Origin of the sequence: Streptomyces sp. TP-A0356 (assembly GCF_001417775.1) — a bacterium.
GTDB lineage: Bacteria > Actinomycetota > Actinomycetes > Streptomycetales > Streptomycetaceae > Streptomyces.
In genome coordinates this window covers 113,718-223,781 of the sequence record NZ_BBZJ01000021.1, presented here as the reverse complement: position 1 = coordinate 223,781, position 110,064 = coordinate 113,718, and the positions used below count along the sequence as shown (strand labels likewise).

113 protein-coding genes, 4 tRNA genes and 1 riboswitch are annotated in these 110,064 nt (G+C 69.8%); of the genes, 28 read left to right on the top strand and 89 right to left on the bottom strand.

Annotated features, from left to right (window positions below; genetic code table 11):
- Window positions 1-30: 30 nt before the first annotated feature.
- The 5 genes from alr to ASC56_RS21930 all read right to left on the bottom strand — a co-directional run bounded on the left by alr (window position 31) and on the right by ASC56_RS21930 (window position 3,876).
- Entirely contained in the window at window positions 31-1,182 is a 1,152-nt protein-coding gene (alr, locus tag ASC56_RS21950) for an alanine racemase (RefSeq protein WP_055493198.1), read from the bottom strand.
- A gap of 69 nt (window positions 1,183-1,251) precedes the next feature.
- Window positions 1,252-1,488, bottom strand: coding sequence for a hypothetical protein (locus ASC56_RS21945; RefSeq protein ID WP_159039680.1), 237 nt, complete (start codon window positions 1,486-1,488; stop codon window positions 1,252-1,254).
- 96 nt (window positions 1,489-1,584) lie between these two features.
- On the bottom strand, window positions 1,585-3,036 hold the full coding sequence (locus ASC56_RS21940; RefSeq protein ID WP_055493196.1) for a bifunctional ADP-dependent NAD(P)H-hydrate dehydratase/NAD(P)H-hydrate epimerase: 1,452 nt from the start codon (window positions 3,034-3,036) through the stop codon (window positions 1,585-1,587).
- Between the two features lie 40 nt (window positions 3,037-3,076).
- The gene (locus tag ASC56_RS21935) at window positions 3,077-3,448 is read right to left on the bottom strand and encodes a holo-ACP synthase (protein WP_055493195.1); all 372 of its coding nucleotides are present in this window, start codon (window positions 3,446-3,448) and stop codon (window positions 3,077-3,079) included.
- Entirely contained in the window at window positions 3,445-3,876 is a 432-nt protein-coding gene (locus tag ASC56_RS21930; RefSeq protein WP_055493194.1) for an ATP-binding protein, read from the bottom strand. Before ASC56_RS21930 ends, ASC56_RS21935 begins: the two co-directional genes overlap by 4 nt.
- 213 nt (window positions 3,877-4,089) lie before the next feature.
- Between ASC56_RS21930 and ASC56_RS21925 the strand changes: the two genes are divergently transcribed.
- Both ASC56_RS21925 and ASC56_RS21920 read left to right on the top strand, forming a co-directional pair.
- Window positions 4,090-4,941, top strand: coding sequence for a helix-turn-helix transcriptional regulator (locus ASC56_RS21925; protein ID WP_055493193.1), 852 nt, complete (start codon window positions 4,090-4,092; stop codon window positions 4,939-4,941).
- Window positions 4,942-4,948: 7 nt separating this feature from the next.
- Window positions 4,949-5,167, top strand: coding sequence for a DUF397 domain-containing protein (locus ASC56_RS21920; protein ID WP_055493192.1), 219 nt, complete (start codon window positions 4,949-4,951; stop codon window positions 5,165-5,167).
- On the opposite strand, the gene glmS is transcribed toward ASC56_RS21920, so the two are convergent.
- A complete protein-coding gene (gene glmS, locus ASC56_RS21915; protein WP_055493191.1) occupies window positions 5,128-6,975 on the bottom strand; it encodes a glutamine--fructose-6-phosphate transaminase (isomerizing) in 1,848 nt (615 codons plus the stop codon). The two genes, ASC56_RS21920 and glmS, sit on opposite strands and share 40 nt — an antisense overlap.
- Before the next feature lie 148 nt (window positions 6,976-7,123).
- On the opposite strand from glmS, the gene ASC56_RS21910 reads away from it, so the two are divergent.
- Both ASC56_RS21910 and coaA read left to right on the top strand, forming a co-directional pair.
- On the top strand, window positions 7,124-7,438 hold the full coding sequence (locus tag ASC56_RS21910; protein WP_055493190.1) for a hypothetical protein: 315 nt from the start codon (window positions 7,124-7,126) through the stop codon (window positions 7,436-7,438).
- 174 nt (window positions 7,439-7,612) lie between these two features.
- Window positions 7,613-8,581 carry a type I pantothenate kinase gene (gene coaA, locus ASC56_RS21905; protein ID WP_055493189.1) on the top strand — a complete coding sequence of 323 codons (969 nt, stop codon included), beginning with the start codon at window positions 7,613-7,615 and terminating at the stop codon, window positions 8,579-8,581.
- A 111-nt stretch (window positions 8,582-8,692) separates the two neighbouring features.
- Here the strand turns inward: coaA and glmM are convergent, their stop codons facing one another.
- The 3 genes from glmM to rplM form a co-directional block, all read right to left on the bottom strand.
- A complete protein-coding gene (gene glmM / locus ASC56_RS21900; protein ID WP_055493188.1) occupies window positions 8,693-10,051 on the bottom strand; it encodes a phosphoglucosamine mutase in 1,359 nt (452 codons plus the stop codon).
- Between the two features lie 257 nt (window positions 10,052-10,308).
- Window positions 10,309-10,821: a 30S ribosomal protein S9 gene (gene rpsI / locus ASC56_RS21895; RefSeq protein ID WP_055493187.1), complete on the bottom strand. Its 513-nt coding sequence runs from the start codon at window positions 10,819-10,821 to the stop codon at window positions 10,309-10,311.
- Window positions 10,822-10,863: 42 nt separating this feature from the next.
- Window positions 10,864-11,307: a 50S ribosomal protein L13 gene (gene rplM / locus ASC56_RS21890; protein ID WP_055493186.1), complete on the bottom strand. Its 444-nt coding sequence runs from the start codon at window positions 11,305-11,307 to the stop codon at window positions 10,864-10,866.
- Window positions 11,308-11,654: 347 nt separating this feature from the next.
- Here rplM and ASC56_RS21885 point away from each other — a divergent pair, with 347 nt between their 5' ends.
- Complete coding sequence (locus ASC56_RS21885; RefSeq protein ID WP_055493185.1) at window positions 11,655-12,530, top strand: hypothetical protein; 876 nt, start codon at window positions 11,655-11,657, stop codon at window positions 12,528-12,530.
- Between the two features lie 96 nt (window positions 12,531-12,626).
- On the opposite strand, the gene truA is transcribed toward ASC56_RS21885, so the two are convergent.
- The 35 genes from truA to rpsL all read right to left on the bottom strand — a co-directional run bounded on the left by truA (window position 12,627) and on the right by rpsL (window position 35,003).
- Window positions 12,627-13,490: a tRNA pseudouridine(38-40) synthase TruA gene (truA, locus tag ASC56_RS21880; RefSeq protein WP_055493184.1), complete on the bottom strand. Its 864-nt coding sequence runs from the start codon at window positions 13,488-13,490 to the stop codon at window positions 12,627-12,629.
- 97 nt (window positions 13,491-13,587) lie between these two features.
- Window positions 13,588-14,091 (bottom strand): 50S ribosomal protein L17, encoded by a 504-nt coding sequence (gene rplQ / locus ASC56_RS21875; protein ID WP_055493183.1) that lies wholly within the window; start codon window positions 14,089-14,091, stop codon window positions 13,588-13,590.
- A 170-nt stretch (window positions 14,092-14,261) separates the two neighbouring features.
- A complete protein-coding gene (locus ASC56_RS21870) occupies window positions 14,262-15,284 on the bottom strand; it encodes a DNA-directed RNA polymerase subunit alpha (RefSeq protein WP_003966937.1) in 1,023 nt (340 codons plus the stop codon).
- Window positions 15,285-15,427: 143 nt separating this feature from the next.
- A complete protein-coding gene (gene rpsK / locus ASC56_RS21865) occupies window positions 15,428-15,832 on the bottom strand; it encodes a 30S ribosomal protein S11 (RefSeq protein WP_003956432.1) in 405 nt (134 codons plus the stop codon).
- Between the two features lie 64 nt (window positions 15,833-15,896).
- A complete protein-coding gene (gene rpsM, locus ASC56_RS21860) occupies window positions 15,897-16,277 on the bottom strand; it encodes a 30S ribosomal protein S13 (RefSeq protein WP_055493182.1) in 381 nt (126 codons plus the stop codon).
- A 191-nt stretch (window positions 16,278-16,468) separates the two neighbouring features.
- Window positions 16,469-16,582 (bottom strand): 50S ribosomal protein L36, encoded by a 114-nt coding sequence (rpmJ, locus tag ASC56_RS21855; protein WP_003998809.1) that lies wholly within the window; start codon window positions 16,580-16,582, stop codon window positions 16,469-16,471.
- Between the two features lie 62 nt (window positions 16,583-16,644).
- Window positions 16,645-16,866 (bottom strand): translation initiation factor IF-1, encoded by a 222-nt coding sequence (infA, locus tag ASC56_RS21850; RefSeq protein WP_003948620.1) that lies wholly within the window; start codon window positions 16,864-16,866, stop codon window positions 16,645-16,647.
- 141 nt (window positions 16,867-17,007) lie between these two features.
- A complete protein-coding gene (map, locus tag ASC56_RS21845) occupies window positions 17,008-17,844 on the bottom strand; it encodes a type I methionyl aminopeptidase (RefSeq protein WP_055493181.1) in 837 nt (278 codons plus the stop codon).
- A gap of 139 nt (window positions 17,845-17,983) precedes the next feature.
- Window positions 17,984-18,649 carry an adenylate kinase gene (locus ASC56_RS21840; RefSeq protein WP_055493180.1) on the bottom strand — a complete coding sequence of 222 codons (666 nt, stop codon included), beginning with the start codon at window positions 18,647-18,649 and terminating at the stop codon, window positions 17,984-17,986.
- Window positions 18,649-19,962 (bottom strand): preprotein translocase subunit SecY, encoded by a 1,314-nt coding sequence (gene secY / locus ASC56_RS21835; RefSeq protein ID WP_055493179.1) that lies wholly within the window; start codon window positions 19,960-19,962, stop codon window positions 18,649-18,651. The genes ASC56_RS21840 and secY overlap by 1 nt, the downstream gene beginning before the upstream one ends.
- Before the next feature lie 246 nt (window positions 19,963-20,208).
- Complete coding sequence (gene rplO, locus ASC56_RS21830) at window positions 20,209-20,664, bottom strand: 50S ribosomal protein L15 (RefSeq protein WP_055493178.1); 456 nt, start codon at window positions 20,662-20,664, stop codon at window positions 20,209-20,211.
- Window positions 20,665-20,666: 2 nt separating this feature from the next.
- Entirely contained in the window at window positions 20,667-20,849 is a 183-nt protein-coding gene (gene rpmD / locus ASC56_RS21825; RefSeq protein ID WP_055493177.1) for a 50S ribosomal protein L30, read from the bottom strand.
- On the bottom strand, window positions 20,849-21,454 hold the full coding sequence (gene rpsE / locus ASC56_RS21820; RefSeq protein ID WP_009190144.1) for a 30S ribosomal protein S5: 606 nt from the start codon (window positions 21,452-21,454) through the stop codon (window positions 20,849-20,851). Before rpsE ends, rpmD begins: the two co-directional genes overlap by 1 nt.
- 40 nt (window positions 21,455-21,494) lie before the next feature.
- Entirely contained in the window at window positions 21,495-21,878 is a 384-nt protein-coding gene (gene rplR, locus ASC56_RS21815) for a 50S ribosomal protein L18 (protein WP_030174556.1), read from the bottom strand.
- A 3-nt stretch (window positions 21,879-21,881) separates the two neighbouring features.
- The gene (gene rplF / locus ASC56_RS21810) at window positions 21,882-22,421 is read right to left on the bottom strand and encodes a 50S ribosomal protein L6 (RefSeq protein ID WP_055493176.1); all 540 of its coding nucleotides are present in this window, start codon (window positions 22,419-22,421) and stop codon (window positions 21,882-21,884) included.
- 24 nt (window positions 22,422-22,445) lie between these two features.
- The gene (gene rpsH, locus ASC56_RS21805) at window positions 22,446-22,844 is read right to left on the bottom strand and encodes a 30S ribosomal protein S8 (RefSeq protein ID WP_055493175.1); all 399 of its coding nucleotides are present in this window, start codon (window positions 22,842-22,844) and stop codon (window positions 22,446-22,448) included.
- A 209-nt stretch (window positions 22,845-23,053) separates the two neighbouring features.
- A complete protein-coding gene (locus ASC56_RS21800) occupies window positions 23,054-23,239 on the bottom strand; it encodes a type Z 30S ribosomal protein S14 (RefSeq protein ID WP_003956452.1) in 186 nt (61 codons plus the stop codon).
- A gap of 5 nt (window positions 23,240-23,244) precedes the next feature.
- The gene (gene rplE, locus ASC56_RS21795) at window positions 23,245-23,802 is read right to left on the bottom strand and encodes a 50S ribosomal protein L5 (RefSeq protein ID WP_055493174.1); all 558 of its coding nucleotides are present in this window, start codon (window positions 23,800-23,802) and stop codon (window positions 23,245-23,247) included.
- Window positions 23,802-24,125 carry a 50S ribosomal protein L24 gene (rplX, locus tag ASC56_RS21790; RefSeq protein WP_055493173.1) on the bottom strand — a complete coding sequence of 108 codons (324 nt, stop codon included), beginning with the start codon at window positions 24,123-24,125 and terminating at the stop codon, window positions 23,802-23,804. The genes rplE and rplX overlap by 1 nt, the downstream gene beginning before the upstream one ends.
- Window positions 24,126-24,127: 2 nt before the next feature.
- Entirely contained in the window at window positions 24,128-24,496 is a 369-nt protein-coding gene (gene rplN / locus ASC56_RS21785) for a 50S ribosomal protein L14 (RefSeq protein WP_003998823.1), read from the bottom strand.
- A gap of 99 nt (window positions 24,497-24,595) precedes the next feature.
- The gene (rpsQ, locus tag ASC56_RS21780) at window positions 24,596-24,904 is read right to left on the bottom strand and encodes a 30S ribosomal protein S17 (RefSeq protein WP_055493172.1); all 309 of its coding nucleotides are present in this window, start codon (window positions 24,902-24,904) and stop codon (window positions 24,596-24,598) included.
- Entirely contained in the window at window positions 24,904-25,128 is a 225-nt protein-coding gene (gene rpmC, locus ASC56_RS21775; protein ID WP_018564811.1) for a 50S ribosomal protein L29, read from the bottom strand. Before rpmC ends, rpsQ begins: the two co-directional genes overlap by 1 nt.
- A complete protein-coding gene (rplP, locus tag ASC56_RS21770; protein ID WP_007443989.1) occupies window positions 25,128-25,547 on the bottom strand; it encodes a 50S ribosomal protein L16 in 420 nt (139 codons plus the stop codon). Before rplP ends, rpmC begins: the two co-directional genes overlap by 1 nt.
- Window positions 25,548-25,552: 5 nt before the next feature.
- A complete protein-coding gene (gene rpsC, locus ASC56_RS21765; RefSeq protein ID WP_055493171.1) occupies window positions 25,553-26,374 on the bottom strand; it encodes a 30S ribosomal protein S3 in 822 nt (273 codons plus the stop codon).
- Window positions 26,374-26,721: a 50S ribosomal protein L22 gene (gene rplV / locus ASC56_RS21760; RefSeq protein ID WP_019329637.1), complete on the bottom strand. Its 348-nt coding sequence runs from the start codon at window positions 26,719-26,721 to the stop codon at window positions 26,374-26,376. The genes rpsC and rplV overlap by 1 nt, the downstream gene beginning before the upstream one ends.
- 44 nt (window positions 26,722-26,765) lie before the next feature.
- Complete coding sequence (gene rpsS / locus ASC56_RS21755) at window positions 26,766-27,047, bottom strand: 30S ribosomal protein S19 (RefSeq protein WP_055493170.1); 282 nt, start codon at window positions 27,045-27,047, stop codon at window positions 26,766-26,768.
- Window positions 27,048-27,059: 12 nt separating this feature from the next.
- Complete coding sequence (gene rplB / locus ASC56_RS21750) at window positions 27,060-27,896, bottom strand: 50S ribosomal protein L2 (RefSeq protein ID WP_055493169.1); 837 nt, start codon at window positions 27,894-27,896, stop codon at window positions 27,060-27,062.
- Between the two features lie 40 nt (window positions 27,897-27,936).
- Window positions 27,937-28,356 carry a 50S ribosomal protein L23 gene (gene rplW, locus ASC56_RS21745; protein WP_055493168.1) on the bottom strand — a complete coding sequence of 140 codons (420 nt, stop codon included), beginning with the start codon at window positions 28,354-28,356 and terminating at the stop codon, window positions 27,937-27,939.
- Window positions 28,356-29,009: a 50S ribosomal protein L4 gene (gene rplD, locus ASC56_RS21740; RefSeq protein ID WP_055493167.1), complete on the bottom strand. Its 654-nt coding sequence runs from the start codon at window positions 29,007-29,009 to the stop codon at window positions 28,356-28,358. The genes rplW and rplD overlap by 1 nt, the downstream gene beginning before the upstream one ends.
- An 8-nt stretch (window positions 29,010-29,017) precedes the next feature.
- Window positions 29,018-29,662, bottom strand: coding sequence for a 50S ribosomal protein L3 (rplC, locus tag ASC56_RS21735; RefSeq protein ID WP_055493166.1), 645 nt, complete (start codon window positions 29,660-29,662; stop codon window positions 29,018-29,020).
- A 17-nt stretch (window positions 29,663-29,679) separates the two neighbouring features.
- A complete protein-coding gene (rpsJ, locus tag ASC56_RS21730) occupies window positions 29,680-29,988 on the bottom strand; it encodes a 30S ribosomal protein S10 (protein WP_003948644.1) in 309 nt (102 codons plus the stop codon).
- A 665-nt stretch (window positions 29,989-30,653) separates the two neighbouring features.
- On the bottom strand, window positions 30,654-31,847 hold the full coding sequence (gene tuf / locus ASC56_RS21725) for an elongation factor Tu (protein ID WP_055493165.1): 1,194 nt from the start codon (window positions 31,845-31,847) through the stop codon (window positions 30,654-30,656).
- A 145-nt stretch (window positions 31,848-31,992) separates the two neighbouring features.
- The gene (gene fusA, locus ASC56_RS21720) at window positions 31,993-34,119 is read right to left on the bottom strand and encodes an elongation factor G (RefSeq protein ID WP_055493164.1); all 2,127 of its coding nucleotides are present in this window, start codon (window positions 34,117-34,119) and stop codon (window positions 31,993-31,995) included.
- A 39-nt stretch (window positions 34,120-34,158) separates the two neighbouring features.
- On the bottom strand, window positions 34,159-34,629 hold the full coding sequence (gene rpsG / locus ASC56_RS21715) for a 30S ribosomal protein S7 (RefSeq protein WP_003992340.1): 471 nt from the start codon (window positions 34,627-34,629) through the stop codon (window positions 34,159-34,161).
- A 2-nt stretch (window positions 34,630-34,631) separates the two neighbouring features.
- Window positions 34,632-35,003 carry a 30S ribosomal protein S12 gene (gene rpsL / locus ASC56_RS21710; RefSeq protein ID WP_003948652.1) on the bottom strand — a complete coding sequence of 124 codons (372 nt, stop codon included), beginning with the start codon at window positions 35,001-35,003 and terminating at the stop codon, window positions 34,632-34,634.
- Between the two features lie 330 nt (window positions 35,004-35,333).
- On the opposite strand from rpsL, the gene ASC56_RS39855 reads away from it, so the two are divergent.
- Both ASC56_RS39855 and ASC56_RS39850 read left to right on the top strand, forming a co-directional pair.
- Window positions 35,334-36,584 carry an FHA domain-containing protein gene (locus tag ASC56_RS39855; protein ID WP_055493163.1) on the top strand — a complete coding sequence of 417 codons (1,251 nt, stop codon included), beginning with the start codon at window positions 35,334-35,336 and terminating at the stop codon, window positions 36,582-36,584.
- A complete protein-coding gene (locus ASC56_RS39850; protein WP_055493162.1) occupies window positions 36,581-38,026 on the top strand; it encodes a serine/threonine-protein kinase in 1,446 nt (481 codons plus the stop codon). The genes ASC56_RS39855 and ASC56_RS39850 overlap by 4 nt, the downstream gene beginning before the upstream one ends.
- On the opposite strand, the gene ASC56_RS42825 is transcribed toward ASC56_RS39850, so the two are convergent.
- The 12 genes from ASC56_RS42825 to ASC56_RS21640 form a co-directional block, all read right to left on the bottom strand.
- Window positions 38,023-40,524, bottom strand: coding sequence for a protein kinase (locus ASC56_RS42825; protein ID WP_055493161.1), 2,502 nt, complete (start codon window positions 40,522-40,524; stop codon window positions 38,023-38,025). The two genes, ASC56_RS39850 and ASC56_RS42825, sit on opposite strands and share 4 nt — an antisense overlap.
- Before the next feature lie 23 nt (window positions 40,525-40,547).
- Complete coding sequence (locus ASC56_RS21690) at window positions 40,548-41,060, bottom strand: FHA domain-containing protein (RefSeq protein WP_159039679.1); 513 nt, start codon at window positions 41,058-41,060, stop codon at window positions 40,548-40,550.
- A 188-nt stretch (window positions 41,061-41,248) separates the two neighbouring features.
- Complete coding sequence (locus ASC56_RS21685) at window positions 41,249-45,148, bottom strand: DNA-directed RNA polymerase subunit beta' (RefSeq protein WP_055493159.1); 3,900 nt, start codon at window positions 45,146-45,148, stop codon at window positions 41,249-41,251.
- A gap of 93 nt (window positions 45,149-45,241) precedes the next feature.
- A complete protein-coding gene (rpoB, locus tag ASC56_RS21680) occupies window positions 45,242-48,730 on the bottom strand; it encodes a DNA-directed RNA polymerase subunit beta (protein ID WP_055493158.1) in 3,489 nt (1,162 codons plus the stop codon).
- Window positions 48,731-49,434: 704 nt separating this feature from the next.
- Window positions 49,435-49,821, bottom strand: a complete 387-nt coding sequence (rplL, locus tag ASC56_RS21675) for a 50S ribosomal protein L7/L12 (RefSeq protein ID WP_055493157.1) — start codon at window positions 49,819-49,821, stop codon at window positions 49,435-49,437.
- 111 nt (window positions 49,822-49,932) lie between these two features.
- A complete protein-coding gene (gene rplJ, locus ASC56_RS21670; RefSeq protein ID WP_055493156.1) occupies window positions 49,933-50,463 on the bottom strand; it encodes a 50S ribosomal protein L10 in 531 nt (176 codons plus the stop codon).
- A gap of 335 nt (window positions 50,464-50,798) precedes the next feature.
- A complete protein-coding gene (locus ASC56_RS21665) occupies window positions 50,799-51,668 on the bottom strand; it encodes a hypothetical protein (protein WP_371330240.1) in 870 nt (289 codons plus the stop codon).
- Between the two features lie 240 nt (window positions 51,669-51,908).
- Window positions 51,909-52,634 (bottom strand): 50S ribosomal protein L1, encoded by a 726-nt coding sequence (gene rplA / locus ASC56_RS21660; protein ID WP_055493154.1) that lies wholly within the window; start codon window positions 52,632-52,634, stop codon window positions 51,909-51,911.
- Window positions 52,635-52,737: 103 nt separating this feature from the next.
- Complete coding sequence (rplK, locus tag ASC56_RS21655) at window positions 52,738-53,172, bottom strand: 50S ribosomal protein L11 (RefSeq protein ID WP_055493153.1); 435 nt, start codon at window positions 53,170-53,172, stop codon at window positions 52,738-52,740.
- Window positions 53,173-53,350: 178 nt separating this feature from the next.
- A complete protein-coding gene (nusG, locus tag ASC56_RS21650; protein ID WP_055493152.1) occupies window positions 53,351-54,184 on the bottom strand; it encodes a transcription termination/antitermination protein NusG in 834 nt (277 codons plus the stop codon).
- 80 nt (window positions 54,185-54,264) lie between these two features.
- Window positions 54,265-54,552, bottom strand: a complete 288-nt coding sequence (secE, locus tag ASC56_RS21645; RefSeq protein WP_055493151.1) for a preprotein translocase subunit SecE — start codon at window positions 54,550-54,552, stop codon at window positions 54,265-54,267.
- Window positions 54,553-54,659: 107 nt separating this feature from the next.
- Window positions 54,660-54,732 (bottom strand) — tRNA-Trp (locus ASC56_RS21640).
- Between the two features lie 263 nt (window positions 54,733-54,995).
- Between ASC56_RS21640 and ASC56_RS21635 the strand changes: the two genes are divergently transcribed.
- Window positions 54,996-56,222 carry a pyridoxal phosphate-dependent aminotransferase gene (locus ASC56_RS21635; RefSeq protein WP_055493150.1) on the top strand — a complete coding sequence of 409 codons (1,227 nt, stop codon included), beginning with the start codon at window positions 54,996-54,998 and terminating at the stop codon, window positions 56,220-56,222.
- Window positions 56,223-56,362: 140 nt separating this feature from the next.
- Complete coding sequence (locus ASC56_RS21630) at window positions 56,363-57,394, top strand: adenosine deaminase (protein ID WP_055493149.1); 1,032 nt, start codon at window positions 56,363-56,365, stop codon at window positions 57,392-57,394.
- Window positions 57,395-57,785: 391 nt separating this feature from the next.
- Here ASC56_RS21630 and ASC56_RS21625 read toward each other — a convergent pair whose 3' ends face one another.
- Window positions 57,786-58,427, bottom strand: coding sequence for a TetR/AcrR family transcriptional regulator (locus ASC56_RS21625; protein ID WP_055493148.1), 642 nt, complete (start codon window positions 58,425-58,427; stop codon window positions 57,786-57,788).
- Window positions 58,428-58,584: 157 nt separating this feature from the next.
- Here ASC56_RS21625 and ASC56_RS21620 point away from each other — a divergent pair, with 157 nt between their 5' ends.
- Window positions 58,585-59,217, top strand: a complete 633-nt coding sequence (locus ASC56_RS21620) for an NAD(P)-dependent oxidoreductase (RefSeq protein ID WP_055493147.1) — start codon at window positions 58,585-58,587, stop codon at window positions 59,215-59,217.
- Between the two features lie 88 nt (window positions 59,218-59,305).
- On the opposite strand, the gene ASC56_RS21615 is transcribed toward ASC56_RS21620, so the two are convergent.
- The 6 genes from ASC56_RS21615 to ASC56_RS21590 all read right to left on the bottom strand — a co-directional run bounded on the left by ASC56_RS21615 (window position 59,306) and on the right by ASC56_RS21590 (window position 62,062).
- The gene (locus tag ASC56_RS21615; protein WP_055493146.1) at window positions 59,306-60,361 is read right to left on the bottom strand and encodes a UDP-N-acetylmuramate dehydrogenase; all 1,056 of its coding nucleotides are present in this window, start codon (window positions 60,359-60,361) and stop codon (window positions 59,306-59,308) included.
- Between the two features lie 205 nt (window positions 60,362-60,566).
- Entirely contained in the window at window positions 60,567-60,995 is a 429-nt protein-coding gene (locus ASC56_RS21610) for a MaoC family dehydratase (RefSeq protein WP_055493145.1), read from the bottom strand.
- A gap of 5 nt (window positions 60,996-61,000) precedes the next feature.
- Entirely contained in the window at window positions 61,001-61,456 is a 456-nt protein-coding gene (locus tag ASC56_RS21605) for a MaoC family dehydratase N-terminal domain-containing protein (protein ID WP_055493144.1), read from the bottom strand.
- Between the two features lie 159 nt (window positions 61,457-61,615).
- Entirely contained in the window at window positions 61,616-61,780 is a 165-nt protein-coding gene (rpmG, locus tag ASC56_RS21600) for a 50S ribosomal protein L33 (protein ID WP_030798911.1), read from the bottom strand.
- A gap of 90 nt (window positions 61,781-61,870) precedes the next feature.
- Window positions 61,871-61,943 (bottom strand) — tRNA-Met (locus tag ASC56_RS21595).
- A 46-nt stretch (window positions 61,944-61,989) separates the two neighbouring features.
- Window positions 61,990-62,062 (bottom strand) — tRNA-Thr (locus tag ASC56_RS21590).
- Window positions 62,063-62,436: 374 nt separating this feature from the next.
- Here ASC56_RS21590 and ASC56_RS21585 point away from each other — a divergent pair.
- From ASC56_RS21585 to ASC56_RS21575, 3 genes are all read left to right on the top strand, one after another.
- Window positions 62,437-63,681 (top strand): amidohydrolase family protein, encoded by a 1,245-nt coding sequence (locus ASC56_RS21585; RefSeq protein WP_055493143.1) that lies wholly within the window; start codon window positions 62,437-62,439, stop codon window positions 63,679-63,681.
- A gap of 195 nt (window positions 63,682-63,876) precedes the next feature.
- Window positions 63,877-64,533 carry an SDR family oxidoreductase gene (locus ASC56_RS21580; RefSeq protein WP_055493379.1) on the top strand — a complete coding sequence of 219 codons (657 nt, stop codon included), beginning with the start codon at window positions 63,877-63,879 and terminating at the stop codon, window positions 64,531-64,533.
- A 5-nt stretch (window positions 64,534-64,538) separates the two neighbouring features.
- Window positions 64,539-64,925, top strand: a complete 387-nt coding sequence (locus ASC56_RS21575; RefSeq protein WP_234377014.1) for a nuclear transport factor 2 family protein — start codon at window positions 64,539-64,541, stop codon at window positions 64,923-64,925.
- 40 nt (window positions 64,926-64,965) lie between these two features.
- Here the strand turns inward: ASC56_RS21575 and ASC56_RS38270 are convergent, their stop codons facing one another.
- Window positions 64,966-65,178: a hypothetical protein gene (locus ASC56_RS38270; RefSeq protein WP_079102631.1), complete on the bottom strand. Its 213-nt coding sequence runs from the start codon at window positions 65,176-65,178 to the stop codon at window positions 64,966-64,968.
- 210 nt (window positions 65,179-65,388) lie between these two features.
- Here ASC56_RS38270 and ASC56_RS21570 point away from each other — a divergent pair, with 210 nt between their 5' ends.
- The gene (locus ASC56_RS21570; protein WP_055493142.1) at window positions 65,389-65,946 is read left to right on the top strand and encodes a GNAT family N-acetyltransferase; all 558 of its coding nucleotides are present in this window, start codon (window positions 65,389-65,391) and stop codon (window positions 65,944-65,946) included.
- Window positions 65,947-65,968: 22 nt separating this feature from the next.
- Here the strand turns inward: ASC56_RS21570 and ASC56_RS21565 are convergent, their stop codons facing one another.
- The gene (locus ASC56_RS21565; protein ID WP_234377013.1) at window positions 65,969-66,994 is read right to left on the bottom strand and encodes a cytochrome P450; all 1,026 of its coding nucleotides are present in this window, start codon (window positions 66,992-66,994) and stop codon (window positions 65,969-65,971) included.
- A gap of 623 nt (window positions 66,995-67,617) precedes the next feature.
- A tRNA-Tyr gene (locus ASC56_RS21560) sits at window positions 67,618-67,699 on the bottom strand.
- A gap of 232 nt (window positions 67,700-67,931) precedes the next feature.
- Between ASC56_RS21560 and ASC56_RS21555 the strand changes: the two genes are divergently transcribed.
- Window positions 67,932-68,420, top strand: a complete 489-nt coding sequence (locus tag ASC56_RS21555; RefSeq protein ID WP_055493141.1) for a YajQ family cyclic di-GMP-binding protein — start codon at window positions 67,932-67,934, stop codon at window positions 68,418-68,420.
- A 78-nt stretch (window positions 68,421-68,498) separates the two neighbouring features.
- On the opposite strand, the gene ASC56_RS21550 is transcribed toward ASC56_RS21555, so the two are convergent.
- Window positions 68,499-68,765, bottom strand: coding sequence for a GlsB/YeaQ/YmgE family stress response membrane protein (locus ASC56_RS21550; protein WP_055493140.1), 267 nt, complete (start codon window positions 68,763-68,765; stop codon window positions 68,499-68,501).
- A gap of 190 nt (window positions 68,766-68,955) precedes the next feature.
- On the opposite strand from ASC56_RS21550, the gene ASC56_RS21545 reads away from it, so the two are divergent.
- Window positions 68,956-70,218, top strand: coding sequence for an APC family permease (locus ASC56_RS21545; RefSeq protein ID WP_055493139.1), 1,263 nt, complete (start codon window positions 68,956-68,958; stop codon window positions 70,216-70,218).
- 157 nt (window positions 70,219-70,375) lie between these two features.
- On the opposite strand, the gene ASC56_RS21540 is transcribed toward ASC56_RS21545, so the two are convergent.
- Window positions 70,376-70,942 carry an SMI1/KNR4 family protein gene (locus ASC56_RS21540; RefSeq protein WP_055493138.1) on the bottom strand — a complete coding sequence of 189 codons (567 nt, stop codon included), beginning with the start codon at window positions 70,940-70,942 and terminating at the stop codon, window positions 70,376-70,378.
- A gap of 391 nt (window positions 70,943-71,333) precedes the next feature.
- Here ASC56_RS21540 and ASC56_RS21535 point away from each other — a divergent pair, with 391 nt between their 5' ends.
- Complete coding sequence (locus ASC56_RS21535) at window positions 71,334-71,735, top strand: YccF domain-containing protein (protein WP_055493137.1); 402 nt, start codon at window positions 71,334-71,336, stop codon at window positions 71,733-71,735.
- Window positions 71,736-71,984: 249 nt separating this feature from the next.
- Here the strand turns inward: ASC56_RS21535 and htpX are convergent, their stop codons facing one another.
- From htpX to ASC56_RS21480, 11 genes are all read right to left on the bottom strand, one after another.
- Window positions 71,985-72,848, bottom strand: coding sequence for a zinc metalloprotease HtpX (gene htpX, locus ASC56_RS21530; RefSeq protein ID WP_055493136.1), 864 nt, complete (start codon window positions 72,846-72,848; stop codon window positions 71,985-71,987).
- Window positions 72,849-73,082: 234 nt separating this feature from the next.
- Window positions 73,083-74,582 carry an NADH-quinone oxidoreductase subunit N gene (locus ASC56_RS21525; protein WP_055493135.1) on the bottom strand — a complete coding sequence of 500 codons (1,500 nt, stop codon included), beginning with the start codon at window positions 74,580-74,582 and terminating at the stop codon, window positions 73,083-73,085.
- Window positions 74,579-76,153: a NuoM family protein gene (locus tag ASC56_RS21520; RefSeq protein ID WP_055493134.1), complete on the bottom strand. Its 1,575-nt coding sequence runs from the start codon at window positions 76,151-76,153 to the stop codon at window positions 74,579-74,581. The genes ASC56_RS21525 and ASC56_RS21520 overlap by 4 nt, the downstream gene beginning before the upstream one ends.
- A 6-nt stretch (window positions 76,154-76,159) precedes the next feature.
- The gene (locus ASC56_RS21515; RefSeq protein ID WP_055493133.1) at window positions 76,160-78,151 is read right to left on the bottom strand and encodes an NADH-quinone oxidoreductase subunit L; all 1,992 of its coding nucleotides are present in this window, start codon (window positions 78,149-78,151) and stop codon (window positions 76,160-76,162) included.
- The gene (gene nuoK, locus ASC56_RS21510) at window positions 78,148-78,513 is read right to left on the bottom strand and encodes an NADH-quinone oxidoreductase subunit NuoK (RefSeq protein WP_055493132.1); all 366 of its coding nucleotides are present in this window, start codon (window positions 78,511-78,513) and stop codon (window positions 78,148-78,150) included. Before nuoK ends, ASC56_RS21515 begins: the two co-directional genes overlap by 4 nt.
- Window positions 78,513-79,142, bottom strand: a complete 630-nt coding sequence (locus ASC56_RS21505; RefSeq protein WP_055493131.1) for an NADH-quinone oxidoreductase subunit J — start codon at window positions 79,140-79,142, stop codon at window positions 78,513-78,515. Before ASC56_RS21505 ends, nuoK begins: the two co-directional genes overlap by 1 nt.
- A complete protein-coding gene (locus ASC56_RS21500; protein ID WP_055493130.1) occupies window positions 79,139-79,708 on the bottom strand; it encodes an NADH-quinone oxidoreductase subunit I in 570 nt (189 codons plus the stop codon). The genes ASC56_RS21505 and ASC56_RS21500 overlap by 4 nt, the downstream gene beginning before the upstream one ends.
- Before the next feature lie 2 nt (window positions 79,709-79,710).
- Complete coding sequence (locus ASC56_RS21495) at window positions 79,711-80,679, bottom strand: complex I subunit 1 family protein (protein WP_055493129.1); 969 nt, start codon at window positions 80,677-80,679, stop codon at window positions 79,711-79,713.
- Entirely contained in the window at window positions 80,676-82,004 is a 1,329-nt protein-coding gene (locus ASC56_RS21490; RefSeq protein WP_063784992.1) for an NADH-quinone oxidoreductase subunit C, read from the bottom strand. The genes ASC56_RS21495 and ASC56_RS21490 overlap by 4 nt, the downstream gene beginning before the upstream one ends.
- Window positions 82,001-82,816 (bottom strand): NADH-quinone oxidoreductase subunit B, encoded by an 816-nt coding sequence (locus tag ASC56_RS21485; protein WP_055493128.1) that lies wholly within the window; start codon window positions 82,814-82,816, stop codon window positions 82,001-82,003. Before ASC56_RS21485 ends, ASC56_RS21490 begins: the two co-directional genes overlap by 4 nt.
- Window positions 82,807-83,274 (bottom strand): NADH-quinone oxidoreductase subunit A, encoded by a 468-nt coding sequence (locus tag ASC56_RS21480; RefSeq protein ID WP_371330214.1) that lies wholly within the window; start codon window positions 83,272-83,274, stop codon window positions 82,807-82,809. Before ASC56_RS21480 ends, ASC56_RS21485 begins: the two co-directional genes overlap by 10 nt.
- A gap of 312 nt (window positions 83,275-83,586) precedes the next feature.
- On the opposite strand from ASC56_RS21480, the gene ASC56_RS21475 reads away from it, so the two are divergent.
- The 5 genes from ASC56_RS21475 (at window position 83,587) to ASC56_RS21455 (ending at window position 90,838) form a co-directional block, all read left to right on the top strand.
- Window positions 83,587-84,792 (top strand): sensor histidine kinase, encoded by a 1,206-nt coding sequence (locus tag ASC56_RS21475; protein WP_055493127.1) that lies wholly within the window; start codon window positions 83,587-83,589, stop codon window positions 84,790-84,792.
- Between the two features lie 273 nt (window positions 84,793-85,065).
- Window positions 85,066-86,418 (top strand): sensor histidine kinase, encoded by a 1,353-nt coding sequence (locus tag ASC56_RS21470; protein ID WP_055493126.1) that lies wholly within the window; start codon window positions 85,066-85,068, stop codon window positions 86,416-86,418.
- A 423-nt stretch (window positions 86,419-86,841) separates the two neighbouring features.
- A complete protein-coding gene (locus tag ASC56_RS21465; RefSeq protein WP_055493125.1) occupies window positions 86,842-87,501 on the top strand; it encodes a response regulator transcription factor in 660 nt (219 codons plus the stop codon).
- 336 nt (window positions 87,502-87,837) lie between these two features.
- Window positions 87,838-89,766, top strand: a complete 1,929-nt coding sequence (locus ASC56_RS21460) for a 2-oxoacid:acceptor oxidoreductase subunit alpha (protein WP_055493124.1) — start codon at window positions 87,838-87,840, stop codon at window positions 89,764-89,766.
- Window positions 89,759-90,838, top strand: coding sequence for a 2-oxoacid:ferredoxin oxidoreductase subunit beta (locus ASC56_RS21455; protein ID WP_055493123.1), 1,080 nt, complete (start codon window positions 89,759-89,761; stop codon window positions 90,836-90,838). Before ASC56_RS21460 ends, ASC56_RS21455 begins: the two co-directional genes overlap by 8 nt.
- A 13-nt stretch (window positions 90,839-90,851) precedes the next feature.
- Here ASC56_RS21455 and ASC56_RS21450 read toward each other — a convergent pair whose 3' ends face one another.
- Window positions 90,852-91,262 carry a helix-turn-helix domain-containing protein gene (locus tag ASC56_RS21450; RefSeq protein WP_055493122.1) on the bottom strand — a complete coding sequence of 137 codons (411 nt, stop codon included), beginning with the start codon at window positions 91,260-91,262 and terminating at the stop codon, window positions 90,852-90,854.
- A 92-nt stretch (window positions 91,263-91,354) separates the two neighbouring features.
- Between ASC56_RS21450 and ASC56_RS21445 the strand changes: the two genes are divergently transcribed.
- Both ASC56_RS21445 and rarD read left to right on the top strand, forming a co-directional pair.
- Window positions 91,355-92,209, top strand: coding sequence for an SDR family oxidoreductase (locus ASC56_RS21445; RefSeq protein WP_055493121.1), 855 nt, complete (start codon window positions 91,355-91,357; stop codon window positions 92,207-92,209).
- Between the two features lie 199 nt (window positions 92,210-92,408).
- Window positions 92,409-93,464: an EamA family transporter RarD gene (rarD, locus tag ASC56_RS21440; protein WP_371330239.1), complete on the top strand. Its 1,056-nt coding sequence runs from the start codon at window positions 92,409-92,411 to the stop codon at window positions 93,462-93,464.
- A 119-nt stretch (window positions 93,465-93,583) separates the two neighbouring features.
- On the opposite strand, the gene ASC56_RS41255 is transcribed toward rarD, so the two are convergent.
- Entirely contained in the window at window positions 93,584-95,830 is a 2,247-nt protein-coding gene (locus ASC56_RS41255) for a hypothetical protein (protein ID WP_063784991.1), read from the bottom strand.
- A 685-nt stretch (window positions 95,831-96,515) separates the two neighbouring features.
- Here ASC56_RS41255 and ASC56_RS21425 point away from each other — a divergent pair.
- Together ASC56_RS21425 and ASC56_RS21420 are read left to right on the top strand one after the other, a co-directional pair.
- The gene (locus ASC56_RS21425) at window positions 96,516-97,061 is read left to right on the top strand and encodes a DUF6668 family protein (RefSeq protein ID WP_055493117.1); all 546 of its coding nucleotides are present in this window, start codon (window positions 96,516-96,518) and stop codon (window positions 97,059-97,061) included.
- A 2-nt stretch (window positions 97,062-97,063) separates the two neighbouring features.
- A complete protein-coding gene (locus ASC56_RS21420; RefSeq protein ID WP_055493116.1) occupies window positions 97,064-97,624 on the top strand; it encodes an NUDIX hydrolase in 561 nt (186 codons plus the stop codon).
- Between the two features lie 49 nt (window positions 97,625-97,673).
- Here the strand turns inward: ASC56_RS21420 and ASC56_RS21415 are convergent, their stop codons facing one another.
- From ASC56_RS21415 to ASC56_RS21395, 5 genes are all read right to left on the bottom strand, one after another.
- Window positions 97,674-98,561 (bottom strand): ABC transporter permease, encoded by an 888-nt coding sequence (locus tag ASC56_RS21415; protein WP_055493115.1) that lies wholly within the window; start codon window positions 98,559-98,561, stop codon window positions 97,674-97,676.
- Complete coding sequence (locus ASC56_RS21410; RefSeq protein WP_079102628.1) at window positions 98,548-99,573, bottom strand: ABC transporter ATP-binding protein; 1,026 nt, start codon at window positions 99,571-99,573, stop codon at window positions 98,548-98,550. Before ASC56_RS21410 ends, ASC56_RS21415 begins: the two co-directional genes overlap by 14 nt.
- A gap of 30 nt (window positions 99,574-99,603) precedes the next feature.
- On the bottom strand, window positions 99,604-100,836 hold the full coding sequence (locus ASC56_RS21405; protein ID WP_055493114.1) for a hypothetical protein: 1,233 nt from the start codon (window positions 100,834-100,836) through the stop codon (window positions 99,604-99,606).
- 240 nt (window positions 100,837-101,076) lie between these two features.
- Window positions 101,077-102,096, bottom strand: a complete 1,020-nt coding sequence (locus tag ASC56_RS21400; RefSeq protein ID WP_055493113.1) for a CHRD domain-containing protein — start codon at window positions 102,094-102,096, stop codon at window positions 101,077-101,079.
- A 183-nt stretch (window positions 102,097-102,279) separates the two neighbouring features.
- Window positions 102,280-103,290, bottom strand: a complete 1,011-nt coding sequence (locus ASC56_RS21395; protein WP_055493112.1) for a polyprenyl synthetase family protein — start codon at window positions 103,288-103,290, stop codon at window positions 102,280-102,282.
- A gap of 964 nt (window positions 103,291-104,254) precedes the next feature.
- Window positions 104,255-104,425, top strand: a riboswitch (cyclic di-AMP (ydaO/yuaA leader).
- A gap of 4 nt (window positions 104,426-104,429) precedes the next feature.
- Here ASC56_RS21395 and ASC56_RS21390 point away from each other — a divergent pair.
- Window positions 104,430-104,942 carry a transglycosylase SLT domain-containing protein gene (locus tag ASC56_RS21390; protein ID WP_079102626.1) on the top strand — a complete coding sequence of 171 codons (513 nt, stop codon included), beginning with the start codon at window positions 104,430-104,432 and terminating at the stop codon, window positions 104,940-104,942.
- 16 nt (window positions 104,943-104,958) lie between these two features.
- Here ASC56_RS21390 and ASC56_RS21385 read toward each other — a convergent pair whose 3' ends face one another.
- The 3 genes from ASC56_RS21385 to ASC56_RS21375 form a co-directional block, all read right to left on the bottom strand.
- Entirely contained in the window at window positions 104,959-105,771 is an 813-nt protein-coding gene (locus tag ASC56_RS21385; RefSeq protein WP_055493111.1) for an HAD family hydrolase, read from the bottom strand.
- A gap of 240 nt (window positions 105,772-106,011) precedes the next feature.
- A complete protein-coding gene (locus ASC56_RS21380; RefSeq protein ID WP_055493110.1) occupies window positions 106,012-107,211 on the bottom strand; it encodes an FAD-dependent oxidoreductase in 1,200 nt (399 codons plus the stop codon).
- Between the two features lie 65 nt (window positions 107,212-107,276).
- The gene (locus tag ASC56_RS21375) at window positions 107,277-108,542 is read right to left on the bottom strand and encodes an ATP-grasp domain-containing protein (RefSeq protein WP_234377012.1); all 1,266 of its coding nucleotides are present in this window, start codon (window positions 108,540-108,542) and stop codon (window positions 107,277-107,279) included.
- Between the two features lie 222 nt (window positions 108,543-108,764).
- On the opposite strand from ASC56_RS21375, the gene fahA reads away from it, so the two are divergent.
- Window positions 108,765-109,979 (top strand): fumarylacetoacetase, encoded by a 1,215-nt coding sequence (fahA, locus tag ASC56_RS21370; RefSeq protein WP_055493108.1) that lies wholly within the window; start codon window positions 108,765-108,767, stop codon window positions 109,977-109,979.
- Window positions 109,980-110,064 lie beyond the last annotated feature (85 nt).

The window sequence follows — 110,064 nt, the reverse complement described above, 5'->3', positions numbered from 1 at the left end:
CAGACTCACCCGTGTGGGTTACCCACCTTGTTAGGCATTCACCTTCACGTAGACGCGCGGCACACGGGTTCCGATCCGGGTCACGATTTCGTAAGCGATGGTTCCCGCCGCCTGCGCCCAGTCCTCGGCGGTGGGCTCGCCGCGGTCTCCGGGACCGAAGAGGATCGCCTCGGTGCCGGGCCGGGGCTCGTCGCCGCCCAGGTCCACCACGAACTGGTCCATGGCGATCCGGCCCGCGACCGTACGCAGCTTGCCGTCGACCAGGACCGGGCCGGTGCCCGAGGCATGGCGCGGGATGCCGTCCGCGTAGCCGACCGGGACCAGGCCGAGGGTCGTGGTGCCGGGGGTGGTGTACAGGTGGCCGTAGCTGACGCCGTGGCCGCCGGGGACCTGCTTCACCAGGGCGAGCGAGGCCTTCAGGGTCATCACCGGGCGTAGTCCGAGCTCGGCCGGGCTGCCGACCTCGGGGCTGGGCGAGAGGCCGTAGATCGCGATCCCCGTCCGGACGAGGTCGAAGTGGGCCTCGGGCAGGGTCAGCGTGGCGGGCGAGTTGGCGATGTGGCGCACCTCCGGCCGTGCGCCCTGCTCCTCGGCGTACGCCACCATCTCGCGGAAGCGGGTGAGCTGGGCCTGGATGGAGGGGTGGCCGGGCTCGTCGGCGCAGGCGAAGTGCGACCACAGGCCGACCACGGTGAGCAGCCCGTCCGCCTGGGCACGCAGGGCCTCGGCGACGAGCTCGGGCCAGTCGGCCGGCTGGCAGCCGCTGCGCCCGAGGCCGGTGTCGGCCTTGAGGTGGACGCGGGCGGGCGCCCCGGCCGCGGCCGCCGCCTCGCGCAGCTCCTCCAGGGCCCACAGACCGCTCACGGAGACGTCGACGTCGGCCTCGATCGCCCTGCGCCAGGGGCCACCGGGGGTCCACAGCCAGCACAGGACGCGCCCCGGCAGGCCCGCCGCGCGCAGCGCGAAGGCCTCCTCGGGGGTGGCGGTGCCGAGCCATTCGGCGCCGGCTTCGACGGCGGCACGGGCGCACGGCACCGCCCCGTGGCCGTACGCGTCCGACTTCACCACGGCCATCAGGGCGGCGCCGGGGGCGACGGCGCGCAGGGTGCGTACGTTCGCCCGCAGGGCCGCGAGGTCGATCTCGGCACGGGCGCGGAGCGGGGCTGTCTCAGAACTTGTCATCGCGCCCCCAGTGTCTCAGAGGGCTCCGACGGCTCTTCGGTGCCGGGTGCCGGTACCGGTCGTGGGCGTTCAGTGCCGGGCCCGCGGCCCCGACAGCCCCATCGCGTCCACCGTGCGGGCCGGGGTGTACATGGCGGGCGGGAGCATCTGGCCCGGTCGCACCTCGGGGAGGAGTTCGGCCTCCGGCTCGGGGCCCGGGAGGGGGTGCGGGGTCGCGGGGTCGGCCGCGGCCTTGGCCGTGGGGAGGACGGTGAACAGGGCGAGGAGGACCACGACGCAGCGGCTCGTGGTTCGTGCGCTGATCATGCAATCAGAGAAACGCGGGGATGCGGGCGGAGGTGGACGCCGCGCTGACAGGTCCCCCGTACGCAGCGCCACGGCTACGCCCGCCGGGTCGTCACGTCACCGGAAGGGCGGCCCGTCCTCAGCGCGAACGTCCCGCCAGGCCTCCGGGATCGCGTTGGCCACGTCGTGGGCGCCCACCGGTGCTCCGTCCGCCGCGTAGCGGCCCGCGAGGCCGTGCAGGTACGCCGCCACGCTGCCGGCGTCCCGGGTCGGGAGGCCGGCCGCGAGCAGCGAGCCCGACAGGCCGGACAGCACGTCCCCGCTGCCCGCGGTGGCCAGCCACGGGGTGCCCGTCGCGTTCACCCGCACCGGCGCGCCCCCGGGATCCGCCACCACTGTCGTCGAGCCCTTGAGCAGCACGATCGCCCGGTACCGCGCGGCCAGGTCCCGCGCCGCCGTCAGCCGGGACCCCTCGACCTCCTCGCGTGTCACCCCGAGCAGCGCGGCGGCCTCCCCCGCATGCGGAGTCATCAGCGTCGGCGCCGAACGGCCGCGTACGGCGTCCCGGTCGGCCAGCCGCAGCCCGTCCGCGTCGATGAGCACCGGCACGTCCGCCTCCAGCACCTCCGCCACCGTCGCCGCGTCGTCCCCGGCGCCCGGGCCCACGACCCACGCCTGCACCCGACCGGCCTTGGCGGGCCCCCGGTCGGAGACCAGCGTCTCCGGGAAGCGGGCGATCACCGCGTCCCCGGCGGGCCCCACGTACCGCACGGCCCCGGCCCCGCCCCGCAGCGCACCCGCCACCGCGAGCACCGCGGCCCCGGGGTAGCGCGCGGACCCGGCGGCGATCCCGACCACTCCGCGCCGGTACTTGTCGCTCTCGGCCTGGGGCACCGGCAGCCGCGCCGCCACGTCCGCGTGCTGCAGCGCCTCCAGTTCGGGCTCCTGCGGCAGCTCCAGCCCGATGTCGACGAGGCGTACCGTGCCGGCGTACTCCCGCGCCGGATCGATGAGCAGCGCCGGCTTGTGCGTCCCGAAGGTCACGGTCAGATCGGCCCGTACGGCCGGGCCCCGCACCTCGCCGGTGTCGGCCTCCACGCCGCTCGGCAGGTCGACGGCGACGACGGCCGCCCGCGACCGCTCGGCGAGCTCGGCGAGCGCCGCGGCATCCGGCCGCAGGCCGCCCTTGCCCCCGATGCCGACGATGCCGTCGACCACGAGGTCGGCGCGCCGGATCAACTCCTCGCCCGCCCCGGCCCGGACCACGGACCCGCCCGCCCGGCGCAGCGCCCCCAGCCCGCCCGGGTGGGTGCGGTCGGGCGCCAGCAGCAGGGCCGTGACCCCCGCCCCGCGCCGGGCCAGCCGGGCCCCGGCGTACAAGGCGTCACCGCCGTTGTCCCCGCTGCCTACCAGCAGCACCACCCGGCTGCCGTACACCCGGCCGAGCAAGTCCGCACAGGCCGCGGCCAGTCCGGCGGCGGCGCGCTGCATCAGCGCCCCCTCCGGAAGCCTCGCCATGAGCGCACGCTCGGCAGCCCTCACCGTCTCCACGCTGTACGCAGTACGCATACCTTCGAGTCTCCCCCACGAGCGCCGCCCACGGGCGGACCTACCCCTCCGCCACGACCACCGCGGACGCCACGCCCGCGTCATGGCTGAGCGACACGTGCCAGGACCGTACGCCGAGTTCGGCGGCGCGGGCCGCGACCGTGCCCGTCACCCGCAGCCGAGGCTGCCCGCTGTCCTCGACGTAGACCTCGGCGTCGGTCCAGTGCAGCCCGCCCGGCGCGCCCAGGGCCTTGGCCACCGCCTCCTTCGCCGCGAACCGCACGGCCAGCGAGGCGATGCCGCGCCGCTCCCCGCTCGGCAGCAGCAACTCGCTCTCAAGGAACAGTCGTTCGACCAATCCAGGCGTACGCCGCAACGACGCCGCGAACCGGTCGATCTCGGCCACGTCGATTCCGACCCCGATGATGCTCATGCCGAGCACCCTACGGTCGCCTGGACTGCGGCGAGCTCGCACCACACGACCTTGCCGCGGTTGCCGCCGCGCGCCAACGGCTGCCAGCCCCACAGGTCGGCACAGGACCGGACCAGCGCCAGCCCGCGCCCCTCCTCCAGATCGGCCACCTGCTCCAGTGGCACGGGCGGCTCCGGCGGCTCGGGGTCGGCGTCCCACGCCCCGATCCGCAGGACACCCGCCGACCAGCGCACACGGAGCGCGGCCGGCCCTTTGGTGTGGCGCACGGCGTTGGAGACCAGCTCCGTGGCGAGGAGTTCGGCGACGTCGACCAGGCCGATCAGTCCGTGCATGGTCAGGATGAGACGGAGGGTACGGCGGCCGATGGTGACGGCGCGCAGGTCGTTGGGGATGTACAGGCAGTACTCCCACGGCTCGTTTTCGGGCATGCGGCAACTCCGTTTGGTTGGGGAGGGGTTGCGGGCGGGCGGACGGTGGCATTGCCTCAGCCGTCATGGCAGGACGGAGCGGTGCGCTTCCGGGATCCCGGCATTCCGCAGCGTGTGCGTCGCATCACCGACGGTAGGGGTTAATGTTTCGGTCTAGCAAGCCGATCGCGTAACGTGACCCCGAACGAGGCGCGTTGCACCGAGGAGCAGTCGATGACGACGAGGCGCGAACCAACGGCACGTCAAATGCGCCTGGCGGTCGAACTGCGCAGACTCCGTGACGCGGCAGGTCTCAACGCTCGCCAGGCGGCAGCACTGCTTGGCGTGAGCCCCGTACAGATCAGCCACATCGAGTCCGGCCTCTCCGGCGTGAGCGAAGAGCGGCTGCGCCGGCTTGCCGCCCACTACGCGTGCACCGACGCCGAGTTCGTCGACGCCCTGGTCGCGATGGCCGCCGACCGGACACGCGGCTGGTGGGAGGAGTACCGAGGCCTGCTGCCCACGTCATTTCTGGATCTGGCCGAGCTGGATCACCACGCCTCATTCCGGCGCGATGTAGCGATCCTGTACGTACCGGGCCTGTTGCAGACGGAGGACTACGCCCGCGCCGTCTTCTCGTCCAGGGTCCCCGAGGTGACCCACGAAGAGCTTGAGTTGCGCGTCCGTCACCGGATGGCGCGGCGGGTGACCATCGAGGGCCCTGCCCCCATCCCGTACGAAGTGGTGATCCACGAGGCAGCGCTGCGGATCCGGGTCGGCGACCGCGCTGCCTCACGGGCTCAACTGGCCCGGCTCCTGGAACTCTCGGAGGCGAAGCACATCACGATGCGCGTCATCCCCTTCGACCTGGACGACTTCGCCAGAGCTGCAAGCACGATGACGTACGTTGGCGGCCCCGTGCTCAAACTCGACACGGTGGTGCGAGACGTACCCCATGGCTCAGCCTTCATCGATTCCGAAGCGCAACTCAGCGCCTTTCGAACGCGCTTCCGTAAGATAGAGGACGTGTCACTCGACCCCGAACGGTCGCGCGACTTCATCCACAGGCTGGCCAAAGAGCTGTGAGGCACCCATGGACACCCCCGGCAACTGGCGAAAGTCGTCCTACTCAGGCCCGGACGATGGCAACGACTGCGTGGAGATCGCGAACTCGTACACCCACGTAGCCATCCGCGACTCGAAGGCCCCGGCCGAGCGCACCCTCTCCTTCCCGACCGGAGCCTTCGCCACCTTCGTCGAAGCCCTGAAGGCTCACTCCACCGTCACGGACTTCGCCAGATTCCGCGGCTGATCCACCTCGTTCCCCCGAGCCGTCGCCAGCTCGCACGCGAAGACCTGCAACGGCACCGTCGCCACCAGCGGCTGCAACAGCGTCGGGGTGGCCGGGATCCGGATGAGATGGTCGGCGTACGGCACCACCGCCTCGTCCCCCTCCTCCGCGATCACGATGGTGCGGGCACCCCTCGCCCGGATCTCCTGGATGTTGGAGACGATCTTGTCGTGCAGGACCGAGCGTCCGCGCGGCGAGGGCACCACCACGACGACCGGCAGGTCCTCCTCGATCAGCGCGATCGGCCCGTGCTTCAGCTCGCCCGCCGCAAAGCCCTCGGCGTGCATGTACGCCAGCTCCTTGAGCTTGAGGGCGCCCTCCAGGGCAACCGGGTAGCCCACGTGCCGCCCCAGGAACAGCACCGTGTTCTTGTCGGCGAGGGAGCGCGCCAGCTCCCGTACCGGCTCCATGGTCTCCAGGACCCGCTCGACCTCGCGGGAGATCTGCGACAGGTCGCGGATGACCACGTGGATCTCGTCGCCCCACTTGGTGCCGCGCACCTGGCCCAGGTAGAGGGCCACCAGATAGCAGGCGACGAGCTGCGTCAGGAACGCCTTGGTCGAGGCGACCGCGACCTCCGGGCCCGCGTGCGTGTACAGCACGGCGTCCGACTCCCGGGGGATCGTCGACCCGTTGGTGTTGCAGATCGCCAGCACCTTGGAGCCCTGCTCACGGGCATGCCGCAGCGCCATCAGCGTGTCCATGGTCTCGCCGGACTGCGAGATGGCGATCACCAGCGTGCGCGGGTCGAGGATCGGGTCCCGGTAGCGGAACTCGCTGGCCAGCTCCACCTCGCACGGGATGCGGGTCCAGTGCTCGATGGCGTACTTGGCGATCATCCCGGCGTGGAAGGCCGTCCCGCACGCCACGACGACGATCTTGTCTACCTCGCGCAGCTCGGCGGCCGACATGCGCAGCTCGTCCAGCCTGAGCGAACCGGCCGCGTCGATCCGGCCGAGGAGCGTGTCGGCGACCGCCTTGGGCTGCTCGGCGATCTCCTTGAGCATGAAGTAGTCGTAGCCGCCCTTCTCGGCGGCCGAGGCGTCCCAGTCGACGTGGTACGAGCGGACGTCGGCGGGCCGGCCGTCGAAGCCGGTGACGGTCACCCCGTCCCGGCGCAGCTCCACCACCTGGTCCTGGCCCAACTCGATCGCCGACCGCGTGTGGGCGATGAACGCCGACACGTCCGAGGCGAGGAAGGCCTCGCCCTCCCCGACGCCGACCACGAGCGGAGAGTTGCGCCGCGCGCCCACGACCACGTCCGGCTCGTCGGCGTGCACCGCGACCAGCGTGAACGCGCCCTCCAGCCGCAGGCACACCAGCCGCATCGCCTCGGCGAGGTCCGCGGTCGCGGAGAACTCCTCCGCGAGCAGATGCGCGACCACCTCGGTGTCCGTCTCGGAGGCGAGGGCGTGGCCCCGCTCCTCCAGCTCGGCCCGCAGCACGGCGAAGTTCTCGATGATCCCGTTGTGGACGACGGCGACGCGCCCGGCGTTGTCGAGGTGAGGATGCGCGTTGGCGTCGGTCGGACCGCCGTGGGTGGCCCACCGGGTGTGCCCGATGCCCGTGGCGCCCGTCGGCAGCGGCCGGTCGGCCAGCTCCTTCTCCAGGTTGACCAGCTTCCCGGCCTTCTTGGCGGCGGCCAGACCGCCGTCCGCCAGCACGGCGACACCCGCCGAGTCGTAGCCCCGGTACTCCAACCGCTTCAGTCCCGCCACGACCACGTCGAGCGCCGACTGCGGTCCCACGTATCCCACGATTCCGCACATGTGCCGCAGCCTACGGTCCGGGCGACGCCCCGACCTCCCGCGGCCTGCCCGAAATCGGAAATTCCCACTGGGGTACGAACGCCCGGCGGGCACGTCGGAGCACACATCGGAGCAGCGGTCGATAGAACTGCGGTTCGATCAGTGCCCGATGGCCGACGCTCAGCGCCTGCGTGGACCGGGCACGTCCAGCTTCGCCCAGGACGCCCTGAACCAGATGCTGGACAAGCTGCACGAACTGGCGCATCGGACGGCTCGTTCCGTGGCCCGTCGAGCCAGGCCTACGAGAAGGACCAGAGCGACCAGGACGTGTGCGGACCTCGGTCATCGGCTGTTCCTGCGGACCATGAAGGCCTACTTCGTGGAGATCAGCGAAGAACGCTGCGCGGCGTTCAACGCCCTCGGGGAACGCTTGGGCTATCCGGAGTTCCTCGTCGACGACAACCTCAACGTCAGAAACGACTGAGCCGTCGGGCAGGCCCCGTCGAAGCCGAGCCGTACGTGCTCCCGCTTCGGCGGGGCCTGTTGCATGCCGGGCCGGACGGTGGGCCGCCCCGCACGGCTCCGCACGTGACGGACCCCACCTCCCGCCCCGTTCAAACTCCGTTAACAATGGACTGTGATCTCTCCGGTCTCCTCGATGCCCCGGAGCGCCCACCGGTCCCGGCCGGAGGCGACTCCCTACGTCGACCTCACCCGTGCCGAGTGGAGTGCGCTGCGCGACAAGACGCCGTTGCCGCTGACCGCCGAGGAGGTCGAGAAGCTGCGCGGTCTGGGCGACGTCATCGACCTCGACGAGGTGCGGGACATCTATCTGCCGCTGTCCCGGCTGCTCAACCTGTACGTGGGCGCCACGGACGGCCTCAGAGGCGCCCTGAACACCTTCCTCGGCGAACAGGGCTCCCAGTCAGGCACCCCGTTCGTCATAGGCGTGGCGGGCTCCGTGGCGGTCGGCAAGTCGACGGTCGCCCGCCTCCTCCAGGCACTGCTGTCCCGCTGGCCCGAGCACCCGCGGGTGGAACTGGTCACCACGGACGGCTTCCTGCTGCCCACCAAGGAGCTGGAGGCCCGCGGGCTGATGTCCCGGAAGGGCTTCCCCGAGTCGTACGACCGCCGCGCCCTGACCCGTTTCGTCGCCGACATCAAGGCCGGCAAGGACGAGGTGACGGCGCCCGTCTACTCGCACCTGATCTACGACATCGTGCCCGGCCAGAAGCTCACGGTCCGCCGCCCGCACATCCTGATCGTCGAGGGCCTGAACGTGCTCCAGCCCGCCCTTCCCGGCAAGGACGGCCGCACCCGAGTGGGCCTCGCGGACTACTTCGACTTCAGCGTGTACGTCGACGCGCGCCCCGAGGACATCGAACGCTGGTACCTCAACCGGTTCAAGAAGCTCCGTCAGACGGCGTTCCAGAACCCGTCCTCGTACTTCCGCAGGTACACCCAGGTCTCCGAGGAGGAGGCCCTGGACTACGCCCGGTCGACCTGGCGGACCATCAACAGGCCGAACCTGCTGGAGAACGTGGCCCCGACCCGCGGCCGCGCCACTCTGGTGCTGCGCAAGGGCCCGGACCACAAGGTGCAGCGGCTGAGCCTGCGCAAGCTGTGAGCAGCGCCGGGTGAGAAGGCGGTCCCACAGGGGGCGCGGGGGACTGCGCGACCAGCCACGCACAACCAGACGGTCCGCGGCAGGCAGAACCCCCGCCCCCTGATCGGTCGGCTACCCGAGCGCAGACTTCACCGCGTCGGCCAGCCGCCCGGCAACAGACCGCGCCTGATCGATGTCCGCGGCCTCGACCATCACCCGCACCAGCGGCTCGGTACCCGACGGCCGCAGCAGCACCCGCCCGGTCGCCCCCAGCTCCCGCTCGGCCTCGGCGACAGCGGCGGCCAGATCGGCCGACGTCCCGACCCGGGACTTGTCGACGTCCGGAACGTTCACGAGCACCTGCGGCAGCCGCTCCATGACGGACGCCAGCTCCTTGAGCGTACGACCGCTCTCCGCCACCCGAGCGGCGAGCATCAGGCCGGTCAGCGTGCCGTCGCCGGTGGTGGCGTGGTCGAGGATGATCACGTGGCCTGACTGCTCGCCGCCGAGCGCGTAGCCCTTCTCCTTCATCTCCTCCAGCACGTACCGGTCGCCGACCGCGGTCCGGACGAGCTCGATGCCCTCGCGCTCCATGGCCAGCTTGAAGCCCAGATTGGACATGACCGTCGCGACAACGGTGCCGGAGCGCAGTGCGGAACGCTCCCGCATCGCCAGCGCGAGCACGGCCAGGATCTGGTCGCCGTCCACCTCCTCCCCCGTGTGGTCCACGGCGAGGCAGCGGTCGGCGTCACCGTCGTGCGCGATGCCGAGGTCGGCGCCGTGCTCCACGACGGCGGCGCGCAGCTTCGCCAGGTGGGTGGAACCGCAGCCTTCGTTGATGTTGAGGCCGTCCGGTTCCGCTCCGATCGTGACGATCTCGGCGCCCGCGCGCGAGAACGCCTCGGGCGAGACCCGGGCGGCGGCGCCGTGCGCCTCGTCGAGGACGACCTTGAGCCCGTCGAGCCGGTTCGGCAGGACGGCGAGGAGGTGGGCGACGTACTGGTCGAAGCCCTCGGCGTACGACTTCACGCGCCCGACCCCGGAACCGGTGGGCCGGTCCCAGGGAGCGCCGGTGCGGTGCTCCTCGTACACGGCCTCGATCTTGTCCTCCAGCTCGTCGGCCAGCTTGTGGCCACCGCGGGCGAAGAACTTGATCCCGTTGTCGGGCATGGCGTTGTGGCTGGCGGAGAGCATCACGCCCAGGTCGGCACCGAGCGCGCCCGTCAGGTACGCGACGGCCGGGGTGGGCAGCACCCCGACGCGCAGTACGTCCACGCCCGCGCTGGCGAGACCTGCGACCACGGCGGCCTCCAGGAACTCCCCGGACGCGCGCGGATCACGCCCGACGACCGCCGTCGGCCGGTGGCCCTCGAACGTGCCCGCCTCGGCGAGTACGTGCGCCGCCGCCACGGACAGACCGAGCGCCATCTCGGCCGTAAGGTCCGCGTTGGCGACACCGCGCACGCCGTCCGTGCCGAAGAGTCGTCCCACTGTGGTGTCCTCCGAACTTGCTGCGAATGTGCGGCTCATGCCGAGTTTCCAGACAGGGACGGGATACGTACATCCCCCGGACACCTGTCTTCAGGCTTATCCCCCGCAGCTGTCCGAGAGTGCCGGAATTGCTCCATAAGCCTGTGATAAGCGATTGTCCCCCGTAAACGAACCGCCCCGGCGGCACAGAGCGTGCTGCCGGGGCGATGCGTGCGCGCAACAGGACGGTACGACGCCTGCGCGACCAGCGGACGCGCTTAGCGCTTGCTGTACTGCGGAGCCTTGCGGGCCTTCTTCAGACCGGCCTTCTTCCGCTCGACCGCACGGTCGTCGCGGCGCAGGAAGCCGGCCTTCTTCAGCGCGCCACGGTTGTTGTCGACGTCCGCCTCGTTCAGCGCACGGGCGACACCGAGACGGAGCGCACCGGCCTGACCGGAGACACCGCCACCCGCGATACGGGCGATGACGTCGTAGCGGCCCTCGAGCTCCAGCACCTTGAAGGGCTCGTTGACCTCCTGCTGGTGCACCTTGTTCGGGAAGTAGTCCTCAAGGCTGCGACCGTTGATCTTCCACTTGCCGGTGCCCGGGACGATCCGGACACGGGCGATGGCCTCCTTGCGGCGGCCCAGGCCGGCGGCCGGCTGGGGCTCACCGAAGCGGGAGGCGACGGACTCGGAGGTGTACTCACCCTCCAGCGGGACCTCGGTCTCGGTGGTGTAGCTGTCGATGTCAAGCTCTTCGAGCGGCTGCTCGGCAGTGGTCTCGGCCACGATTCTCCTCAGATTCTCTTCAGTCTTAGGGGGTGGCCGGACTTACTGCGCGACCTGGGTGATCTCGAACGGCACCGGCTGCTGAGCAGCGTGCGGGTGCTGGTCGCCCGAGTAGACCTTCAGCTTCGAGAGCATCTGACGGCCCAGGGAGTTCTTCGGGAGCATGCCCTTGACGGCCTTCTCCACGGCCTTCTCCGGGTTGTTCGCCAGCAGGTCGTCGTAGCGCACCGAGCGCAGACCACCCGGGTAGCCCGAGTGGCGGTACGCCATCTTCTGGGTCCGCTTGTTGCCGGACAGGTGCACCTTGTCCGCGTTGATGATGATGACGAAGTCACCGGTGTCCACGTGGGGCGCGTAGATCGGCTTGTGCTTGCCGCGCAGGAGGGTGGCGGCGGTGGTGGCGAGACGGCCCAGGACGACGTCCTGAGCGTCAATGACGTGCCACTGACGCGTCACATCGCCGGGCTTGGGGCTGTACGTACGCACGGTTCGTAGCCTTCGCTTCTTCAGTGAGGTTCCTGACAAGGTCACCGAAGACGATCACGACAGCCCTGACCGCACCGCGGTGACGCATACCGCGTGCTGGTCGCTGGTCATCGGCCCGGTGGACCGGTGTAAGGGCCCCTCACGTGAGAATGAGCAAGCCAATACACATAACGAACAGCCAGGATAACGGGACCGCTCACATGGGTCAAAACGGGGGCGCTGCCGCCGGGCCCGGACCGCCCGGAGCGAGCGCGCCGGTGGCGTTGTGCCTGATGTGCGCCGTGTTGTCGCCGTGGCTGTCGCCGAGGCGGGACACGGCGGCCCACGCCCCGTCTAAGATGCGCCGCATGAGTTATGGGCAGGGGGAACCCCAGTGGGATCCCTGGAAACCGAGTTCCCAGCAACCGCAGTGGGGCAGCCAGGGCAGCGCCCCCGACTGGGCCGCGCTCGCCGAGGCGTCCGAGGCGCGCAACAAGCGGCGTCGGCTGCTGCTGATCGTCGGCGGCGCCCTGGCCACGGTGGCGGTCGGCGCGGCCGTCGCCGTCGCGGTCGTCTCCGCCAACGGCAGCACCCAGGCCTCGAACAAGCCCACCAGTGAGCTGCCCGGCACCGCGAACATCCCCAGCCAGAGCGCCGACCCCGCCCCGTCGTTCGCCCCGACCTCGGCTCCTCCCCCGCTGGACCCGATGGACTTCATCTCCAGCGCGAAGAAGGACACGGCCCCGATCAGCGCGGACACGCTGTTCCCCGGCACCCAGCTGACCATGGGCGCGAACGTCTACAAGAAGGGCCCCACCGCCTCCACCACCGACTGCGCGTCGGCCGTGCAGGGCACGCTGCCCGCGGTGCTGACCAAGAACGGCTGCACCCGTGTGATCCGCGCCACCTACACCAAGGACGGCGTCGCCGTGACCGTCGGCGTGGCCCTCTTCGACACCGCGGCCCAGGCCACGAAGGCGAAGCAGCAAGCGGACAGCAAGAGCATCATGACGTCGCTGACCGGCCAGGGCGTACCCACCTTCTGCCGTACGACGATCTGCCGATCCACCACCAACTCCTACGGCCGCTACGCCTACTTCACCCTCGCCGGCTTCACCAACGGCAAGGACGTGACGGCCAAGGACGCGAAGGTCTTCACGGCGGGCGACGATCTGGCCGAGTTCGCGTTCCGCCAGATCCGCCGCCGCGGCGAGGCGCAGGCGTCCGCGGCGTCCAACCAGTAGGCGGCCCCCTCCACCGGGGCCCCGCCGGTCCTTCAGGCAGCAGGTGGCTGGGAGCTCCGACCAAATGGGAGCCGGGCCCCCATTTCGTTCGGAGCTCTAACAGGTCTCGCACCGCACGGCGCCCGGCAGCGTCCGCTTGTTCCGCGCCTCCTTGTTGCGCGCGGCGAGCAGCTCGTCGGCCGGGTAGCCGACCTCCTCCAGCGTGAGCCCGTGCGGCCGTACGACGTGCACGGCCGAGTCCCGTACGCCGGCGGCCAGCACCTTCCCCGGCCAGTCGGGAGCCCGGTGGCCGTCGCCGACGAACAGCAGCGCGCCGATCAGCGACCGCACCATGTTGTGACAGAAGGCGTCCGCGCGAACGGTCGCCGTGATGATCCCGTCGTCGCCGCGCACCAGGCTCAGCTCCTGGAGCGTACGGATCGTGGTGGCCCCTTCGCGCCGCTTGCAGTAGGCGGCGAAGTCGTGTTCCCCGAGGAGCCGCCGGGCGGCCTCGTTCATGGCGTCCACGTCGAGCGGCCAGTCGTGCCACAGCACGTGATGGCGCAGCAACGGATCGACACCGCCCGGGTTGTCGGTGACCCGGTACGCGTAGCGCCGCCAGATCGCGGAGAAACGGGCGTTGAAGCCGCTGGGGGCCTCCCTCAGGGCCCACACCCGCACGTCCTTCGGCAGGCGCCCCGCGAGCCGCTTGAGCAGCTTCCCCCGGTGTTCGCCCCAGACCTCCCGGGGCAGATCGACATGGGCGACCTGTCCCCGCGCGTGCACTCCCGCATCGGTCCGCCCGGCCACGGTCAGCTCATGGGTGTCCTTCGACCGCGTCACCGTGCGGAGGGCGTCCTCGATCTCCCCCTGCACGGTCCGCCGCCCGCCGGCCTGCTTGGCCCAGCCGTGGAAGTCCGTGCCGTCGTAGGAGAGGTCCAGGCGCACGCGTACGAAACCGGGCTGTACTTCATCACTCACGTACTGATCCTCTCAGGCGACTGGGACACGCCGCGGCCCCGGCGGACGCGAAAGCGGGCCCGTCCAGTGGACGGACCCGCTTCCAGCGAGGTCAACCTCAGGCGTCCTTGGACTCCTCGGCAGCCTCCGCGGCCGGGGCCTCGGTCTCCTCGACCTTGGTCTCCTCGACCTTGGCGGCCTCGGACTCCTTGACGGCGCGCTTCGTCGCCGCCTCGGCCTCGCCGACCGCCGTCTGCTGCACCGTCAGCGCCTCGACCAGCTCGATCACGGCCATGGGCGCGTTGTCGCCACGGCGGTTACCGATCTTGGTGATGCGGGTGTAGCCACCCGGACGGTTCTCGTAGCGCGGGCCGATCTCGGTGAAGAGCGTGTGGACGATGCCCTTGTCCGTGATGACCTGGAGCACCTGGCGGCGGTTGTGAAGGTCACCCTTCTTCGCCTTGGTGATCAGACGCTCCGCGTACGGGCGCAGGCGACGGGCCTTCGCCTCGGTGGTGGTGATACGGCCGTGCTCGAACAGCGACTTCGCGAGGTTCGCGAGGAGCAGCTTCTCGTGCGCGGCGCTGCCGCCCAGACGGGCACCCTTGGTGGGCTTCGGCATTGTTCTTCTCCTGTGTGTCTGCCCCGGCCGTGTCAGGTACCGGAGTCAGTATCCGAGCAGGCGGTCGCCTGTCGGAGATCCGGGATCGCGTCCCGGAGACCCGCGCCCCGTGGGGGGCGCGGGGGGGGAACTGCGCGACCAGCCACAGCGGGCCCGCAGCCGAGGACCGATCAGTACTGCTCGGTCTCCACGAACCCGGCGTCCGCGTCGTCGTCGGCGCCGAAGGCGTCCGCGGCGGCGGTCGGGTCGAATCCGGGCGGGCTGTCCTTCAGGGCCAGGCCCATGCCGGCCAGCTTCGCCTTGACCTCGTCGATGGACTTCGCACCGAAGTTGCGGATGTCCAGGAGGTCGGCCTCGGAGCGGGCGACGAGCTCACCCACGGAGTGGATGCCCTCACGCTTGAGGCAGTTGTAGGAGCGGACGGTGAGCTCCAGCTCCTCGATCGGCAGCGCCAGGTCGGCGGCGAGGGCGGCGTCCGTCGGGGACGGACCCATGTCGATGCCCTCGGCGTCGATGTTGAGCTCGCGGGCCAGACCGAACAGCTCCACCAGGGTCTTACCGGCGGACGCCATGGCGTCACGCGGACGCATGGCCTGCTTGGTCTCGACGTCGACGATCAGCTTGTCGAAGTCGGTGCGCTGCTCGACACGGGTCGCCTCGACCTTGTAGGTGACCTTCAGAACCGGCGAGTAGATGGAGTCGACCGGGATACGGCCGATCTCCTGGCCCACCTGCTTGTTCTGCACGGCGGAGACGTAACCGCGACCGCGCTCGACGGTCAGCTCCATCTCCAGCTTGCCCTTGCCGTTGAGCGTGGCGAGGACGAGGTCGGGGTTGTGCACCTCGACACCGGCCGGGGGCGCGATGTCGGCGGCGGTGACGAGACCCGGGCCCTGCTTGCGCAGGTACATCACGACCGGCTCGTCGTGCTCGGAGGAGACGACCAGCTGCTTGATGTTGAGGATCAGGTCGGTGACGTCCTCCTTGACGCCCGGCACGGTGGTGAACTCGTGCAGGACGCCGTCGATGCGGATGGACGTGACCGCCGCACCCGGGATCGAGGAGAGGAGCGTACGACGCAGGGAGTTGCCGAGGGTGTAGCCGAAGCCCGGCTCCAGCGGCTCGATCACGAACCGGGAGCGGAACTCGTCGACGACCTCTTCGGTCAACGAGGGACGCTGAGCGATCAGCATGTGTGGATCAGATCCTTCAGTCGTGGGCGCCCGCTATTTGACGCCCGACGGAGCCCGCGCCTCGCGAGCGCGGGGTACTGCAAGGGTACGGGCGGTACGACCCGAAGGGGGCCGTACCGCCCTGAACCCGCGACCGTGAAGCGTCAGACGCGGCGGCGCTTCGGCGGACGGCAGCCGTTGTGCGGGGTCGGGGTGACGTCCTGGATGGAGCCGACCTCGAGGCCCGTGGCCTGCAGGGAGCGGATCGCGGTCTCACGACCGGAACCCGGACCCTTGACGAACACGTCGACCTTGCGCATGCCGTGCTCCTGGGCGCGACGGGCGGCCGACTCGGCGGCCATCTGCGCGGCGAACGGCGTGGACTTCCGGGAGCCCTTGAAGCCGACGTGGCCGGCGGAGGCCCAGGAGATCACGTTGCCGGACGGGTCCGTGATCGAAACGATCGTGTTGTTGAACGTGCTCTTGATGTGCGCGTGGCCGTGAGCGACGTTCTTCTTTTCCTTGCGGCGCACCTTCTTGGCAGCGCCCTGACGTCCCTTGGGGGGCATCCTTTAACTCCTACGGAGGTGGTCGGTCCTACAGCGAAGACCGTGGACAGGTGTCCGCTGCGGACTACTTCTTGCCCGGCTTCTTCTTGCCGGCGATGGCGCGACGCGGGCCCTTGCGGGTACGGGCGTTGGTGCTGGTGCGCTGACCGCGGACGGGCAGACCGCGGCGGTGCCGCAGACCCTGGTAGCAGCCGATCTCGACCTTGCGGCGGATGTCGGCCTGGATCTCGCGACGGAGGTCACCCTCGGTCTTGATGTTGTTGTCGACGTACTCGCGAATCGCGACGAGCTGCTCTTCGGTCAGATCGCGAACGCGGGTGTTCGGGTCGACGCCGGTCTCGGCCAGCGTCTGCTGCGAGAGGGTCCGGCCGATGCCGAACACGTAGGTGAGGGCGACCTCCACGCGCTTTTCGCGCGGGATGTCAACACCGGAAACGCGTGCCATTCAATGGCTCCAGTTGATCTTCGGAGGTCTTCCGCAGAACCGGCTCCCAGCCGCCGTACGAGGTACGAACTGGGTCCCCGGCCTCCGAACCGGGGGTGTCAGACCTGATCGCTCAGGCCCGGGTCCTGCGTATGAACATATTCAGCTTGCGTCGCGCGAAGTTCTGCGGGATGCAGAGGTTCGGTCTTGCGTCAGCCCTGGCGCTGCTTGTGGCGCGGGTTCTCGCAGATGACCATGACCCGGCCGTGACGGCGGATCACCCTGCACTTGTCGCAGATCTTCTTGACGCTCGGCTTGACCTTCATGGGATGTGAGGTTCTCCGGGTCAGTTGCCGGCGGCCCCGCTCGCGCGGGACGTGGGCAAGATCTACTTGTAGCGGTAGACGATCCGGCCACGCGTCAGGTCGTACGGAGACAGCTCCACCACGACCCGGTCGTCAGGGAGGATACGGATGTAGTGCATACGCATCTTGCCGCTGATGTGTGCCAGGACCTGGTGGCCGTTCTGGAGCTCGACCTTGAACATGGCGTTCGGCAGAGACTCGACGACAGTGCCCTCGATCTCGATGGCACCTTGCTTCTTGGCCACGCTTCGCCCTTCGAATCGACTACCTTGATCGGCCCCGTACGAGCGCATGCGGACATGCGGATGCACGAGAGCCGACGAGTCAGTCTACGTCAGCGCACCAGGAAACACGAATCGGGGAAGTCTGCCCCATGCCGGAGATCGTTATGCGAGGGGATCGGGGGCGGCGGTGACGCCGTACTCGGCGAGCTTCTCCTTGCCGCCGTCGGGAGCCGTGAGCACCAGCGGACCCTGCTCGGTCAGGGCGACGGAGTGCTCCCAGTGGGACGACCAGGTACCGTCCGTCGTGATGACCGTCCAGTCGTCCGAGAGGACCTCGGTCCTCGGGGTGCCGAGCGACACCATCGGCTCGATGGCGAGGCAGAACCCCGGCACCAGCTTCGGGCCCTTCCCCCGCCGCCGGTCCACGTAGTTCAGCAGGTGCGGGTCCATGTGCATCTCGGTGCCGATGCCGTGCCCGCCGTAGTCCTCGATGATCCCGTACCGTCCGCCGCCCGGCTTCGGCTGCCGGCGGATGTACGTCTCGATCGCCCGCGAGACGTCGACGAGCCGGTTCCCCTGCTTCATCGCCGCGATGCCCGCCCACATGGACTCCTCGGTCACCCGGGACAGCTCGACCAGCTCCGGGGAGTGACCGGAGCCCACGAACGCGGTGAAGGCGGCGTCCCCGTGCCAGCCGTCCACGATCGCGCCGGCGTCGACGGAGATCACGTCGCCGTCCTTGAGGACCACCTCGTCGGAGGGGATACCGTGGACGACGACCTCGTTCACCGAGGTGCAGATGGTCGCGGGGAAGCCGCCGTACCCCAGGAAGTTCGACTTCGCCCCGTGCTCCGCGAGGACCTTGCGCGCCACCTCGTCCAGATCCTTGGTCGTGGCGCCCGGCACGGCCGCCTCCCGTGTGGCCGCGTGCACGGCTGCGACGACCAGCCCCGCCTCACGCATCTTGGCGATCTGCTCGGGGGTCTTGATCTGCACCATGACGACTGCGGCCTTTCTGGACCGGGGGGGACGGACACTTCAACGATACGGGGCGGTGCCACCGGCACCGCCCACACGTCGGCCGCGGCTCCCGCCAGGGGATCCGCGGCCGTAGAGCGACGGGGGTGCCGGCGATCGGCTACTGCTTGTCGCCGGCCTTCTGCCTGAGCGCCTCCATCGCGCGCTGGGTGACCTCTTCCACCTTGCCGAGCGCCGGGATCGTCACCACCAGGCCCTGCGACTTGTAGTAGTCGATGATCGGCTCGGTCTGCGTGTGGTAGACCTCCAGCCGCTTGCGGACGGTCTCCTCGGAGTCGTCGTCCCGCTGGTAGAGCTCGCCGCCGCAGATGTCGCAGACGCCCTCCTGCTGCGGCGTCTTGTACGACTCGTGGAAGACGTGCGACGAGTCGTTGCGGCAGACGCGGCGGCCCGCGATGCGCTTGACGACCTCTTCCTCGGGCACCTCGAGGTCGAGGACCGCGTCCAGCTTCATGCCCTCGGCGTCGAGCATCTCGTCCAGGGCCTCGGCCTGCTGCACATTGCGCGGGAAGCCGTCCAGCAGGAAGCCGTTCTGCGCGTCGGGCTGCGACATACGGTCCTTGGCCATCGCGATGGTGACCTCGTCCGGCACCAGCTCACCCTTGTCCATGTAGGACTTCGCGAGTTTGCCGAGTTCCGTCTGCTGGCTGATGTTGGCGCGGAACAGGTCGCCCGTGGAGATGTGCGGGATCGACAGGTTCTTGGCGAGGAACGCGGCCTGCGTTCCCTTGCCGGCACCGGGCGGCCCGACGAGGACGATTCGCATCAGCGGAGGAACCCTTCGTAATTGCGCTGCTGGAGCTGGCTCTCGATCTGCTTCACCGTCTCAAGACCGACACCCACGATGATCAGGATGCTGGTGCCGCCGAAGGGGAAGTTCTGGCTTGCCCCGAAGCCAACCAACGCCATTGTCGGTACGAGAGCGATCAGACCCAGGTACAGCGACCCCGGCCAGGTGATCCGGTTGAGCACGTACGAGAGGTACTCAGCGGTGGGCCGACCGGCCCGGATGCCCGGGATGAAGCCACCATACTTCTTCATGTTGTCGGCGACTTCCTCGGGGTTGAAGGAGATCGCCACGTAGAAGAACGCGAAGAAAACGATCAGCAAGAAGTAGGCGGTGATGTAGATCGGGTGGTCACCCTTGGTCAGGTTCTGCTGGATCCACGTCTTCCACCCGGAGTTGCCCCCGGCGAACTGCGCGATCAGAGCCGGGATGTACAGCAGCGACGACGCGAAGATGACGGGGATCACACCCGCCTGGTTCACCTTCAGCGGGATGTAGGTGGAGGTACCGCCGTAGGAGCGGCGACCGATCATGCGCTTGGCGTACTGGACGGGGATCCGCCGCTGCGCCTGCTCGACGAAGACCACCAGGGCGACCATGACCAGGCCGACCAGGATCACGGTGCCGAACTCGATCCAGCCGCCGGCCAGCTTGCCCTGCTTCTTGATGGCCCACAGCGCGCCCGGGAAGGTCGCGGCGATCGAGATGAACATGAGGATGGACATGCCGTTGCCGATACCGCGGTCGGTGATCAGCTCGCCGAGCCACATGACGACGGCCGTACCGGCGGTCATACAGATGACCATCGTGATCGTGCTGAAGATCGACTGGTCCGGGACGATCGAGGTCGCCGCCGGGCAGCCGGAGAACAGGGCGCCGCTGCGCGCGGTGGCCACCAGACCGGTTCCCTGGAGGATCGCCAGCGCCACCGTCAGGTAACGGGTGTACTGCGTGATCTTCGTCGTACCCGCCTGGCCCTCCTTCTTCAGGGCTTCCAGGCGCGGGATGACCACGGTCAGCAGCTGGAGAATGATGCTCGCCGTGATGTACGGCATGATGCCCAGCGCGAAGACCGTGATCTGCAGCAGCGCGCCGCCGCTGAACATGTTGACCAGACCGAACAGGCCCTGGTTGCCCTTGGCCACGTCGATACAGGTCTGGACGCTCTTGTAGTCGACGCCCGGGATCGGGATGTGCGTACCGAGCCGGTACACCACGATGATGCCGAGCGTGAAGAGCAGCTTCTTGCGCAGGTCGGGCGTCCTGAACGCCCGGGCGAACGCGGTGAGCACGGTGCCTCCTGCGACCCCCGCGCAACTGCGTCAAGGGTGACGGTCTTGAGATTCCGACTGAACAACGACATGGGTAACGGCTGACTGCCGCCCTGAGTGCCCGTACCGCGGCACCCTGTGAATGTTGGCAGTGCAGGCCACCTTACCGGCGATACTGCCACCCTTGGAACGACCAACCGGGGATACCCCATTTCTAAGGGGTATCCCCGGTCGGGATCGCTCAAGTCATCGAGACGCCTGAAGGTGTCAGACGAGCTCGGTGACGGTGCCGCCGGCGGCGGTGATCTTCTCCTTGGCGGAGCCGGAGACGGCGTCGACCGTCACCTGCAGCGCCACGGAGATCTCGCCCTGGCCGAGGACCTTGACGAGGCTGTTCTTGCGAACGGCACCCTTGGCCACCAGGTCCGCGACGGTGACCTCGCCACCCTCGGGGTAGAGCGCGGCCAGCTTGTCGAGGTTCACGACCTGGTACTCGGTCTTGAACGGGTTCTTGAAGCCCTTCAGCTTCGGGAGGCGCATGTGCAGCGGCATCTGGCCGCCCTCGAAGCGCTCCGGAACCTGGTAGCGGGCCTTCGTGCCCTTGGTACCACGACCGGCCGTCTTACCCTTCGACGCCTCACCACGACCGACACGGGTCTTGGCGGTCTTGGCGCCCGGGGCGGGACGGAGGTTGTGGATCTTGAGCGGGTTCTGCTCCGCCATGATCAGTCGACCTCCTCGACCGTCACGAGGTGGCGGACGGTGTGCACCATGCCGCGGAACTCGGGACGGTCCTCCTTGACGACCACGTCACCCAGGCGCTTGAGGCCCAGGGAACGCAGGGTGTCGCGGTGGTTCTGCTTGCTGCCGATGTAGGACTTGACCTGCGTGATCTTGATCTGAGCCATCACGCACCCGCCCCGGCACGAGCACGCAGCAGGGCCGCGGGCGCGACGTCCTCGAGCGGCAGACCGCGGCGGGCCGCGATCTCCTCGGGACGCTGCAGACCCTTCAGGGCCTCCACGGTCGCGTGCACGATGTTGATCGCGTTGTCGGAGCCGAGCGACTTCGACAGCACGTCGTGGATACCGGCGCACTCGAGCACGGCACGCACCGGACCACCGGCGATGACACCGGTACCCGGGGACGCGGGCTTGAGCAGTACGACGCCGGCAGCCTTCTCACCCTGGATCGGGTGCGGGATGGTGCCCTGGATCCGGGGGACCTTGAAGAAGTGCTTCTTGGCCTCCTCAACGCCCTTGGCGATGGCGGCCGGCACCTCCTTGGCCTTGCCGTATCCGACACCCACGGTGCCGTCACCGTCGCCCACCACGACCAGCGCGGTGAAGCTGAAGCGACGACCACCCTTCACAACCTTGGCGACGCGGTTGATCGCGACGACGCGCTCAACGTACGCGGTCTTCTCGGCGGCAGCTGCGCCGCCGTCACGGCCCTTCCGGTCCCGCCGCTCGCCGCCACCGGCACCGCCACCGCGGCGCTGGGGTCCAGCCATTGGATTTACCTCTCTCTTTTCCGCTAGCTACGGAAGCGGCTCAGAACTTGAGCCCGGCTTCGCGGGCGGCGTCCGCCAGAGCGGCGATGCGCCCGGCGTACTGGTTGCCACCACGGTCGAACACGACGGCCTCGACACCGGCAGCCTTGGCACGCTCGGCGACCAGGGCGCCGACCTGCTTGGCCTGCGCGGACTTGTCGCCCTCGCCACCGCGGATCGAGGTGTCCAGCGTGGACGCCGACGCCAGGGTGTGGCCCTTGAGGTCGTCGATCACCTGCGCCACGATGTGGCGGTTGGAGCGGGTCACGACCAGACGGGGGCGCTCCGCCGTACCCGCGATCCGCTTGCGGATCCGGATGTGACGGCGCTTGATCGCGGCGCGCTTGTAGGCGTCGCCCTTCAGGATCTTCTGCCCGTATGCCATGGCTTACTTACCCGCCTTTCCGACCTTGCGGCGGATGACTTCGCCCTCGTACTTGACGCCCTTGGCCTTGTACGGGTCGGGCTTGCGCAGCTTGCGGATGTTGGCCGCAACCTCGCCGACCTTCTGCTTGTCGATGCCCTCGACCGAGAAACGGGTCGGGGTCTCCACCTTGAAGGTGATTCCCTCGGGGGCCTCGACCAGGATCGGGTGGCTGTAACCGAGGGCGAACTCGAGGTTCGAGCCCTTGGCGGTCACGCGGTAACCGACACCGCTGATCTCGAGCTTCTTCACGTAACCCTGGGTCACGCCGGTGATCATGTTCGCCACCAGCGTGCGGGACAGGCCGTGCAGGGCCTTGTTCTGACGCTCGTCGTTGGGGCGGGTCACCTGGAGGGTGCCGTCCTCGTTCTTGACGATCTCGATCGGCGTGACGACGGTGTGGCTCAGTTCGCCCTTGGGGCCCTTGACCGCGACCGTGTTGCCGTCGATGGTGACGTCCACGCCGGCGGGAACCGCGATGGGGAGCTTGCCGATGCGCGACATAGCTGTTTCCTCCGTTCCCTTCCGTTACCAGACGTAGGCGAGAACTTCTCCGCCTACGCCCTTCTTGCCGGCCTGCTTGTCGGTGAGGAGCCCGTGGGACGTGGAGATGATCGCCACGCCGAGGCCACCGAGCACCTTGGGCAGGTTGGTGGACTTCGCGTAAACCCGCAGACCGGGCTTGGAGATCCGCTTGATGCCCGCGATGGAGCGCTCACGGTTGGGGCCGAACTTCAGCTCGAGGACGAGGTTCTTGCCGACCTCGGCGTCCTCGACGCGCCAGCCCGTGATGAAGCCCTCCTGCTGGAGGATCTCCGCGATGTGCGACTTGATCTTCGAGTGCGGCATCGCCACGGAGTCGTGGTACGCCGAGTTCGCGTTCCGCAGACGCGTAAGCATGTCTGCGATCGGATCAGTCATGGTCATGAATTGGCCTTCGGCCTCTCTCGCCGGGGTTTCCTGGTGCGCCATCCCTCTCCCCGATCCGAGACGGGACGGGTGCGGCGCGGTGGACCTACGGCGTAGTAAGTCGTACGGGCGGCAGACGCCCAACCCCACCAGCCTAAGGCATGTGAGGTGGGTCGCCTGCCGACCCAGTTGCTTACCGAGAGCCTGGAATCAACCCAACTGGGCTGTTACCAGGAGCTCTTGGTCACGCCCGGCAGCTCGCCACGGTGAGCCATCTCACGAAGGCACACGCGGCACAGGCCGAACTTGCGGTACACGGAGTGCGGACGGCCGCAGCGCTGGCAGCGGGTGTACGCGCGCACACCGAACTTGGGCTTGCGAGCAGCCTTGGCAATCAGAGCCTTCTTCGCCATCTCGCTCACGCCTCCTTGAACGGGAAGCCGAGGTGACGAAGGAGCGCGCGGCCCTCAGCGTCGTTGGTCGCCGTGGTGACCACGGTGATGTCCATACCCCGGACGCGGTCGATCTTGTCCTGGTCGATCTCGTGGAACATGACCTGCTCAGTGAGACCGAAGGTGTAGTTGCCACGGCCGTCGAACTGCTTGGGGGACAGACCACGGAAGTCGCGGATGCGCGGCAGCGCGAGCGACAGGGTGCGGTCCAGGAACTCCCACATGCGGTCGCCACGGAGCGTGACGTGGGCACCGATCGGCTGACCCTCACGCAGCTTGAACTGCGCGATGGACTTGCGGGCCTTGGTGACGGCCGGCTTCTGACCGGTGATCGTGGTGAGGTCGCGGATGGCGCCCTCGATCAGCTTGGAGTCGCGGGCGGCGTCGCCCACACCCATGTTGACCACGATCTTGACGAGGCCCGGGATCTGCATGACGTTCTCGTACTTGAACTCGTCACGCAGCTTGGGGGCGATCTCGTCGCGGTACTTCTGCTTCAGACGCGGAGTGGTGGTGGTAGCCATCAGATGTCCTCACCCGTCCGCTTGGCAACGCGGATCTTGTTGCCGTTCTCGTCGAAGCGGTAGCCGACACGCGTGACGACCTTCTGACCGTCCTTCTCCACGACCAGCTGAACGTTGGACACGTGGATGGGGGCCTCGGTGGTCACGATGCCGCCGGCCTGCGAACCGCGGGCCGTCGGACCGGCCTTGGTGTGCTTCTTGACCCGGTTGACACCCTCGACCAGGACACGCTCCTCGCGCGGGTAAGCGGCAATGACCTTGCCCTGCTTGCCCTTGTCCTTGCCGGTGATGACCTGGACCAGGTCGCCCTTCTTGATCTTCATGCTTACAGCACCTCCGGCGCGAGCGAGATGATCTTCATGAACTTCTTCTCGCGCAGCTCACGGCCGACCGGGCCGAAGATACGGGTGCCGCGAGGGTCGCCGTCGTTCTTCAGAATGACGGCGGCGTTCTCGTCGAAGCGGATGTACGAGCCGTCCGGACGACGGCGCTCCTTGACGGTGCGAACGATGACCGCCTTGACGACGTCACCCTTCTTCACGTTGCCACCGGGGATCGCGTCCTTGACGGTGGCGACGATGACGTCACCGATGCCCGCGTAGCGGCGACCGGAGCCACCGAGCACACGGATGCAAAGGATCTCCTTCGCACCAGTGTTGTCGGCGACACGCAGTCGCGACTCCTGCTGGATCACGTCTATCTCCTGTTTGTCTGCCGGTTCCCCGGGGGCCGCTCAGCGAGCGGTCCCCGGAGCCTGGCGGAACTGTCCTGCGAGGGGTGCCCCGCAGGAGAATTACTTGGCCTTCTCGAGGATCTCGACGACGCGCCAGCGCTTCGTCGCGGACAGCGGCCGGGTCTCCATCAGGAGGACGCGGTCGCCGATACCCGCGGCGTTCTGCTCGTCGTGCGCCTTGAGCTTGCTCGTACGGCGGATGACCTTGCCGTACAGCGCGTGCTTGACGCGGTCCTCGACAGCGACGACGACGGTCTTGTCCATCTTGTCGCTGACGACAAGACCCTCGCGGGTCTTGCGGAAGCCGCGCGCCGAACCCGCGGCGGAGCCGCTGGTGTTTACAGTCTCAGTCACGTTGTTCTCGCTCATCAGGCGTTCTCCACCGTTTCGATGCCCAGCTCACGCTCGCGCATCAGGGTGTAGATCCGCGCGATGTCCTTGCGGACCGCCTTCAGACGGCCATGGTTCTCGAGCTGACCGGTCGCCGCCTGGAAGCGGAGGTTGAACAGCTCTTCCTTGGCCTCGCGGAGCTTGCCCAGAAGCTCCTCGTTGCCCAGCTCGCGCAGCTCGGACGCCTTGGTACCGGCCGACATCACGCTTCACCTGCCTCGCGCTTGACGATCCGGCACTTCATCGGCAGCTTGTGGGCCGCACGAGTCAGCGCCTCACGGGCGATCTTCTCGTTCGGGTAGGACAGCTCGAACATCACCCGACCCGGGTGAACGTTCGCGATCCACCACTCCGGCGAACCCTTACCGGAACCCATGCGGGTCTCGGCAGGCTTCTTGGTCAGCGGGCGGTCCGGGTAGATGTTGATCCAGACCTTGCCGCCACGCTTGATGTGGCGGGTCATCGCGATACGAGCCGCCTCGATCTGGCGGTTGGTCACGTACGCCGGCGTGAGGGCCTGGATGCCGTACTCGCCGAACGCAACCGTCGTACCGCCCTTGGCCATACCACGGCGCTTCGGGTGGTGCTGCTTGCGGTGCTTGACCCTACGGGGGATCAGCATGACGGTCAGGCCTCCGTTCCGGTGCTCTCAGCCGGAGCAGCGGGGGCCTCGGCCTTGGGGGCCTCGGCGCCTGCAGCCTGCTGCGGCTTGCGACCGCGCCGCTCGCCACCGCGGCCACCACGGGCCGGGCGGTCGGCACCGCCACCGCGGGCCGGGCGGTTACCCGCACGGGCGGCAGCGTTCTCGGCGCGGACCTCGGCGATGTTCTTGACGTCGCCCTTGTAGATCCAGACCTTCACACCGATGCGGCCGAAGGTCGTCTTGGCCTCGAAGAAGCCGTAGTCCACGTTCGCACGGAGCGTGTGCAGGGGCACACGGCCCTCGCGGTAGAACTCCGAGCGGGACATCTCGGCGCCGCCGAGACGGCCACCGCACTGGATCTTGATGCCCTTGGCGCCCGCCTTCATCGCCGACTGCATGCTCTTGCGCATGGCGCGGCGGAAGGAGACGCGGGAGGAGAGCTGCTCGGCAACGGCCTGGGCCACGAGCTGAGCGTCGACCTCGGGGTTCTTGACCTCGAGGATGTTCAGCTGGACCTGCTTGCCCGTGAGCTTCTCGAGGTCGCCGCGGATGCGGTCGGCCTCGGCCCCACGGCGGCCGATGACGATGCCCGGACGCGCGGTGTGGATGTCCACACGCACACGGTCACGGGTGCGCTCGATCTCGACCTTGGAGATGCCGGCGCGCTCCATGCCGGACGTCATCATCCGACGGATGGCGACGTCTTCCTTGACGTAGTCCTTGTACAGCTTGTCGGCGTACCAACGCGACTTGAAGTCGGTCGTGATACCGAGCCGGAACCCGTGCGGGTTTACCTTCTGGCCCATTACCGGGTTCCTTCCTTGCTGCTGACGACCACGGTGATGTGGCTGGTCCGCTTGCGGATCCGGTAGGCACGGCCCTGGGCACGCGGCCGGAACCGCTTCAGGGTCGGACCCTCGTCGACGTAGGCCTCGGAGATGTAGAGGCTGTCGGCGTCGGTGTGGTCGTAGTTGTGCGCGGCGTTGGCGATGGCGCTGTCCAGCACCTTGCCGACCGGCACGCTCGCGGCCTGCGGGGCGAAACGCAGGACCGCCTGAGCCTCCGTGGCGTCCATGCCACGAATGAGGTCCACCACACGGCGGGCCTTCATGGGCGTGACGCGGATGTACCGCGCCTGGGCCCTGGCTTCCATGGTTGTCCCTTCGATGTTTGTCATGGTCATTCACACCCCGCTGGTTAGCGGCGCTTCGACTTCCGGTCTTCCTTGACGTGACCCCGGAAGGTGCGCGTCGGCGAGAACTCGCCGAGCTTGTGGCCGACCATCGACTCGGTGACAAACACCGGGATGTGGGTCTTGCCGTTGTGCACCGCGATCGTGTGGCCGAGCATGGCCGGGATGATCATCGAGCGGCGGGACCAGGTCTTGATGACGTTCTTGGTGCCGGCTTCGTTCTGGGAGTCCACCTTCTTGATCAGGTGGTCGTCGACGAAGGGCCCCTTCTTCAGGCTACGAGGCATCTCAACCCGTCCTTAGCGCTTCTTGTTCGTCTTGCGGCGGCGGACGATGTACTTGTTGCTCGCCTTCTTGGCGGAACGAGTACGGCCTTCCTTCTGACCCCACGGGGACACCGGGTGGCGGCCACCGGAGGTACGGCCCTCACCACCACCGTGCGGGTGGTCCACAGGGTTCATGACCACACCACGCACGGTCGGGCGGACGCCCAGCCAGCGCTTGCGGCCGGCCTTGCCCCAGTTGATGTTGGACTGCTCGGCGTTGCCGACCTCGCCCACAGTGGCGCGGCAGCGGACGTCGACCAGGCGGATCTCCCCGGACGGCATGCGCAGGTGGGCGTAGGCGCCCTCCTTCGCGAGCAGCTGCACGGAGGCACCGGCCGAGCGGGCGAACTTGGCGCCGCCGCCCGGACGCAGCTCGATGGCGTGCAGGGTCGTACCGACCGGGATGTTCCTCAGAGCCAGGTTGTTGCCCGGCTTGATGTCGGCCCCGGGACCGTTCTCGACGCGGTCACCCTGCTGCAGGTTGCGCGGGGCGAGGATGTAGCGCTTCTCGCCGTCGGCGTAGTGCAGCAGCGCGATGCGCGCGGTGCGGTTGGGGTCGTACTCGATGTGCGCGACCTTCGCCGGCACGCCGTCCTTGTCGTGACGACGGAAGTCGATCACTCGGTAGGCGCGCTTGTGTCCGCCACCCTGGTGGCGAACGGTCACACGACCGGCGTTGTTACGGCCGCCCTTGCTGTGCAGCGGGCGGACCAGCGACTTCTCCGGCGTGGACCGCGTGACCTCGACGAAGTCGGCGACGCTGGCGCCACGACGGCCCGGCGTAGTCGGCTTGTACTTGCGGATTCCCATTTCTCAGTCCTCGTCCGATATCGGACGATCCGGACCGCCCTTAGGCGGTCGGACCGCCGAAGATGTCGATACGGTCGCCCTCGGCAAGGGTCACGATCGCGCGCTTGCTGCCGGCACGCTGACCGAAACCGGTCTTCGTGCGCTTGCGCTTGCCCTGGCGGTTGATCGTGTTGACCCCGGTGACCTTGACCGAGAAGACCGCCTGAACGGCCTGCTTGATCTGGGTCTTGTTGGCACTCGGGTCGACGATGAACGTGTACTTGTTCTCGTCGAGAAGCGCGTAGCTCTTCTCGGACACGACCGGCTTGAGCAGGACGTCACGGGGGTCCGTGTACGCCTTGCTGGCCGGAGTGACGACGGTGTTCTTCCCCTCGGCGGCGTGGCGACGCGCCTTGGCGACGCGCGCGGCCTTGGCGGCCTTGGCGGCCTTCGAGGCAATGGCGGGGTGACGGATAGCCATCAGGCCTCGCTCCCTTCGGTGTCGTTGGCCTTCGGGCCGGACACGAAGGACTCGAAAGCGGCCTGGGTGAAGACCACGTCGTCGGAGACGATCACGTCGTACGTGTTCAGCTGGCCCGGCTCCAGGATGTGGACCTGGGGCAGGTTACGAGCGGACAGCAGGGCCTTCTCGTTCTCGCGCTCGACGACCAGGAGCACGTTCTTGCGCTCGCTGATCTTGCCGAGGAGAGCCTTGGCGGCCTTGGTGGAGATGTCCGACTCCACCACGTCGGTGACGACGTGGATGCGGTTGTTGCGAGCCCGGTCGGTGAGGGCGTGACGCAGGGCCGCGGCCTTCATCTTCTTCGGGGTCCGCTGCGAGTAGTCGCGCGGCACGGGACCGTGCACGACGCCACCACCGGCGAACTGCGGGGCGCGGGTCGAACCCTGACGGGCGCGGCCGGTGCCCTTCTGGCGGTACGGCTTCTTGCCACCACCACGGACTTCACCGCGGGTCTTGGTCTTGTGCGTGCCCTGACGGGCAGCGGCCAGCTGCGCGACGACGACCTGGTGGATCAGCGGGACGCTGACCTGCTCAACGCCGAAGATCTCCGCGGGGAGCTCGACGGTACCGGCCTTCTCGCCCGCCGGCGAAAGGATGTCAACAGTGCTCATCGGTTACCTCAGGCCCCCTTGGCCGCGGTGCGGACCAGGACGAGGCCGCCGTTCGGACCGGGAACCGCGCCCTTGATGAGCAGCAGACCCTTCTCCGCGTCAACGGCGTGGACGGTCAGGTTCTGGGTGGTGACCCGCTCGTTGCCCATGCGACCCGCCATGCGGAGGCCCTTGAACACACGGCCCGGGGTGGCGCAGCCACCGATGGAACCGGGCGAGCGGTGCTTGCGCTGGGTGCCGTGACCGGCGCCGAGGCCCTTGAAGTTGTGACGCTTCATGACACCGGCGAAGCCCTTGCCCTTGCTCTTGCCGGTGACGTCGACCTTCACACCGGCCTCGAACACCTCGGCGGTGACCTCCTGGCCGAGGGTGTACTCGGAGGCATCCGACGTGCGGATCTCGACGAGGTGACGACGCGGGGTGACGTCGGCCTTGGCGAAGTGACCCTTGAGGGGCTTGTTCACCTTGCGCGGGTCGATCTCGCCGAAGGCGATCTGGACGGACTCGTAGCCGTCGACGTCGTTCGTACGAACCTGGGTCACGACATTCGGCCCGGCCTTGACGACGGTGACCGGAACAACGCGGTTGTTCTCGTCCCACACCTGCGTCATACCGAGCTTCTCGCCCAGGATGCCCTTGATCTGCTTTGCCATCTCTCAGATCACCGGCCTCAGAGCTTGATCTCGATGTCGACACCGGCCGGAAGGTCGAGTCGCATCAGAGAGTCAACGGTCTTGGGGGTCGGGTCGAGGATGTCGATCAGGCGCTTGTGCGTGCGCATCTCGAAGTGCTCGCGCGAGTCCTTGTACTTGTGCGGCGACTTGATGACGCAGTACACGTTCTTCTCAGTGGGCAGCGGCACCGGGCCCGCGACCGACGCACCGGTACGGGTCACCGTCTCGACGATCTTCTTCGCCGAGGAGTCGATGACCTCGTGGTCGTAGGCCTTGAGCCGAATGCGGATCTTCTGTCCCGCCATGGCTACTCCGTAGTCCTGTCTCTCATACGCTCTGGAACCCGGCGTTCCATGCTCTTCTCTCCGACCCACGCGGTCGGGCGTGTCGCACTCCCGCTGACACAGATGCCCCTTGTTCGAACATCCCTGCCGGGGGAGCACAGCCCTTCCGGAACCGTGCGACCGGGAGCGAAAGGCCCACCGGGTGCCTGGCCGGTGCCGCACCCACGCTTCCCGGAAGATTCCCGTACGTCCGCCCCAGCGCTGCCATCAGGCAGTTAGGGCGACGAGTACTGTGGGACTCGCTTCCGGTCCTCCCGGCGGGAGGCGCGCAGCATCAACACTCGACCGAGCAACTCGGACAGTCTGCCATATAGGGCGGGGGCCTGGCCAATCGAGCCGGAGAGAATACCCCGGGGGTGACGCAGGTCAAACCGGGGACCCGCCGGCGGACGGTCCGATCTCCCGCAAACCGCTGCGTCGCAGCGCCGCACGACGAGCAGGAGACGCACGGTTGCCTCTCCCACGCCCGCGAACGGCTTCCCAGCGGCCCCGTGGCCGGGACGCGCCGGACAAGTGCGTGACAACGCGAAGAGGCCCGTACGACCGATGTCGTCCGGGCCTCTTCAGGTCAGGTGACCCAGGGGTCAGCAGGTGACCCAGGGGTCAGACCCTCAAGCGAGCGGGACTCACTTGGTGATCTTGGTGACCTGGCCGGCGCCCACGGTACGGCCACCCTCGCGGATGGCGAACTTCAGGCCCTCTTCCATGGCGATGGGCTGGATGAGCTCCACCTTCATCTCGGTGTTGTCACCCGGCATGACCATCTCGGTGCCCTCAGGGAGGGTCACCACGCCGGTCACGTCCGTCGTACGGAAGTAGAACTGCGGGCGGTAGTTGTTGAAGAACGGCGTGTGGCGGCCACCCTCGTCCTTGGAGAGGATGTAGGCCTGCGCCTCGAACTCGGTGTGCGGGGTGACCGAGCCCGGCTTGATGATGACCTGGCCGCGCTCGACGTCCTCGCGCTTGATGCCGCGGAGCAGCAGACCGACGTTCTCACCGGCCTGGCCCTCGTCGAGCAGCTTGCGGAACATCTCGATGCCGGTGACCGTGGTGGAGGTCTTCTCCGGCTTGATGCCGATGATGTCGACGGTCTCGTTGACCTTGAGGACACCACGCTCGATACGGCCGGTGACGACCGTACCGCGACCGGTGATCGTGAAGACGTCCTCGATCGGCATCAGGAACGGCTTGTCGACGTCACGCTCGGGCTCCGGGATGGAGGTGTCGACGGCGTTCATCAGGTCCAGGACCGACTGGGTCCACTGCGCGTCACCCTCGAGGGCCTTCAGCGCGGAGACCTTGACGACCGGAACGTCGTCGCCCGGGAACTCGTACTCGGAGAGGAGCTCACGGACCTCGAGCTCGACGAGCTCCAGGATCTCCTCGTCGTCCACCATGTCGGCCTTGTTCAGGGCGACGACGATGTACGGAACGCCGACCTGGCGGGCCAGGAGCACGTGCTCCTTGGTCTGCGGCATCGGGCCGTCGGTGGCGGCGACCACCAGGATCGCGCCGTCCATCTGCGCGGCACCGGTGATCATGTTCTTGATGTAGTCCGCGTGACCCGGGCAGTCGACGTGGGCGTAGTGACGCGACTCGGTCTGGTACTCGACGTGCGCGATGGAGATGGTGATACCGCGCTGACGCTCCTCGGGCGCCTTGTCGATGTTGTCGAACGGGGTGGCCTCGTTCAGCTCCGGGTACGCGTCGTGCAGCACCTTGGTAATGGCGGCCGTGAGGGTCGTCTTACCGTGGTCGATGTGACCGATGGTGCCGATGTTGACGTGCGGCTTAGTCCGCTCGAACTTCGCCTTCGCCACTGGGGTCCTCCTGTGGAGTGGTTCTGTACGCCTTACTCATCGGCGCCAGGTGATCTTTGCTGGGGTGCCGCCCGCCGGGGTTCTTTCCCGTGGGGTCGGAACCCCGGCGGTCGGTGTCAAGCCTAAAGCGTGTAAACGGGGTGCGTTACTCGCCCTTGGCCTTCGCGATGATCTCCTCGGCGACGTTCCGCGGAACCTCGGCGTAGGAGTCGAACTGCATCGAGTAGCTCGCGCGACCCGACGTCTTGCTGCGGAGGTCGCCGACGTAGCCGAACATCTCCGACAGCGGAACCAGGCCCTTCACGACACGGGCGCCGGCACGCTCCTCCATGGCCTGGATCTGGCCACGGCGGGAGTTGATGTCACCGATGACCTCGCCCATGTAGTCCTCGGGCGTGGTGACCTCGACGGCCATCATCGGCTCGAGCAGCACGGGGCTGGCCTTGCGGGCGGCCTCCTTGAAGGCCTGCGAACCGGCGATCTTGAACGCCAGCTCGGAGGAGTCGACCTCGTGGTAGGCGCCGTCGAGCAGGATGACACGCACGCCGGTCATCTCGTAACCGGCGAGGATGCCGAACTGCATGGCCTCCTGGGCACCGGCGTCGACCGAAGGGATGTACTCCTTCGGGATACGACCACCGGTCACCTTGTTCACGAACTCGTACGAGGTGTCGCCACCCTCGAGCGGCTCGATCGAGATCTGCACCTTGGCGAACTGGCCGGTACCACCAGTCTGCTTCTTGTGCGTGTAATCGACCCTGTCGACCGTCTTGCGGATGGTCTCGCGGTACGCGACCTGCGGCTTACCGACGTTGGCCTCGACCTTGAACTCACGGCGCATACGGTCGACCAGCACCTCGAGGTGCAGCTCGCCCATACCACCGATGATGGTCTGGCCGGTCTCCTCGTCCGAGTGGACCTGGAAGGACGGGTCCTCCTCGGCCAGACGCTGGATCGCGACGCCCAGCTTCTCCTGGTCGCCCTTCGACTTGGGCTCGATGGCGACCTGGATGACCGGCGCCGGGAAGTCCATGGACTCCAGGATGACCGGGTTCTTGTCGTCGCTCAGCGTCTCACCGGTGGTGGTCTGCTTGAGGCCCATCACGGCGACGATGTCGCCGGCGCCCACCGACTCGATCTCCTCACGCTTGTTCGCGTGCATGCGGTAGATCTTGCCGATGCGCTCCTTCTTGCCCTTGACGGAGTTCAGCACCTGAGTGCCGGACTCCAGGCGGCCGGAGTACACACGGACGAAGGTGAGCTTGCCGAGGTGCGGGTCGCTCATGATCTTGAACGCCAGCGCGGACAGCGGCTCCTCGTCGGACGGCTTGCGCTTGACGACCTCCTCCGGGTTGTTGACCGCGTGGCCCTCGATGGCCTCGATGTCAACCGGGGAAGGCAGGTAGCGCACGACCGCGTCGAGCAGGGGCTGGACGCCCTTGTTCTTGAACGCGGTGCCACAGAACACCGGGGTGACCGTGGTGCCGGTGCCCTTGCCGGACGCGATGGTGATACGACGGATCGCCGCGTACAGCTGCTCCTCGGTGGGCTCCTCGCCCTCCAGGTACAGCTCCATCAGCTCTTCGTCGTTCTCCGCGACGGCCTCGAGCAGCTTGCCGCGCCACTCCTCGGCGGCCTCGGTGTGCGTGGCCGGGATGTCGACGGTGTCGTACATCTCGCCCTTGGTCGCCTCGGCGGACCACACCAGGGCCTTCATCTTCACCAGGTCGATGACGCCCTTGAAGTCCGCCTCGGCACCGATCGGCAGCTGCATGACCAGCGGCTGCGCGCCCAGGCGGTCGGAGATCATGTCGACGCAGCGGTGGAACTCGGCACCGGTGCGGTCGAGCTTGTTGACGAAGCAGATGCGCGGAACGCCGTAGCGGTCCGCCTGACGCCACACCGTCTCGGACTGCGGCTCGACGCCGGCGACGCCGTCGAACACCGTCACGGCACCGTCGAGCACGCGCAGGGAACGCTCCACCTCGACGGTGAAGTCGACGTGGCCCGGCGTGTCGATGATGTTGATGGTGTGGTCGACGTCTTCCAGCGGCCAGTGGCAGGTGGTGGCAGCAGAGGTGATCGTGATGCCACGCTCCTGCTCCTGCTCCATCCAGTCCATGGTGGCAGCGCCGTCGTGGACCTCACCGATCTTGTACGAAACGCCGGTGTAGAACAGGATCCGCTCGGTGGTGGTCGTCTTGCCCGCGTCGATGTGGGCCATGATGCCGATGTTGCGCACCCTGGCCAGGTCAAGCGAAGTGGTAGCCATAAGGCTTCAGTCTTCTCTCGGTTCTCGATGGGGTTGCGACTACCAGCGGTAGTGCGCGAAGGCCTTGTTGGACTCGGCCATCTTGTGCGTGTCCTCGCGCTTCTTCACAGCGGCACCGAGGCCGTTGGAGGCGTCGAGAAGCTCGTTGAGCAGACGCTCGGTCATGGTCTTCTCGCGACGAGCGCGGGAGTAACCGACCAGCCAGCGCAGCGCGAGCGTGTTGGCGCGACCGGGCTTGACCTCGATCGGAACCTGGTACGTCGCACCACCGACACGGCGGGACTTGACCTCGAGGGTCGGCTTGATGTTCTCCAGCGCGCGCTTCAGCGTGATGATCGGGTCGTTACCCGTCTTCTCACGCAGACCCTCCATGGCGCCGTAGACGATGCGCTCGGCGGTGGAGCGCTTGCCGTTCAGCAGCACCTTGTTGATCAGGGAGGTCACCAGAGGAGAACCGTAGACCGGGTCGATGATGACCGGGCGCTTCGGGGCGGGGCCCTTACGAGGCATTCTTACTTCTCCTTCTTGGCGCCGTAGCGGCTGCGGGCCTGCTTGCGGTTCTTGACACCCTGGGTGTCGAGCGAGCCACGGATGATCTTGTAGCGAACACCCGGCAGGTCCTTCACACGGCCGCCGCGCACGAGCACGATGGAGTGCTCCTGCAGGTTGTGTCCCTCACCCGGAATGTAAGCCGTGACCTCGATCCCGCTGGTCAGACGCACACGCGCGACCTTACGCAGGGCCGAGTTCGGCTTCTTCGGGGTGGTCGTGAACACACGCGTGCAGACGCCACGACGCTGAGGGGAACCCTCGAGTGCGGGCGTCTTGTTCTTCTCGACCTTGTCCTGCCGGCCCTTGCGGACCAGCTGCTGGATCGTAGGCACTACTTCTCCGGTTTCTGTGTGCCGATGGGTACAGCTAACCTGGAACGTCGCCGACCCACGCGGTCGGGTGTGTCGAATCCCGCAGACTCCCGCCGCAAGGCGAAAAGGGCGCAGATTACGGTGGCCGGTGACGGCTCGCCATGCGGTTGAAGGCACGCACGAGAGCCAGGGCACACCCCAGGCACAAGGTCTGAGCGTACCTACCTCACGGACTTCGGTCAAAACAAATGGAAACGGCCCCCCGAAGGACCGAATGTTTCTTCGCGATGACCGGGCGGAGCTGCTGGAACATCCCCTTCCGGCACCCGCCGACTGCTAGCTTCGGGCCCCATGCGACCGGAACACCGGCTGACCCTGGATGCGTCGACGGCGGACTTCGCGGTGGACGTCGCCAACGTCGTGCGCAACACCTCGCTGGGCGGGGAGCGCGGCGCCGATCTGGGGCGCCTGCTGGACCTGCTGGACGCGCTCGCCGCCTTCCACCGCGACGAGAGCGTACAGGTCTACTGCGTCACCGACCGTTCACTGATGACCGACGTGCGGCTGACCGCGCGCGAACGCGAGACGCTCGGCCACTGGTACGCGGACGGCCTGCTGGAAGTCCTGCCCGTCGCCGACGACCGGCTGGTCGAACTCGCCTCCGCGACCCGACTGCGAGTGGTCACCGACGACAACTTCCTCGACTACTACCGCAGACACCCCTGGCTCCCCGGCGACCGGCACCACTTCCTGCGAGCCGTCGCCGGTCCGGGCGGCTCGGTCCGCGTCCAGCCCCGGATCATGCCCGAGCCGCAGGACTGGCAGATCTCCCGCAAGGAGGAGGAGAGCGCGCTGCTGGCCGCGGGACTGTACGACCGCCGGCGCGGCGGGGCCCGTCAGGACCTGCTGCTGCGCCGCTGGCTGTGTCCCGAGCCGGGCTGCCCGCTGTTCGGCCCCGCCCGGACCGGCGGCCAGCCCTGTCCTACCCGTCGCGGCGGCAGCGTCCGCTGCCCGGCGCACGACGTCGCGCTCAAGGACATCGGCACCCGGCCGCATCAGGTCCAGCTGAAGGTGCGGACGGACGGCGAGGTACGGCACCGCTTCCTGGTCGTCGAGGGCACAGAGCTGACGGTCGGCCGCGCCCCGACCGTGCCCGACGGCGGTGTCCCACTCGCCTCCCATCTGGGGGAGGCGGCGCTCCACTGGATCAGCCGCAACCACGTCGTCCTGGAACTGACCGGCCGGACCCTGACCGTCCGCGACACCAGCGCCAACGGCACACGCATCCGCCGGCCCCAGGGCGAGGAGGTGCGCCTGGCACCCCAGGTGCCGCGGCGGCTGGGGCGGGGCGAGTCGATCGTGCTGCACGACACGGTCAGCCTGGAACTCAGCGGCCGGAACTTCGTCTTCGACGCGGAGCCCGTCGGCCAGGAGCCGCCGGACGGGCCCGGGGACGGGCGGCCGACGGCCGTGGCCCGGGAAGCGACGCAGCCCACGATGCTGGCCCCTGGACCGGGCATCCGGGCGGAGGGACGCGGTGGAGCCGGCGGTCGCGGCGGCCGGGGCGGGCGCAAGGGACGCGGAAGGCGGGGGCGGCGATGAGCACAACCCTGTTGGCGGGGCGGTACCGACTGGTACGGCGCCTCGGCAGCGGTGCCCAGGGCACCGTCCACGAAGCGTGGGACGAGAACCTGGAGCGGCGGGTCGCCGTGAAGACGCTGGCCCTCCCGGCGAGTGGGGGTGTCACCTACCGCGCGATGATGCACGGCCGGTTCGGCCGTGAGGCCCGGGCCCTGGCCCGTCTGGTCCATCCGCATGTGGTGACCATCCACGACCGTGGCGAGCAGGACGGTACGCCGTACATCGTGATGGAGTTCCTGGTCGGCCGGAGCCTGGCGGCGGAGCTGGAGGCCCGCGGACCACTGCCCGTCGACGAGGTGCTGCGGCAGGCCGGACAGATCGCCCAGGGTCTGGAAGCCGTGCACGACGCGGGGATCGCGCACCGGGACATCAAGCCGAGCAACCTGCTGCTGACCACCGGGCAACAGGTGAAGATCTGCGACTTCGGCCTCGTCACCCAGGTCTCGCCGCACTCGCCGGGCTTCACGGTCCGCGGCGGCGTGCTCGGCTCCCCCGGCTACATGTCACCGGAGCAGGCCGCGGGCCAACCGGGGGACCCGCGCTCCGACATCTTCTCCTTCGGGGTGACGTTGTACGCCCTGCTCGCCGGGGCCTCGCCGTTCGCCGCCCGGGATCCGGCCGTGGCCGCCGCGCACGCCCTGGGCGATCCCCCGGAACCGGTCACCCACTGGCGCTCGGACCTCCCGGCCGCGGTCGCCGCCCTGATCGGCCGGATGCTGGAGCGCGCCCCGGAGCGGCGCCCGGAGATCCAGGAGGTACGGAGCGCGCTCGGGTCCTCCGCCCGGCCCACGACGTGGGCACTGGGCGGTGCGGCGCGTGGTGCCGGAGAGCCGGCCGCCGTGGTGGCGGGGCAGCGGGGTGGCGCGGCGGACCAGCGCCAGGGCAGCGCTCCGGCACGGCGGCCGGCCGCCGCTGCCGCGGGACGGCTGGCCGAACGCGAGCGGCTCATCCCCACGCGAGTGCCGGACGTCCCGGGCCGGTCCGGAGGGCAGCCCGGCCGGAACCACCCGCGGCCGGATCCCCCGCCGAGGCAGGGCGGCACGAGCGGCGCCCAGGTCGCGCCCCTGTCCGAGCGCTTCTGGCCCGGTCTTGAGGATGCCGAACGGCTCCTGGTGAACAAGGAGTTCGCCGAGGCCGAGAAGTCCTTCGCGCAGCTCTGCGCCGAACTGACCGCGCTGAACGCCTCGACCCACCCCGCGTTCTTCGCGGCCCTCTTCGGACGCGCCAGGGCACTGGACGCGATGGGTCGTCACATCACCGCCCGCAACCGGCTGGTCCGGCTCGACGGACGTATCGGCGCCGCGCTGGGCACGGACCATCAGCTGGCCTTGGCGGTGGCGCGGTATCTGCGCGGCACGGACGACGGCACCCGGTCACCGGCCCGGAGCCAGGGCCCTATCTAGGCCCTGCCGCCGGCCCGCCGCCTTGGACGCGGCTGTGGACGCCACGTCGACTGACGGAAGTCCCACGGCCGCAGATGCTTACGGTCCCTGCCGAAGAGCCGGACCAGCGCCGCGGTCCAGAGCACCGCGTCGGCGAGGACGAAGGGGTCCTGTGTCCCCTTGGCCGCTCCGTAGAACGCCGCACCCCTGATCAACGCGCCGGACAACGCGACGAAGGCGACGGCGAACCGCAGGCGCTTCCACGGACGCCAGGGGGTCTTCCGCGGCTCGTGGAGCCAGCGCAGGGGCCGGGACAGCGGTGGCCTGTACGCGGTCTCCAGCCGAGCGGCCGTACGCAGCCGCAGGCACAGCGGGACGATCATCAAGCCGAGGATCTGCAGGGTCAGCAGGGCGCTGATGTGCATGTCGAGCCAGCCCCAGCCGAGCCAGGCGAGGGCCGACCACAGCACACCCCACAGCAGGGTCCATTCGGCGGCGCGGCCGAGGGCCTCGCGCCGCTGCGGGGAGCTCTTCGGCACCGGGCGCTTGCCCACCGAGGGCATTGCCGAGGGCTTGCCCACCGAAGGCATCCTGACCGTCGTGCCGGTCTTGCCGGGGGGCTGTGCCGGCTTCTGTTTGAGGGCCGTCTGTTCCTTCGCGCGCTTCCTGGCCTCGCGCTGGCGCACTTCGCGCACCGCGGACCTGGTGCACACGGCCCGTACCACCCGCTCGCCCGGGCTCCCCTTGCCGCCCAGGTCCTTGATGAGCCCGTTGAACCACTCCACGTCGGCACCCGCCGGGAGAGTGTGCGCTGCCGCCAGTTCCTCACATCTCTTCGCCGCTTCCGGGCCCGGCAGTACGGCGAGGAGCAGCCCCGCCCGTACCGCCGGGGCCTTGGGATCGCGCAGCTCCGCCGGCACGGTCGGCCGGCGGTCCATGCTCGCGCGCCACTCCCTGACCAGTTCGGCGTGGGCCTCCTGGACGCCGTTGAGGCGGCGCAGCGCGGTGAAGCCCGCGAGCACCGCCAGCACCTTCTGGTCGACCAGGTCGGCGACCAGCGCTTCGGCCTCGGGGTCGCCGCCCTTGACCGTGGCCGCGCATGCCTGGACGAGTACGGGCAGGCTCATGTCCCGGCCCCTGTGGACCGCGCCGCCCGACGGGTCGAGCCACCGCAGCAGATACAGGGCCTTGAGGTCGGGCGGTCCGTTCCCGACCAGCCGGGCGAACAGCGTGACGATGTCCAAGCGGCCAGGGGCAGGTGGTAACTGCTCCATCCAGGCACGGAGTTCACGCAACCGACGGCGCTGGGTCTCCGCGGGCTCGGCCGCGCCGAACAACTTCCTGAGCGGGTCGGTTCCGCACTCCCGCAGCGTCTGGGCGAGCTCGCCCCCGGTGCGGTGCACCTTTCCCGCGAACGCGAACGCCTTGTTCGCCGGGGCCTTCGCCGCGCCACCCGGCCCGGCCTTGGCCGCGCTCTCGTTGGCCGGGGCCTTCGCCGCTCCGCCCGACCCGGCCTTGGCCGTACTCTCCTTGGCCGGCGCCGCCTTGGCCGTACTCTCCTTGGCCGGGGCCGCCTTCGCCGAACTCTCCTTGGCCGGGGCCGCCTTCGCCGAACTCTCCTTGGCCGGCGCCGCCTTGGCCGTACTCTCCTTGCCGGCGGTCGGCTTGCGCACATCGGCGGGTGCCGCAGGCTGCTTCGCATCGACCCTCGTCGCCGCCGCGCCCGGGTGCGCGCCGGGTGCCGCGCCCCACCCGCGGCCCTGGCCGTCCAGCCAGGTCAGCACCTGCCGGGCGCCCCACCGCTTGGCCGGATCACGGGTCAGCAGCCCTCGGCACAACGCGCGCAGCGGACCCTCCGGCATCTGCCCCAGATCGATATCCCGCTCCAGCAGCGACCGCTGCACCTCTTCGAAGGTCATCCCGGCGAACGGCGGTGCCCCGGTGACGAGCTGACGGACGATCATGCCGAGGGACCACCAGTCCCAGGCGGGCGTGACCACTCCGCGGTAGCCCTCCGGCGGGGCGTAGCCCGGGGTCATCGAGGCCGTGCCGTTCACCCGGGAATGGTCCCGGCTGATACCGAAGTCGGCGATCACCACATGCCGGCGGTCCGCTTCCAGCAGCAGGTTCTCCGGCTTGAGGTCGCGGTGGACGATACCCGCCGCGTGCAGCCCGTTGATCCCGCCGGCCAGCTGGTTGACGAGCCCTATGACGTCCGTGCTGCGCAGCGGCCCCCCGCGGAGCAGCCCGGCGACGGTGCCTCCGGACAGGTACGGCATGACCTCGTAGTCGCGGCCTTCCGGCGTGGTGCCCTTGTCGAGGATGGGCATCAGGGCGCTGTGGTTCAGCAGGTGCAGCTTGCGCCACACCTCGCGTTGGGCGCCGAAGCCCCACCGGTAGAGCTTCACCACCCGCTCTCGTCCCGCGGAGTCGCGCACCCGGTAGACATCCGCCTCGGCGCCCTGCCCCGGGAGCGGGCCGAGGAGTTCGTACCTGTGCAGCGGTTGCGGCAGCGTCATGCCCGCTCCGGGCGGAGTCCGCTTCACCGGCGGACGCTCCGGAGCACCCGGACGGGAACATCGGCGGCGAACCGCAGGGAGTCGCCCGGCTTGAGCCGCGCCCGGGCGCCCGGGCTGAGCCGGCGTCCGTCGAGGAAGGTGCCGTTCATGGAATGCTCGTCCTGTATCCAGCCGGTGCCGTCCGGGTCGACGCAGACGGTGGCGTGCCGACGGGAGAGGTTGCCGAACCGCTCCAGGATCTCGGCGTCAGGACATTCCCGTCCCAGGGCGACGGTCTGCCCGGCCGGTACGACGATCGCCCCCGAGGGGAACTCCAGCCGCAGGCCCGGGGGCGCGGGGGACCGTACGGGATCACGTACCGTCAGGCCCGCCGGGGCGCAGCCGGCCTCGGCCTTGCGACTGGGCGACTTGGCGGAGGATGCCGCAGGGCGGACGGTGAGAGCGAGGGGTGTCAGGCAGCCCCGGCACACCAACTGCCCGGCGGTGGCGGCCTTCACCCCACAGGGACAGGTGCGCAGCCGCTGTCCGGTCCCCATCCGGTGCCCCCCGCCGGTACTCGCCCTGTACCCGACAGGCCCGGATACGGTCATATGCGCTTCCTGCGGCCTGATTTGGCCATATTAGCCGTTGTGAGGAGGGCAGGAGGTGAAAACGAGGGAGCGGACGAACGCCGAAGGGCGGCCACCCCCTGCGGGGTGGCCGCCCTTCGGTTCAGGCTGCTCGCTTACTGGTTGTACGGACCGTAGTCGTAGTCCTCCAGCGGCACGGCCTGGCCGGAGCCCGTGCCGAACGGCGAGTAGTCGATGTCGTCGTAGCCGACGGCCGAGTACATCGCGGCCTTGGCCTCCTCGGTCGGCTCGACCCGGATGTTGCGGTAGCGGGACAGGCCCGTACCGGCCGGGATGAGCTTACCGATGATGACGTTCTCCTTGAGGCCGATCAGGGAGTCGGACTTGGCGTTGATCGCCGCGTCCGTGAGGACCCTCGTCGTCTCCTGGAAGGACGCCGCCGACAGCCAGGACTCCGTGGCCAGCGAGGCCTTGGTGATACCCATGAGCTGCGGACGACCGGAGGCCGGGTGACCGCCCTCCTGGACCACACGACGGTTCTCCTGCTCGAAGCGGGAGCGCTCGACCAGCTCGCCGGGCAGCAGCTCGGCGTCGCCGGACTCGATGATCGTCACACGGCGCAGCATCTGCCGGATGATGATCTCGATGTGCTTGTCGTGGATCGACACACCCTGCGAGTTGTACACCTTCTGGACCTCGCCGACCAGGTGGACCTGGACGGCGCGCTGGCCCAGGATGCGCAGCACGTCGTGCGGGTTGACGGCACCCACGGTGAGCTTCTGGCCCACCTCGACGTGGTCGCCCTCGCTCACCAGGAGCCGGGCACGCTTCGAGATCGGGTAGGCCGTCTCGTCGCTGCCGTCGTCCGGGGTGATGACGATCTTCTTGGTCTTCTCGGTCTCCTCGATGCGGACGCGACCGGACGCCTCCGCGATCGGGGCGACACCCTTCGGGGTACGGGCCTCGAAGAGCTCGACGACACGCGGCAGACCCTGGGTGATGTCGTCACCGGCCACACCACCGGTGTGGAAGGTACGCATCGTCAGCTGGGTACCGGGCTCACCGATGGACTGCGCGGCGATGATGCCGACCGCCTCACCGATGTCGACCAGCTTGCCGGTGGCGAGCGAACGGCCATAGCACATGGCGCAGGTGCCGACCGCGGACTCACAGGTCAGGACCGAACGGGTCTTGACCTCCTCGATGCCCCGCGCGACCAGCTCTTCGATGAGCACGTCGCCCAGGTCGGTGCCGGCCGGGGCCAGCACCTGGCCCTCGACGACGATGTCCTCGGCGAGGCAGCGCGCGTACACGGACGTCTCGGCGTTGTCCGCCTTGCGCAGGACGCCGTCGGCGCCGCGCTCGGCGATGCGCAGCTTGAGCCCGCGCTCGGTGCCGCAGTCCTCCTCGCGAATGATGACGTCCTGCGACACGTCCACCAGACGACGGGTGAGGTAACCCGAGTCGGCGGTACGCAGAGCGGTGTCCGCCAGACCCTTACGGGCACCGTGCGTGGAGATGAAGTACTCCAGCACCGACAGACCCTCGCGGAAGGACGCCTTGATGGGACGCGGGATCGTCTCGTTCTTGGCGTTCGACACCAGACCACGCATACCGGCGATCTGACGCATCTGCATCATGTTGCCTCGTGCGCCCGAGTTCACCATCATGAAGATCGGGTTGGTCTTCGGGAAGTTCTCGTTCATGGCCTCGGCGACCTCGTTGGTCGCCTTGGTCCAGATCGCGATGAGTTCCTGGGTGCGCTCGTCCTTGGTGATCAGACCACGCTCGTACTGCTTCTGGACCTTCTCGTCCTGCGCCTCGTAGCCCTTGACGATCTCCTTCTTCGCCTCGGGAACGACGACGTCGGAGATGGCCACGGTGACACCGGAACGGGTCGCCCAGTAGAAGCCGGCCGCCTTCAGGTTGTCGAGCGTCGCCGCCACGATGACCTTCGGGTAGCGCTCGGCGAGGTCGTTGACGATCTCGGAGAGCTGCTTCTTGCCGACCTCGTAGTCGACGAACGGGTAGTCCTCGGGCAGCAGCTCGTTGAAGAGCGCACGGCCCAGCGTGGTCCTCAGACGGAAGCTGTCACCCTGCTGCCACTCCGGCTCGCCCTCCTCCTGGGCCGGCGGGGTCCAGCCGCGCGGCGGGATGGTGCCCACCGGGAAGCGGATGTCCACGCGCGACTGCAGCGAGAGCTCGCCGGCGTCGAACGCCATGATCGCCTCGGCCACGGACGCGAAGGAGCGGTCCTCGCCCTTCACGTTCCGCATCTCGCCGTCCGTGGTCAGGAAGAACAGACCGAGGACCATGTCCTGGGTCGGCATCGTGACCGGGCGGCCGTCGGCCGGCTTGAGGATGTTGTTCGAGGACAGCATCAGGATGCGGGCCTCGGCCTGCGCCTCCGCGGACAGCGGCAGGTGCACGGCCATCTGGTCACCGTCGAAGTCCGCGTTGAACGCGGTGCAGACGAGCGGGTGGATCTGGATGGCCTTGCCCTCGACCAGCTGCGGCTCGAAGGCCTGGATGCCGAGGCGGTGCAGGGTGGGCGCACGGTTCAGCAGAACCGGGTGCTCGGCGATGACCTCTTCCAGCACGTCGTACACGACCGTGCGGCCGCGCTCGACCATGCGCTTGGCCGACTTGATGTTCTGCGCGTGGTTCAGGTCGACCAGGCGCTTCATCACGAACGGCTTGAAGAGCTCCAGCGCCATCGCCTTCGGCAGACCGCACTGGTGCAGCTTCAGCTGCGGACCGACGACGATGACGGAACGCGCCGAGTAGTCGACACGCTTGCCGAGCAGGTTCTGACGGAAGCGGCCCTGCTTGCCCTTCAGCATGTCGCTGAGGGACTTCAGCGGGCGGTTGCCGGGGCCCGTGACCGGGCGGCCGCGACGACCGTTGTCGAAGAGGGCGTCAACGGCCTCCTGAAGCATGCGCTTCTCGTTGTTGACGATGATCTCCGGGGCACCGAGGTCCAGGAGCCTCTTCAGACGGTTGTTGCGGTTGATGACACGGCGGTACAGGTCGTTCAGGTCGGAGGTCGCGAAGCGGCCACCGTCCAGCTGCACCATCGGACGCAGGTCCGGCGGGATGACCGGCACGCAGTCGAGGACCATGCCCTTGGGGCTGTTGGAGGTCTGCAGGAAGGCGGACACGACCTTCAGCCGCTTCAGGGCGCGGGTCTTCTTCTGGCCCTTGCCGGTACGGATGATCTCGCGGAGCCTCTCGGCCTCCTCCTCCAGGTCGAAGGACTCCAGGCGCTTCTGCAGCGCCGCGGCACCCATCGAACCGTCGAAGTACGTGCCGAAGCGGTCACGCAGCTCGCGGTAGAGCAGCTCGTCGCCCTCCAGGTCCTGGACCTTGAGGTTCTTGAAGCGGGTCCACACCTCGTCGAGGCGGTCGATCTCGCGCTGCGCGCGGTCGCGGATCTGCTTCATCTCGCGCTCGGCGCCCTCGCGCACCTTGCGGCGCACGTCCGCCTTGGCGCCCTCGGCCTCCAGCTCGGCCAGGTCGGCCTCCAGCTTCTTGGCCCGGGCCTCCAGGTCGGCGTCACGGCGGTTCTCGATCTGCTGCCGCTCGACGGAGATGTGCGCCTCCAGGGAGGGCAGATCGCGCGTGCGGCGCTCCTCGTCGACGTACGTGATCATGTACGCCGCGAAGTAGATGACCTTCTCCAGGTCCTTCGGGGCCAGGTCGAGCAGGTAGCCGAGGCGTGACGGGACGCCCTTGAAGTACCAGATGTGCGTGACGGGGGCGGCCAGCTCGATGTGGCCCATCCGCTCACGGCGCACCTTCGCGCGCGTGACCTCGACGCCACAGCGCTCGCAGATGATGCCCTTGAAGCGGACGCGCTTGTACTTGCCGCAGTAGCACTCCCAGTCCCGGGTGGGGCCGAAGATCTTCTCGCAGAAGAGGCCGTCCTTCTCGGGCTTGAGGGTGCGGTAGTTGATGGTCTCGGGCTTCTTGACCTCGCCGTGGCTCCACTGACGGATGTCGTCAGCGGTGGCCAGGCCGATCCGGAGCTCGTCGAAGAAGTTGACGTCGAGCACTATGCGTCAATCCCTCTCAGGGTCGTAAGTCTTTCGGTCTGTACGGGGGCCTGGGGGTCGGCGGGCCTGGGGATCAGGCCCGCCGGACTCCCGTCAGACCTCTTCGACGCTGCTCGGCTCGCGCCGGGACAGGTCGATGCCGAGCTCCTCCGCAGCGCGGAAGACGTCCTCGTCGGTGTCACGCATTTCGATGGACATACCGTCGCTGGACAGCACCTCCACGTTCAGGCACAGGGACTGCATCTCCTTGATGAGCACCTTGAAGGACTCGGGGATGCCGGGTTCGGGGATGTTCTCGCCCTTGACGATGGCCTCGTAGACCTTCACGCGGCCGGTGACGTCGTCGGACTTGATGGTCAGCAGCTCCTGGAGGGCGTACGCGGCGCCGTAGGCCTCCAGGGCCCACACCTCCATCTCGCCGAAGCGCTGGCCACCGAACTGGGCCTTACCACCCAGCGGCTGCTGGGTGATCATCGAGTACGGGCCGGTCGAGCGGGCGTGCAGCTTGTCGTCGACCAGGTGGTGCAGCTTCAGGATGTACATGTAGCCGACCGAGATCGGGTCCGGGAACGGCTCACCACTGCGGCCGTCGAACAGCCGCGCCTTGCCGGACGGGAGCACCATGCGCTCGCCGTCACGGTTCGGGATGGTGTGCTGCAGCAGACCCGCCAGCTCGTCCTCGCGCGCACCGTCGAACACCGGGGTGGCGACGTTGGTGCCCGGGGCGACCTGGTCGGCGCCGATGACCTGCAGGCGCTGCGCCCACTCGTCCGCGAGGCCGGAGACGTCCCAGCCGCGGCTGGCGAGCCAGCCGAGGTGGATCTCCAGGACCTGTCCCGGGTTCATTCGGGACGGCACACCCAGCGGGTTGAGGATGATGTCGACCGGGGTGCCGTCCTCCAGGAACGGCATGTCCTCGATCGGCAGGATCTTGGAGATGACACCCTTGTTGCCGTGGCGGCCGGCGAGCTTGTCACCGTCGGTGATCTTGCGCTTCTGCGCCACGTAGACGCGGACCAGCTGGTTCACGCCCGGCGGCAGCTCGTCGCCCTCCTCGCGGTCGAAGACGCGCACGCCGATGACCTTGCCGGTCTCACCGTGCGGCACCTTCAGCGAGGTGTCACGGACCTCACGGGCCTTCTCACCGAAGATCGCGCGCAGCAGACGCTCCTCGGGCGTCAGCTCGGTCTCACCCTTCGGGGTGACCTTGCCGACGAGGATGTCACCGGCGATGACCTCGGCACCGATGCGGATGATGCCGCGCTCGTCGAGGTCGGCGAGGACCTCCTCGGAGACGTTCGGGATGTCCCGGGTGATCTCCTCGGGGCCGAGCTTGGTGTCACGGGCGTCGACCTCGTGCTCCTCGATGTGGATCGAGGAGAGGACGTCGTCCTGCACGAGGCGCTGCGACAGGATGATCGCGTCCTCGTAGTTGTGACCCTCCCACGGCATGAACGCCACGAGCAGGTTCTTGCCGAGCGCCATCTCGCCGTTCTGGGTGGCCGGGCCGTCGGCGAGGACCTGGCCCTCGATGACGCGGTCACCCTCGTTGACGACGACCTTCTGGTTGACCGAGGTGCCCTGGTTGGAGCGGGCGAACTTGGCCAGGCGGTACGTGATGTACGTGCCGTCGTCGTTGGCGGTGGTGATGTAGTCCGCGGAGACCTCCTGGACCACACCGGCCTTCTCGGCCTTGACGACGTCGCCGGCGTCGACCGCGGAGCGGTACTCCATGCCGGTGCCGACGAGCGGGGACTCCGACTGGATCAGCGGAACGGCCTGGCGCATCATGTTCGCGCCCATGAGGGCACGGTTGGCGTCGTCGTGCTCCAGGAACGGGATCATGGCGGTCGCGACCGACACCATCTGGCGCGGCGAGACGTCCATGTAGTCGACGTCCTCGGGGGCGACGTAGTCGACCTCACCGCCACGGCGGCGGACCAGGACGCGGCCCTCGGCGAACCGGAGGTCCTCGGTCAGCGGCGCGTTGGCCTGGGCGATGACGAACCGGTCCTCTTCGTCGGCCGTGAGGTAGTGGACCTCTTCGGAGACGACACCGTTCTCGTCGACCCTGCGGTACGGGGTCTCCACGAAACCGAACGCGTTTACTCGGCCGTAGGTGGCGAGCGAGCCGATCAGACCGATGTTCGGGCCTTCGGGCGTCTCGATCGGGCACATGCGGCCGTAGTGCGAGGGGTGCACGTCACGGACCTCGAAGCCGGCCCGCTCACGGGAGAGACCACCCGGGCCGAGCGCGGAGAGACGCCGCTTGTGCGTCAGACCGGACAGCGGGTTGTTCTGGTCCATGAACTGGGACAGCTGGCTGGTGCCGAAGAACTCCTTGATGGAGGCGACGACCGGCCGGATGTTGATCAGGGTCTGCGGCGTGATCGCCTCGACGTCCTGGGTGGTCATGCGCTCGCGCACGACGCGCTCCATACGGGCCAGACCCGTGCGGACCTGGTTCTGGATGAGCTCGCCGACGCTGCGCAGACGGCGGTTGCCGAAGTGGTCGATGTCGTCGGTCTCGACGACGACCTTCTGGCCGTTGTCACCGACCGTCTCGGTCTCGCCCGCGTGCAGCTTCACCAGGTACTTGATCGTCGCGATGATGTCCTCGACGGTCAGGATGCCCGCGTCCAGCGGGGTCTCCGTACCCAGCTTCTTGTTGACCTTGTAGCGGCCGACCTTCGCGAGGTCGTAGCGCTTCGGGTTGAAGTAGAGGTTCTCCAGCAGCGTCTGCGCGGCCTCACGCGTCGGGGGCTCGCCCGGGCGCAGCTTGCGGTAGATGTCGAGCAGCGCGTCGTCCTGGCCCTGGGTGTGGTCCTTCTCCAGGGTGGCGCGCATGGACTCGTAGTCGCCGAACTCCTCGAGGATCTGCTCGGTGGTCCAGCCGAGCGCCTTCAGGAGGACGGTCACCGACTGCTTGCGCTTGCGGTCGATGCGGACACCGACCATGTCGCGCTTGTCGATCTCCATCTCCAGCCAGGCACCCCGGGACGGGATGATCTTGGCGGAGAAGATGTCCTTGTCGGACGTCTTGTCGATGTTGGAGTCGAAGTAGACGCCGGGGGAACGGACCAGCTGCGACACCACGACACGCTCGGTGCCGTTGATGACGAAAGTGCCCTTGTTCGTCATGAGCGGGAAGTCGCCCATGAAGACGGTCTGGGACTTGATCTCGCCGGTCTCGTTGTTGGTGAACTCGGCCGTGACGAAGAGCGGAGCCGCGTACGTGAAGTCGCGCTCCTTGCACTCGTCGATCGAGTTCTTCGGCGGCTCGAAGCGGTGGTCGCGGAAGGTCAGCGACATCGACCCGGAGAAGTCCTCGATCGGGGAGATCTCCTCGAAGATCTCTTCGAGGCCGGACTTGGTGGGGACGTCCTGACCGTTCTCCAGAGCCTCCTCGACGCGAGCCTTCCACGCGTCATTGCCGAGCAGCCAGTCGAAGCTCTCGGTTTGCAGCGCGAGAAGGTTCGGAACCTCGAGGGGCTCCTTGATCTTTGCAAAGGAGATGCGCAGCGGGGCGGTGCTGGCGCCGTTGTTCGTATTCGCGGTCGAGGCAGTGCGCGAGGCGGCCAAGAGGGGGTCCTTCCGAGGGCTCGGACTCACTACGCGCGTACCGGTCCTCACCGGGCACAGAGATGGAAAGTCCCAGATCAGAGACTCTTGATCGTCGTGCTCCGGCGAGGGGCATGCTCCTGGTGACGGGCAGGAACAGCTAACAGGCAGCGCAAAGGGTCAGTGTAGCCACTTGGCACACTGATGTCCAGTGCGGGTTTGCAGGCTCACGACGGAGTCCCTCGTTGTCCCTCAACACCTGCGGCAAGCCACGCCCTCGATGCACATCGATACTGCCCTCTTCGTCGTCGATCCATGCCTCGGATCCGGATCGTTGTGACGACGCGTCCTGAGAATTGCGCGCTGCGTGCAGTTCGTCAAGGCCCCCCTTGCCCGAACCGGGTGCTGCCATCGTCACTTGCACCCTGTCACCGGGGCCCTCGGAGGCACGACGAAGATCACCATACTCCCCGCGGCGACAGGCGCAAGGCAGCCGCCACCGAACCCTCCGGAACGACGAAGAGCGACCACCCGGATGGATGATCGCTCTTCGGTGCGTTCGCGTTACAGCCCCACGAGTGAGCCGTGGCCGGCAGCCCGAGGAAGCCGTTACGGCGTTCGAGTGAGCCGCGACCGGCGGTCGCGAGCGGGCCGTACGGAGCGATGCCCCGTACGGCCCGATGAGCCCTGTCGGACCCGTGGGTCCGTGCGGACCCGAGGAGGTGTTACTTGACCTCGACGGAGGCGCCGGCGCCCTTGAGGGACTCGGCGGCCTTCTCGGCGGCGTCCTTGGCGACCTTCTCCAGGACGGGCTTCGGGGCGCCGTCCACGAGGTCCTTGGCCTCCTTCAGGCCGAGGGAGGTCAGCTCACGCACGACCTTGATGACCTGGATCTTCTTGTCGCCGGCGCCGGTGAGGATGACGTCGAACTCGTCCTTCTCCTCCTCGGCCTCGGCGGCCGGGGCACCCGGGGCGCCGGCGGCGGCAACCGCGACCGGGGCGGCGGCGGTGACGTCGAACTTCTCCTCGAAGGCCTTCACGAACTCGGAGAGCTCGATGAGGGTCATCTCCTCGAACTGCGCGAGCAGGTCTTCCTGGCTGAGCTTCGCCATGATGGGCGATCCTTCCACTAATTCGGCTGGTGCCGGATGTACATGTCTGGCGGGCGTACGTTCGGCCCGCTACGACCGTCGCGTCAGGCGGCGGTCATTTCGGGAGCCGAATTACTCGGCACCGCCCTGCTCGGCCTGCTTGGCGCGAAGAGCGTCCACGGTGCGGACGAGCTTCGACGGGAGCGCCTGGAAGAGCGCGGCAGCCTGGGACTGCTTGCCCTTCATGGCACCCGCCAGCTTGGCGAGCAGAACCTCGCGGGACTCGAGGTCCGCAAGCTTCTTGATCTCGTCGGCGGACAGCGCCTTGCCGTCAAGGACACCGCCCTTGATGACGAGGTTCGGGTTCTCCTTGGCGAAGTCACGAAGACCCTTCGCCGACTCCACCGGGTCACCGGTGACGAAGGCAACCGCTGTCGGACCGTTGAACAGGTCGTCGAGCGTCGAGATCCCGGCCTCGTTGGCCGCAATCTTGGTCAGCGTGTTCTTCACCACGGCGTACTGGGCGTTCTCACCGAGCGAACGACGCAGCGTCTTGAGCTGCGCCACGGTGAGACCCCGGTACTCGGTCAGCACGGCGGCGTTCGAGCTGCGGAACTGCTCCGCGAGCTCGGCTACCGCGGCAGCCTTGTCGGGCCTTGCCATAGAGCGTCGGCCTCCTTCCGGGTGATGAGGACCGCTCGGAAGGGGCTGGGCAAAACGAAACGCCCCGGCGCAGGCGCACGGGGCGGACTCGACCGGTCGCACACGCGGCAGACGCACGTACTCCGGGAGCTCTTCCACTGTCACCTGCGCGGGTCGTCCGCAGTTCAGCGGATCCTTCGGCCGCCGCGCCCTCATCCGAGCACACGGCAACGACCAGCGGTCTTTGGCTTCTGTAGGAGAGTACGGGAACGGATCGCCGCCAAGCAAATCCGGGGTCGGTCCGCGAGAACCGCGGACCCAGGGCGGACCCACAGGACCCGTCCGAGTCCCGCGGCTTACGAGCCCCGTCTGCTCATCAGTTCCTTGAAGTCCGCCGTGTCCGCCTCCGGGGGCTTCGTGGCCGAGACCCGGGTGCCGTAGTCGCGGTAGTACGACGTCGACGACATCCGTCCGCTCGACAGCTCACCACGCTCGACCTTCTTGACCAGCAGGTCGCGGCCGTCGACCCAGATGTCGACGGTCTCCGTGGTGACCCCGGCCTGCTCCAGCTGCTTCTTGAGGCCGGCCGCACCCTCGCCGGTGAGGTCGGCCGTGGTGACCGTTCCCGAGTAGTGCCTGGTGTGCCGCCCGCGCACCGTCTCCTCGCCGACCTTCCGCACGTCCCCGGAGGCGAGCAGCAGCCTGACCGGCTGGAGCGGGGCCGTGCTGCGCAGTTGGTCCGTCAGATACGCCCCCGAGCCACCGGGGAGGGATGCCAGGTCGTCGTACGCGTACTTGATCCAGTGCCGGCCGTCGAGCCGGCGGGCGAACGTGGCGCCGACCTTGGCGTAGTAGGCGTCGGGCAGCACTCTGGCCTCCAGGGAGGTGCTGTTGAGCGTGCGCATGGTGTCGGCGAGCCGGCCGCCGGTGTAGGTGATGCGGAGCGTGCCGACCGGCTGTCGGGACCAGCCGAGGGCGCCGTCCGTCCTCAGGGAGAGCATCCCGCCCATGGCCGTCGTGGACTCGACCCGCGCGGAGCCCGCCCTGGCGGTGGCCTTCTGCACGGCGCGCAGGGCGGCCGCCGACCGGGCGTCGGCGCGGCCGCCGGACGGCTCCACCCCCTTGTGGGAGTCGCCGCCCCCGGAGAAGCCGCACGCCGCCACGGTGGACAGCGCCGCGACCCCTGCGACCGCCGCGACCGCCGCGGCCGGAAGGATCCCGCGGATCCCGATCCCGCGCCCCACGATCCTGCCCCTCATCCGTTCCCCCCTCGTACGCTCCGTGATCTTCACGCTAACTCCCGAGCGCGGGAAACGGCACGCACCTCCCACCCAACGGCATGTGCCCCAAGTCCTGTGTCCGGCGAGCCAGGAGTCCCCTTCCGGCCCCGGAACGCCGATGGGCCCCGCACCTCGGAAGGTGCGGGGCCCGTCGTCAGCTACGCGTACCCGCGGCTGCCGTCAGGATCAGACGGCGGCCGGGTCCTCCTCGGTGAGGAGGTTGCGGGTGCGGTTCGGGTCGACCGGGATGCCGGGGCCCATCGTGGTGGTGATGGCGGCCTTCTTGATGTAGCGACCCTTGGCGGCGGACGGCTTCAGACGGAGGATCTCGTCCAGCGCGGCGCCGTAGTTCTCCACCAGCTTGGAGTCGTCGAAGGACGTCTTGCCGATGATGAAGTGCAGGTTCGAGTGCTTGTCGACGCGGAACTCGATCTTGCCGCCCTTGATGTCGGTGACAGCCTTGGCGACGTCCGGGGTCACGGTGCCGGTCTTGGGGTTCGGCATGAGACCACGCGGACCGAGCACGCGGCCGAGGCGGCCGACCTTGCCCATGAGGTCCGGGGTGGCGACGACGGCGTCGAAGTCCAGACGGCCCTTCGACACCTCGTCGATCAGCTCGTCGGCGCCGACGATGTCGGCGCCCGCGGCACGAGCGGCCTCGGCACGGTCACCGGTCGCGAAGACCAGGACCCGGGCGGTCTTACCGGTGCCGTGCGGGAGGTTCACGGTGCCACGGACCATCTGGTCGGCCTTGCGCGGGTCGACGCCCAGACGCAGGGCCACCTCGACGGTGCCGTCGAACTTGGTCGTGGAGGTCTCCTTGGCGAGACGGACGGCCTCGAGCGGGGCGTACAGCTTCTCCCGGTCGATCTTGGCGTCCGCAGCGCGGAGAGCCTTGCTGCGCTTGCTCACAACTGCTCCTGTGTGTTCTGAAAGGAGTCGTGGTACGGGCCGAGCAGGCCCTGCCACGTGCGGCTGCGTATTCGGCAGCTGCATGGTTCTACGAAGGTGGGGTTCAGCCCTCGACCGTGACGCCCATGGAACGGGCGGTGCCGGCGATGATCTTCGCGGCGGCGTCCAGGTCGTTGGCGTTGAGGTCAGGCATCTTGGTCTGGGCGATCTCGCGGACCTGCGCCTCGGTGATCTTGGCGACCTTGGTCTTGTGCGGCTCGCCGGAGCCCTTCTCCACGCCCGCGGCCTTGAGGATCATCTTGGCGGCCGGCGGAGTCTTGGTGATGAAGGTGAAGGAGCGGTCCTCGTAGACCGTGATCTCCACCGGGATGACCCAACCGCGCTGCGACTCGGTCGCGGCGTTGTAGGCCTTGCAGAACTCCATGATGTTGACGCCGTGCTGACCCAGCGCCGGGCCGACCGGCGGGGCCGGGTTGGCGGCGCCGGCCTGGATCTGGAGCTTGATGAGCCCCGTGACCTTCTTCTTCTTGGGAGGCATTGCTCTCTCCGGGTCCTTAGTGAGAGTTTTCCGCCGTCCGTCCGGATCATCCGGATGGAGGCATACCGCACAACGATAACGGGTACCGGTGCGCGGCCAAAAACCGAGCAGGTCAGACCGGCTACGAGAGCCTGTCTGACCTGGTCGGAAGTCCTCGTCCAGCTCGTACCGGAAGGACTCAGTTCTTCTGGATCTGGTCGAAGGAGAGCTCGACCGGGGTCTCGCGGCCGAAGATCTCCACAAGGCCCTTGACCTTCTTGGAGTCGGCGTTGATCTCGTTGATGGTCGCCTGCAGCGTGGCGAACGGGCCGTCGGTGACGGTGACCGAGTCGCCGACCTCGAAGTCCAGCACCTGGACCTCGACCTTGCGCTGCGGAGCCGGCTTGCCCTCGGCCTCGGCGGCCTCGCGGGCGGCCTTCTCCTCGGCCTCCGGGGCGAGCATCTTGACGATCTCGTCCAGGGTCAGCGGGTACGGGTCGTAGGCGTTGCCCACGAAACCGGTGACTCCGGGCGTGTTGCGGACGACGCCCCAGGACTCGTTCGTCAGGTCCATGCGCACCAGGACGTAGCCGGGGAGCTTGTTCTGACGGATGGTCTTGCGGTCGCCGTTCTTGATCTGGACGACCTCTTCCTGCGGCACCTCGGCCTGGAAGATGTAGTCCTCCACGTTCAGCGAGACGGCACGCTGTTCGAGGTTGGTCTTCACGCGGTTCTCGTAACCGGCGTAGGTGTGGATCACGTACCACTCGCCCGGCAGCGTGCGCAGCTCCTCGCGGAGCTTCTCGATCGGGTCGAGCTCGGGCTCCGGCTCGCCCTCGGGCTCCTCGGACGCGGCCTCTTCCTCGTCCACCACGTGCATGGCGGTCTTCTCGGCCGGCTCGCCCGCGGCGGCGTCGGCAGCCTCGGCCTCGTCGACCTCGTCCGCGCCCTCGACGATGTCGAGCTCGTCATCCACGGACTCGACGGCCTCCCCGCGAGGCTCCATGGCGTCGTTCAGGTTCGGGTCAGACACGGTGGCTGCTTCTTCCTGGATACATAGGGGTGGAACACGCGAAAGGGACGCCGGGCACCCGGGCGTCCTTCGCTCTCGGCTCAGCCGAAGACGTACTTGGCGGCGTGGTTGAGCCCATAGTCAATCAGAGTCACCAGGGCGATCATGATCGCGACGAAGAAGATCACCACGGTGGTGTACGACGTCAGTTGGTTGCGCGTCGGCCAGACGACCTTGCGGAGCTCCGCGATGATCTGGCGGTAGAAGAGGGCAAGGCGCTTGAGCGGGCCCTTCTTGGCTCGCTTGCCACCCTTGCGGGCCTTCTTCTTCGACTCCTGCACCTCGTCCTGGGCGTCAGGCATGTCGATGGAGCCCACGGCGTCCGTCACTCGTCCTCACCTGATTCCCGGGTCGTGGCCGTGCCGCGCCCGGTGGAGCCGCACGGCGTGCAATACGTACGTACTGTGCGCACACTTCCTGGTGGAGGAGTGTGTAGCAGGGCCGGAGGGACTTGAACCCCCAACCGCTGGTTTTGGAGACCAGTGCTCTACCAATTGAGCTACGACCCTTTGTGTGTGTACCCCAACGTACCGCATCCGACCGGGTGCTCGGTGTGCACCGGCTCGGGCGAGGCCGCCGAAGGCCAACGAGGTGAGAGTGTACGTGGTCCGCGGCCGGTCGTCGAACAGTAAGCACCCGTAGGGGCCTTGCCCGTGGAAGATCGGCCAGGCCATCCCACGGATTCGGACCTCTGTCCGGTCGGCGGTCCCTTGCTGCCCAGTCTGTGAAACCCGCGTGCCGGGGTCGTTTCCGGTCTGAAACGATGGGTCCCATGAGCGCTGCAACCCCTCCCACCGAGCGCCGGGTCTCCGTCCGGATCGGCGCGATCTCCGAGTCCGCCACCCTCGCCGTCGACGCCAAGGCCAAGGCCCTCAAGGCCGCCGGGCGCCCGGTGATCGGCTTCGGCGCCGGTGAGCCCGACTTCCCGACGCCGGACTACATCGTCGAGGCGGCCGTCGAGGCCTGCAAGAACCCGAAGTACCACCGCTACACACCGGCGGGCGGTCTGCCCGAGCTGAAGGCCGCGATCGCCGCGAAGACCCTCCGCGACTCCGGGTACGAGGTGGACGCCTCCCAGATCCTGGTCACCAACGGCGGCAAGCAGGCCATCTACGAGGCCTTCGCCGCGATCCTCGACCCGGGCGACGAGGTGATCGTCCCGGCGCCGTACTGGACGACGTACCCGGAGTCGATCCGGCTGGCCGGCGGTGTCCCGGTGGAGGTCGTCGCCGACGAGACGACCGGCTACCGCGTCTCCGTCGAGCAGCTGGAGGCGGCCCGCACGGAGAAGACGAAGGTCGTCCTCTTCGTCTCCCCCTCCAACCCGACCGGCGCGGTCTACAGCGAGGCCGAGGCCGAGGCGATCGGCCGCTGGGCGGTCGAGCACGGCCTGTGGGTGCTGACGGACGAGATCTACGAGCACCTGGTCTACGGCGACGCCCGGTTCACGTCCCTGCCGGCGATCCTGCCGGAGCTGCGCGACAAGTGCATCGTGGTCAACGGCGTCGCCAAGACGTACGCGATGACGGGCTGGCGCGTGGGCTGGATCATCGGCCCCAAGGACGTGGTGAAGGCGGCGACGAACCTGCAGTCGCACGCGACGTCCAACGTGTCGAACGTCGCGCAGGTGGCGGCCCTGGCCGCGGTCTCCGGCGACCTGGCGGCGGTCGCGCAGATGCGCGAGGCCTTCGACCGGCGCCGCCGGACGATCGTGCGGATGCTGAACGAGATCGACGGCGTGGTGTGCCCGGAGCCGGAGGGCGCGTTCTACGCGTACCCGTCGGTGAAGGCGCTGATCGGCAAGCAGATCCGCGGCAGGCGCCCGCAGAACACGGTGGAGCTGGCCGCGCTGATCCTGGAGGAGGCGGAGGTCGCGGTCGTGCCCGGCGAGGCGTTCGGCACCCCCGGCTATCTGCGGCTGTCGTACGCCCTCGGTGACGAGGACCTGGTCGAGGGCGTGAGCCGGATCCAGAAGCTGCTGGCGGAGGCGCAGGACTGACGTCCTCCTCCCCCGGTTCTCCGGGGCGGTCCCCTCCTCCAGTCCTCTGGGGAGGCGACCGCCCCGTTCGTTTGTGCGAGCAAGACCACTAACGGGGAAAGCGCTACCGGGACGGCCGGGGCGTACGGCAGGATCCTGGGATGGAGCACGTACGTGATGTCTCTGAGCTGCCGAAGGCCCATCTGCATCTGCACTTCACCGGGTCGATGCGGCCCGCCACCCTGCTGGAACTCGCCGACAAGTACGGCGTTCGCCTGCCCGAGGCGCTGACGGAAGCGCTGACCAGCGGGGAGCCGCCGAAGCTGCGGGCGACGGACGAGCGCGGCTGGTTCCGCTTCCAGCGCCTGTACGACGCGGCACGCTCGTGCCTCAGAGAGCCGGAGGACATCCGGCGCCTGGTGCGGGAGGCCGCGGAGGAGGACGTCAAGGACGGCTCGGGATGGCTGGAGATCCAGGTCGACCCGACGTCGTACGCGCCGCGACTGGGCGGTCTGATCCCCGCGCTGGAGATCATCCTCGACGCGGTGGAGACGGCGTCGCGCGAGACGGGCCTGGGCATGCGGGTCCTGGTCGCCGCGAACCGCATGAAGCACCCCCTGGACGCCCGCACGCTGGCTCGCCTGGCCGTGCGCTACCAAGACCGGGGCGTGGTGGGCTTCGGCCTCTCGAACGACGAACGCCGAGGCTTGGCGCGTGACTTCGACCGCGCGTTCGCCATCGCCCGCGACGGGGGACTGCTCTCCGCCCCGCACGGCGGCGAGCTGACCGGTCCGTCCTCGGTCCGCGACTGCCTGGACGATCTGCACGCGACCCGGGTGGGCCACGGGGTGCGCGCGGCGGAGGACCCACGCCTGCTCGCGCGCCTGGCGGAGCGCGGGGTGACGTGCGAGGTGTGCCCGGCGTCGAACGTCGCGCTGGGTGTGTACGAGAAGCCGGAGGACGTCCCACTCAGGACGCTGTTCGAGGCGGGCGTCCCGATGGCCCTGGGCGCCGACGACCCGCTGCTGTTCGGCTCCCGGCTGGCGGCCCAGTACGAGATCGCCCGCCGGCATCACGGCTTCACGGACGAGGAACTGGCGGAACTGGCCCGGCAGTCGGTACGGGCTTCGGCGGCCCCCGAGAAGGTGAGGACGGAGCTGCTGACGGGGGTGGACGACTGGCTGGCGAAGTGAGCCCGGGCGCGAGGCCGTTCGACCATCTCCCCCGCCCACCCCGCGCGGGGCCCTGGACGGGCGGTTCGGCCGGATGCGGGGCAGCGGCCGTGCCGGCAGCGCCCCGGGGCGCACCACCGGGCGCCCCCTGGCAAAGGGCCGTCACAGGCGGGCCCCCGGCCGACAGCCCCGGGCGGGGATCCGGCAGGGCCCCCTGCGGGGCGCAGCCGGGCCGGGACCAGGGGCACGGACCCGGCGGGAGACCGACCACAGGACGCATCCCCCGGCAGCAGCCCCCGACGGGCCCGAGGAACGCAGCCTCGAGCAGCAGCCCCGGCGACGTAGGCCCCGGCAGGGAGCCTGGTGGTGCACCCCCCGAACAGGTGAGGGGTGGGGGCGGACGCCCCCGAGGTCACGTCGGGTCGGTGATCGGTGGCGTGAGGCCGCTCAGGAGCGCCTGGGCCAGGCGGGACGCGAAGGTGTCCACCGGGGGACGCTCCTCCGCCGCCGCCTCGTACGCGAACGCCCGCTGCGCACACGCGCCGAGCAGGAGTGACGCCGCCGCGAAGGTGTCCGCGTCGGCACGCACCCGCCCCGCGTCCCGCTCCGCACGGAGGTACGTGTCGAGCAGCCGGATCGGCATGTGCGGCCCCGACCCCATCTCCCGCATCGCCTCGTCGTGCCGCCGCTTGAGCTGGGTCTCGGCGTACAACGACGCGGCGATCGGAAAGCTCTGCTCATAGAAGAGGGCCGCCTGTCGGGCGATCTCGGTGAGGTTCTCCTCTAGGCCGCGCCTCCCCGGCTCGGCCGCGAGATGGCTCAGCAGCGGCGTCAGCTGGGGCAGCCGCTCCTTGAGGACGCAGATGAACAGCTCCTCCTTGCTCGCGAAGTACTTGTACAGCGCGGCCTCGGAACAGCCCGCGGCCCTGGCGATCTCCTTGGTCGTGGCGCGCGTCAGCCCCACGGTGAGCATCAGCTCGTGCGCGGCGTCGAGGATGCGGACCCGGGCCGGTCGCTGCTGCGCCGCCGTCTGCTGCGCTCCGGTGTGCTGCATGGGGCCCAAGGATTTCATGGCCGTTCCATCGAGGCTTGACGAGTGGGTGAGTACTTACCCACTCTAGAGGCAAGCAGGGGTGAGTAAACACTCACCCACCTCAGGGGGCGGCCACGCCACCTCAGGGCACGTCGAGCGTGACTACGGGAGACAGGCCATGAAACTCACCGTTTTCGGTGCCACCGGCGGCATCGGCCAGGAGATCGTCAAACAGGCCCTGGCGGGGGGCCACCAGGTCACCGCCGTCGTACGGGATCCCGCACGGCTCACCTCGACGGGCCAGGGCCTGGAGGTGTTCCGCGCGGACCTCGGCGACCCCGAGGCGCTCCGCCCGGCGGTGGCCGGCCGGGACGCGGTCCTGTCGGGGCTCGGCCCGCGCAGCCGCAAGGACGCCGGGGTGGCGGCCCGGCTGACGCGCACGGTGCTGGCTGCCCTGGAGGCCGAGGGTGTGCGCCGGGTGCTCGTGGTCAGCGCCGGCCCGGTCGGTCCCGAACCCGAGGGCGAAGGCGTCCTGGACAGCACCGTCCGCGGCATCGTCTCGGCGCTCCTCAGGGACGTCTACGCCGACCTCAGGGAGATGGAGGCCGCGCTCGCCGACAGCGCCACCGACTGGACGGTCGTACGCCCCCCGCGCCTGCAGAACAAGCCGCTCACCGGCTCGTACCGCACGGTCGTCGGCGGCTTCCCGCGCCGGGGCCGCTTCATCTCCCGCGCCGACGTCGCCCATGCGATGCTCGCGATGGTCGACGACCCGGCGACGGTGAAGCAGGGGGTCGGGCTGGCGTACTAGCCGGGGTGGCGTACTGCCGGGACGGCGTACTGCCGGGGTGGTACTGCCGGGGTGGCGTACTGGCCCGGGTGACGTGCCCAGGGGCGCGTCAGAGGCTCACACCGACGGTCACCGGCTCGTTCACCAGTGTGATCCCGAAGGCCTCGCGGACTCCGGCCACCACCTCGCGTGCCAGCGCGAGCAGGTCCTCGGTGGTGGCGCCGCCGCGGTTGGTGAGGGCCAGGGTGTGCTTGGTGGAGATACGAGCGGGCCCGGTGCCGTACCCCTTGGTGAAGCCCGCCTTGTCGATCAGCCAGGCCGCGGAGGTCTTGGTGTGGCCGTCGCCCGCCGCGTAGGCGGGCGGCTCCGCATCCGCGCCCAGCAGTTCCTTCACGCGCGCGTGGAACGCGGCGAACTCCTCATGGGTGAGGACGGGGTTGGTGAAGAAGGAGCCGGCCGACCAGGTGTCGTGGTCCTCCGGGTCCAGAACCATGCCCTTCCCCGAACGCAGCTTCAGGACGGTCTCGCGTGCGACGGCCAGCGACACACGGTCGCCGGGCTCGACACCGAGGGCGCGGGCCGTCTCGGCGTACTTGACCGGGGCGGACAGCCCCTGCGCGTCTTCCAGTTCGAAGCGCACCCGCAGGACGACATGGCGCCCGGGGTCGGCCTTGAAGCGGCTGTGACGGTATGAGAACGCGCACTCGGCGTTCGGAATCGTGACAGTTTCGCGCGCCCGGCGGTCGTACGCGATCACCTCGGTGATCGTCGAGGAGACCTCCTGGCCGTACGCCCCCACGTTCTGGATCGGGGTCGCACCCGCTGAGCCGGGGATTCCGGCGAGGCACTCGATACCGGCGAGCCCCGCCTCGACGGTGCGGCCGACGGCGTCGGTCCACACCTCGCCGGCCGCCAGCTCCAGCCTCGTACCGTCGAGCGAGAAGCCCCGCGTCGCGATGCGCAGGGCGGTTCCGTCGAAGCCCTTGTCGCCGATGACCAGGTTGGAACCGCCGCCGATCAGCAGCAGCGGCGCACCGGAGTCGTCGGCCTCGCGGACGGCGGCGATCACCTCCTCGTCGGTGGTGGCTGTGATAAGGCGGGTCGCGGGGCCGCCCAGCCGGAAGGTGGTCAGCGGGGCGAGCGGGGCGTCGTGGAGTTCCTGCACGCGCCCAAGACTACGAGACGGCACCGACGGCACCGCACGCACGGGAAGGGCCCCGCCGGAGGACCGGCGGGGCCGTGTTCGCCACAGAGGCTCGATGGGCGGTGGCCCGGTGGGACGGTGGCCGACCCGGCGGTGGCGGACGACCCGGCGTGTGCCGGCCTCACTGGCGGTCGTCTCCAGCACGCGTGCCGGCGTGCCGCCGGGCTCAAGCCAGCCGTACGACCGCCCGTGACATGCCCAGTACCTTCTGCCCCGCGCTCGTCGCCGTGAGGTCGACGCGCACGGTCCGGTCGTCGAGCTTGGCCGCGACCTTGCCGCTGACCTCGATCAGGGCGCCCTGGTCGTCGTTGGGCACGACCACGGGCTTGGTGAAGCGGACGCCGTACTCGACGACCGCCCCCGGGTCGCCCGCCCAGTCGGTCACCACGCGGATCACCTCGGCCATGGTGAACATGCCGTGCGCGATGACGTCCGGCAGGCCGACCTCCTTGGCGAACTTCTCGTTCCAGTGGATCGGGTTGAAGTCCCCGGAGGCTCCCGCGTACTGGACGAGCGTGGCACGGGTGACGGGGAAGGTCTGCGCCGGCAACTCGGTGCCGACCTCGACCGTGTCGTACGCGATCTTCGCGGTCATCCGCGTCATGCCTCCTCTTCCGGAGCCCGGGCCACGAGCTTGGTCCAGGCGGTCACCACGTGCTCGCCGACCTCGTCCTGGACCTCGCCGCGGATGTCCAGGACGTCGTTGCCGGCCAGGGACTTGATCGACTCGATGGTCGAGGTGACGCTGAGCCGGTCACCGGCGCGGACCGGGCGGGTGTAGGCGAACTTCTGGTCACCGTGCACCACCCGGCTGTAGTCCAGGCCGAGCTGGGGGTCCTGGACGACCTGGCCCGCGGCCTTGTAGGTGATCGCGAAGACGAAGGTCGGCGGGGCGATCACATCGGGGTGACCGAGTGCCTTGGCGGCCTCCGGGTCCGTATAGGCCGGGTTGGCGTCTCCGATCGCCTCCGCGAACTCGCGGATCTTCTCCCGGCCGACCTCGTACGGGTCGGTGGGCGGGTAGGACCGCCCCACGAAGGACTGGTCGAGCGCCATGAGCTCGGTACCTCCTGGTTGTTCAGCGAATCTGGCCTCCGGCCGGGTCGGCCTCATCCTGCCGTAGGTCGGCCCCCGGAGTGTGGGAGGCAGGGGGCGCCGTAACGCCGCGAGGCCGCCCCCCTGCCTGCTGGGGACGGCCTCGCGGACGAGCCTGAGTTATCGCGTTTCGCGGTGCGCGGTGTGCGAGTTGCAACGCGGGCAGTGCTTCTTCAGCTCAAGACGATCCGGGTTGTTGCGCCGGTTCTTCTTGGTGATGTAGTTCCGCTCCTTGCACTCCACGCAGGCCAGCGTGATCTTCGGGCGGACGTCGGTGGCAGCCACGTGAGTGCTCCTTGACGAACAGATGGACGTGAATTAACGCAAGAAAGAGTAGCCGACTGAAGGACCGACCCCGCAATCGGCTACTGTGAGTAGCGGTGACCGGACTTGAACCGGTGACACAGCGATTATGAGCCGCTTGCTCTACCGACTGAGCTACACCGCTGCGATGCGATCGAGCCCCACCTTGCGGTGGGAACCTCTCACATCAGAGCCCCAAAACGGAATCGAACCGTTGACCTTCTCCTTACCATGGAGACGCTCTGCCGACTGAGCTATTGGGGCGAGCGATGAAGACATTACACGGTCGCCCGCCGTTCGCCCAAATCCGTTTCGCGGCACCCGCCCCGGCCTGTTCCCGGGGGTTCCACGGAGGTTTCCCCGGCTCCCTCCGTGCGTGACCGTCATCGTGCGTCGCGGAGTTCGCCACCGTCTCCGAGGCACCACTGGCCCCACCGGTGCAGTCCGAACTCTGCCCTCGGGCGCACACCAGTACGGCTTCCGCCGCCGGGCACCACACCGGTACGACTATTGCGCTCCTACCAGCCCCGGCCGGGTCGTCACCCTAGGCTCGACTCACTCTGTGTGATCTTGTCCCCGTGTGCGCAGCCGCGCCGAGCCCCCTGTATGCGCGGCCGCCCCCGAGCCACAGGAGCGCGATGGCCGACAGCCGACCGCAGCCGCCCCACTCCTCGTCCTCCTCGGGAGGGGCCGACGAGGCCGCCCTGCTGCTGTGCGGGGCGCGGCTCACCGACGGCCGGACGGTGGACGTGCGGCTGGGCGGCGGGCGCATCGAGGCCGTGGGCACGGCCGGCAGCCTGGCCGTGGGCACCGTCGGCGCCCGTGTCGACCTGCGCGGCTATCTGCTCCTGCCGGCCCCCGCCGAGCCGCACGCGCACGGCGACACGGCTCTGTCAGCGGACGGCGACGGTCCGGTGTCGTACCAACCGGAGGAGGTCCAGCGCCGTACCACCGAGGCGGCGCTGCTGCAGCTCGGGCACGGCGCGACGGCTCTGCGCTCGCACGTGCGCATCGGCGACGTACCGGGGCTCGACAGGCTGGCCGCGGTGCTGAGGGCGCGGCGCTCGCTGTGCGGGCTCGCCGAACTGACGGCGGTGGCGATGCCCCGGGTGCTGACCGGGGTCGCCGGAGCGGACGGGCTCGCGTTGCTGCGGGACGCGCTGAAGATGGGCGCGACGGTGGTGGGCGGCTGCCCGGACAGGGACCCCGATCCGACCGGGTACGTGGAAGCGGTCCTGGGGCTGGCCTCCGAGTCCGGCTGCCCGGTCGACCTGCACACGGACGCCGACGATCCGGCGCGCCTCGCCCGGCTCTCGGCCATGGCGGGCGGCCTGCGTCCCGGGGTGACGCTGGGCCCCTGCGGCGGACTCGGCCGCCTCCCGGCGCAGGTGGCCGCCCGCGCCGCCGACCAGCTCGCCGCCGCCGGGGTGACGGTGGTCTGTCTGCCGCAGGGCGGCTGCGGCGGCGTCGACCGGCGCGGCACGGCCCCGGTACGGCTGCTGCGGTCGGCCGGGGTACGGGTCGCGGCGGGCAGCGGGGCGCTCAGGGACGTGTCCAACCCCGTGGGGCGCGGTGACCCGCTGGAGGCGGCGTATCTGCTGACGTCGCGGTACGGGCTGCGCCCCGAGGACGCGTACGACGCGGTGAGCGCGTCGGCGCGGGCCGCGCTCGGTCTGCCCGAAGTGCGCGTGGAGGCGGGCTTCCCCGCGGAACTGCTCGCCGTGCGCGGGGAGCGGCTGGCGGGCGCGTTGTCGCTCGCGTACAGCCGCGTCGTGGTGCACCGGGGGCGCGTGGTGGCTCGTACGAGTGCGGTGCGGGAGTACTGCAACTCGGCGGCGGTGGCACTGGATCTGCCGCGGCAGGGACGGGCCCAGCCGTCGTAGGACGGGGCGCGCGGAGGGGGCGCGTGGAGGGCGCGCGCGGGGAGTGCGCGGAGAGTGCGGGGCGCGGGGCAGCACCGGGCGGTATGTGTGGTGGACGGCGCCGTGTGGACGGAGGGCATGGTGCTCAGGGGTGACAACCGGGCCGCGCGTGAAGTCGTGCGGCGAACGCGTCCGTCCGGGCGTACGGTCGGAGACATGCGCATTGTCATCGCTGGTGGTCATGGTCAGATCGCGCTGCGGCTGGAGCGGTTGCTCGCCGCGCGCGGTGACGAGGCAGCGGGGATCATCCGCCGCGCGGAACAGGCCGACGATCTGCGGGAGGCGGGCGCCGAGCCGATCGTGTGCGACCTGGAGTCGGCGTCGGTCGAGGAGGTCGCCGCGGTCCTGGAGGGAGCCGACGCGGCCGTCTTCGCCGCGGGCGCGGGCCCGGGCAGCGGCGCGACCCGCAAGTACACGGTCGACCGGGACGCGGCCATCCTGTTCGCGGACGCGGCGGAACGCGCGGGCGTACACCGCTTCCTCGTCGTGTCGTCGATGGGCGCGGACCCGGAGCACCCGGGCGACGACGTCTTCGACGTGTATCTGCGCGCGAAGGGTGAGGCCGACGCCTACATTCGTGCCCACAAGTCCCTGGACTGGACGATCCTGCGCCCCGGCTCGCTCACGAACGACGCCGGCACGGGACTCGTGCGCCTGGAGGCGCACACCGGTCGCGGCACGATCCCGCGCGACGACGTGGCGGCGGTGCTCGCGGAGCTCGTCGACACACCCGCGACGGCCGGGCTGATCCTGGAAGTGATCAGTGGTTCGACCCCGATCTCCGTGGCAGTGAAGTCGATCGCAGGGAACTGAGCGGGATGCCGATGCCGATGCCGGAAGGAGTGCCGGCGGCGCGGGCTGCGCTGCTGCGGCAGATGTACGAGCTGTTCGCCACGGACGGCCGCGACGCGCTCATCGCGCGCTGTCTGTCCCCGGACGTCGACTGGCCGAACGTCCTGGACGGCGTACGGCTCCACGGTCGCGAAGAGGTACGCGCCTACTGGGCACGCCAGTTCGCGTCGGGCCATCCGCTCGTACGGCTGGAGGGGCTGCGTCCGGACGAGGACGGGGAGGCGGTCGTCGCGACCGTACGCCTCGGGATGCGTACCGAGACGGGGGACCACTGGGCGGCGGAGACGGTGAAGCACGTGTACCGGTTCGACGCGGACGGTCTGGTGAACCGGATGGATGTGCGGCACTCCTGACAGCGAGTCGGGAGTCGGCCTCAGGACGGACCCGACGGCTTCAGAAGAGGGGCAGCTGACCGGGGAACTCCGGTACGACGTATCCGTCGAGGGCGGCCTGCGCGGCGTCGGCCTCCGCGAGTCTGCGGGATCCTGGGCATGAGACGAGCGCCCCGCTGCTGCGCGCCCCCGGCGGGTCGTGACGCGCGAACCGCCCCGCGACAACGGCGATTTCCCGACGACACTCGGGACAGCTCCTGCGGCGCGACGACATGCCCTCAGCGTACGAGAACGCCGTCAGCCGATACGGGCAGCGGCCGGGGCCCGGCCGACCCACACGGGAGCCGGGTCAGCCGATGTACGGCGAGAGCCGACTGCCGTCCAGCGCGTGTTCGATCCGCAGCCGTATCGTGAGCACGGCGGGCAGCACCTGCCTCGGCGTGCCTCTCGGCCTCGCGCGCAATGCAATGTGATCAAATAGGGCATGGCATCGTCCTGGACTGGTCATCGGGTACGCCTACGCGCTATCGAACCCGACGACTGGACAGTGCTCACGCGCCTTGCCGACGATGACGGGCGGCGAGGGGGCCGGCTGGATCTACCGCGGTCCGCCGAGAGCCACCGTGCCTGGGCGAAGGAACAAGCCGTCGCCAAGTGCGATGACGACCGCTTCCGGTTGGCAGTCGAAACGACGGCCACGGGAGAGCTGGTTGGGACAGTCGGCTCACATCGCACCGGCCCTACTTCCGGCTGGTTCGAGTTTGATGTCGCGATCGGCGCCGACCACCGGCGCAAGGGCTACGCGACAGAAGCCGTAGTGCTGCTGCTCCGCTTCATGTTCGCCGAGCGGCGCTATCACAAATGCCTAGCAGCGATCTTCGCCCACAACGAGGCATCGCTGGCACTTACTCGTCGGCTCGGCTTCACCGAGGAGGGGCGCTTGCGAGAACACGTCTTCTTCGCCGGCCGGCACCAGGACCTCGTCATGAAGGGCATGCTCGCCGACGAGTTCGACCAGCGGCACACGATGAGCCAACCATGAGCTGGTCAAAGCAGGAGTGCCCTCAGCTGCGCAAGGTGGCACGCAGGCGCAAGCCGACAGTTGCGAGACCTTCGAAGGTGGTCACCTGGTAGCTGGGTTCCGTTCCGGGCGGCTCGCTCAGGTGGTAGCGGCGGGCGGTCTGCGCGGTCAGGAGCGTCAGCATCGCCATAGCCAGAGCGGCTCCCTCGCAGCCATGCGGCCCGGTACCGAAGGAGAGGAAGACCCCGGGTTTCGCCGTCGAGTCCGAATCGTCGAGCCAGCGCTCGGGCTGGAACCGGTCCGGCTCGGAGTGCTCCCGTGCGTCGCGCTGGGCGGTGTAGGGGCAGACGAGAACAGTGGACCCGGCGTCGATGGTGTAGTCGTCGAGCTGAGTCTGTCGCGCGGCGCGCCGGGTCAGCAGCCAACTCGGAGGGTGCAGTCGGAGCACCTCGCGTACCAGCGCCTGGGTGTATTGCAGGCTGTCGAGGTGGGTGCTGGTCGTCGCGGCCGGGTTCGCGGGCAGCAAGGCGGCTTCGGCCGCGACGCGGCCCGCTGCCTGGGGGTGCCGGGCCAGGTGGAGCAGGATCCATCCGGCTGCCCGGGCAGGTGCCTCGAAGGTGGCAACGGTGATTCCGGGGAGAGTGTCGAGGATGGCCTCTTCCGGCAGTAGGCCGTAGCGGGAGGAGGGCTGGAGCATCTGTCCCAGCACGTCGTCACCGAGCCGGCCCGAAGAACGGCGCCGGCGGACGATGGGCCGCAAAGCGTCGGTGAAGGCGACTTGCTGCCGCGTGCGGAACCGCCGTGCCGGTGTGGGGATCCAGCGCGGCCATACCCAGCGCGAGGGGCGTACGAGCACCTCCCGGGCCAGGAAGAGCTGTGAGGCAAAGGGCAGCAGGGTGGGAGCGTCTTCGGAGAAGAGGTAGCGCACACCGATCTCTGCCAGGGCATGCCGGACCAGGGGCAGGATCTCGACGTCCTGGCCCGTGGGCCACTGGTCAGGAAATCGAGAAGCCGTGGGCGCAATCTCACCGATCCGGGCTGCGACCGCCTGCGGGCGTAGTCCGCGCATGCGGGCGGCGTGCGCGTGGGCACGCTGCTCAGGCGTCGGTGCTCCGCTCGACCGCTTCAACGGCGGGAAGAGAGGCGAGGGTGCCTTGCGAAAGTCCTGCGCACGGTGCAGGACTGCTTCACACGGCCCGGCCGTTGCGGCCACGTAGACACCCGGCTCCAGCTGCCAGACGTCCCCGCACTCGTCGGCGCCACGGCGCGCTAGTGCCAGCCGGTCGCGGCTCCAGGCCGCGAAGCTGCCTCCGGGCAATCGTGGCGGCTCGTTCATTCGGCCCATGAGATCGTCCGTGACTCTTGTGCCTGTCCAGGTCGATATCGTCGGCAGCGTGGCTGGGAGACGGCGGGCGCCCGGGGCACCCGCCGATAGTGCGGTCAGACCTAGTCGCCGGCGTACGCATGCCAGTCGTGTTCCCCGTACGCACCGTAGTGGCGGGTGAAGGACAGCTTCGCGAGCAGCTTGGCGATCATGATGCACTCCTCTCGCACCGAATGCCACATCAGTCCAGATTGACACATATGCCCCATATCTGCCGAGTTGGCTGACCGAGGGCCTCAGACGCGGAGACAACGAAAGACCCCCTCTGACCAGGCACATAACCTGATCAGAGGGGGTCTCCCTGAGCGTGGCGGCGCCAGGATTCGAACCTGGGTAGGCATAGCCGACAGATTTACAGTCTGCTCCCTTTGGCCGCTCGGGCACACCGCCGGGGATTGCTGCTGTGGGGCCGCTTTCGGCGGTGCTCCCTGGCAACGACGTAAACGATACCTGATACGCAGGGGTGCTTCGCCACCCGATAGATCGGTACCGGGAGGGGTGGGGGTGGCTAGGCTTGTCCGGATGCGGCCCGGGTCGACGCCGGGCCAGGCGGCCGCGCTCCCGCACGCCGATACGCACCCCGATCCACCCCGATCCATCCCGATACAAGGAGCCACAGGACATGGCCGACTCCAGTTTCGACATCGTCTCGAAGGTCGAGCGGCAGGAGGTCGACAACGCCCTCAACCAGGCCGCCAAGGAGATCTCGCAGCGCTACGACTTCAAGAACGTCGGCGCCTCGATCGCCTGGTCCGGCGACAAGATCCTGATGCAGGCCAACTCCGAGGACCGGGCGAAGGCCGTCCTCGACGTCTTCCAGTCGAAGCTGGTCAAGCGCGGGATCTCCCTGAAGGCGCTGGACGCCGGTGAGCCGCAGCTCTCCGGCAAGGAGTACAAGATCTTCGCCACGATCGAGGAGGGCATCTCCCAGGACAACGCGAAGAAGGTGGCGAAGATCATCCGCGAGGAGGGCCCGAAGGGCGTCAAGGCACAGGTGCAGGGTGACGAGCTGCGCGTCAGCTCGAAGAACCGTGACGACCTCCAAGCCGTGATCGCCCTGCTGAAGGGCAAGGACTTCGACTTCGCGCTGCAGTTCGTGAACTACCGCTAGGCATACGAGGAAGGGTGGGCACCCCGAAGCCCGGGGCCCCACCCTTCTCCGCTGCCGGCTGCGGCTTCAGGGGTGGCTTCAGCGACGCGAGTCGCCGAAGAGGACGCGGTAGATGATCAGCAGCACGAGCGAGCCGCCGATCGCGGCCGCCCAGGTGGCACCGTCGTAGAAGTGCTTGGTGATCGGGTGATGCAGCCAACGGGCTGATATCCAGCCACCGATGAAGGCACCGGCGACGCCGATGAGAGTCGTACCGATGAAGCCGCCCGGGTCTTTGCCCGGCAGCAGGAATTTGGCGATGGCGCCTGCCAACAGCCCCAGAATGATCCAGCTGACTATGCCCATGCCGTGAACCTGCCTCTCCGCGCCGTGCCTGTGCTGTGCTCCTGCTCCGACCAGGCTGCGTTCATGCGTCGGCGCCGCTTGCTGGTCGATGCCGCTGACCGCGCTCGTTCTTGAATGTGTGTGCGGCAGCCGTCGTCGGGGAGGACGCCTGGCGGTGGCCGCCGGTTGCAGGGCCAGTAGGGTGCGCACCATGACACAGTCCGGGGCGCAGCGGTCCGCCCGTGCCGGGTTGCGCCGGACCCTCGGGGTCGGGGACGCCGTCGTCATCGGCCTCGGGTCGATGGTCGGGGCGGGGATCTTCGCGGCCCTGGCCCCGGCGGCGCGCGCGGCCGGGTCCGGGCTGTTGCTCGGGCTCGCGGTCGCCGCCGTGGTGGCCTACTGCAACGCGACCTCCTCGGCACGGCTGGCCGCCCTGTATCCCGCCTCCGGCGGCACATACGTGTACGGGCGCGAGCGGCTCGGGGTGTTCTGGGGCTATCTGGCGGGCTGGTCGTTCGTCGTCGGGAAGACCGCTTCCTGTGCGGCGATGGCACTCACCGTGGGCGCGTACGTCTGGCCGGGTCAGGCGCACGTGGTGGCGGTCGCGGCCGTGGTGGCCCTGACCGCCGTGAACTACGGCGGCATGCAGAAGTCGGCCCTGCTCACGCGAGTGATCGTGGCGGTGGTCCTGGCTGTCCTCGCTTCCGTGGTCGTCGTGTGTCTGGGGTCCGGGGCCGCCGACGCCTCGCGGCTGGACACCGGCGGTTCCGGCGGCGCCGGCGGGATCCTGCAGGCGGCGGGACTGCTCTTCTTCGCGTTCGCCGGATACGCGCGGATCGCCACCCTCGGGGAGGAGGTACGGGATCCCGAGCGCACCATCCCGCGCGCGATCCCGGTGGCGCTGGGCATCGCTCTCGTGGTGTACGCGGCGGTGGCTGTCGCTGTCCTTTCCGTGCTGGGTGCGGGCGGGCTGGGCCGTGCGGCGGCGCCGCTGGCCGACGCGGTACGGGCGGCGGGCGTACCCGGTCTCGCGCCGGTGGTGCGGGTGGGCGCCGCGGTGGCCGCGCTGGGCTCGCTGCTGGCGCTGATCCTGGGGGTCTCGCGGACGACACTGGCCATGGCGCGCGACCGGCATCTACCGGGCGCCCTGGCCGCCGTCCACCCGCGCTTCCAGGTGCCGCACCGGGCCGAGCTGGCCGTGGGTGTCGTGGTGGCCGCGCTCGCCGCGACGGTGGACGTGCGGGGCGCGATCGGCTTCTCCTCCTTCGGGGTGCTGGCTTACTACGCGATCGCCAACGCGTCCGCGTGGAAGCTGAGTTCGGCGCCGGTGTCGCGCGTCGTACCGGCGGTCGGGCTTCTGGGCTGCGTCACGCTGGCGTTCTCGCTGCCGGCGATCTCGGTGGGAATCGGCGCGGGCGTAGTGGGCCTGGGGGCGGTGGCATACGGCGTGCGGCGGTGGGTTGCTGCGCGGTAGTGGGTTGCCACGCGGTAGTGGGTTGCCACACGGTAGTGGGTTGCTGCGGGGTAGTGGGTTGCTGCGGGGTAGCCCTCGTCGTGTGGCGGGAGTCGGCCCGACGGTGCCCGGCGGGCCTGGCGGCCCCGCACCGTCCCATCCGCACGAGCGAACCCGCCTACGAGGCGTGTGCGGCGCCCGTGCGTATCGGGAAGTCCGGCCAGGGTGGCAGGTCCGCTCCGTCGTTGAACTCCTCGTACCAGCCGGTGCCGTCGAGCCAGGCCTGCAGCCACTGCGCGAGGCCGGGGGCGTCCACGTACCAGGCGTGGTCGGCCTCGTCCGCGTTCGGCTCGTAGAGCAGGACCGTGGCCTGCGGGGTACGGCAGTCCACGCACGCGTACATTCCGCAGCCCCAGTGGGATATCGGCAGGACGCCCTCGGGCCAGGGCCGGTCGGGGTCCCTGCGGCCGCTCTCGCGGTGCGCGAGGTACTGCGGGACGGCGGCCGGCTCGCTGGACGGCGGGCTGTCGAGCAGGGGCAACAGGCCGTACTCGGGGCCGAATCCACCGTCTCCTATCCGCAGGTACAGCGCGGCGAGCAGCGGCGGCAGGGGGAAGCCCAGGGCCGCCTCGGCGCGGACGAGGGCGGCCTCCTCCACGGGCTCGGGGAGCGACGGCCAGCCCCACGGGCGGGTGTTGCGGGCTTGGGCCGCCACCCTGTCCAGCAACTGCTCGTTGTCGGTCATGGGTTCATGATGCAGGGCGCCGCCGACATTCGGGCGGCCTGTGGACAACCCCCGGGGCCGTGGTCGCGCGGGGACGGGGCCCGGCCGTCAGTTCGCCGACGGCGGCGGTCTGAACGGGCCGGCCGGTCGTGTTTCCCCTCTCCCGGCGCGTCAGGTCACGGGTGCACGGGCGGTCGGCGAGGCGTCGCGAATGGCTCGCCCGTAGTCGATTTCCCGCCCGAGGGGGACCAGTGGCACCGGGATGAGCGTGAGGTTGGCGGTGCTGAACGGGATTGTCTCGGAACGTTCCGGATCGCGCGACAAGGCGGCTGCGGTTCCGTCTGAGCGCGTGGCCAGCTGATACTTCTGTGGGGAGACCGCGTCGGCAGAGCAACCTGGAGGGGCACCGATCATGAAGCTGGTCAACCTGCTGCTGAACATCCTTTGGCTGGTCCTCTGCGGCATCTGGATGGCGCTGGGCTACCTGATCGCTGCGCTGATCTGCTTCGTCTTGATCGTCACCATCCCGTTCGGCATCGCGTCGCTGCGTATCGCTGGGTACGTCCTGTGGCCGTTCGGCCGCACCACCGTGGAGCGACCGGACGCCGGGTCGGCGTCATTCATCGGCAACGTGATCTGGGTGGTCTTCGCGGGATGGTGGCTGGCACTGGGGCACCTGATCACGAGCATCCCGTTGTTCCTGTCGATCATCGGTGTCCCGTTCGGGTGGGCCAACCTGAAGCTCATCCCGATCTCGCTCATGCCGTTGGGGCGTGAAGTGGTACCGACCGACCAGGGCTTTGGCGGCCGTTGATCCCCGAGCCTCGGGGCCACACCTGACGCCTGGAGCCATGCCTTCGGCCAAGGGCTCTCCCGCTACTCCGCCCCGGACCGCCGAACTGTCCCGCCGTGTCCCGTGGAGCTTCACTCATGACATCGGCATCGCGGCGACCGCCGCGGATTCCGCCCCTGTGAATTGTCATCCCCTGCCGGCCTGGGAAGAGCCCGGCCTGGGAAGAGCCAGAAGCCGCTCACAGGAGCCAAATGACGCTCGGGGCTGTCTTCACCGATGGCGACCTGCCATCTGCTCGAGCCGGGCGATCCGCTCCGCCATCGGCGGGTGTGTGGAGAAGAGCTTCGTGAGTCCTTGATCCGGGCGGAAGGGGTTCGCGATCATCATGTGGCTCGCCGCTTCGATGCGCGGCTCGGGCGGCAGCGGAAGCTGCTTGGTGGCCATGTCCAGTTTGCGCAGCGCGCTCGCGAGTGCGAGGGGGTCACCGGTCAGCTGGGCGCCGGACGCGTCCGCCTCGTACTCCCGGGCGCGGCTGATGGCGAGCTGGATGATCGTCGCGGCGAGCGGGCCCAGGATCATGATCAGCAGCATGCCCAGGAGGCCGGGCCCTTCGTCGTCGTCCGAGCGGCCGATGGGGATCAGCCACGCGAAGTTCACCAGGAACATGATCACCGAGGCGAGGGCCGCCGCGACCGACGAGATGAGGATGTCGCGGTTGTAGACGTGACTCAGCTCGTGCCCGATGACGCCGCGCAGCTCCCGCTCGTCGAGGATGCGGAGGATGCCTTCGGTGCAGCACACCGCCGCGTTGCGCGGGTTGCGGCCGGTCGCGAACGCGTTCGGGGCCTCCGTCGGCGAGATGTACAGGCGGGGCATCGGCTGGCGGGCCTGGTTGGAGAGCTCTCGGACCATGCGGTACAGCGCGGGAGCCTCGAACTCGCTCACCGGGCGCGCGCGCATCGCGCGTAGAGCCAGCTTGTCGCTGTTCCAGTACGCGTACGCGTTCGTGCCGATCGCGATGAGGACCGCGACGACCAGTCCTGTACGCCCGAAGAAGCTGCCGATGAGGATGATGACTGCGGACAGTCCCCCGAGGAGTACTGCGGTCCTGAGCCCGTTGTGCCGGCGGTGCACGGTACGCCCTCCAAGTCGTGCGGCAGGGGAACCCTTTTGTCTGCGAATGCTGTTGACTCCACTTCTCAGTGGACCCTCCCGCACTGGTCAACGCCAGGCGGGAAGCGCAAGTTCCCTTGTGCGCGCACCGGCGCGCGTGGGCCGTCCGGGTGAGATGGCGGCGCCCCCACGCGCGCGTGCCGTGTCGTGTGTCCCCGCGCGCGTGCGAGCGTCCGTCACACGTGCGAGCGTCCGTCAGAAGAGGCCGGTGGCCGAGAAGCGCAGCACCAGCTGAGGTGCCCCGGAGAGGGCGATGCCCAGCACCGCGGTCAGGGCGATGGCCGCAGTGAGCGGGGCGGGGACGCCGTGCTTCTCCGGCTCCGCCTCGGGAGCGCGGAAGAGCAGGGCCGTCCACTGGAGGTAGTAGAAGAGCGCGATCACCACGTTGACCGCCATCACCACGGCGAGCCAGCCGAGACCGGCGTCGACGGCCGCGGAGAAGACGGTGACCTTCGCGAAGAGGCCGATGATGCCCGGCGGGAGGCCTGCCAGGCAGAGCAGGAAGAACGCCAGGATCAGCGCGGCAAGAGGGTTCGACGCGTACAGGCCGCGGTAGTCGGTGATGCGGTTCAGGGCCCGCGCGCGGCCCACGAGCGCGGCCACGGCGAAGGCGCCGAGGTTCACCGCGGCGTACATCAGGGCGTACGCCACGGTGGAACCGATCGACTTCTGTGCGTCCTTGGAGTAGGCGGCCGCGGCGATCGGCACCAGAAGGTAGCCGGCCTGGCCGACGGAGGACCAGGCCAGCAGGCGTACGGCGCTGTACGCGCGCGTGGCCTGCTGCCGGAGTGCGCCGGCGTTGCCGACGGTCATGGTGAGGGCGGCCAGCACGGCGAGTGCCGGGCCCCACACGTCCGCGTACGACGGGAGGGCGACCACGGTGATGAGGATCAGGCCGGAGAAGCCGACCGCCTTGCCGACGACCGACAGGTAGGCGGCGACCGGCAGGGGCGCGCCCACGTAGGTGTCGGGCACCCAGAAGTGGAACGGGACGGCGGCCGTCTTGAAGGCGAAGCCGACGAGCGTGAGGACGACTCCCGCCTGGGCGAGTGTGTGGAACTGGCCGTCCACGTGCTGGATCCGGTGCGCCACCTGGGTGAGGTACAGGGTGCCCGTGGTCCCGTACACGAAGCTGATGCCCAGGAGGCTGACGGCGGTCGCGGTGACGGACGACAGGAAGAACTTCAGGGCCGCCTCGGAGGACCTCTTGTCGCCGTACCGGATGCCCACAAGGGCGAACGCGGGCAGGGAGGCGACCTCCAGGGCGACGATGAGGGTCGCCAGGTCGCGGGAGGCGGGCAGCAGAGCGGCACCGGCCGCGGAGGAGAGCAGCAGGAACCAGAACTCCCCTTCGGGTAGTTCCTTGTTCGCGTCCTTCAGGGCCGTGACCGACAGAAGTGCCGCGAGGAGGGCACCGCCGAGGACGAGGAACTGGATGACAAGGGTGAAACGGTCCGCCATGTAGCTGCAGACCTGCGGGTCACCGGTCAGGCAGAAGGTGGCGCGGTGCCCCTCCAGGAGGGGCAGCAGCATGACCGCCGCGGCGGCCAGTCCCGCGACGGAGACCCAGCCGAGGAGGGCCTTCTTCTCCTTGCCGAGGAAGAGGTCGGCGACGAGGACGACGAGTCCGACGACCGCCGCGATGGCGGGTGGCGCGATCGCGAGCCAGTCGACGGACTGGACGAGGGAGCTCATCGGGTGCCTCCTGCGAGGAGCTGCTGCACGGCCGGGTCGGTCAGGCCGAGGAGGGCCTTCGGCCACAGGCCCGCGACGACGGTGAGGACGACGAGCGGCGTCCAGGCCGCGAATTCGTAGGTGTGGACGTCGGCGAGTTTCGGGGCCTCCTGCGAGACGGCACCCATGCACACACGCCGCACCACGACGAGCATGTACGCGGCGGTGAGGAGCGTGCCGAACGCGGCGACGGCCATGAAGGTCAGGAACGCCGGGCGGCTGAGGTCGGCGGCGGGCTTGAAGGCGCCGAACAGCGCCAGCATCTCGCCCCAGAACCCGGCCAGACCGGGCAGGCCGAGCGAGGCGACGGCGGCGAAGGCGAGCAGGCCGCCGAGGCGGGGCGCCTTGCCGTAGAGGGCGGCGCCGCTGCCCTCCGCGAGGGTGTCGAGGTCGGTGGTGCCCGTGCGCTCCTTCAGCGCACCGACCAGGAAGAACAGCAGGCCGGTGATGAGGCCGTGGGCGATGTTGGCGAACAGCGCACCGTTCACGCCGGTGGGGGTCGTCGTCGCGATGCCGAGCAGTACGAAGCCCATGTGGCCGACGGAGGAGTAGGCGATGAGCCGTTTGAGGTCACCCTTGGCGCCCCGCTTGGCGAGGGCGAGGCAGGCGAGGGATCCATAGATGATCCCGACGACGGCGAAGGCGGCGAGGTACGGCGCGAAGGTGTGGAAGCCGTGGGGCGCGACAGGCAGAAGAATCCGGACGAAACCGTATGTACCCATCTTCAGCAGGACACCGGCCAGCAGGACCGAGCCGACGGTCGGCGCGGCGGTGTGGGCGTCGGGCAGCCAGCTGTGCAACGGCCACATCGGCGTCTTGACCGCGAGTCCGATCCCGATCGCCAATACCGCGATGACCTGCACGGATGTGGTGAGCGACCGGCCGTTGTCAGTGGCGAGTGCCACCATGTCGAACGTGCCCGCCTTGAGACCGATCAGGAGCAGGCCGAGCAGCATGACGACGGAGCCGAGCAGTGTGTAGAGGATGAACCTCCAGGCGGCCTGGGTCCGTCCCTCGCCGCCCCAGCGGGCGATGAGGAAGTACATCGGGACGAGGACCATCTCGAACGCGAGGAAGAACAGCAGCAGGTCGAGGACGGCGAAGGTCGCCAGGGTGCCGGACTCGAGGACGAGCAGCAGGGCCACGAAGGCCTTCGGGGTGGGACCCGAGGGCGTCTTGAAGTAGGAGTACACCGCGCAGAGGAAGGTCAGCAGCGCGGTCAGGACCAGAAGGGGGAGGGAGATGCCGTCGATGCCGAGGTGGATCCGCACGTCGAGTGCGGGGATCCAGCTGATGTCGGTCGTGGCCTGCATCTTCGACGCGTGGTCGTGGTCGAAGCCGAGCGCCAGGACGATCGCGGCGATGAGGATGACGCCGGTGACGGTGACGCCGTGCCGCAGCACGGCCTGCTCGGGCGACTTCCCCTTCAGCCCCGGCGGGGCCGGCAGGAGGGCGGCGAGCGCGCCGATGAGCGGCACGACGACGATGAATGCCAGAAGGAACTGCATCACGGACTCGCTGATATCGATCACGCCTGCTCACGCTCCCGTGGCGACGAGGAGGGCGGCCACCGCCAGGACGACGGTGCCGGCGAGCAGCGCGCTCACATAGGTCTGCACATTGCCGGTCTGGGCGCGCCGTACGGCGGCGCCGAGCAGGCGGGGTAGGGCGCCCGCGCCGTGTACGTAGGTCTCGACGACCTCGCGGTCGAGGAACTGGACGAGGCTCGCGGCGGCCCTGATCGGGCCTACGAGGAGCGCGTCGTACACGGCGTCCAGGTGGAAGCCGACGGCCGCGTGGCGGTGCAGCGGGCCGAGCAGGAGACGGCCCGGGTCCGCCGGGTCGGGCGCGTAGGCCACGTCTCCGTACGCGGGCGCGTGGCTCGCGATGGCCTCGGCCTCGACCAGACCGGCGTCCGCCTCGGGGTGGGCCGCGACCGCACCCAGCGGGAAACGGTCCACGAGCGCGGTGGTGTGCCGCCAGGCGCTGTACGTCATGAGCCCGCCGACCAGGGCGAGCCCCGTGCCGAGGACGGAGGTGGTGAGCGTCGGTGTCAGGTCGCCGCCGTCGAACCAGCCGGGCAGGACGCGGTAGGCGAGTCCGAACACGAGCGACGGGACGGCGAGCACCCACAGCACGGCGTTCATGACGAGGGGCTGCCTGCCGTGGTCGGGAGCCTCGGCGCCGTGGCCGCGGAAGGCGAGCAGCCACAGCCGGGTTGCGTACGCGGCGGTGAGCAGGGCGGTGATCAGGCCGGTGACGAGCACGATCCAGCCGGCGGCACCGGGGGCGTGCTCGGTGTGGCCGATGGCGACGTGTTCGGCGGCGCCGAGGACGGACTCCTTGGAGAAGAAGCCGGCGAACGGCGGGATCGCGGCGAGCGCAAGGAGCGCCACGGTCATCGTCCAGAAGGCGTCGGGGACGCGGGCGCGCAGGTCCTTCATGCGGGACATGGCGGCCAGCGAGTTGGTGCCGGCGGCGTGGATGATCACGCCGGCGGCGAGGAAGAGCAGCGCCTTGAAGGCGCCGTGGGACAGGAGGTGGAAGACGGCGGCACCACGGTCGCCGACGGCGAGGGCACCGGTCATATAGCCGAGCTGGCCGATCGTCGAGTACGCGAGGACGCGCTTGATGTCGTCCTGGGCGAGCGCGGCGAGCGCGGAGCCGACCATGGTGACGGCGGCCATGACGGCGAGGATCACCATCGCGGCCGAGGAGGCCTCGAAGACCGGAAGGAGACGGGCGATGAAGTAGACACCGGCGGCGACCATCGTCGCGGCGTGGATCAGCGCGGAGACCGGGGTGGGGCCCGCCATCGCGTCGGGGAGCCAGGTGTGCAGGGGGAACTGCGCCGACTTGCCCGCCACACCGGCCAGGAGCAGCAGGGCGATCAGGGTCGGGTGGTGCAGTCCGCCGCTCGCGACGGTGCCGAGGACCTTCGTGATGCGGAAGGAGCCGGCGTCGGTGCCGAGTGCGAACAGGCCGATGAGGAACGGCACGTCGCCGAGTTTGGTTACCAGGAACGCCTTGATGGAGGCGGCGCGGGCCTCCGGGGTCTCCCAGTAGTGGCCGACCAGGAAGTAGGAGCAGATGCCCATGACTTCCCAGCCGACCAGCAGCACGATCAGGTCGCCCGAGTAGACGACCAGGAGCATCGCGGAGGTGAACAGGGAGACGAGAGCGGCGTACGAGGGGTAGCGCGGGTCGTCACGCAGATAGCCAGTCGAGTAGATCTGCACGCAGGTGGCGACGACGCCGACCAGGACGGCGACGAGCGCGGCGAAGCCGTCGATGTGCAGGGCGAGTTCGATCGGGACCGAGCCGGTGGGCGTGAACTCGGTGGCGGAGTCGATGGCCCGGCCACCGCCCTGGCGTCCGGCGACCAGCACGGCCAGCACGAGCGACGCGAGGGTCGGCAGGACGGCGAGCGGGCGGACGAAGCCGGGAGTCGTGCGGCCCAGCAGCAGGCCGGCTGCGGCACCAACGAACGGAAGGAGGGGGACGAGGACGGCGAGGGTGGTCGTGGTCACGCGGTCGCCTCAGCCTTCTCAGCCGCGGGGACGTCGCTCTCGGGGCCCTCGGCGGTGTCGCGGAGTCGGTCGATGTCGGAGGTGCCGCGGTTGCGGTAGACGGCGAGGACGATCGCCAGGCCGATGCCGATCTCGGCGGCGGCGATGGCGATGGTGAACAGGGTCAGGGCCTGGCCGGAGTACAAGGTCTCGCGGGCGGTCCTGCTCAGCCAGACGTCGAAGGCGACGAGGTTGAGGTTGACGGCGTTGAGCATCAGCTCGACCGACATCAGGACGAGGACCGCGTTGCGGCGGGCGAGGACGCCGTACAGGCCGGTGCAGAAGAGGAGGGCGGAGAGCACGGCGGGATAGGCGAGGTGCATCAGCGGGCGCCTTCCTTCTCGCTGCGGGTGTCCGAGGCCGTCGGGCGGCTCACGGTGGTGGTCGCGTCGGCCTTCGCCTTGCGGGAGAGGACGATCGCGCCGACCAGCGCCGCGAGCAGGAGGACGGAGAGGGCCTCGAAGGGCAGGACCCAGTTCTGGAAGAGGCTCGCGCCCGTGACCTTGGTGGAGCCGGAGGCCGCGCCGCCGAGGTCGATCCAGGTCGTACGGAAGGCGTCGACGACCACCCAGACCAGGGCGGCCGCGGCGGCGACGGCCACGCCGAGGGCGGCCCAGCGGTTGCCGGAGTCGGCGTCCGGGGAGCGGCCGATGGGGGCCCTGGTGAGCATCAGACCGAACAGAAGGAGGACGACGACGGAACCGACGTAGATGAGGACCTGCATCCAGGCGATGAACTCGGCGGTGAGCAGCAGGTACTCGACGGCGAGGCCACCGAGGGTCAGTACGAGCCACAGGGCGGCGTGCACCAGTTGCCGGGTGGTGACGGTGACGAGCCCGGCGACGAGGGTGACCAGACCGACGAGCAGGAAGGTGATCTCGACACCGGTCGGGGAGAGGAAGCCGTGCGGTGGGGCGGCAGCCGTGGTCAGCACGGCGGAGGCGGGGCTCACGACTCTCCCTCCTCGGGCTGCTCGGGCTCGGCCGGTTCGGCCTGGGCGGCGGCCAGCTTCTCGGCGGTCTTGCGGACCGCGGCGAGTTCCTTCGGCTCCTCCGCGGCGGGGTCGAGGGCGGGCGGCGCCGGAACGGTCCACATCCACTCGCGGAGCTTGTCGCGCTCGTGGGTGAGGTCGCGGATGTCCGTCTCGGCGTACTCGAACTCCGGGGACCAGAAGAGGGCGTCGAAGGGGCAGACCTCGATGCAGATTCCGCAGTACATGCAGAGGGAGAAGTCGATGGCGAAGCGGTCGAGGACGTTGCGGCTGCGCTCGCGCCCGCCGGGGGCGGCGGCCGGGACCGTCTCCTTGTGGGAGTCGATGTAGATGCACCAGTCGGGGCACTCGCGGGCGCACAGCATGCAGACCGTGCAGTTCTCCTCGAACAGGCCGATGACGCCGCGGCTGCGCGGCGGGAGGGCGGGCCGGACTTCCGGGTACTGCTCGGTGACGGACTTCTTCGTCATCGTGCGCAGGGTGACGGCCAGGCCCTTGGCGAGGCCGGAGCCGGGGATGGGGGCCATGGTTACGAGATCACCACCTTGACGATGCCGGTGAGGGCGATCTGGGCGAGGGAGAGGGGCACGAGGAGGGTCCAGGAGAGCTTCTGGAGCTGGTCCTCACGCAGGCGGGGGTAGGTGACGCGCAGCCAGATGACGACGAAGGCGAGGATCGCGGTCTTCAGGAGCGTCCAGAGCCAGCCGAGGCCGTCGGCACCCCAGGGGCCGTGCCAGCCGCCCAGGAAGAGGACGGTGGTCAGACCGCACAGGACGATGATCCCGGCGTACTCGGCGAGGAGGAACAGGGCGAAACGGAGGCCGGTGTACTCGGTGTAGGCACCGAAGATGATCTCCGAGTCGGCGACGGGCATGTCGAAGGGCGGGCGTTGCAGTTCGGCGAGGCCGGCGACGAAGAAGACGAGCGCGCCGACGATCTGCCAGGGCACCCACCACCACTTGAAGGCGTCGACGATACCGGGGAGTGAGACGGTTCCCGCCGCCATGGCGACCGAGGCGGCGGCGAGCAGCATGGGGAGCTCGTAGGCGAGGAGTTGGGCGGCGGTGCGGAGGCCGCCGAGGAGGGAGAACTTGTTGGCGGAGGCCCAGCCGGCCATGAGCGAGCCGAGGACGCCGACGCCCATGACCGCCAGGACGAAGAAGATGCCCGCGTCGACGACCTGGCCGACTGCGCCCTCGCCCGGGCCGATCGGGATGGCCAGGAGGACGAGGAGGTACGGGAGGAGGGCGACGGCGGGCGCCAGCTGGAAGATGCGGCGGTCCGCGCCCGCCGGGACGACGTCCTCCTTCTGCGCGAACTTCACTCCGTCGGCGACGAGCTGGGCCCAGCCGTGGAAGCCGCCCGCGTACATCGGTCCGAGGCGGCCCTGCATATGGGCCATGACCTTGTGTTCGGTCTGGCCGATGATCAGGGGGAAGGTGAGGAAGACGACGAACACGACGACGAGTCGCAGGGCGACGTCGAGAGCGCCGTTCACTGCGTGCCTCCGGAGGGGTCGTCGGGGGTGGGGGCTTCGCCGGAGTGAGAGGACTCGGCGGGTCGGGCGTCGCCGGGACGGGCTTGACGGTCGGCCGCACCGCCATCGGCTCCGGCTGCCGCTTCGGCTTCGGCTCCGGCTGCCGCCTCGGCTCCGGCTTCGGCTGCCGCCTCGGCTTCGGCTGCCGGCTCGGCTTCGGGGGCGTCGCCCTCGGGCTCCGCTTGCGCCTTGGCCGGCGGTTCGGGGGTGGGTTTCGGCTCGTCGAAGGCCGGGCGGGCGTGGTGCCAGGGGGCGTCGGAGCTGCGTGGGGCGGCGGGGGGCTTGGCGGCCGTCTCCTCGGCTGCCGAGGCATCCGCGCGTTGCGAGGCCGAACCCTCGGACGCGCTGCGCGCGCGCCGCGGACCGGCCGGGGCGGCAGGACCCGCGGGAGGAGCCGCGGGAGGAGCCGGCGGTTCTCCGCCATCGCCCGCGCGCCGAGAAGCGGAGCCCTCCGACGCGCTCCGCGCGCGCCGCGGACCGGCGGGAGCGGCGGGAGACTCCGCAGTGGCAGGGCCCGTGCCGGGCTCGGCTGCGCGCTGTGAAGCGGAGCCCGCCGAGGCGCTGCGGGCCCGGCGCGGTGGTGCCGGGGTCTCCGCGGTGTCGTCCGTGGCCGGGGCCTGGCCGGCCGTGCCCTCCGCTGCCGTGCGGCCACGGCGTATGGGGCGCTCACCCGCGGTGCGGCCCGCGGCTCGGGCCGGGCGGGCGGGGGCCGGCGGGAGCTGGCCCTTGAGGGGACCCCACTCGTTCGGGTCGGGGACGCCGGGGGGCAGCATCTGGCGGCGCTTGGGGCCGCCGTGGTCGGACTCGCCCGGTTCCTTCGCGCCGGGCCAGGCCTTGGCGACCCGGGCGGCCAGCACGAAGTCCTTGCGCAGGGGGTGGCCCTCGAAGTTGTCCGGCAGGAGCAGGTGGTCCAGCGCCGGGTGGCCCTCGAAGGTCACGCCGAACATCTCGTGGGTCTCGCGCTCGTGCCAGGCGGCGCCCGCGTAGACGTCCACTGCGGAGGGGAGGACGGGGGCGTCGTACGGGATCGTCGTACGTACGAGAAGACGGCGGACCGGGGACAGGGCCACCACGTGGGCCGAGACGCGCAGGCCCGTGCCCGGTTCGTCGACCGCGCTCAGCCAGTCGAAGTACGTGCAGCCCAGTTCGTCGCGCGCGACCCGCAGCGCCGCGGTCCAGCCCGCCGGCGGGACGTCGACGGTCAGGACCTCGTAGGACTCCTCGGCAGTGGCCTGCGGGCCGAAGAGGTCCTCGGCGGATGCGGGCAGCCAGCCGACGGCGGTCATCGTGCCACCCCCGAGTCCGAGCCCGCCTCCGCGCCGGAGGCCGAGTCGGCGCCCAGGCCCGCGTCGGGGCCGGAGGCCGACTCCGCACCCGGGCCCGAATCTGAGCCCGCACCCGAGCCCGAACCTGAACCCGAACCTGAACCCGCACCCGAGCCCGAACCTGCACCCGAGCCCGAACCCGCATCCGGACCCGAGCCTGAACGCGAACCAGGACCCGCGGCCGCCGTCGGCGGCTTGACCAGGCCGCTCCGGAGGGCGGCCGTGGACGGCCGGGCCGATCCGTACCGCTCCCCCAGCGACTCGCGTGCGATCTTCTCCTGGAGCTTGAGGATGCCCTGGAGCAGCGCCTCGGGGCGCGGCGGGCAGCCGGGGACGTACACGTCCACCGGGATGATCTGGTCGACGCCCTTGGTGACGGAGTACGAGTCCCAGTACGGGCCGCCGCAGTTGGAACACGCGCCGAAGGAGATGACGTACTTCGGCTCGGGCATCTGCTCGTACAGCCGTTTGATGGCCGGGGCCATCTTGTCCGTGACCGTGCCGGACACCACCATCAGGTCGGCCTGACGCGGGCCGGGAGCGAACGGGATGACACCGAGGCGGATGAAGTCGTGCCGGGCCATCGACGCGGCGATGAACTCGATCGCGCAGCAGGCGAGGCCGAAGTTGAAGACCCACAGCGAGTAGCGGCGACCCCAGTTCAGGATGACCTTCATCGGCTCGGGGGCGAGACGGGCGAGCGTGCCGAGCCGCTTGGGCTCCGGCAGCAGCACCGGCTCGGGAGCCGACGGAGTCGAGGGGTTCACGTCCATGTCAGGACGCCCTTCTTGTATGCGTACAGCAGTCCCACGGTCAGGAAGCCGAGGAAGACGAACATCTCCACGAGCGTGGTCGCGCCGTAACGGGGATCGGCGAAGACCGTCGCCCAGGGGAAGAGGAAGATCGAGTCGACCGCGAAGATCACGTACAGGAACGCGTAGACGTAGTAGCGGACCTGTGTGTGGGCCCAGCCCTCGCCGACGGGGTCGACGCCGCACTCGTACGTCAGAAGTTTCTCGGGGGTGGGCACGACAGGGCGCAGCAGGCGGCTCGCGCCGAAGGCGACGGCGACGAAGAGCACGCCGACGGCGGCGAGCAGCCCGACGACGGAGTAGGAGTGGAAGTAGTCCGCCGCGACGATATTCCCGGCGTAACCGGCATTTCCGGCATACGCGGCGGTCTTCGTGCTCCCGGTCTCCGCCATGACAGCGACGGCGGTCGGATCCGGCACGTCAGCCCCTCGCTCCCTGACCTCGTGACCCTGGTGAACCGTGTGTTCGACGATCTGTACGCACGGGAGTCTAGGCCCTGCTAAAGAGAGGGTAAGCAGCCCGTTGCGCCTCGGGATACGCCGGTCTTCCCGTGCGGCTCCGATCACGTACCCCTGGCGGGGGTCGCTTCACGCGTCACCGGAACCCCGGAAGCGCCCGAACGCGCCCGTCGGGGTGGGGTTTCCCCCCGGTGAGCCGCGGCGGTCCGCCTCATGGCGGTGCGGCGCACGGCACGGCAGGCTGGCCGACATGACCGAACGAGGCTGGCGCATATGACCCAACGCATCACGGTTCCCGGCCCCCTGAAGGGCGGGCCCCCGCCGCCCCCGCGTCTCGCCCTGGACGGGTACACCTGGCGCGAGATCGCGCACCTTCTGGCGAATCTGCCGGTGTCGCTGATCGGGTTCACGTACGCGGTGACGGCGCCGCTCACGGGTGCGTGCCTGACGGTCACCGTGATCGGCTTCCCTCTGCTGGCGGCCGGACTGCTGGGCGCGCGGCAGCTGGGCAAGCTGGAGCGGGCGCGGGCCAGGGCGCTGCTCGGGGTGCGGGTGGAGGAGCCGACGCCCCTGCCGTTGCTCGGGAGAGCCGGCAGGAGAGTCGGCCTGGTCCAGCGGCTCTGGATGGCGCTGAAGGACCCGGTGGGCTGGCGGACGGTTCTGTACGAGTTCATCCGGCTGCCCTGGGGGATCCTGACCTTCACGGTGACGTTCGTGTCGCTGTTCCTCCTGTGGCCGGTCCTGCCGTTCATCGCGCGCTGGCTGACGAACGTGGACCGGGCGATGGTGCGCGGCCTGCTGTCGCCCTCCGACGAGCTGGAGCGGCGCATCGCCGAACTGGAATCCGGTCGCGGCGTGGTCGTGGACACGGCGGCGGCGGATCTGCGGCGCATCGAGCGCGACCTGCACGACGGGGCGCAGGCCCGGCTGGTGAACCTGGCGATGGGGCTCGGACTGGCCAAGGAGAAGCTGCTGGAGGACCCGGACTCCGCGGCGGCGATGGTCGAGGAGGCGCACGGCGAGGTGAAGCTGGCGCTGCAGGAGCTGCGGGACCTGGCGCGCGGCATCCATCCTGCGGTCCTCACCGACCGCGGTCTGGACGCAGCGCTGTCGGCGGTCGCCACGCGCTGCACCGTGCCGGTGAAGGTCACCGTGGACCTCGGCACGAGACCGGCCGCGGCGATCGAGGGCATCGCCTACTTCACGGTCTCCGAGCTGCTGCAGAACATCAGCAAGCACAGCGGGGCGAAGTCCGCCTCCGTCGACGTGTGGCGGGCGGACGAGCGGTTGCTCATCCAGGTGCGGGACGACGGCCGCGGGGGCGCCCGCCTCGACGGCGGCGGCGGCATGGCGGGGCTCGCGGAGCGGCTGGGCGCGGTCGACGGGCTGTTCGTCATCGACTCACCGGCGGGCGGGCCCACGACGATCACGGCGGAGCTGCCGTGGCGGGACCGGGAGGACAAGACGCGGGGGATGTAGCGGGGACACGGCGGGGCCACCGGGCGCGGAAGCGGTCGCACACGGAGGCGGAGGAAGGTGTGCGACCGCTTGGCGTCTGCGGCGTACCGGGAGCCTGTTGGGGCATGGGGGGCGTGCGCGTCGGGGGATGGTGGGGAAAACCCCCGGCTCAGGACGCCGACGCGCTCCATGGCCCGGCGGGCGCGGGAACAGCAGGGTGGAGGTACGAGCCGGCGAGCGGGCCGAGCGGGCCGATCGCGCCGGAGGGGACGACGAGGAGAACGGACGACGCCGATGGCCACGCGGTACGGGCAGGGGTACGGAGAGTGGGGCGGCCCTGGATCCCAGGGCGCCGGGGGACGGCCGCACCGGCTTCCGGTCGCGCTGCGGGCGCCGATCGAGGGGCGCAGCTGGGCCGAGTTCTGCTATCTGCTGCTGAGCCTGCCCATCGGGATCACGATGTTCACTTACAGCGTCACGATGTTCTCGGTCGGGGCGGGCCTGCTCGTGACCTTCCTGGGCATCCCGGTGCTGGCGGCGGCGCTCGGGGGATGCCGCGGCTTCGGGGCGCTGGAGCGGGCGCGGGCGCGGACCCTGCTCGGGCTGGAGGTGGCCGATCCGGAGCCGCTGCGGATGAAGCGGCCCGGGGCGATGGCCTGGATCGGGGCGATGCTCAAGAGCGGGTCGTCGTGGCGGCAGATGCTGTACACGGTGCTGCAGTTCCCGTGGGCGGTGTTCTCGTTCTCGGTGGGGATCACCTTCTGGGTGACCGGATGGGCGCTGCTGACGTATCCGCTGTGGTTCTGGCTGTTCCCCATGTACGGCGGCCAGGGCGGGCTCCAGCTGTACGGCGACGAGACGCACAGCGTCTATCTCGACAACCCGTTCGAGATCACGGTGACCGCGCTGGTGGGGCTGTTGCTCACGCTGGCCACGCCGTGGATCGTACGGGGGCTGACGACGGTGGACCGGCTGCTGGTGCACGGGCTGCTCGGCCCGTCGCGACTGGCGACGCGGGTGGTGGAGCTGGAGTCGGACCGGGGTGTGGTGGTCGACACGGCGGCGGCGGATCTACGGCGCATCGAGCGTGACCTGCACGACGGGGCGGGGGCCCGGCTGGTCGCGTTGGCCATGGATCTGGGGCTGGCGAAGGAGAAGCTGGCGGCGGATCCGCAGGCGGCGGCACGCATGGTGGACGAGGCGCACGGCGAGGTGAAGACGGCGCTGCGGGAGCTGCGGGACCTCGCGCGCGGGATCCATCCGGCCGTGCTGACGGACCGGGGACTGGACGCGGCGCTGTCCGCGGTGGCCTCGCGGTGCACCGTGCCGGTCCAGGTGGACGTGGACCTGCCGGCGCGACCGGCGCCGGCGATCGAGGGAATCGCCTATTTCACGGTGTCGGAGCTGCTGCAGAACGTCGGCAAGCACGCGCGCGCGACCCGGGCGACGGTGGATGTGTGGCGGGCGCAGAACCGTCTGCTGCTGCAGGTGGCGGACGACGGGGTGGGCGGTGCGGACCCCTCCGGCGGGTCGGGACTGGCCGGGCTCGCGGAACGGCTCGACGCGGTGGACGGAGTCCTGGTGGTGGATTCCCCGGCCGGAGGGCCGACCCGCATCACCGCCGAACTGCCGTGGCGCTCGGCCTGACCGCTCCGGACATCACTCCGGTACATCGCCCCGGCATCATCCCGTTCCATCCCCCCGGCATTCATCCCGGTACATCGCCCCCCTGTCCGTCGTGGAATAGGGGCACACCGTGTGGGCGGGGTGGCTGGGACGGAGGCAAGCCCAGCCGCACAGGGGTCAGGCCCAGCCCGCACAGGGGCCTAGCCGCGCATGAGTGCAGGACCACCTATGTGGCGCATACGCGACCCGTACGTGGCCGGAAACGTCTCGTCCCTGGTCGCGCCCCCGGAACACGGAGGGGCAGTCTGTCCACAGGCCCCCTGAGGAATCGAGGATCGCGCGATACTGAGGTCCGACGGGCGACGGATCGCCCGGGACACCGCCGGACGCACAGGACGCACGGCCTGAGAAGGGCTCGGGGGGCCAGGGATCGTGGAGGACAGGGTGCGGGTGGTCATCGCCGAGGACTCAGTGCTGCTCAGAGAGGGCCTGACCCGGCTGCTGACCGACCGTGGGCACGAGGTGGTCGCCGGTGTCGGCGACGGGGAAGCGCTCATCAAGACCATCACCGACCTGGCGGACCGCGGCGAGGTGCCCGATGTCGTCGTCGCCGACGTGCGGATGCCCCCGACGCATACGGACGAGGGAGTCCGGGCCGCGGTGCGGCTGCGCAAGACGCATCCCGGACTCGGCGTCCTGGTGCTGTCCCAGTACGTGGAGGAGCGGTACGCCACCGAGCTGCTGGCCGGTTCCAGTCGCGGTGTCGGCTATCTGCTCAAGGATCGGGTCGCCGAGGTGCGCGAGTTCGTGGACGCCGTGGTACGGGTGGCCCAGGGCGGCACCGCGCTGGACCCGGAGGTGGTCGCACAGCTGCTCGGGCGCAGCCGCAGACAGGACGTGCTCGCCGCGCTCACCCCGCGGGAGCGGGAGGTTCTGGGCCTGATGGCCGAGGGGCGGACGAACTCCGCGATCGCACGGCAGCTGGTCGTGAGCGACGGAGCCGTCGAGAAGCACGTCAGCAACATCTTCCTGAAGCTCGGCCTGTCCCAGAGTGACGGGGATCATCGGCGTGTTCTGGCCGTGCTCACCTATATCAACTCCTGATCGGCTGACACTGTGTCAGACAGCGTCGCCGAACGGGACGGCAGGACCCGAACCGGAGCACCGGACCGCGGCACCGGAACCAACGCACCGGACCGCAGCACCAGAGCCGAAGCACCGGTGAGCAGCACCAGAACCAAAGCATGAGCAGGGAGCGTCTTCGGAAGCATCGCCGGGGGGCGAGTAAATCATGACAAATCAGGGCGTCCGACCGTCTCAGAACCGAGTCCATCATCCGAACGGCCGAGGGAAGGCGACCCTTACCGACGTAGGGTTGATCGTGGGAAGGCCGGCGGGCCGGCCGTTCCCAGACAGCCGCCTCGAGGGAGGTCCAGTTCAGTGACCAGCCAGGTCAGCAGTCCAGCGGAGCAGGCCGACGGAGCCGTCGTGGGAGAGCAGCGCAAACCGGCAGGCACGAAGGACGTACGCAAGCTCGACCGGGTGATCATCCGGTTCGCGGGCGACTCCGGTGACGGTATGCAGCTCACCGGTGACCGGTTCACCTCGGAGACGGCCTCGTTCGGTAACGACCTGTCGACGCTGCCGAACTTCCCGGCGGAGATCCGCGCTCCGGCAGGCACCCTTCCGGGCGTCTCCTCGTTCCAGCTGCACTTCGCGGACCACGACATCCTCACCCCGGGCGACGCGCCGAACGTCCTGGTGGCGATGAACCCGGCCGCCCTGAAGGCGAACGTCGGCGACCTGCCGCGGGGTGCGGAGATCATCGTCAACACGGACGAGTTCACCAAGCGGGCGATGCAGAAGGTCGGCTACGGCGCCAGCCCCCTGGAGGACGGGACGCTGGACGGCTACAACGTCCATCCCGTGCCGCTGACGACCCTCACCGTCGAGGCGCTCAAGGAGTTCGACCTCAGCCGCAAGGAGGCGGAGCGCAGCAAGAACATGTTCGCGCTGGGCCTGCTGAGCTGGATGTATCACCGGCCGACGGAGGGCACGGAGAAGTTCCTGAAGTCGAAGTTCGCGAAGAAGCCGGACATCGCGGCGGCGAACATCGCCGCCTTCCGCGCCGGCTGGAACTTCGGCGAGACGACGGAGGACTTCGCGGTCTCCTACGAGGTGGCGCCGGCCGTCCATGCCTTCCCGGTGGGCACGTACCGGAACATCTCGGGGAACCTGGCCCTGTCGTACGGGTTGATCACCGCTTCCCGTCAGGCGGATCTGCCACTGTTCCTGGGCTCGTACCCGATCACCCCCGCCTCCGACATCCTGCACGAGCTGTCGAAGCACAAGAACTTCGGGGTGCGGACCTTCCAGGCGGAGGACGAGATCGCCGGGATCGGTGCCGCGCTGGGTGCGGCCTTCGGCGGCTCGCTCGCGGTGACGACCACGTCCGGTCCGGGGGTGGCCCTCAAGAGCGAGACGATCGGGCTGGCGGTCTCGCTGGAGCTGCCGCTGCTGGTGATCGACATCCAGCGGGGCGGGCCGTCCACCGGTCTGCCGACCAAGACCGAGCAGGCGGATCTGCTGCAGGCGATGTTCGGGCGCAATGGTGAGGCGCCGGTTCCGGTGATCGCCCCGCGTACCCCGGGGGACTGTTTCGACGCGGCCCTGGAGGCGGCGCGGATCGCGCTGACCTACCGCACGCCCGTCTTCCTGCTCTCGGACGGCTATCTGGCCAACGGCTCGGAGCCCTGGCGGATCCCGGAGCTGGAGGAGCTGCCCGATCTGCGGGTTCGGTTCGCGAACGGCCCGAACCACACGCTGGAGGACGGCAGCGAGGTCTTCTGGCCGTACAAGCGTGACCCGCAGACCCTGGCCCGGCCCTGGGCGATCCCGGGCACGCCGGGGCTAGAGCACCGGATCGGGGGCATCGAGAAGCAGGACGGCACGGGCAACATCTCCTACGACCCGGCCAACCACGACTTCATGGTCCGTACCCGTCAGGCCAAGGTGGACCGGATCGAGGTCCCGGACATCGAGGTCGACGATCCGCACGGGGCCGGGACGCTTGTGCTGGGCTGGGGCTCGACGTATGGGCCGATCACCGCGGCCGTGCGGCGGCTGCGTGCGGCCGGGGTGCCGGTCGCGCAGGCGCATCTGCGGCATCTGAACCCCTTCCCGCGCAATCTCGGAACGGTGCTGGGGCGGTACGAGAAGGTGGTGATCCCCGAGATGAACCTCGGCCAGCTCGCCACCCTCATCCGGGCGAAGTACCTGGTCGACGCCCACTCCTACAACCAGGTCAACGGCATGCCGTTCAAGGCGGAGCAGCTTGCCGCGGCTCTCAAGGAGGCCATCGATGGCTGAGACGTCCACGAAGGGCACGGACACGATCGAGGCGCTCTCCCTCGTGCCCAGGGCCGATGCCAGGCAGTCGATGAAGGACTTCAAGTCCGATCAGGAAGTGCGCTGGTGCCCCGGCTGCGGTGACTACGCCATCCTCGCCGCGGTCCAGGGCTTCATGCCCGAGCTGGGCCTGGCCCGGGAGAACATCGTCTTCGTATCGGGCATCGGCTGTTCCTCGCGCTTCCCGTACTACATGAACACCTACGGCATGCACTCCATCCACGGCCGGGCCCCCGCGATCGCGACCGGTCTGGCCTCCTCACGCCGTGACCTGTCGGTATGGGTGGTCACCGGGGACGGGGACGCGCTGTCCATCGGCGGCAACCACCTCATCCACGCCCTGCGCCGCAACGTGAACCTGAAGATCCTGCTGTTCAACAACCGCATCTACGGTCTGACCAAGGGCCAGTACTCGCCCACCTCCGAAATCGGCAAGATCACCAAGTCGACGCCGATGGGCTCCCTGGACGCGCCCTTCAACCCGGTCTCCCTGGCCCTGGGCGCCGAGGCGTCCTTCGTGGCCCGCACGGTCGACTCCGACCGCAAGCACCTGACCGAGGTGCTGCGTGCCGCGGCCGCCCACCCGGGCACCGCCCTGATCGAGATCTACCAGAACTGCAACATCTTCAACGACGGCGCCTTCGACGTCCTCAAGGACAGGCAGACCTCCCAGGAAGCCGTCATCCGCCTGGAAGACGGGCAGCCCATCCGCTTCGGACCCGACGGCACCCGCGGTGTCGTACGGGACAGCGCGACGGGTGATCTGAAGGTCGTCGCGGTGACCCCTCACAACGAGGCGGACATCCTCGTCCACGACGCCCACGCGGCCTCCCCCACCACGGCGTTCGCGCTGTCCCGGCTGGCCGACCCCGACACCCTCCACCACACCCCGATCGGCGTCTTCCGCTCCGTCGACCGGCCCGTCTACGACACCCTCATGGCCGACCAGCTCGACACCGCCATCGAACAGAACGGCAAGGGAGACCTGGCCGCGCTGCTGGCGGGCGGCGACACCTGGACGGTCGTCGGCTAGGAGACCACGCGGTTCACGAGGCCCGGGCCTTCGGCGCCCGGGCCTCGTCGTATGCCTGGCGGGCCTCCTCCACGTCGGCCATGCGCTCCTGGGTCCACGACGCCAGCGCGCGCACCTGCTGCGCCGCCTCACGGCCCAGATCGGTCAGGGAGTAGTCGACCCGGGGCGGGATCACCGGCTTGGCGTCACGGTGGACCAGACCGTCGCGCTCCAGCGTCTGCAGGGTCTGGGTGAGCATCTTCTCGCTGACACGGGCGACCCGCCCGATCGCCCGGCGCAGCTCGCTGAAGCGGTAGGAGCGGTCGAGGAGTTCGATCAGGACCAGGACGCCCCAGCGGCTGGTGACGTGCTCCAGGACGATGCGATAGGGACACATCGCCGTGCCGTTGTCGCCTCCACCGGCGACCTCGCTACTTACTGCCATGCCAGTACCTTACTTCAAAGTCGGTACTTTCGTCTAGTTAGCGCCACTCCTAGGGTTAGTGCCATACGCACCCCACAAGGAGAGCCAAAGCCATGAGCATCGTCGTCACCGGAGCCACCGGACACCTCGGCCGTCACGTCGTTGAGCAGCTGCTGGAGAAGGTTCCGGCCGATCGGATCACCGCCGTCGTGCGCACCCCGGAGAAGGCCGCCGACTTCGCGGACCGCGGTGTGCGGGTCGCGGTCGCCGACTACAACGCTCCGGAGACCTTCCAGGGCCTCTTCTCCGCCGGGGACAAGGTGCTGCTGATCTCCGGCAACGAGTTCGACAAGGGCCGGGTCGGCCAGCACGAGGGCGTCCTCGACGCCGCCAAGGCGGCCGGAGTCGCGCTGTTCGCCTACACCAGCGCCCCTGGCAGTCTGAAGGCCGCCCTCGCCGACGACCACCGGGGCACCGAGGAGGCGATCCTGGCCTCCGGCGTCCCGTATGTGCTGCTGCGCAACGGCTGGTACAACGAGAACTACACCGAGCAGCTCACCCCCGTCCTGGAGCACGGCGCCGTCGTCCAGGCCGCAGGCGAGGGCCGGGTCGCCTCGGCCGCGCGTGCCGACTACGCGGCCGCCGCCGTCGCGGTGCTGACCGGCGAGGGCCACGAGAACAAGACGTACGAGCTGAGCGGTGACACCGCGTGGGGCTTCGCCGAGTACGCCGCCGAACTGAGCGAGCAGACCGGCCAGGAGATCGCGTACAACCCGGTCACCGTGGAAGCCCTCACCGGCATCCTGACCGGCGTCGGCCTCCCCGAGCCGGTCGCCGCGATGCTGGCCGGCGTGGACGCCTCGATCGAGAAGGGCGAGCTGGCCGTCACCACCGGCGACCTCTCCCGGCTGACCGGCCGTCCGACCACGCCCATCGCCGAGTCCGTCGCCGTCGCGCTCAAGGGCTGAACTCCCCCGTCGGGCCCTTGAGCACCCCGGCCCCCGCCTGTCATGACCGTATGGCGATACGGGCATGACAGGCGGGGGTGCTCGCGCTACCTTCGTGGAGGCTGCACGGCAGCAGGAGCGCGAGAAGGAGGGGCCCGTGACCGACAAGCCGCAGAGTGAACGGCGGACAGGACTGCTGAACGGCTTCGCGGCCTACGGGATGTGGGGGCTCGTCCCCCTCTTCTGGCCGCTGCTGAAGCCCGCCGGGGCGGTGGAGATCCTCGCCCACCGGATGGTCTGGTCGCTGGTCCTGGTCGGCGTGGCGCTGCTGGTGATGCGGCGCTGGGCCTGGGCCGGCGAACTGCTGCGGCAGCCGCGCAGGCTCGCCCTGATCACGGTCGCCGCGGCGGTCATCACCGTCAACTGGGGCGTCTACATATGGGCGGTGAACAGCGGCCACGTCGTGGAGGCCTCGCTCGGCTACTTCATCAACCCACTCGTGACCATCGCCATAGGCGTACTGATCCTCAAGGAGCGGCTGCGGCCCTTCCAGTGGGCGGCGGTCGCGGTGGGCTTCGCCGCCGTCCTCGTCCTGACGATCGGCTACGGCCGCCCGCCGTGGATCTCCCTGTGTCTCGCCTTCTCCTTCGCCACGTACGGCCTGGTGAAGAAGAAGGTCAGTCTGGGCGGTATCGAGTCGCTGGCCGCGGAGACCGCCGTGCAGTTCGTGCCCGCGCTGGCGTATCTGCTGTGGCTCTCGGCGCACGGCGGCTCGACGTTCGCCTCCCACGGCGCGGGGCACGCGACGCTGCTCGCCGCCACCGGGGTGGTCACCGCGCTGCCCCTCGTCTGCTTCGGCGCCGCCGCGATCCGTGTGCCGCTGTCCACGCTCGGTCTGCTGCAGTACCTGGCGCCGGTCTTCCAGTTCCTGCTGGGCATCTTCTACTTCCACGAGGCGATGCCGCCCGAGCGCTGGGCGGGCTTCGCGCTCGTGTGGCTCGCGCTGTCGCTGCTCACCGGCGACGCGCTGCGCACGGCCCGCCGGTCGGCGCGGGCGCTCAGGAACCAGATCGGGACGCCCGGCACCGCCGTCGCCGGCGCGACCGCGAGCGCGGCGCCGGCTACGGACGGTGTGGTGGCGGAGGGTGCGACCGCGGACGCCGTGACGGCGGAGGGTGTGACGGCGGAGGGTGTGACGGCGGATGCGGTGACGGCGGATGCGGTGACGGCTGACGGTGTGGCGGCGGGATCCGGTCCCGTGGATACGAGGCCGTAGTCGGCGCCGTGCGAGTCAAGGACGGCGCCGTGCGGGTCAAGGACGGCGCCGTTCCAGAGAGACTCCGATGGGCCCGAGGGGGCCAGGGCAGCCATGCGGCCGCCCTGGCCCCCTCCTGCTCATCGCACGTAGGGATGCTCGCCGCTGCCCGCGGCGCGGGCCCGTTCGGCGAGGCGGCCCATACGGGTGCGGGCCCGTTCGAGCTGGTCGAGGTCGTCGGCGGCGGGGCCCTCTTCGGCGGCGAGTTCGGTCCATACGGCGATGAGGTCACGGCCGAGGTGCAGGCCCTGGACGGGGTCGCGGACTGCGCGCCAGGCCGCGGCCGCGCTCTGGACGTTGCCGTACGCGCCGCGCGGGTCGGCCAGGCGGTGGCGCAGACGGGCCAGATCGAGCGAGAGATGGAAGGAGCGCAGGGCGTCCTGGGCCAGGTAGGCGATGTACGCGGTGAGTTCGCGCAGGCGCAGCACGTCCGGGTGGTCCGCGCCCAGGATCGCGGCGGACTCGGCGACAGCTCGCTCGGCCAGGCCGGCGGCCTCCTCGATATGTCCCTGCTTCACCGCCGCGTTGATCCGGGCCATGGGCTCCGCGATGGGCCCGGCACCGCCGGGCGGCACGGCCCCCGACTCGGGCGCGAGCACGGCCTCGGCCACGGAGTCGAACTCCCGCACGGGCGGTTCCTTGACCTCGTCCGCGTCCGCGTCGACGACCGGGGCGGTCTTCGAGGACGGGGTGGGTGTCCAGTCGCGAGCGGAGGAGGGGTCCAGGTCGGAGTCCACGTCCGCGGTGGGCGGCACCACCACTTCGGGGGTCTGCACGGACGAGGGGGCGGGGGTGGGCCAGGTGGGCGGCTTGGTCATGACCGCGGGGGCGGGCGCTGCGTCGGGAGTGGCGGGCGACGCGACGGGGGGTGCCGTCGGGGGGCCGAAGGTCCCGGTCGGCGCGAAGACCGTGCCGGGGGACCCGGGCACGGGGGCCGACGTCTCGGGCGGCGGCAGTGGAATGCCGTCGTGGGAGGCGCCCGGTAGCGCCTGGGCCGGGCCGGACGTCGCGGTGATCAACGCTGCCTCCTCGGGCACGGCCCGCAGGACGAACGTGGCGATGGTGCCACCGGGGCGTGCCGGAGCGCCCTCCTGGGCGGGTTCGGCGGGCTGCGTCTGGAGAGCGGAGTCGTTGGAGGCGGCGGCGGCTTCCGCGGCGGGGGCGGGAGGCTGGGCCGAGTCGGCCGGAGCGGCCGGGACAGCAGGAGCGGTCTGCGGTGCCGCCTCCTGAGTCGAGGCCGCCGGGGCGGTGTCCGGTGTCGCCGTCGGCCGCGGCACCGTCGATTCCGGTACCGCGCGCAGGACGTGCGTGGCAGCCGAACGCCCGGTCGGCACCGGGCTCGGTGAAGCCGGCGGGGTCGGCGGGGTCGGTGAAGTCGGCGGGGCCGACGAGGATGCCGGTGCGGGGCCGGTCGCCGCCGTCCGGGCTGTCGACTCCGGTGCGGGCGTACGTTCCCCGGTCGGTGCCGGCTCCGGTGCGGGCGTACGTACCTCGGTGGATGCCGGCTCCGGTGCGGGCGTACGTACCCCGGTGGGTGCCGGCTCCGGTGCGGGCGTACGTTCCCCGGTGGGTGCCGGCTCCGGTGCGGGCGTACGTACCTCGGTGGGTGCCGGCTCCGGTGCGGCCGACGGACGTGGTGCGGACGCTGCGTTCGGGTCCGGTACAGCCCTCAAGGGGAAGGTCGGGGCCGTGGTGCCCGGAGTCGGCTGCGGGGCCTCCACCGCCCGCAGGACGTGTGTGGCCTTGTCCCGGAGCGGCCGCTGCGGCGCGCCGTCCGCCGGGGGCCGCGCCGCGACCGGCGCGCCCTCCACCGGCCATGTGGGTGCCGCGGCGGCGACCGCCGGAACCGGATCGTCGTCCTCGCCGCCCACGTGAGCGACCGGACCACCGGCCCCGGCGGCCCGTCCGGACACCGGGCCGCCCTCACCAGCCCCCTCAGTCGCGTGTGGAAACGGCGCACCCGGCGCACCCGCGGCCCCTGGCGCCCCGGTGCGTGCCGGATCTCCCGCGAAGTCGCTCGAACCGTCGACGTACACCCGGATCGGTACGACGAAGCCGATCCGTTCGTCGTGGACCGTCGCCAGGACGGGATGGCCCGTCGCGAGGGCGAGGCGGTGAAGGTAGTTCAGGACGGCCTGCTGGACCGGCTCCCCGGGTGCCGCGACGACCGGCATCCCGCCGACAGTCGCTCCGGCACCCGGTACCCCGTCCCGCGCGGTCGCCGGCACATGGACGTCGATCGGCGTCACCGCGGCGCCCGCACTCCCCTGGGACGCGGCCCCCGCTGCGGAGCGGCCCCGCTTGTGTTCGCGGCTGAGTCGGGACATCGTTCCTCACTCGGGTCGGTCGGTCGAGGCGAGGGCGGAGGTGGCGGAGGAGGGAGATGTCGCCGCGTCCCCCACGACGAGCGCACAGGGGGCCAGCCTACGCGGGCCGGACCAACCGCTGCCGGAGCCGTCGGTCCGCGTCCCGGTGGTCCCGGAGAAGCGCGCGGTCCCCAGGACGGGCGGCGTCGCGCAGGCCCCGCGGTCCGAGCCACCGTCGCCCCTCCCCCGGGCTCCGGCCGCCGCCCCGGCAACCGGCCCTGCCCCGGCACCCGTCGGCTCTGCCCCGGCGCCCGTCGCCTCTGCCCCGGCGCCCGTCGCCTCTGCCCCGGCGCCCGTCGCCTCTGCCCCGGCGCCCGTCGCCTCTGCTCCGGCACCCGTCGGCCCGGCCCCGGCACCCGTCGGCCCGGGCACAGCGCCCGTCGGCCCTGCCCCGGTGGCCGTTCGGCCCTCCGGGGCCCTCTTCGCGGCGCTCCCGCCCCCGTTCGCCATCGGCTCCCCTCGAACTCCGGCTCCGGACATCCGTACGCAGACAGGAGACATACGTACCCGGTCAAGTCTTCCGTCCCCGTCCCCGTCCTGCGTCACCACAGCGTCACAGGCTCGTCCCAGGAACCCGTGCCCCGGTACCGGAGCGCCGCACCTGCCGTGAAGATCGAGGTGCGAGGACCGACCGAGGAGAGTGGCGATGCAGGGGATCGCGCAACAGGGGCCCGCCGGGCCCGAGATCTGGATTCGCGGGCCGGTGGACGGCGCCGGACCACGGCCGGAGACGGCTCAAGGCTCCGCCGGTCCACGGCGGTTCGGCTGGGTGGCCACGCACGGCGGAGCCGGCACCTCGACGCTCGCCACCGTCTTCGGCGGGTTCGACGCCGGCCGCGGCTGGCCCCGGCCCGACCAGAGCGAACCCGCTTCGGTGCTGTTGGTCGCCCGGACACACGCGGGCGGTCTGCAGGCCGTCCTGCGGTACCTGGATGTCTTCCGGCGCGGCGAGGCGCCCCCCGGCCTCGATCTCGACGCCATCGTGCTGGTCGCGGACGCGCCGGGTCGGCTGCCACGCCAACTCGCCCAGCGAATCAAGGTGATCGAATCGATGATCGACGTCTACCGGGTGCCTTGGGTGCCTGCCTGGCGTATCGGCGACCTGAGCGGCCAGCCGCCCCGTGAGTGCGAGCAACTCGCCCGCCTGACAGGCGCGTTCACCGCTCCGGGTGGCCGACGGGGGCTTCGGTGAGCATGCGCTGGACCGTCCACGGGGAGCGCACGCTCTATGAAACGCCCTGGGTCCGGTTGCGTTCGCTGGACGTGGAGCAGCCCGACGGGGCCCGCTGCGACTACCACGTGGTCCGGCTGCGGGACGTCGCCGTCACCGCGGCCGTCGACCGGGAGCGGCGTGTCCTCATGATGTGGCGTCACCGCTTCGTCACCGGCACCTGGGCCTGGGAGCTGCCCATGGGCCTCGTCGAGGACGGCGAGGAGCCCGCCGCGGCGGCCGGGCGCGAACTGGAGGAGGAGACGGGCTGGCGCGCGGGTACGCTCCGGCCGCTCCTCCGCGCCGAGCCCGCGGCCGGCATCACCGACGCCCGGCACTTCGTCTTCCGTACGGACGACGCCGCCCACATCGGAGAGGCGACCGAGCGCAACGAGTCGGACCGCCTGGAGTGGATCCCTCTGTCGCGGGTGCGCGCGATGATCGAACGCGGGGAGATCGTCAGCAGCGCCACTCTGGTGGGTGTGATGGCCCTGCTGCTGGACCTCGCCCCGAGCGCCGACGGCGACTTGCCGTACGAGACGTGAGGCGCGCGGGGCTGAGACGCGCGGGGAGGGCGGCGGAGGAGGCAATGGCCTACGCGGTGATGTCCTTCGCCGTGAAGCGCGCCCAGGCCGCCGAGCCGAAGACCGCCGCGTACAGGGCCTGCAGGCCCAGGTTGTGGACCAGGTCGTCCCAGTAGACCGGGTCGCGCACCAGGTCCGCGAAGGACAGCCAGTAGTGCGAGAAGAAGTACGGCTGCAGCGCGTGCAACTGCGGGATCTGGTCGAGGATCTGCACCGTGATCAGGAGACCCACCGTCGTCGCCATCGCCGCGATGCCGCTGTTGGTCAGCGTGGAGATGAACAGCCCCAGGGCCGCCACCCCGATCAGCGACGCGGCGACGACCAGCGCGATCAGCAGGGCCCGGCCCAGGCCATCGGCGAAGCTGATACGGGTGCCCGAGATCGTCGTCAGCTCGCCCAGCGGGAAGAGCAGGGCGCCGACCGTGAGCGCCGAGACCGCTACGACGAGGGTGGCGACGAGGCAGAAGGCCATCGTGGTCGCGTACTTGGCGAGGAGGAGGCGGCTGCGGCCGGCGGGGGCGACCAGGAGGTAGCGGAGCGTGCCGGAGTTCGCCTCGCCCGCGATCGCGTCGCCCGCGATGACTCCGATCGCCATCGGCAGGAAGAAGGGGAGCGTCGCGGCCAGTGCGGTGAAGACCAGGAACAGGCCGTTGTTGGTGATCTGCGTGATGAAGGCCGGACCGCCGTCGCCGCCCCGGCCTCCGGAGCCGCCGCTCGTCTGGATCTTGACGGCGATGCCGACCAGGACCGGCACGGCGGCCAGTACCGCTAGCAGAGCGAGCGTGCGCCAGCGCCGGAATGTGGTCACCAGCTCGCTGCCCAGCAGGCCGACCCACAAGGGGCTCGGCCGGCGGGCGCCTTCGGCGCGGCCCGGTCCGACCGCCTCAGCCTGCGACATCGAAGCCCTCTCCCGTCAGTGCCACGAACGCGTCCTCCAGGGACGCGCCTTCGACACCGAAGCCACGGACCCGGACTCCCGCCGTGACCAACGCGGCGTTCAGCTCGGCCGGTTCGCGGTCCGGCGCCTCGCCTGTCACCCGGTCCTCCGCCACGATCACGTCGGCCACGCCCTGTTCCTTCAGGACCCGGGCCGCCTCGGCCACGTCCGGGGTCGTCACGACGAGACGTCCGCGCGCCCCGGCCGCCAGGTCCGCCACCGCGCCCTGGGTGATCAGCCGGCCCCGGGCCATCACGGCGGCGTGTGTGCAGACCTGTTCGATCTCGTCGAGCAGATGGGAGGAGAGGAAGACGGTCGTGCCGTCGGAGGCCAGCTCCCGTACCAGCGCGCGGATTTCGCGCATGCCCTGCGGGTCGAGGCCGTTGGTCGGCTCGTCCAGGACGAGGAGTCTGCGGGGCTGGAGCAGGGCGGCGGCCAGGCCGAGACGCTGCTTCATGCCCAGCGAGTAGGCCTTCGCCTTCTTGCCGGCCGCCGCCGTGAGGCCGACCCGGTCCAGCGCGGCCGCGACCCGCGCACGCCGGGTGCGCGGGTCGGCGGTGGGGTCGGCGGAGTCGTACCGCAGGAGGTTGTCGCGGCCGGTGAGGAAGCCGTACAGCGCCGGGCCCTCGATGAGGGCGCCGACGTGCGGGAGCACGGTGCGCGAGGCGCGGGGCATGGGTCGCCCCAGTACGCGCGCCGTGCCCGAGGTGGGCGCGATGAGGCCCATCAGCATGCGGATGGTGGTGGTCTTGCCGGAGCCGTTCGGCCCGAGGAAGCCGAAGACGCTGCCCGCCGGGACGGTCAGATCGAGCCCGTCCACGGCGAGCTGCCCGCCGCGGTAGCGCTTGGTGAGGGCACGGGTGGCGATGACCGGGGCTTCCGGGTCGCTCACCGCCACCTCCGAGTCCTCGGGCCCCGAGCCTCGCGGCTCCGGGTCCTTCGACTCCGCTTCCGCGGCGGACAGTTCCTCCATGGGCTCTCCCGCTCCTGCCCTCCTACGGGCCTACTTCCCCGCGTTGGCCGCCTTCACCAGCGCGTCCTTGGTGACCGCGCCGGCGTACACCTTGCCGTTGTCCGTGATCAGGGCGTTGACCAGGCGGGTCGAGAAGACCGTGCCCGAGCCGAACTTGCCGGTGACGTGGTCGCCGAGCGAGTTCAGGAAGCCGGAGACGGTGCTGTTGCCGGACGCCGAGCCCGAGGGCACCCCGCCCTTGCTGCCGGTGTCGAACACGACGATCGAGTTCCAGCCCTGGCCGAGGGTCTTGGGCTCGGCGCCTCGGGCCGTCTTCTCCGTGCCCTTGGGCTCAGCCTTCTGTGCGTTCTCCTCCCCGGCCTTCATGTCGTCACCCCGGGTGACCTTGGTGCCCTTGGGCGGGGTGAAGTCGAACGTCGAGGCCGCCGGCTTGGCGAAGGAGACCTCCGTGAAGCCGACGTCCACGACCGCCGCGCCGCCCGACGCCGGGGTGAGTGTGAACTTCAGCGGCAGCCCGGTCTTCGCGTCCACCGCGATGCTGATCGCACCGACCGTCGTGCCCGACTGCTTCGGCCGGATGAGCAGCTTGTACGCGTCCCGGCCCGCGACCTGCGCGGTGCCGTCGACCGTCACCGAGGTCGTCTTGTCGCCGGCCTTCAGGGCCTGCTGCGCCAGGTCCTTCGGCGTGGCGGGCACGTCCTTGGGCGCGGCCTTCTCGTTCTTGTGGTCGCCCGCGCCGGTCGCGTGGTACGCCGAGTTCGACGCGCTGTCGTACGCCCACACGTCGGTGCCCTTGCGGATGACGCTGTACTCGGCGGCCTTCTCGACGAGCGACAGCTTCTGCTTGTCCTGGCCGTCGGTGGCCACCCGCAGGGTGTGCGTGCCGGAGGCCAGTTCGAGCAGCTTGGAGCTGGGGTCGGCGGCCGAGCCGTCCTTGCCCCCCGCGCCCTGGGAGAGCGCACCCTGGGCGAGGCTGTTCTGCAGCCCGCCCAGGTTCGGCAGGCCCAGGTCCGTGCTGATCTTCACCGTGCCGGACAGCTGCTGGACGTCCGACTTGGCGATCTTCTCGATGAGCTGCTGCGCGCTGATCTTCGGCAGGGTGGGGTCGCCGGAGCCGGCGAACGCCGGGACGAGCCCGATGGTCGCCGCCGCCACTCCCACCACCGCTACCGGGACGACGTACCGCGCGGCCGTGCGCCGCCCGTCGCGTACGTCCTCCACCTCCCCGGCGGGTGTGCTGTCGTCGGATTCGTACGGTGCCATGTGTGCCTTACCTCCGTCGTCGGCGGCGGCTTACCGTCAGTGCACTCGTCCACCCCTGCGCCGCCATTGTCACCCGAACTCCTGTGGAGTGGTGTTCTCCATCTGACCAAATCGGCGGGAGGGATTCGTCAGACCGCGGGCTCAACTCCGCGTAATCCTGGGGTATGACATGACGGGGCGGCGCCTCCCCCGACCCGTAGGGGTCGTACGGGGAAGGGGCCGCCCCGGCGAACTCCTCGCTCAGTCCTGGACGAACACATAGTCCGCCCGGTAGGGGACGCCCACGATCGCCCCCGGGGTGCAGGAACCGGAGGGCGCGACGCCGCCGACCGTGTTCAGGCGCAGGATCTCGGCGGTGTCCGCGAGCAGACCGTGGTGCGCGCCGGAGCGGCTTGCCCTCAGGTCGAGTTCGGGGATGTTCGTGTCGCCGTTCGGGGTCTTGGTCAGGACGGTTCCGGTGACGGCGCTGCGGTCGGGGGCGACCCACTGCGGCGTGCCGGAGCCGGGCTTCACGTAGGAGTGCAGGATGTCGCCGCCGAGCAGGGCTGCGACATCGCGCTGTGCGAAGGCATGGCCGCCCGCGGCGGCGGGCTTGCACTCGTACATCTGCTTGCCCTTGATCACCGAGGCCTGGAAGTTGTCCAGGGCGTGACGGAAGTCGAAGGCGGTCGTGACGTTGTGGAGCTGGCCGCGGACGGCTCCGCCGGGGAACTCGGCGGTGTGCAGGTTGGCGTAGAAGGCACCGGGGTCGGTCTTGAGCCGGGAGAGCAGCGCGGTGTCCTCGACCTTCACGCTGCCGACGAGCGTGTGCCCCTTGACGCCCTTCGCCAGCAGCCCGCCGAAGTCGACCCTGATCCCGCCGTTGACGCCCCTGGCGCCCTCGTGGATGTGGAGTTCGGTGGGCCGGCCGGTGCCGCGCCAGCTGACGGCGACGGAGACGGTGTCGCCCTTGACCCTGATGAACTCCAGGGCCGCGCCGTCCTTGTCGCCGACCGCGGGGCCCTTCGCGACGGGAACCTCGTTGGCACCGCGGAGGCTCGCGACGAGGATGGCGCCGCCGGAGCCGCTGTCGGCGAGGGTGCCGCTCTCGGTGACGACGGTCCGTGCCGCGCGCCCGGCGTGGTCCATGCCGTGGTGCGTGCTTGCCCGGCCGGCGGCGACGGCCGGGACGACCGCGGCCGCGACTCCGGCCGCGGCGACCGTGGCGACGGCGGTGATCAGGCCGGTACGACGCTTCGCAAACGTGGCGTCAGTGCGCATGGTCGTGAATCTCCCCGTATCCGAGCCGACGCCCCCTGCGTCAGCTTCCGGGCATGGGTACGGAACCGATCTCAGCCTGGACTCAATCCAGCTATGTGATTCAGCTCACCCTTCACCGTAACGTATGACAAAAGTGTTACCCGTGTGCCAGCTGTGGCTACGGGTGCGACGGGCGCATCACCGTCAGCCCGCCCGGTGCACCACCGCGTCGCACAGTTCCATGAGGGCCGCCTTCGCACCGCACTCCCGCAGCGGGGCCAGGGCCGAGCGGGCGTCCTCCGCATAGCGGACCGTGTCGCGGCGGGCCTGCTCCAGGGCCGGGTGGGCGCGAAGCCGGGACAGGGCCTCGGCGTGGCGGGTGTCGTCGGTGAGGTCGGAGTCCAGCAGCTCGCACAGGGCGATGTCCTCGGGCAGCCCCAGGCGCTCCACGCGCTCGCGCAGGCGCAGCACGGGGAGGGTGGGGACGCCCTCGCGCAGGTCCGTTCCGGGCGTCTTTCCGGACTCGTGCGAGTCGGACGCGATGTCCAGGACGTCGTCGGCCAGCTGGAACGCCACGCCCAGCCGCTCGCCGTACTGCGTCAGCACGTCCACGACCGTCTCGTCGGCACCCGACATCATCGCGCCGAAGCGGCAGGCCACCGCCACCAGCGAGCCCGTCTTGCCGCCGAGGACGTCGAGATAGTGCTCCACCGGGTCGCGACCGTCCCGCGGCCCCGCCGTCTCCAGGATCTGGCCGGTGACCAGCCGCTCGAACGCCTCCGCCTGGATGCGCACCGCCTCCGGGCCGAGGTCGGCCAGGATGTGCGAAGCCCTGGCGAACAGGAAGTCGCCGGTGAGGACCGCGACCGAGTTGCCCCAGCGGGTGTTGGCGCTGTCAACCCCGCGGCGGACCTCCGCCTGGTCCATGACGTCGTCGTGGTACAGCGTGGCGAGATGGGTCAGTTCCACGACCACGGCCGAAGGCACGACCCCCGGCGCGTACGGGTCGCCGAACTGTGCCGCCAGCATCACGAGCAGCGGCCGGAACCGCTTCCCGCCCGCGCGCACGAGGTGCTGCGCGGCCTGCGTGATGAAGGGCACCTCACTCTTGGTGGCATCGAGCAACCCCTCCTCGACAGCGGCCAGTCCGGCCTGGACATCGGCCTCCAGAGCCTGGTCCCGCACGCTCAGCCCGAACGGCCCGACGACGGTCACGTGAGGTCTCCTGTCTGCTGACGTCTGCTGACGATCACACGGTCGGTCTCAAGGTCGGTCACTTGGTCGATGGCGTCGCCGGTCGACCTCACTCATGGAGTTTGTCGATCTGTCGCCGCCATCACTCAAGTCAGCGTATCCGGTCACGTTTCGATCACCACGAGCGCCCACTGTTCCAGGCCGGGCGGTATCGGATCACGAACGGCATGTTCTCGATCGGGCAATACGAACAGATATTTGTCCGCATAGCCGACAAGCGCCTCCCGCAGCCGGAACCACCTCCCTCCCGACTGCCCCGGAGCGGCCCCCGCACGCTTTCCCGTCCATCGGGAGGCACCCGTCGGACGTGCGCCATCGGGGGCATGCCCGCCCCGGACCGGCGCGCCGCCGACCGCCGCCACCCGGCCGGACGCCACGACCCGACCGGACGCCACGGCCGACCGGACGCAGGGACCCGACCGGACGCGGGGACCCGACCGGACGCAGGGACGACCCGGTGGGACGCCGGGACCCGGTGGGACGCCGGGACCCCGTGGGACCCGACGAAGGCGAGCGGACCGGGGGCACGCGACCCGACGGCCGGCGACACCACCCACTTCCCTCCAGGTGACCGGGGTCACGTCTCGCCCCGGCGCGCCGCCGGACACACGTTGTCTCGAAGAAGACGAGGAGCCATGACCGTTTCGCCCGAATTGCCGCGTTGATTCACTTAATTACCATCTACTCCCCAAGTCGGGCCCAAGTGAGATGGGTCACGCCCGCGCCGGGCCCGGCATTCCGGGCAGGTCGCCAAAACCTCGTTTGCGAACGGCAAGTTGAGCCCCGCTCAACAACATGGATCATCAACCCTATTCCCGCACTTCAAGGTCAATTCGGTCGGAGTGTGAATTCCCGGCTTGTTCCCGACATGTGCTCTCGCATACCTTCCCACTCGATCCGAGCGGAACGCCGAATCCTGCCGCCGCTCGAGAACCCACCAACCCACGACGGCAGGAGCGGGGGACCCAGGTAAGTGCCGAGCCGGACGCGTTCCGGAACGGCTTGGGGTGAAGCCGCGCCCTCGACACCGAGGACACGGCCGGGCACCTCCCAGCCCGAACCCGACAGCTCACCTCGCAGGCGCCGGAGAGGAACGCGACATGTCCGCTTTCGCCCTGCCCGCACGCCGTCGGGACCGCGGCTCCAAGGCCGCCCGCTTCACCCGCGCCCTCGCCGTCGCGGGGACGAGCGCCGCCGTTCTCGCCCTGCCGATCATCGGCGCGACCAGCGCTTCCGCCACCCCCGGAACGTCCGTGGCGACCACCGTCAGCAGCAAGGCCGCGTCCGCCCGCGCCGCCAACCTCGATGTCTGGATCCGCCAGTCGCTGGCGATCATGCGCCAGCACGGCATCCCCGGCTCGTACAACGGCATCTACCGCAATGTGATGCGCGAGTCCTCGGGCAACCCGTTCGCCATCAACAACTGGGACTCCAACGCCAGGAGGGGCACCCCGTCCAAGGGCCTGCTCCAGATCATCGACCCCACCTTCGCCGCGTACCACGTCCCGGGTACGTCCTTCAGCCCCTACGACCCGGTCGCGAACATCACGGCCTCGTGCAACTACGCCGCCCACAGGTACGGCTCGATCGACAACGTGAACAGCGCGTACTGAGGCCCACGGCCGAGGCCTACCGGCCCGTGAAGAGTCTTTCGAGGACGACGGCGATGCCGTCGTCCTCGTTGGACATGGTGATCTCGTCGGCGACGGCCTTGAGTTCCGGGTGGGCGTTGGCCATGGCGACGCCGTGCGCGGCCCAGTCGAACATGGGGATGTCGTTGGGCATGTCGCCGAAGGCGATGGTCTCCGCCGGGCTCAGGCCCAGGAACTCGGCGGCCAGCGCCAGCCCGGTCGCCTTGGTGATCCCGACCGGCTGGAGTTCGACCGTACCGGGCCCGGACATGGTGACCGTCGCGAGGGAGCCGACCGCTCCGCGCGCCGCCGCCGCCAACTCGTCGTCGGACAGGGCGTGATGGCGCAGCAGCACCTTGCTGATGGGCTCGCACCAAAGGTCGTCGCGCCGCTCGACCCGCACCGCCGGAAGGGTGGGGTGCGGCATCCGGTAGCCGGGCTCGATGAGCGTGAGTCCGTCCACCCCGTCCTGGTCGACGGCCGCGTACACCTGTCCCACCTCGGCCTCGATCTTGCCGAGGGCGGTCTCGGCCAACTCCCGGTCCAGGGGGACGGAGAACAGCAGCCGGTCCGCGCCGGCGTCGTACACCTGCGCGCCCTGTCCGCACACCGCGAGCCCCTCGCTGCCGAGTTCGTCGAGCAGTGGCCGCACTCTCGGCGCCGGGCGCCCCGTCACCACGAGGTGCTGGGCGCCGGCCGCTGCGGCCCGGGCCAACGCGGCCCTCGACCGGTCGGAGAGCGTGTCGTCACCACGTAGCAGCGTTCCGTCCAGGTCAGTGGCGATGAGCGAATATGCGAGGGGTGCGGCCATGATCAGAGAATACGGATGGAACGCCCCGACGACTCGGCCTGAACCGGACGACGTCCGGTGTCCCGTGCGCCAGGGAACCACCGCGCCGGACAACCGCGGAGCCCGGGCCGCGCCCCCGGTCCCGGAGAAGCGGGCCCGGCCCAACCCCCGCAGCCCGATGTGCTGTTGCACACACCCCCGTCCGGCCGCCGCGGCCCGCCCCGCACTCCATGACGCGGGAGGCGTCAGTCCCCCGCCGTCTCAGCCGTGTGCTGCCGCCAGGTGCTTCGCCAGGCGCGGGGAGGCGAACTCCGTGCCGCAGACGAAACGCATCACCGGGCCGTACGAGGCGGCCGCGGGCAGGCCCGTGAAGTACAGGCCCGGCACCGACGAGACATAGCCCGCGCCGAGCCTCGGCGTGCCCCGGCTCACCGCCAGTTCGGCGCGCAGCTCGTGGCCGAGGAAGTCCATCGCGGCGATGTTCACCCGGTAGCCCGTCGCGGCGATGACGTGGTCCGCGGTCAGTTCCTCCGTACGGCCCGCGTGGGTCCGGACGGTCAGGACGGGATTGCCGTCCCGGGCGGACGAGCCCGCGATGGCGGCGACCTCACGGACCTCGACCCTGCCCTCGAAACGGTCGCGCAGCCACCATGCGCCGAGCGGCCCGAGGACACGACGGACCAGGTAGTGGCGGGTCTGGGCGGGCAGGAAGCGGTACGGATGCGGGTAGCGGCTCAGCGCCCACAGCGACCAGGCGCGCCCGAACGGCGACTCGGGGCGCAGCCTGGGCTGCTGCCACGGCGCCGCGCCGAACGTCACCCGGCCCCGGCCGCGCGAGATCACGCGCACCCGCGCTCCCGCCTCGGCCGCCAGTGCCGCCGTCTCCAGCGCGGACTGGCCCGCGCCCACGACCAGCAGCTCCTTGCCGGAGAACCGGGCCAGGTCGTGGTGCTGGGAGCTGTGGGAGACCGGGCCCGTGGGAGCGGGGCCGTCCGCCGCCGCGGCCAGCTCCGGCGGGAGGTGGGCGAGACCCGAGAGCCCCGTCGCCACCACGACCGCCCGTGCCGTGAACAACTCACCCGAGTCCAGCTTCAGTTCGAAGCCGCCGCCCTGACGGCGGTCCACGGAGACGACCCGGACCCGCTCCAGCTCGGGCACCAGCTTCCGCTGGAACCACTCGCCGTACGCGCTGAACGTCTCGACCGGGATGATGTCCTCGTCCGTCACCAGCCGGGGGATGCCCGCCGCGTCGCAGTAGTCGGCCAGGGTGTGCCCGCGTTGGGGGGCGTCGATGTTCGACGCGGCCGGGGTCGACTTCAGGAGCATGCCCGCGGGCATGTGGTCGCGCCAGCTCACCATGGGCTCGCCGAAGACGCGTACCGGGATACCGCGCGCCCGCAGATGGGCGGCGGCGGACAGGCCGAACGGGCCGGCACCGATGACTGCTACCGGTTGAATCACGAAGTCCCTCCCCAGGACGCAGACGTGCCTACTTCGTGGTGGAGCCCGTACGCACTACGACCTGGCTACGACGCGGTCGTGGTGCTCCCACGGCGGTTGGTCCGCCACAGCTGATACAGGTGCTTCGCGCCCGGCCGCACGAAGCGCGCGAGCATCGTGAAGAAGGGCCGCAGGTCGTCACCCGCGAACCAGGCCAGCTCCGTACCGCTCGCGCGGGCCGGTGCGTGCGGTGTCGTGTAGCCGCTGCGGCGGTAGGCGAGCAGGGCGGGCAGGTCGATGTTCTCCACGATGTAGCGGTGGCCGGCGCACTGTTCCCCCTCCGGAACCGCGCGGCCGGTCAGGTCCAGGTGCATGGCGCGGACGACGTCCACCCCCGACTCGTTCTCGAAGAGCCGGAACTGGGCGCCCATGCGCGGGTTGAAGTCGAGCAGTTTGTACTGACCGTCGCGACGGTCGAAGCGCAGGTCGAGGTCGACGATGCCGGTGAAGCCGAGCTGTTTGACGAAACGCGCGGCGATGTCGGCGAGCTCCGGGTTGTCGACGACGTACGCGTTCGCGGTCATGCCCGCGTGCGGCGGCCAGGAGCGGACCTTGACGCCGGTGAACATGGCGAGCGGGGTCGAATCCTGATCGAAGTAGGCGTGCACGATCCAGTCCTCGGCCTGCTCCCGGGGCAGGTACTCCTGGAGGATCACACCGGGGCGCTCGCCCCAGTCGCGGGCGAGCGTGAAGAGCCCCTCGCGGGTGGTGATCTTCGTCGTGCCGCCCACCGCGGGCTGGGCGCGCCGCACGAACGCCTCGCGGTTCTTGGCCACGAGCGGGAAGCGGGCCTTCTCGGCGAAGCGCACGATGTCGTCGTACGACTGCGGGAAGGCGGCCGCCGGGCTCGGGATGCCGTGTTCCACGCACAGTTCGTGCAGGCCCTGCTTGCTGGCGAGGCGGCGCGGAAGCTTGGCGTCCACCTTGGGGAACAGAAAGCGGTCGGCCAGCGCGTCCTGGCGCTCGGCGATCAGGACCGCGGCCTCCTCGTCGGTGGGGATGAGGACCGTCGGCCGGCCGATACGGCGCCCGATGCGCAGCAGGCCGTCCACGAGCCGCTCCGGTTCCTCCGTCCCCGTGGTCGGCCAGACGAAGGCGCGCCGCAGATAGCGCGAGACCGCGGCCGGCGTGTAACGGTCCTCGGTGATCGCATACATCGGTACGCCGAGCCGGCCCAGGCTGCGGATGGCACCGACTCCGCCGTGGTGCAGCGGATAGTCGCCGAACTTCACGATGAGCCCCGGTACCTCGCGGTCCGCGTCGAACGGCACGCTGCCGGTGCTCCTGGCCACGGGTCCCCCCACGTGTCCCCCCTACGGACCGGACCCACCCCGTCCAAGTCCCCAAAGGACGCTAAGCCGGAATTGGCCGCTCCGACAAGGCCTATTCGGGCATTGCGAACTCTTTAGACACTGCCCAAGACAGGCAACTCACCCGTAACGTGTGCGGCGACCACATGGAACGCACCCCATGCAACGGCACACCTGGAGTGCACGAAAGCGAGGCAGCATCCCATGCCCCCCTTCGACGTCCCCGAGGGCGAACCCTTCGGCCCGCACAACCTCCCCTATGGCGTGTTCTCGCCCGTCGGCTCCGATGAGCGGAGCGTCGGCGTCCGGTTGGGCGACCGCGTGCTCGACGCCGGCGCGGCGGCGGAGGCGCTCGGCTCTCCGTACGCCTCCCTGCTGGCGCGGCCCTCCCTGGGCCCGTTGCTGGCCGCGGGGCGCACAGCCTGGTCGGACGTGCGCCGGGCGCTGACGGCGTGGGTGACGGTGCCCGCGCACCAGGAGACCATCGAGCCCCTCCTGCGTCCGCTGTCCGAGGTGACCCTGCACCTCCCCTTCGAGGTCGCGGACTACGTCGACTTCTACGCCTCCGAGAACCACGCCCGTAACGTCGGGCAGATCTTCCGGCCGGACGCGGAGGACTCCCTGACGCCCAACTGGAAGCATCTGCCGATCGGTTACCACGGCCGCTCGGGGACGGTGGTGGTCTCGGGCACGGACGTCGTACGTCCGCAGGGGCAGCGCAAGGCCCCCGCCGACCCGGCGCCGGTCTTCGGGCCCTCGACCCGCCTGGACATCGAGGCGGAGGTGGGCTTCGTGGTGGGGGCGCCGTCACGGCTGGGCCGGCCGGTGGGGCTGTCCGCCTTCCGCGACCATGTGTTCGGGGTGTGTCTGCTCAACGACTGGTCGGCACGGGACATCCAGGCCTGGGAGTACGTGCCGCTCGGACCGTTCCTCGGCAAGTCGTTCGCCACGTCCGTCTCGGCGTGGATCACTCCGCTGGACGCGCTGGAGGAGGCACGGACCGCGCCGCCGGAGCGCACGCACCCGCTGCTGCCGTACCTGGACGACTCCCAGGAGGAACCGGCGGGCTACGACCTGCGCATCTCCGTCGCGATCAACGGCCATGTGGTCTCCGAGCCGCCGTTCTCGACCATGTACTGGACGGCTGCCCAGCAGCTGGCACACATGACGGTGAACGGGGCCTCGCTGCGGACGGGCGATCTGTACGGCTCGGGCACCGTGAGCGGGCCGACGGAGCGCGAGCGCGGCTCGCTCCTCGAACTGACCTGGAACGGCCGGGATCCACTCGAACTCCCGGACGGCAAGCGGACGTTCCTGGAGGACGGCGACGTGGTGACGCTGACGGCCTGGGCGCCGGGGCCGGACGGGACGCGAGTGGGGCTCGGGGAGGTGACGGGGCGGGTGGTACCGAGCGTCTGAGCAGCACCCTCCACAGCCGCGGGTGGCGCCCCGTCCCCGCAGGCGCCACGCCCGGCACAGTGGCAGACCTTCCGCCGGGCGCCGG

What these genes read in the sequence shown, in the direction of transcription:
- ASC56_RS21930 (WP_055493194.1), bottom strand. Translation starts at nt 3,876, where the DNA reads ATGCCCGAAAACGAGCCGTGGGAGTACTGCCTGTACATCCCCAACGAC.
- ASC56_RS21870 (WP_003966937.1), bottom strand. Translation starts at nt 15,284, where the DNA reads ATGCTGATCGCTCAGCGTCCCTCGTTGACCGAAGAGGTCGTCGACGAG.
- rpsM (WP_055493182.1), bottom strand. Translation starts at nt 16,277, where the DNA reads ATGGCACGCGTTTCCGGTGTTGACATCCCGCGCGAAAAGCGCGTGGAG.
- rplV (WP_019329637.1), bottom strand. Translation starts at nt 26,721, where the DNA reads ATGGAAGCCAGGGCCCAGGCGCGGTACATCCGCGTCACGCCCATGAAG.
- coaA (WP_055493189.1), top strand. Translation starts at nt 7,613, where the DNA reads ATGCCCCGGAGCGCCCACCGGTCCCGGCCGGAGGCGACTCCCTACGTC.
- rplF (WP_055493176.1), bottom strand. Translation starts at nt 22,421, where the DNA reads ATGTCGCGCATCGGCAAGCTCCCCATCGCGGTTCCCGCCGGCGTGGAC.
- ASC56_RS21525 (WP_055493135.1), bottom strand. Translation starts at nt 74,582, where the DNA reads ATGAGCTCCCTCGTCCAGTCCGTCGACTGGCTCGCGATCGCGCCACCC.
- rplK (WP_055493153.1), bottom strand. Translation starts at nt 53,172, where the DNA reads ATGCCTCCCAAGAAGAAGAAGGTCACGGGGCTCATCAAGCTCCAGATC.
- ASC56_RS39850 (WP_055493162.1), top strand. Translation starts at nt 36,581, where the DNA reads ATGAGCACAACCCTGTTGGCGGGGCGGTACCGACTGGTACGGCGCCTC.
- rplC (WP_055493166.1), bottom strand. Translation starts at nt 29,662, where the DNA reads ATGGCAAAGCAGATCAAGGGCATCCTGGGCGAGAAGCTCGGTATGACG.
- fusA (WP_055493164.1), bottom strand. Translation starts at nt 34,119, where the DNA reads ATGGCTACCACTTCGCTTGACCTGGCCAGGGTGCGCAACATCGGCATC.
- rpmD (WP_055493177.1), bottom strand. Translation starts at nt 20,849, where the DNA reads ATGGCTCAGATCAAGATCACGCAGGTCAAGTCCTACATCGGCAGCAAG.
- ASC56_RS21550 (WP_055493140.1), bottom strand. Translation starts at nt 68,765, where the DNA reads ATGGGCATAGTCAGCTGGATCATTCTGGGGCTGTTGGCAGGCGCCATC.
- ASC56_RS21920 (WP_055493192.1), top strand. Translation starts at nt 4,949, where the DNA reads ATGGACACCCCCGGCAACTGGCGAAAGTCGTCCTACTCAGGCCCGGAC.
- ASC56_RS21605 (WP_055493144.1), bottom strand. Translation starts at nt 61,456, where the DNA reads ATGGCGCTCGACCAGTCCTTCGTGGGGCGGTCCTACCCGCCCACCGAC.
- ASC56_RS21690 (WP_159039679.1), bottom strand. Translation starts at nt 41,060, where the DNA reads ATGGGGACCGGACAGCGGCTGCGCACCTGTCCCTGTGGGGTGAAGGCC.
- ASC56_RS21540 (WP_055493138.1), bottom strand. Translation starts at nt 70,942, where the DNA reads ATGACCGACAACGAGCAGTTGCTGGACAGGGTGGCGGCCCAAGCCCGC.
- ASC56_RS21635 (WP_055493150.1), top strand. Translation starts at nt 54,996, where the DNA reads ATGAGCGCTGCAACCCCTCCCACCGAGCGCCGGGTCTCCGTCCGGATC.
- ASC56_RS38270 (WP_079102631.1), bottom strand. Translation starts at nt 65,178, where the DNA reads ATGTCGTCGCGCCGCAGGAGCTGTCCCGAGTGTCGTCGGGAAATCGCC.
- ASC56_RS21585 (WP_055493143.1), top strand. Translation starts at nt 62,437, where the DNA reads ATGGCCGACAGCCGACCGCAGCCGCCCCACTCCTCGTCCTCCTCGGGA.
- ASC56_RS21610 (WP_055493145.1), bottom strand. Translation starts at nt 60,995, where the DNA reads ATGACCGCGAAGATCGCGTACGACACGGTCGAGGTCGGCACCGAGTTG.
- ASC56_RS21535 (WP_055493137.1), top strand. Translation starts at nt 71,334, where the DNA reads ATGAAGCTGGTCAACCTGCTGCTGAACATCCTTTGGCTGGTCCTCTGC.
- rpsH (WP_055493175.1), bottom strand. Translation starts at nt 22,844, where the DNA reads ATGACCATGACTGATCCGATCGCAGACATGCTTACGCGTCTGCGGAAC.
- rpmJ (WP_003998809.1), bottom strand. Translation starts at nt 16,582, where the DNA reads ATGAAGGTCAAGCCGAGCGTCAAGAAGATCTGCGACAAGTGCAGGGTG.
- ASC56_RS21935 (WP_055493195.1), bottom strand. Translation starts at nt 3,448, where the DNA reads ATGAGCATCATCGGGGTCGGAATCGACGTGGCCGAGATCGACCGGTTC.
- ASC56_RS21620 (WP_055493147.1), top strand. Translation starts at nt 58,585, where the DNA reads ATGAAACTCACCGTTTTCGGTGCCACCGGCGGCATCGGCCAGGAGATC.
- ASC56_RS21475 (WP_055493127.1), top strand. Translation starts at nt 83,587, where the DNA reads ATGACCCAACGCATCACGGTTCCCGGCCCCCTGAAGGGCGGGCCCCCG.
- ASC56_RS21545 (WP_055493139.1), top strand. Translation starts at nt 68,956, where the DNA reads ATGACACAGTCCGGGGCGCAGCGGTCCGCCCGTGCCGGGTTGCGCCGG.
- ASC56_RS39855 (WP_055493163.1), top strand. Translation starts at nt 35,334, where the DNA reads ATGCGACCGGAACACCGGCTGACCCTGGATGCGTCGACGGCGGACTTC.
- ASC56_RS21925 (WP_055493193.1), top strand. Translation starts at nt 4,090, where the DNA reads ATGACGACGAGGCGCGAACCAACGGCACGTCAAATGCGCCTGGCGGTC.
- rpsC (WP_055493171.1), bottom strand. Translation starts at nt 26,374, where the DNA reads ATGGGCCAGAAGGTAAACCCGCACGGGTTCCGGCTCGGTATCACGACC.
- ASC56_RS21800 (WP_003956452.1), bottom strand. Translation starts at nt 23,239, where the DNA reads ATGGCGAAGAAGGCTCTGATTGCCAAGGCTGCTCGCAAGCCCAAGTTC.
- rplE (WP_055493174.1), bottom strand. Translation starts at nt 23,802, where the DNA reads ATGGCTACCACCACCACTCCGCGTCTGAAGCAGAAGTACCGCGACGAG.
- rarD (WP_371330239.1), top strand. Translation starts at nt 92,409, where the DNA reads ATGTGGGGGCTCGTCCCCCTCTTCTGGCCGCTGCTGAAGCCCGCCGGG.
- rplD (WP_055493167.1), bottom strand. Translation starts at nt 29,009, where the DNA reads ATGAGCACTGTTGACATCCTTTCGCCGGCGGGCGAGAAGGCCGGTACC.
- ASC56_RS21405 (WP_055493114.1), bottom strand. Translation starts at nt 100,836, where the DNA reads ATGGCACCGTACGAATCCGACGACAGCACACCCGCCGGGGAGGTGGAG.
- rplX (WP_055493173.1), bottom strand. Translation starts at nt 24,125, where the DNA reads ATGAAGATCAAGAAGGGCGACCTGGTCCAGGTCATCACCGGCAAGGAC.
- ASC56_RS21910 (WP_055493190.1), top strand. Translation starts at nt 7,124, where the DNA reads ATGGCCGACGCTCAGCGCCTGCGTGGACCGGGCACGTCCAGCTTCGCC.
- rpsQ (WP_055493172.1), bottom strand. Translation starts at nt 24,904, where the DNA reads ATGAGCGAGAACAACGTGACTGAGACTGTAAACACCAGCGGCTCCGCC.
- rpsK (WP_003956432.1), bottom strand. Translation starts at nt 15,832, where the DNA reads ATGCCCCCCAAGGGACGTCAGGGCGCTGCCAAGAAGGTGCGCCGCAAG.
- ASC56_RS21400 (WP_055493113.1), bottom strand. Translation starts at nt 102,096, where the DNA reads ATGCGCACTGACGCCACGTTTGCGAAGCGTCGTACCGGCCTGATCACC.
- ASC56_RS42825 (WP_055493161.1), bottom strand. Translation starts at nt 40,524, where the DNA reads ATGACGCTGCCGCAACCGCTGCACAGGTACGAACTCCTCGGCCCGCTC.
- ASC56_RS21580 (WP_055493379.1), top strand. Translation starts at nt 63,877, where the DNA reads ATGCGCATTGTCATCGCTGGTGGTCATGGTCAGATCGCGCTGCGGCTG.
- ASC56_RS21885 (WP_055493185.1), top strand. Translation starts at nt 11,655, where the DNA reads ATGAGTTATGGGCAGGGGGAACCCCAGTGGGATCCCTGGAAACCGAGT.
- rpsS (WP_055493170.1), bottom strand. Translation starts at nt 27,047, where the DNA reads ATGCCTCGTAGCCTGAAGAAGGGGCCCTTCGTCGACGACCACCTGATC.
- ASC56_RS21445 (WP_055493121.1), top strand. Translation starts at nt 91,355, where the DNA reads ATGAGCATCGTCGTCACCGGAGCCACCGGACACCTCGGCCGTCACGTC.
- ASC56_RS21490 (WP_063784992.1), bottom strand. Translation starts at nt 82,004, where the DNA reads ATGACCGCCGTCGGCTGGCTGCCCGCATCCGCCGAGGACCTCTTCGGC.
- rpsG (WP_003992340.1), bottom strand. Translation starts at nt 34,629, where the DNA reads ATGCCTCGTAAGGGCCCCGCCCCGAAGCGCCCGGTCATCATCGACCCG.
- rplJ (WP_055493156.1), bottom strand. Translation starts at nt 50,463, where the DNA reads ATGGCAAGGCCCGACAAGGCTGCCGCGGTAGCCGAGCTCGCGGAGCAG.
- ASC56_RS21940 (WP_055493196.1), bottom strand. Translation starts at nt 3,036, where the DNA reads ATGCGTACTGCGTACAGCGTGGAGACGGTGAGGGCTGCCGAGCGTGCG.
- ASC56_RS21625 (WP_055493148.1), bottom strand. Translation starts at nt 58,427, where the DNA reads ATGCAGCACACCGGAGCGCAGCAGACGGCGGCGCAGCAGCGACCGGCC.
- ASC56_RS21575 (WP_234377014.1), top strand. Translation starts at nt 64,539, where the DNA reads ATGCCGATGCCGATGCCGGAAGGAGTGCCGGCGGCGCGGGCTGCGCTG.
- rplQ (WP_055493183.1), bottom strand. Translation starts at nt 14,091, where the DNA reads ATGCCGAAGCCCACCAAGGGTGCCCGTCTGGGCGGCAGCGCCGCGCAC.
- ASC56_RS21945 (WP_159039680.1), bottom strand. Translation starts at nt 1,488, where the DNA reads ATGATCAGCGCACGAACCACGAGCCGCTGCGTCGTGGTCCTCCTCGCC.
- alr (WP_055493198.1), bottom strand. Translation starts at nt 1,182, where the DNA reads ATGACAAGTTCTGAGACAGCCCCGCTCCGCGCCCGTGCCGAGATCGAC.
- ASC56_RS21420 (WP_055493116.1), top strand. Translation starts at nt 97,064, where the DNA reads ATGCGCTGGACCGTCCACGGGGAGCGCACGCTCTATGAAACGCCCTGG.
- ASC56_RS21425 (WP_055493117.1), top strand. Translation starts at nt 96,516, where the DNA reads ATGCAGGGGATCGCGCAACAGGGGCCCGCCGGGCCCGAGATCTGGATT.
- ASC56_RS21840 (WP_055493180.1), bottom strand. Translation starts at nt 18,649, where the DNA reads ATGCGAATCGTCCTCGTCGGGCCGCCCGGTGCCGGCAAGGGAACGCAG.
- fahA (WP_055493108.1), top strand. Translation starts at nt 108,765, where the DNA reads ATGCCCCCCTTCGACGTCCCCGAGGGCGAACCCTTCGGCCCGCACAAC.
- ASC56_RS21450 (WP_055493122.1), bottom strand. Translation starts at nt 91,262, where the DNA reads ATGGCAGTAAGTAGCGAGGTCGCCGGTGGAGGCGACAACGGCACGGCG.
- rplW (WP_055493168.1), bottom strand. Translation starts at nt 28,356, where the DNA reads ATGGCTATCCGTCACCCCGCCATTGCCTCGAAGGCCGCCAAGGCCGCC.
- ASC56_RS21470 (WP_055493126.1), top strand. Translation starts at nt 85,066, where the DNA reads ATGGCCACGCGGTACGGGCAGGGGTACGGAGAGTGGGGCGGCCCTGGA.
- rpsE (WP_009190144.1), bottom strand. Translation starts at nt 21,454, where the DNA reads ATGGCTGGACCCCAGCGCCGCGGTGGCGGTGCCGGTGGCGGCGAGCGG.
- ASC56_RS21555 (WP_055493141.1), top strand. Translation starts at nt 67,932, where the DNA reads ATGGCCGACTCCAGTTTCGACATCGTCTCGAAGGTCGAGCGGCAGGAG.
- map (WP_055493181.1), bottom strand. Translation starts at nt 17,844, where the DNA reads ATGGTGCAGATCAAGACCCCCGAGCAGATCGCCAAGATGCGTGAGGCG.
- ASC56_RS21500 (WP_055493130.1), bottom strand. Translation starts at nt 79,708, where the DNA reads ATGGCCCCCATCCCCGGCTCCGGCCTCGCCAAGGGCCTGGCCGTCACC.
- glmS (WP_055493191.1), bottom strand. Translation starts at nt 6,975, where the DNA reads ATGTGCGGAATCGTGGGATACGTGGGACCGCAGTCGGCGCTCGACGTG.
- rplR (WP_030174556.1), bottom strand. Translation starts at nt 21,878, where the DNA reads ATGGCATACGGGCAGAAGATCCTGAAGGGCGACGCCTACAAGCGCGCC.
- ASC56_RS21390 (WP_079102626.1), top strand. Translation starts at nt 104,430, where the DNA reads ATGTCCGCTTTCGCCCTGCCCGCACGCCGTCGGGACCGCGGCTCCAAG.
- ASC56_RS21455 (WP_055493123.1), top strand. Translation starts at nt 89,759, where the DNA reads ATGGCTGAGACGTCCACGAAGGGCACGGACACGATCGAGGCGCTCTCC.
- ASC56_RS21570 (WP_055493142.1), top strand. Translation starts at nt 65,389, where the DNA reads ATGGCATCGTCCTGGACTGGTCATCGGGTACGCCTACGCGCTATCGAA.
- rplO (WP_055493178.1), bottom strand. Translation starts at nt 20,664, where the DNA reads ATGGCGGAGCAGAACCCGCTCAAGATCCACAACCTCCGTCCCGCCCCG.
- rplB (WP_055493169.1), bottom strand. Translation starts at nt 27,896, where the DNA reads ATGGGAATCCGCAAGTACAAGCCGACTACGCCGGGCCGTCGTGGCGCC.
- ASC56_RS21410 (WP_079102628.1), bottom strand. Translation starts at nt 99,573, where the DNA reads ATGGAGGAACTGTCCGCCGCGGAAGCGGAGTCGAAGGACCCGGAGCCG.
- nuoK (WP_055493132.1), bottom strand. Translation starts at nt 78,513, where the DNA reads ATGCACCTCGCCTATCCCGCCGTGCTCTCCGCCCTCCTCTTCTGCACC.
- ASC56_RS21565 (WP_234377013.1), bottom strand. Translation starts at nt 66,994, where the DNA reads ATGCGCGGACTACGCCCGCAGGCGGTCGCAGCCCGGATCGGTGAGATT.
- ASC56_RS41255 (WP_063784991.1), bottom strand. Translation starts at nt 95,830, where the DNA reads ATGTCCCGACTCAGCCGCGAACACAAGCGGGGCCGCTCCGCAGCGGGG.
- ASC56_RS21485 (WP_055493128.1), bottom strand. Translation starts at nt 82,816, where the DNA reads ATGGACGTGAACCCCTCGACTCCGTCGGCTCCCGAGCCGGTGCTGCTG.
- rplP (WP_007443989.1), bottom strand. Translation starts at nt 25,547, where the DNA reads ATGCTGATCCCCCGTAGGGTCAAGCACCGCAAGCAGCACCACCCGAAG.
- rpsJ (WP_003948644.1), bottom strand. Translation starts at nt 29,988, where the DNA reads ATGGCGGGACAGAAGATCCGCATTCGGCTCAAGGCCTACGACCACGAG.
- rplL (WP_055493157.1), bottom strand. Translation starts at nt 49,821, where the DNA reads ATGGCGAAGCTCAGCCAGGAAGACCTGCTCGCGCAGTTCGAGGAGATG.
- ASC56_RS21415 (WP_055493115.1), bottom strand. Translation starts at nt 98,561, where the DNA reads ATGTCGCAGGCTGAGGCGGTCGGACCGGGCCGCGCCGAAGGCGCCCGC.
- ASC56_RS21630 (WP_055493149.1), top strand. Translation starts at nt 56,363, where the DNA reads ATGGAGCACGTACGTGATGTCTCTGAGCTGCCGAAGGCCCATCTGCAT.
- rpmC (WP_018564811.1), bottom strand. Translation starts at nt 25,128, where the DNA reads ATGTCGGCCGGTACCAAGGCGTCCGAGCTGCGCGAGCTGGGCAACGAG.
- ASC56_RS21385 (WP_055493111.1), bottom strand. Translation starts at nt 105,771, where the DNA reads ATGGCCGCACCCCTCGCATATTCGCTCATCGCCACTGACCTGGACGGA.